A 115,343-nucleotide genomic window follows, 5' to 3' on the forward strand; every position below is an offset into this window, starting at 1 on the left:
GGACAGAAAGCATCCGGCTTCTTTTTTTTCGGGCAAAATAACAAGGGAAAGGAGGGAGGCGCACCGGTCGTTTGGCCGGAAAAGGAACGAACGCCGAACGGAATGGAGAAAAAACGGTTTACCGTAGCGGAAGGGGAAACGCTTGCCGCCTGTTTAGAACGGATGAAACGAGAAGGATACCGCCCCATCCGCCGCGTTGAGCAGCCGATTTTCCGTCTAAACGAAATGAAGGCAAAAACATCAGCATCTCTCCTTTCAGACATGATCGTCTCGTTGTTGGCGAGTGTGCATACAGTTCCACTATAGCACGGCTGTCCGCTGCCGCCAACGGCGAGGCGGCCGGCTGGGCGCGGAACGTTGCAAGGAAAGGGGGCGGCAGTTACAATAGTAGAGGAAGCAGCATAAATGAAAAAAGGAGATGACGCCATGATCCATTACACATGGGCGACCCGGCCGACGATCAAAAAAGTGAAATGCGTCCATACGAATGCGGAAAAATACATGGTGAGCAACGTATTGACGCCGGGCAACGTGTACGAAGTGAAAAATGAAACGGACGAGTTTTATTTTGTCGTGGACAACAGCGGAAAAGTCGGCGGGTTTTACAAAGATTATTTCGAAGAAGTTCAATGATCGCGCCGATGCCGAACAACCAAACGGGGCTGACCGAAAAGGTCGGCTGCCTTCAAGATAGGCGAACATATCGGGCGGCAAAAGCAGTCAGCACGTATATAGCAACGAACGAGGGTGTCCGGATTCGGTTGCGACACCCTCGTTTTGTCGCTCAGCCGGCTGCGCTTCGTTCCGCTGTCGGCGGCTGCACCCGGCTGGCCGGCAAGGTGATCGTCAGCGTCGTGCCTTTTTGGACGGCGCTTTCAATGTTCCATGTCCCGCCCATTTGTTCGATAATTTTAACCGCAACCATGGCGCCAAGACCCGTTCCTTTTTCTTTCGTGCTGAAGTATGGTTCGCCGAAACGGCGCACTTGCTCTTTTGTCATGCCAACGCCGTTGTCCGAAACGGTGATGACGACGGCGGTTCCCCGATGTTCCGCTGTCACGCGGAGCGTTCCACCGTTTGGCATCGCTTCAATGCTGTTTTTGAACAGATTCAAAAAACATTGTTGGAAATATTGCACGTTCCCGATAACGATGCCATGGTCAAGCGAGGAAGAAAGGTCGACCGAGTGCATATGGGCCATGGGCGCGATCATCTGCAATACTTTTTGAAGCTGGATGGCGACATCGATCGGTTCCGTTTCTTTTGGCGCCGGCTTAGCAAACGTCAAATAATCGCGAATGATCGCTTCCGCCCGTTCCAGTTCCTCTAAGGCGATCCGGATGTATCGCTCCTCGGTTTCCCGCGGCAGCGGCCCGGTTTGCAGCAGCTGGATAAACCCTTTGACGACAGTGAGCGGGTTGCGAATTTCATGGGAAATGCTGGCGGCCAGCTGACTGACAATCTCCATTTTTTCCATTTTCATTAGCTCGGCTCGGGCGAGCTGTGCTTCGTGGAGCGTTTCCATCAAATAAACCGCAAACATCATCACAAACGGCGGCATCAGAATGAAGTAGATGATATACGGTTTCGTCACTTGGAAATCGGCGATCACGACAGCAACAAAGGTGGTGAGCACCGCCAACAAAAACGTCAGCCCAAGCGCAGTAAACAACTTGCTGGGGCGGGGCAGGCGGCGAAACAGCGGCGAGACGACGGCCGCAGCCGCCAGCATGATGGCGTAAACGATCAATGTCAATGGCTGGAAGCCGTACAAAATCGTGCGCGCCAACATGAGCATAGTCAACAGCACCGCCCCGACCGCGCCTCCGCCATAAAGCGTTCCGAGCAAAAACGGAACTTGCCGAAAATCGTGGACGCATGCCGGGTCGATGTAAATCGGGAACTTCATGCATAACACCGCCGCCAACGTCAGGCAAGCGCCAAGCAGCACCCGGCTGTAAAGGGGACGGCGCCGGATGGCTGCGCTATGGTCATAAATAAACGAAAAAGCAAAGACGCTGACTAAAATATAAAATAAATTGTTCAAAACGTGTTGATTAATATAAAGCCCCGCCATAAAACGATCCCCTAATCTACTTGAACCTCATTCCGTCTTCATTATAAGCCGGAAATCGGTTGAAAGGAAAATAGTTTTGTCATTTCTCGTCGTTCGGCAGCCAAATCGCCAAGGCGCCAAACAGCGGCAGCGCGCTGCAAAGCATCATCAACGTGTTGAGCGACGACATGTCGGCGATGTTGCCGAGCACAACGGCGCCAAGCGCCCCCATGCCAAAGGCCAAGCCGACGATCAGGCCGGACGCCATGCCGACATGGTTGGGCAACAGTTCTTGGGCGTAGACGACAAACGTCGCAAAGCTTAACGACAATACAAAGCCGGCGATCAGCAACAGCGGCAGCGCCAGCGGAAGCGGCGCGTGCGGCAAGGCGAGCGCAAACGGCGCGGTGCCAAGCGTCGACCAAAGAATCAAGTTGCGCTTGCCGAACCGGTCGGCGATGGGCCCGCCGGCGAGTGTTCCGACCGCGCCGGCGATCATAAAGGCGAACAAGTACACTTGCGCCTCGCGCACCGAGATGTGGGCCGTTTCCATTAAGTAAAACTGGTAATAGTTCGAGATGCCGGCCGAATACCACGAGCGGGCGAACACTAAAAAGACGAGCAAGGCAAGCGCAAACGCCACCGGGTGTCCGGGATCGGTGCGCTGCGCCTTTTTCATTTTGCTTGGTGCCGGACGGCGGCCAAGTTCATGACCGTACCAGCGCGAAACGCGCCAAAGCACGGTGATGCCGACAGCCGCGGCCAGCATAAACCAAGCGGCTCCCTTTTGGCCGAACGGCACAAAAATCAAGGCGGTAAACAGCGGGGCTAAGGCGTTGCCGGTATTGCCGCCGACTTGATAAATCGATTGGGCGAACGCCCGCCGCGCCCCGGCCGCCAAGTAAACAACGCGCGCTCCTTCCGGATGGAAGACGGCTGAACCGATTCCGACCAACAGCACAGACAACAAAACAAACCAAAAATTCGGCGCCAAGGCGAGTCCGGCCATGCCGAGCAAGCTCGCCGCCATACCGAGCGGCAAAAAACGCGGCGATGGCAGCCGGTCCGTCCAAAAACCGACGATCGGCTGCATGACCGACGACGTCATGTTCAGCGCAAACGCAATCCAGCCGATTTCGGTGTACGACAGCTCCATCGTCGAGCGCAAAATCGGAAAGAGCGCCGGGATGACCGCCTGCATGGCATCGTTCAAAAAGTGTCCGAGGCTGATGGCGAACAAAATCGGATAGACCGTCATGTTGGCGGCGCTCGTTCGTTCCGTATGAGCGTTCATCGTTCTCCCCCGTTCCGCAAAATCGATCTTAATATGGCTAATTATACTTGATCTTCGCCAGCGGAGAAAGCCCCATTTCCCGGCGCGGGTGCAGGCAAGAGGGGCTCCGTTTTTGTCTTTTCAATCGCCGGCGCGAACATTCAGTTTTTCTTTTCCAGATGCGCTGATGACGAGCTTGACGTTTACGGACAGCGCGTTGTCGGTAAGGGGGATGAGGCCGTCGGTCTCATGTTTTCTCCAGATGTTTGGATGAGAGCGATACAATTGCTCCGACAAGTTGAACATGTCAATCTGCCGTTCGACGCTAAGGCGATACAGCCGTTCAATTTCCCGCTTGACCGTTTGTTCGCCTAACCGAGTCAATTGCTTTCTCGACAGCGGTTTCCGCAGCTCGATGATGCTTCCTTGCGCCTCGACTTGGATGGAAAAGAACGGCTTCCCGTCCTTCAATTTGATCGCTCGCTTCGTTTTCGGCCGCTGAACGACTAAAGACGCGGCCGTTTCTCCGTGCTGTTTGACGTAAATCGGCGTGCGGCGAATGTCCTGCTCTAGCCAGCGCAGCCCTTCTAGGTCGGGACGGCGTTCGCATCCTTGCAAGCGGTAGTCATGGACAAAACAAGCACCGGACATCGCGAGCATTGGTTTCGGCTTCTTGTTTTCCGTCCACCGCTTATGTTCGATCGTTAAATAAGGAATGGAGGCGGTCGCCGCTTTTTCGTCCATCGCAGCGATCAGGCGGCTGAGCCGGATCGGGCGGATGAACGAACTTTGTTGAAAAATTTCTTCCGGGTTGGACAACAGCGAATAGTACGAGGAAGCGTTCAACAGCGGCGTCGCCTCAAACAGCTCGGAAAGCGGTTCATCGGTCGCGTACACCCATGCCGTATGGCGGATTTCATTGTAACGGTTCAGCACGTCGATGACATCTGCCACAATGTCTTTTTGCAAGGCGCGTTTCGTAAACACGATGCTTTTGACGTGCCCCCACGACACCCGTTGCTGAATGGAAGGGTAAATCTTGTCAGTGGCGATGTTAAACGTTTCGCCGGCCGCTTTACCGATCGAAACGGACGCTCGGTCTCTGCCGCCTCCCGCCTCAACTTTGGCGAGAGCGGTGAAATCGACGAGCTGGACATAGGCGATCACTTGTCCATCTTTGTAACTGTAGATGAGCATTTTTCATTACAATAATTTCCATGCCCTAAGAGACAAACAGGGGACCCCTTAGGCGACATGGAGCTGTTTTTTGATCACATCAATGGGAATATCTTGCTTCGCGGCATCGTAGATGAACTCGACGACGCTGTGCCCTTTCCGAGACCGAAGAAGCTCCAGGCCGGAAGAGAGGTCTTGCTGAGATTCGGCGATGCTGTATACGCAGGCGAACAGCACCACGGCCCAATACCGTTTCACCGCCCGAATGTGACGAACACGGTACCCATCGAGCTTCAGCTGGTCTTTGGCCTGCCGGAAAAAGCATTCGATCGTCCAGCGCTGGGCATAATAACGCAAGATCTCTTCATCGCCTAGCTCCCGGTCGGTGCTCAAGACGACATGGAGATGATCTGGCGTCATCGGTTCATCCGCCTTCCAAGCCAGCAGCACCACCGCGTCATCGAGGCCATGGATCGCTCCCTCGTAGCGATACACGCGGTAACGCTCCTTCCCCACCGTGACGAGGTGGGTGTCGTTGGGCTCGATATAGCGGGCGAACTTCTTCGCTTGGATGGCGATACCTTTCGGATAGAGAATCCGGTTCGTCTTGAGCATGGCGATGACATGGAATCCTTGTTTCAGGCAGGCTTCGATGAGCGCTTGGGACGGATACCACGAATCCATGAGCACATACACCGGCTGAGCCCGTTTCCCCTTGAGCGAGGAAAGCATCTCGATCGCTAGGTCGATCTTGCTTCTTCCCGCCGTCTTGTCATACAGACGAAAGGCGAACGGGAACGCTTGCGAGAAAGTATGCACCATCAGCCAAACGAGCGAATGCCCCCAAACGGATTGATGATCTTTGTGCGAGTAGTGCCAATCACACCCTTGAATGGCGCGGGCAGCCCGTGACGAAGGCTTCGTTTTTTGGCAAATCGTATCATCAATCGAAACAAAAAGGGGTTGATTCTCCTGTTTGGCGATTCGCTGGATGCGATGAAGGATCCATTGCTGGAGTTTGCGAAGCAACGTCTCTTCATCCCAAGGGCTTTTCGTGAAAAAATGGCTGAGCGTGGTTCGATGATTGGGATGAAAACTCCAGTGATGGACATCGGTCAATGTTCCCGAAAATCCCTTGGTAGTCAAGGCATCCACAATATGAACGAGATGCTTGATGACCGGTTTCGAGAAATAAAGCGCCAATCCCAGCGTCATGAAAAACTTGTGGATTCCTTGATGATGTGCTAATCTATTCATGAGACATGAACCTCCTTGTGGGTAGTTTGAGCACATCTATTTTACTCAAGGAGCTGGGTTCATGTCTCCTTTTTTGTTTAGCTGTCAATTTATGTTAGCAAATTTGCTCATCTACAGTTTGTAATCAACTCCAATCGAGTGAATGTACACAATATGGTCGATGTTGCGCGTATCCCAGCAGCCGCCAAGCAACATAGCGGAAGCGATGACAACCATGAGGCGCCACTTCATTTTGGCTTTCGCTCCTTTGCCGTGGCATCCTTTGGATGCACAATCCGGTCGCGCGTCCGGAACTGTTTCCACGTACTAGGAATGAAAACTTTCCCCACATCTTTGGAAGGAGGCGCCAGCGGCGTCAAATATGGAATGCCAAAGGTGCGCAAGTTGACCACGTACGTCAAAATCAAAAACAATGATAAAATGAATCCGAACAGCCCCAGAAAGGAGGAAAACGTAAGGACGATAAAGCGCAACAAGGTGACGGTGCCGGCGATGTTTTGATTGACAAGCGTAAATGTCGAGATGACGGAAATCGCAGCGGTGACGAGCGTGGCCGGAGCGGCGAGCCCGGCGTTGATCGCCGCTTGGCCGATAATCAAGCCGCCGACGACCGACAGCGTCTGCCCGATGGCGATCGGCAGCCGCATCCCCGCTTCCTTAAACACTTCAAACAAAATCATCATCACAAACATCTCGAGCGGCACGGGAAGCGGCACTCCTTGCCGCGACAAAATGAGCGTCGCCAGCAAAGTGAACGGCAGCTGATCCGGATGGAAGGAAGTCAAGGCGACCCAGGCGCCCGGCAAAAAAATGGCGACCGATGTGCCGACGAGACGAAGCACGCGTTGAAATACGACAAACAGAAAAAACGTGTTGCTGTCTTCTGACGTGTTGAGCAAAAAAGTGAGGTTGCCGGGACCGACCAAGGCGGTCGGCGCTCCATCGACCAAGATGACAAAGCGGCCGTTGAGCAGCGAATCGACGGCGAAATCAGGCCGCCCGGTATAGCCGAACAACGGAAACAAGGAAAACGCGCTGTCCGACAGCCATTCCTCAATTTGATTGGTGCTGGTCACCGAGTCGATGTACAAACTGAGCAGCCGGCTTCTCACTTCATCGATCATGGCTGGGTTGGCGATGTCATCGACATAGAGTAAGCCGACTTTCGTCTGGCTGCGTGTGCCGATGATGAATCGCTCATAGACGAGCCGGTGCGAGCGCAGCCGCTTGCGGATGAGCGCGACGTTTTGGCTGATTTCCTCGATAAAACCGTCTTTTGGTCCGCGAATCGACACTTCTGTGTTCGGCTCTTCCGGATCACGGCTGGGCGGGCTGGCCAGCGGCAGCGCGTACAGCGCCCCCGCTTCACGGAAATAGACGAGCAAATCGCCGCTGAACAGCCGCAAATTGAGATCGTCGATCCGCACTTCTTGCCCCATCGCTTCCAGTGCCGGCGGTTTGCAGCTCTCAATGTCGGCGGCGGAGAAACACGGATGCTGTTCACACAGCTCGCGAAACAGCGGATAGATCGTCTTTTGTAGCATGTGCGTATCGCACAGCTCTTCGCAATACATAAACAGCAGATGCACCGGGCTCATCGATCCGTCAGGCAGCGGCGACGGCGCCGTCGCTTCCGTGATGATCACGTCGCTACATTTGGCGTACATCGTCCGCAACGCTTCTTCCGAGATGATGACGGTCTCTAGGCCGGTGTAATCATCGTTGAGCCGCTTGCCTCCCGCGGCTCTTATCAGCGGTTTCATCGTGCCATCCCTCTTTTCGTTTGACGGTATGCCAGCAATGCGAAAACCCCCAACACAATCGACAGCGCCAGCCAGAGCAAGAGCGATGTCGGCAGCACCCACACTTTTACGAAATGCAAAAATTGTTCATCACTGCCTGGCGCCAAGGCGGCCAGCGCGATGGTGACATAAAGAACAATGAGCAGCCGGCGGCGGGTTTGTGGATGGCGCACGGAAAACAACTCGACAATCAGCGCCACCGCCAAAGAAAGGCGGATGAAGGCGCCAGACAGCCACTGATAGATCGACAGAAAATCGACATGCTCAATATATGTACCTAAACTGACCATTCGCCATTGTTCAAACGCCGGATAGCGAAGGCGCGCCGCCTGCTCCGGTCCGAATTCGGTAAGGGCGCCGATGGTGGGGCCGATGCTCAGCCCGGCGGTCAAGAAGGCGATGACAGCCAGCGCCTTCCATGAAAACGGATGCGGAAGACGATGGGAGAGAAACAGAAGAATGATCGCCTCCGCATACCCCGCCCCGGCGTACATCATGCCGTGAAACACCGGGGCGGCCCCGTGCTCAAGCACCGGCTTGAGCAATGAATAATCTTTATGCGGCATAGTTGAGAGCATGACAAAAAGGCCCAGCGCCATGACAAACGGCCAAATGATCATGGCGGTATTGGCGATGGAATCAAGGCCGCGTTCCGCGTTATAACAGCAGAGAGCCACGATGACCGCTATCAGCGCCCATCTCGGTGTCGCGGTCAAATAAGAAGTCGTCGTAAAGGTGATCGTCTCATTTAAGGTGACAAAACTGTGAAGAAGCAACAAGGCGCCGCTGACCGCGGCCACCGCATAGGCGATGGCGCTTGAAAACCGGTTTTTGAGCCAGTCAAACAGCCGCTCGCCGTTTAGTTGCCGAATGGTGAAATAAAGAAGCGGCAGCCAGACGAGCAAGCCCCCGAAAGCGCCCAAGGCGGACAACCATGCATCGCGGCCGGCGGCTTCGAGCATAAACGGGATAATGAGTACATGATTCATCAACCCGACAGCCAGCATGATCATGCTCACTAGTTGCAAAATGCTAAGCGGCTGTTCATTCATGAGCGATCCCTTTCTTTCCGTGCACGTAGTAGAAGAACGGCGGAAGCGTTGCGTTTTTAGCCCATCGAGCAGGAAGGGCGAAAGACAGCAAATCACCGAGCTTCTAAAATCATAGTGTTTCCAGTTGCGGAGAATTTATCGGTGCGAACGTAAAACAAACAGCGAAACTTTTCAGACAGCAGCGGGCACAATACAGAGAAGAAAGGGCGAACAGCAACGGCATGCAAGGGGGGCGCGGCATGAAGTGGTTTCATCTGACCATCGAATTGGTGACCGGCTTTATTCTATTGTTCGCCGTCGTTAAAATCGCCGGCAAAAAGCTGATCAGTCAAATGAGCCCGTTTACGTTTATCTCGGCCATTGTCCTTGGCGAGCTGCTCGGCAATGCGCTGTATGACGACCATATTCACCTTTGGTACATCATCTATTCGATCACCCTTTGGGGAGCGATGCTGCTTTTGGTCGAGTATGCGAGCCAAAAATGGTTATCGTTCCGCTTCTGGAGCGAGGGAAAGCCGACGGCGCTCATTCGAAACGGCGTCATCGATTATGAGGCTTTGAAGAAAAGCCGCTTGACGCTCAATCAGTTGCAAAGCTTGCTCCGCAAACATGAGACCTTTTCGATCCGCGAAGTGGCGTTTTGTTTTTTAGAAGCCGATGGGGAGATCAGCGTGCTCAAAAAAGCCCATTATCAAAAAACGACGCGGGAAGATTTCCGTCTGCCGCCCCACCCGGTGTATGTGCCGGTGACGTTGATCCGGGATGGCCAGCTGTTGGCAGATGAATTAGCAGAGCTTGGAAAAACGGAGCAATGGCTGACCACTGAACTACAAAGACAAGGAATTACCTCGCCAAAAGACGTATTGATCGCCGAGTGGCTCGAAGGGGATGGATTGTTTGTGCAGACGTATCATCCCAACAAGCTGCGACGATCAACATAGCGGCGGACGGCGCCGGAATGAGAGGAAGAAAGAATCGGGGGATGGACTCTTTCTTTATTTTGGGAAAAGTGCTTGCTCTTTTTCTACTTTATGTGTACTATTAGTAATAGTACGGTAATGACAACGGGAGGAGGAGGGGAGATGTTTGAGCTTGACTTACGAAGCCGACAGCCGATTTATGAGCAGCTGATGGAAAAAATGAAAGAAATGATCGTTCGCGAACTATGGCAACCGCACGACCAGCTGCCGTCGGTCAGGGCGATGGCGAAACAGCTGATGGTCAATCCAAACACGATTCAAAAGGCTTACCGTGAACTCGAGCGCGACGGCTGGATTTATTCGCTGCCGGGAAAAGGCAGTTTCGTCGCGCCGCGCCCGAAAGAACCGAATGCGGAAGCGGTCGCTGCCGTTTACGAACAGTTTGTCCGCCTTGTCAAAGAGGCGCGCTTTTTAGGAGTGACGAACGAGCAGTTATGGCAATGGATCATAGAAGGGGAGAAAGAGAGGGAGAGCGATGATTCAACTCGCAGACGTGACGAAAACGTTTGACCGGTTTCCCGCCGTCAACGGGGCGACGATGACCGTGCCGAAAGGGGCGATTTACGGGCTTCTTGGACCGAACGGCGCGGGAAAAACGACGCTGTTAAAATTGATGGCCGGCATTCTCCGCCAAGACCGCGGGACGATTACCGTCGACGGTGATGAGGTGTGGGAAAATATAGAAGTCAAGCGGCGCATTTTGTTTTTGCCGGATTTCGTCTATTTTTTTCCTCAGGCAACGATTCAGCAGATGGCCGATTTTTATGAGCAAGTGTATCCGTCGTTCAGCCGTCAGCGGTTTACGGAGCTGCGCGAGGCGTTTTCATTGGATGTCAACAAAAAAATCCATCAGTTTTCGAAAGGGATGCAGCGCCAAGCCGCTTTTTGGCTCGCTTTTTCCGTGCGGCCGGATGTGCTCATTATGGATGAGCCGCTCGATGGGCTCGACGTGTTCGTTCGCCGCCACGTCAAACAATTGTTGATTGATGAGGTGGTCGAACGGGAGATGACCGTCGTCATCTCATCGCACAATTTGCGCGAGCTCGAAGATTTGTGCAGCATGGTCGGGTTGATGGCGGGCGGTGTCGTGCAGCTGGAGCGCGATTTGGATGAGCTGCGCGCCGGCGTGCATAAGCTGCAGCTGGCGTTTCGCGATGGATTTCCGGATGAACTGGCCGAACGTCTCGAAATCGTTCACCGCGAAGTGCGCGGCAGCATCGTGATTTTGGTCGTGCGCGGCGAAAAGCGGCGCGTAGAGGAGACAGTTCGGGCGTTTCATCCCCTGATTCTTGATGTGCTGCCGCTGTCGCTCGAAGAAATTTTCATGTATGAAATGGGGGGTGCCGCTCATGTCTGCGAAACGGTGGTCGGCTAACCGCGCTGTATGGACGCAAAATCTCCGTCAGATCAGCTGGATTGCCATCATTCATTGGTTGCTATGGCTGGCGGCGATCGTGCTGCCGATCGCGCTTGCTTATTCGCAATATGATCCGAAAGTCGGCAACGTGCCGCAGTGGGAAAACGTGTACCACATATCGAATGGATTTGAGGCGTTGATCGCTTGGCTCGTCCCGATACTGGCGGCAGCCGGCGTCCTTCGCTATATGCATGATAAACGGTCGGCCGACTTTATTCACAGTTTGCCCATCCGCCGCACCGAACTGCTCACTAGCCAGATCGTGTTCGGCTGGCTCATGGTAGCGGTGCCGCTTTTGCTCACTGCGCTTGTTGCCATCGGCTGCTTGGCTTGGTTGGACTTGCCGTGGCCGATCAACGCAGCGGACGTATGGCGCTGGTTCGGTGAGACGGTAACGGTGGAAACGGCGATTTTTGCTTTTTCCATCGCCGTGGGAGTGCTCGTCGGCCAATCGGTGATTCATGTCGTGTTGACGAATATTCTTCTTGTCTTTCCGGCTGGCATTCTTGTTTTGATTTATACCAATTTATCGCTATTATTGCCGGGATTTCCGAATGATTATTATTTATCGATTGATGTGGAACGGCTTGTGATTCCGCTGCGCTATGCGGTGTTAGGGTATCGATCGATGGAAGCAGGCGAAGCGGGGGGACTGTTGTTGTTAGCGCTTCTCCTCTTTGGCTTCGCGATTTGGTTGTATGAGCGGCGGCCGACAGAGACAGCCGGGCAGGCGATGGCGTTTCCGGCGCTCCGCCCGCTGTTTGTGTACGGGGTGGCGGTGTGTTCATGGCTGCTTGGCGGCTTTTATTTCGGAGGAGTGGAGAACGAAGCGAGTTGGCTCCTGTTTGGCTACGTGGCGTTTTCGTTGTTGGGCTACGCGATCGCCTGCATGGTGATCGCCAAAACATGGCGGATTTTCCGGCGGTGGAAAGGGTATGTTGGGTTTGTGGCGATCATGGCGGCGGCGTTATGGTTGATTCACTTGGATGTGTTCGGATACGGCCAGCGCGTTCCTGAATTGTCTGAGATCCAGCAAGTTTACTTCGGCCAGTCGACGACCAAATTCCGCCATTCTGAGCTAATCGGCCGCTCGTTCGAGGAGTACGATCAGTTTTTGCGCACGAAAGACAATATGAAAGCGGTGCGGGCGTTTCATCAGCAGCTGGTGCACGACAAGCCGCGCCCATCGCGGTTTGAGCAAACTCAGCCGGTGGTGATCGGCTACGTGCTCAAAGACGGGACGCGTCTCCTTCGCCGTTATGACGTCCCCGTCGAGCCGTACATGGATCATTTTCGCCGCATCATGGAGTCAAAAGAGTATAAACAGCAATATTATATATTGCTTCGTCCGAGCGGCTACTCGCCGATCCGGCAAGTGACGCTGCGCAACATAAGTACAGGAAACACCGTGCTTGTTTTGGCCGACCCAAAAGAAATTGAATCATTCATTGCAGCGCTGAAGCAAGATTTATGGAACGAACCGGTCAAAGCGATGCTTGGTGGAGGAGTGACGCAGGGAGAAATCGAACTGTTGCAAAGTGACGGCGACATGTTCTCGACTGCGTTCACCACCGATCACACGCACGTTCGTCAATGGCTCGAACAGCGAAACGTATGGCACAAAATCAAACAGTAGCGATGAAAGCGGGCAAGCGCATGCGCTTGTCCGCTATTTTGTCAAGAGGAAGGTTTTTTCCGCCGCCAAAGCCATACGGTGAGCAAGTCAAGCAGCCAAAAGGCGATGAATAAAAACAAAAGAAACAGCTCCGGCGCTTCCATCACGCGAAACGGATTGAGCACATTATGCAGCGATTGTCGCAGCGTTAATCCTAGGAGCCAGTCCATTCCTACCGCCGTTCCACCTAACAGCAGCCAAAAGGCGAGGGAGAGGAAGACGACTTTCAATGCAAGCCACCTGCCGCTTTTTCGTTTAGTGTTCTCCGGCTAGGGAGAAATGATGCATCCCTGTATACACGTTTGGCGGATTGCCTATAATGGAGGATAAACGCGATATGGAGCGAGGAGGAAAGGACTATGCTGTTTCAGTGGGGGATGCGCCGGCAAAAGGATCGGATGAACGACGGCGTGCAGCAAGAAGGGGCCGACCATAGCGGCGAAGCGGCGGACGTCCCAGAAGAGCCGCTGTCACCTGAACTGGCGGTGAACATTGACATCATTCGGCAGGCGACCGGCGAAAGCAGCGATATCGTCATTCGCCGTTTTTCCCTCGGCCAAGAAACGCAAATGAAAGCGGCCATCGTCTTTGTCGACGGGCTCGTCGATGAAAAAAACGTATACGAGTTTTTGCTTCTGCCGCTCCTTACGGCGTCGTTTCCGCTCGCGCTCGAGGAAAAAGAGCGGTTTCAATGGATTGAAAAAAAGCTCGCCGCAGTCGGCGGCATCGAGCAAGTCAGTGACTGGAAGCGGCTGTTTTTCAACCTGTTTTCCGGAGCGACGATTCTCTTGCTCGATGGAGCGGCGTTGGCCATTAGCGCGAGCACAAAAGGCGGGCAATACCGTTCGATTGAAGAACCACAAACCCAAATCGCCATCCGCGGCCCGCGCGAAGGGTTTACCGAGTCGTTACGCACGAATACGGCGCTGATCCGCCGCCGCATCAAAAACCCGAACCTTTGGCTGGAGACGATGCAAATCGGCACGGTGACGCAAACCGATGTCGCCATCATGTATGTGAAAGGAATCGCCAATGACGACATTGTGACCGAAGTGAAGAAGCGTCTTGCCCGCATTGACATTGACAGCGTGCTCGAGTCCGGCTATATCGAACAGCTGATTGAAGACCAGACGTTTACCACATTTCCCACAGTGTATCATACGGAGCGGCCGGATGTAGTGGCGGCCAATTTGCTGGAAGGTCGAGTCGCGATTCTTGTGGAAGGAACGCCGTTTGTGCTCGTGGCACCGGCGCTGTTTATTCAATTTTTTCAAGTCGGTGAAGATTATTACGCCCGGTTTGACATCGCGACGGCCCTTCGTTTTTTGCGCGTGCTCATTTTCTTTATTTCCCTTGTCGCCCCGGCCATTTACATCGCGGCGACGACGTTTCACCAAGAGATGATCCCGACCCAGCTCGTCATCGCCATCGCTGCTCAGCGTGAATCCGTACCGTTTCCGGCGTTTGTTGAGGCGCTGGCCATGGAGGTGACGTTTGAGGTGCTGCGCGAGGCCGGCGTCCGTTTGCCGCGCGCCGTCGGCCAAGCGGTGTCGATCGTCGGAGCGTTAGTCATCGGCCAGGCGGCAGTGGAGGCAGGATTTGTATCGTCAGCGATGGTGATCGTCGTTTCAGTTACGGCAATTGCCAGCTTTGCCACGCCGTCGTTTGCCATCGCCATCTCGGCGCGGCTGATCCGCTTTGGCTTGATGTTTTTGGCGGCGATACTTGGATTTTACGGCATTATGATGGGGCTTTTGATCATGGTCATTCATTTATGCAGTTTGCGGTCGTTCGGCGTTCCGTATATGTCGCCGCTCGCTCCGCTCATTCCTTCGAACACCGGTGACACGTTGTTCCGCGTCCCGACATGGATGTTCCGCGAGCGGCCGCGCTTGATCAACCAAAAGAACATTGTCCGCCAATCGGGCGGCCAAAAGCCGCAGCCGCCGGCACCATCGCGCCAAGGGTAGCGTCAAAAGTTCTATGAAAACTCCACACAGACCATCCCATTGAGCATCGTGGGGCATGCAGAGAGCCGGATTCGCCCTTGACCAACACCCGCCAAAGGTGCGGAAGAGTCGTCAAGGGCGACGGGGACAAAAAAGAAGGCAATAGGAAAGCCGCCCTTGCCTTTACCGAATTTTACCTTTGGCGGTGTTCGGTTGGTCAAGGGTTCGCTTCGCCGAATCCGGCAGGAGTTCTGTTCAACGGGCTCTGGAGGACAAAAAAGTTAGGCTGCCTCGTTTTGAAGGAAGTCCTGAGCCATGGCGATCAGCTTCGTCCACCGGGCCGGCATATGCGGCAGCTCGGCGAGCTCCGGGATGACGACCGGCACCCGGCCTTCGAGCGCGCTATGCGGGCGCAGAAAGTTAAAATACGCCACAAACAGCGTCACAAAGGACACCGAGCCTTCCTCGGCGCCAAACCCATGGGTCGGGCGGTAGTTGCCTTTAAAGGTCCGGTTGAATCGCTCGATGATCTGCTTGAGAGGGCGAAATTCTTCCGAGACCGGATCTTCGTTGGTCAGGCCGATTACCTGGCGGACGTCAAACGAAATCCCGTGCTGGGCAAAGAAGTGTTGCGCCAACAGGTAAATCGGGTTGCCATCCACGACGAACGACAAGTCGTCTGGAAGGGACGGCAGCTTCCTGAGGACATCATTGATCGCCTTGATGGCCGAGAGCGTGTCCCGGTTGGGCGAGACGCGATAGGACAGCACGATCTTTTTCACCGCGTCGAACATAAAGAATAGGTAATGCCAACGGCCCTTCACACGAATATATGTCTCGTCCCCACAGAACGAACCGGACAGCTCATACGGAAATCGGTCGACAAAGGGCTTGATCCAAAGCGCGACGCTGTTGGCGTAGTTGAGCACCGTCTGATGAGAGATCGAGACGCCATGGATGTCCTTCAGGGCGGCGGCGGTTTCCCTCGAGGACATCCCAAAGTTGACGTAGTACGTCAACACGAGCCCCAACACGTGCGGCGACGCAGCCAGCCGGGACAAATCGACCTTCGGCTTGATGAGCGACGAGGAAGCCAACGGGAGAAAGTCAAACAAGAACTCCCGAAACAAATACCGCACCTTGAAGGCTTGAGGATTCTGTTGAAACTGTTGGCGCTCTTTCTTCGTCATCCGGCGAAGGTTGGCCTGGTAAAACGGGCAATCGTTGTTCTTGCACTTATAGATGTTGTATTCCTTGCGCTCCTTGATTTTTTCCAACGTCTTTTTGCAGTGCGGACAACGAAAGACCGCTTGCTTGGTGAACCGATTTCGGTGGTTGAACCGGCATTGGCACACTTTGCATTGGTATTGCCCTTTTCCGCCGTTATTGGCGTACAGGTAAGAAGAGGGAGCCTGGCAGCGAGGGCAGGTCAACGAATCCGGCACACGGTGTTTCGCATTCGCGCGGCGCTGGATGGGCCGTAAAGGACGTCTGTGCTGGGCTTCATAGTCTGCCAACAGCTTCCGGTAATCAAGGGTTTCCGGCACATCGATGATCGGAAGGTCATCGACCTGAAGTTTCCGGTACGGCTTTTGGATGGGTTCGTCCCAGTCCTCGAGATGCAAGGATTTCCCCAATATCACACCCATTAAATACACAATGATTTGATATTGGGTCTTGATAATTTCGAGCAAATAGGCTAATAATTGAGGTAACAAAGCTTGTCACTCCTTTGTTTTGGCTGTTGGGTGTCGTTACCTCAATGATGGCCGAAAACAATGGGGGTGGCAAGCTTTTTTTCGTTCAACCGTTGAAACTCAAGGGAAAACCGTGAGTGTGGAGGATAAACTTTTGACAATACCGCGCCAAGAGAAGGGGGATGAGTCATGAAACGGCCGCTCGCCGTGTTTTTGCCGTTTGCCGTCTGCGTCTGTTTGCTTTCGGGCTGCTGGAGTAAAAAAGAGCTGACCGATTTGGCGTTTGTCATTGCGGTTGGTTTGGATAAGACGGAAGACGGTAAGTATCTCGCCTCCTTTCAAGTCGTCAACCCAGGCAACGTCGCTGGAGCGGTGCAGCGCGGCGGCGGGGCAGCCGGAGTGCCGGTGTCGATTTATACGTCAACTGGGGACAGCTTGGTCGAGGCGAGCCGGAAAGCGTCGGAAAAAGTCTCGCGCCTTTTGTATTACGCCCATACGAACTTGGTCGTCGTCGGAGAAGAAGTGGCGCGCGAAGGGATGGACGGGGTGTTTGATGCCTTGGAGCGCAATCAGCAGTTTCGAACGACGGCACGCTTAGTGATCGCCCGCGGCCATTCGGCGAAAGACACGCTTTCAGTGTTAACGCCGATTGATAAAATTTCCGCCAACCAAATTATTAAAACGCTCGAGTTTTCAGAACTGGCGTGGGGGCAGACAATGAACGCCGATGCATGGTGGGCGATTCGCAGTTTGGCCTCGCCTGGAAGAAATCCGATCGTTACCGGCGTAGTCATTGAAGGGAACCCGAAGGAAGGGAGGAGGCAACAAAACGTGCAGTCATCCGTGCCTGACGCCCGCGTTACATTGAAAGGGTTGGCGCTGTTTAAACATGCTCGCCTGATTGGCTGGGCTGACGGACCGACGGCAAGAGGCATAATGTGGGTGCTTGACCGTATTCACCAAACGAATCTTACTATTCCGTGGGGAGGAAAACGGGAAGCGATCGGCTATCGGATCGTACGAGCGAAAACGAATGTGGAAGCCGACGTAAAAAACGGCCGGCCGTCCATTTCCGTCCATATCGAGGCGGAAGGCGACATCAGCGAGGCGCGCGTTCCGATCAACTTAGCCGATGCCGGCGTCCTATTTCGTTTAGAAAAACAATTCGAACGGGATGTCAAGCAGGAGGTGGCCAAAGCCATCGAAACGGCCCAGCGGGAACGAACGGATGTGTTCGGGTTTGGCGAAGCGGTTCATCGCGCTGACCCGCGTTTATGGAAAAAGATTGAGAAAGAGTGGCACGACCGCTATTTTCCCGAACTGGACGTCACCGTCACGGCTGATCTGTACATTCGCCGCACCGGGCTGCGGAATCGACCATATATAGAAGAATAACGGCTGTACGACACCTTAAAAGGCCGGTGAAAAACCGCTGTCACACACCAATCGGCGGCATTTTCATTCAGAAAAGATCCATGGACAGTGTGATCTGCCCTCCACCCGGGGATGAAAATCTTGCGCCAGTTCAGCATTTTCGTAGAAAAGTTGATTCTGCAAGGCTTCTCTAATTGAGAAATAGGTGGGATCAGCAGCATTTTACCCTAAATCACCCGTCATTGAGACGAGCGGTGAAAAACCGTTGTTTTCCTTGATGGACAATCGGTGGAAAACAGCGCCGATGTCACAACGCTTTTCTATTTTTGAGAAACGAGGCTGGTAAGCATCCCCCTTCAATTACCGGCCTTTTAGAACAAAGGCGGTGAAAGTCGGTTGGAATCCGTCAAAATCAACGCGCGTCAATTGTTTGTGTTGATTGTATTGTTTGAACATGGCAGCGCCATCGTCATTCCCCTTGGGGTGGATGCGAAGCAAGACGTATGGATCGCCATTTTGCTTGGGTTGGTGTTCGGCCTGCTGTTGTTTTTCGTTTATCGCCGGCTGTTCGAGTACTATCCCGATCAGCCGCTGACCGCTTATTTGCCGCAAATCGTCGGGGCGCCGCTCGGCAAGCTGTTGGCGGTTGTGTATATTACGTATTTTCTTTATATTGCCGCCCGCGTGCTGCGCGATTTCGGGGAGCTGCTGTTGACGTTCGCTTACCCGGAAACGCCGTTGTTTGTGCTGAACGCCATTATGGCGCTCACTGTCATGTACGGCGTTTATAAAGGAATTGAAGTGTTGGCGCGCACCGGCGAGCTGTTTTTGACGGTGTTGTACTTGTTGGCGCTCGCTGGCTTTGTTCTTGTGTTTGTTTCAGGGCTGGTCGATGTGACTCAGTTGCAGCCGGTGTTGGAGGAAGGTTGGGGGCGGGTGTGGAAGACGGTCTGGACCGAAACGCTGTACGTTCCGTTTGGTGAAATGATCGTCTTTACGATGTTGTTTCCGTATATGAACAATCCGGTCAAAGTGAAGCGCGTGGGCTTAGGGGGAATGGTGCTAAGCGGCATCAATTTGGCGATCATTATGGCCATCAATATCGCTGTCCTCGGTCCTGATGCGGTGTCGCGTTCATCGTTTCCGCTCTTGGACACGATCCGCCGCGTGCAAGTGGCTCATTTTTTAGAGCGGCTTGACGTGTTGTTTATGATCGCGCTCATCATCGGCGGGTTTTTTAAAATCTCCGTCTTTTTTTATGCCGGAGTGGTTGGGGCGGCTCACTTGTTTGGGGTTTCAAGCCATCAGCGGCTTGTCTATCCGCTCGGGCTGCTCGTCCTATTGTTGTCGGTCGCTATCGCCAACAATTATGCCGAGCACATTCATGAAGGATTGAAAATCGTCACGTTTTATTTGCATGTTCCGCTGCAAGTCATCATTCCGGTGTCGCTGCTTGTCATCGCCGCGATTCGCCAACGATTCAGCCAGCCGACAAAATAAGACAAACGGACTAGATGATTTTTGGAAACGGAAGCAGGAAACGAGCCGCTTATAGCGAATAGGGAACAATAGCGCTATTGTTCCTGACCGGAACAATGAGGCGGCTGCGCCGTGCGATCAAGGGAGGGAGTCCGGCGCCGCGGCGCGTTTTGTTTCGCGAAGCTGGGGTCAGCTGAGGGCGACAGACTGATTATGAAGAAAAAGGGTTGAACGACAGTGAAGGTGAACGTACAGGCGATCGATCAGCAAGATGCGGGGCAGTTGAATCAAGGCATTGTCATCACCAGTTCCCAATGTTTGATTTTGGCGGTCAGTGAGCGGGTAGCTGCACGTCTTGAGTTTTCCAAAGATGAGTTAATCGGCCGGCCGGTTGCCAGTTTATTTTCCGCCGGATGGTCGGCCGCTCGGTTTGACGATATCATCCGCCGCGTGCGGCAAGAGGGCTGTTGGCAAGGAGAAGCGCGTCATATGACAAAAAGCGGGCGGATCTGTACGACCCGAGTTCGACAATCACTAGGCAAACAAAATGCCTCTCATCCCTTGATACCAAAGGGACGAGAGGCATTGGGGCATACGTTGGGCGTGTATCTAGGTGCGAGGATGAATGCCTAGAATCTTCGGAGGAGGCTCCAGCCCTAGAGCCGCAAAGAATTGAGCCTGTTTGGCCGTCAGTTCGGTTCGTTGATAAAGGTCACCGTTTTTTGAAGAAAAATGTCCAAGCATGAGACGTTCGCATTCGTCCCTTACGTTCGGCCACGATTCATGGGTTCGGATCTCGACGATCCGAACTAACAAGAGAGCAAGCCAACTGAGCAGCACATGCGCCCGAATGCGGTCTTCCAAGCGATGATACATAGGCCGCAATTCCAATGTAGACTTCAATGTTCGGAAGGCCTGCTCAATATCCACCAGCTGCTTATACCCGATGGCGACATCTTCGGCAGACAAGGTGTCATCGGATGTCCGGATGAGATATTTGCCGTCGTACTTTTCCGCGTCACGAACCGCTTGCTTGTCGATGCGAAGGGTTCCGTCCTTCAACTGGCGCAAGTATTTTCCGTAGGACGGATGGGAACGCAACCGGCAGGTCGCCTTATGATGGGCTTCGTTTGGGAGTTGGCGAAGCCCTTCTAACTCCTCTTTCAGCGATTCGAGCAGCGTTTCTCGCTCCTTGCGTTGGCGTTCGGCTTCGCTGGGATTGTACACGAGAACATAGCGCTGACGCGCTTCTCCGTCGCCGACGATGATTTCTTTGATGTGCAAATTCTCGTCCACTTCATGATAACGTCCGCGACGGCTTAAGGCCTCTTCGACGGCGGCTTTGCCGGATCGCATTTTTTCGCCGACAATGTAGTGTCCGCCGGCCTGTTGCAAGATTCGCAAATTCTCTTCAGAGGAAAAGCCGCGGTCCATGACGCTGATCACACGTCCAAGCTTCCAGCCAATCAAGTCTTGTTTCACCTGTTTGATGACCGTCATGTCCATCGTATTGCCAGGCCATACCCAAGCGCGAATCGGGATTCCTTCCCGGGTGACAGCCAGCCCAATGACGATTTGAACCAAGTCTGGGCGTTTGTCTTTCGAGAATCCTTGTTTTCGAAGCGATTCTCCTTCCGGTGTTTCAGAGGGATCCACTTCGAAGTACGACGAAGTCGTATCGAAGTAAATCAAGTCGACTTCCAAATTCAATAAATCGGCCACAGCATGGAACACTTGACGTTCCAATTCCGGCTGCACGGCCAGCAGTTCATCCATCGCCCGGTACAACTGGTGGCTGGCGGCTTGAGGAAGGTGAGGGATATACACGTCTTTCTCCACCCACTCCTCCATCGCCAACTTGCTTGACGGATGAAGGGCGCGATTCGCCACCATGGCAAAAATCAGCCGTTCCAGCGAAATCTGGTGATGTCGGGAGGTAAACAAGGAGTGGAGAATCTCTCCCAACCCCAGTTGTCTCCAGAGCTGATCCAAGAGCCAGACGCCGCCGAGGTGTTTGCATGACTGGAATTGAAAGTCATCGGAAGCTTCTCCTGTCAACGTTTCGACTTCCCAAGCCTGCTCAGGAGAAAGGAATCGCGAAATGCTTTTGGCCAGACGTTCCAAGACGGCGCGATCCACTTCATCTTCGCGCCCGAATGAATAAATCACCTTCGCTTTCGCATATTTGGCCTTTGGATCCCATTCATTGTGAGCAAGCTGGAGATAAGCAACGGTTGTTCCATCCTTATTTTTGCGTGTGACTCGTCGTATGTACATGCCTATATTATAACGTATAAACTTTATTTTTAAAAGGAAAAATTAATAAATCGTGTGCCTATTAAATTCGGCGTTTTTTCCTAGGATCCGCATTACGAAACCCTTGATATAACAGCATTTTGGTCATTTCCATTTGCCTAAAATGACCTCAAAACTGTCGAACTCGGGTACGAGTTGGATGCGCGTTTCGCTGCTGTGGAGCCGCGACGGGGAATGGCTTCTTTGGCAGTTTGTGGAGCGTGCTGCTGCGTCGCCGGTTGACGTCCTCCAGCCAGCTGATGTGTTGCACGCCATTTACGCGTCCGCGCCGTTTGCCGTTGTCTTGCTTGCTCGGGACGGAACTGTGCAAGATTGGGGGCAAGGAGCGGAGCGGCTGTTCGGGTGGCGGCGGGAAGAAGCGGTTGGTCGTCCGGTTTGGACGCTGTTTCGTGGCGGTGAAGCGTTGCTTCCGTTTCCGTCCGCTGGACCGCAATGCGGCGAGGGAGTGGCGCAGCGCCGTGATGGTGTGCCGATAGATGTTTCGTATACGATCATTCCCGTTTCCAGCTCTCACGGGTACGTCATGGTGGCGGAAGATGTGACGAGGCGGAAACAAAAAGAGACCGAGCATCGCCGGCAAATCGAATTGGCGAAACGCATTCAACAAAACTTATTGACGCCGCTCATCCAAAACGAGACGGTGACGATGGAGGCCGTTTATATCCCATCCGACGATTTGTCGGGCGATATTTACGCTTGTTATCAAATTGATTTATACCGTTATGGCGTCATTGTCATTGATGTCATGGGTCATGGCATTTCGTCGGCTTTGGTGAGCATGCTGCTTCGCTCGCTGCTGCGCGGGTTGATCGTTCGCGTCGTTGATCCGGTTTTGGTGGCGAGCGAGCTCGAGAAGCACGTGCAATCCTTGTTTCCGGAGGAAGTGTATGACATTCGCTACTTGTTCTCGATGATTTATTTGGTGATTGACACAAAAGAGCGCAAAATTGAATATACAAACGCCGGTCACCCAGCGGGCTTGCTCGTTTTTGAGGACGGAAGCATCCATGAGTTGGACAAAGGCGGTTTGGCGATCGGCAGCCCGTTTTCTTTGCCGTTTGAAAAAGGGGTCGTTCATTATGACAAGCAGGCTCGCCTGCTTTTGTACACCGATGGCATTTTAGAAGAAATTCAGCCGTCCATTTTGCAAAGCATGGAAACGATCCGCACTTGCACGCAAATGTGCCGCCACTTGCCGGATAAACGCTTCCTTGAACGGCTGATGAATGAAGGTCCCCCGCTCGCCGCTCCGGCGGACGACATTTGCTTGTTGTCGATTACGCTCCGCGGGTGAGGCGGGAGCGGACGTGTGGCTGAGTTGGGTTGTGTCTTGCCAAGCGGGCGAAGAGGCGGTTGAGTGGTTCGATTTCATCGCTAAACAAGCTGCGCGCCTCTTGGCCGTCCGCGATGCCGATCTGTTTGTGCTGGCGGTGCATGAAGCGGTAGTCAATGCGGTGAAGGAGGCCAAGCGGGCAGGGGGCGGCTCCCGAACGATTTCGCTTTCCTTTTTTATCACTGCTGACGATGTGACAGTGATGGTGGAAGATGAAGGCGACGGCATCTCATTGGAGACGATTGAGCGGCTTGCTAGCATGACGCTCGCTGATGTGCTGCTCGCTGAATCGGGGCGCGGCCTGCTGTTGATCCGCGAGGCGATGGACGCGATGGCGTGGATGGAGCGGCCGGATGGCCGCCGGGTGCTCGTGATGGCCATGAAGCGAAAGGCGGGCTGGGAGGGCGGCGATGGATGAAAACACGCGGCGGGCAACCGGCCTGTTTTTTCATCGGAAAGGGCGCCCGAACGCGCTAGGTGCCTCCTTGCACCGTTTGATGGGAAAGGCAAAGGGGTTCACTGATGTTTGGCGGACGGATGGCGCGGACGGAAGGAGGGTGGCCAACGATAGGGGGATATGATGGAACAGCATCGATTTTTGTTTGAACTGGAACGGATTGCAAAGCCTGCATACGATTGTGTCGTGCTCACCGGACGGCTCGCCTATCATACGCAGCTCGCTGCGGAACAAAAATTGGCGGCGGTGGCCGCCGCCGTTGAACATCCGCTAGTCATCGTCGATACAAGCGGACTCCAATTTTTGGACAGCACCGGGCTGGCGCTTCTTGTCCGCTTTTTTAAACGGGTGGTTAGCGCCGGTCGCGCCATGGCTATTGTCGTCCGGGAAAACGCCATGATCGAAAAAATTTTGCTCATCGCCAAATTGGATCGGCTGTTCCCGATTGCCGCCGATGAACAGCAAGTGCTCGCTCTCGCGCCGCTGTCTTCCCCCGGACCGATCGAGCAGGCGGTGTTGCTAGAGGCGTGGCAACAGCAGCGGGCGGAAGGCGGAGATGGAAGCGGCTGATCTCAGAGCCGCGCGCTTTCCGGTCGTTTTCAAGGAAACAGGGCGGTAAACAGGGGAGGCCAGCATGTGAGGAACACGGAAGATCCGCGCCGGTGTGCGGGAAGCATGGAAGACCCACTCCGATAGGATGGGGACGGAAGCAGCTTGTGGCGCGTTATCGCGGCGCCGTCCATCGTGCTTGATGTCAAGAGGTTGACCCAAAAGGTCGCCTTCCTTCAAGATGGGCACAACATATAGTGCGGCAGAAGCAGTCATTACGTATATATAGCGATGAAAGAGGGCGTCCCGGTCCATTTGGGACACCCTCTTTTTCCTTGCCGTTGGCCGTCGGGTCACCATGGGGGGAACGAAGGCCATCCGCCTTGATCGGTGGCCGTTCCTTTTTCCGCGCACGTCTTCGTTGTCAAAACAATATTTCGGGTTTAGAATAAAATCAAGGGCGAGAAATCAATGGCGGTTCGGCGCCGCGAAGTGGAGAGGAGAGTGGCACAACATGCGGCAGGTGCTTGTTTATTTGCGCCCGCACAGGAAATGGATGGCGTTGGCTTGGCTGTTGATGTTGACGGAGTTGGTCATCGAGCTGTGGCAGCCGCTCTTGATGGGCAAAATCATTGATGAGGGCGTGATGAACCGGGATTTGACCGCCATCGCTACGTGGGGAAGCGTGATGCTGGGCGCATCGTTTTTAGCGTTTGCCGCGGGCATCGCCAACTCGTTTGCCGCTGCCTATGTCGGCCAGGAATATGGGTTTGCGCTGCGCACGACGTTGTTTGCGAAAATCCAATCGCTGTCACTGGCGCGGATCGAACAGCTGTCGACGGCCTCGTTGATTACCCGCATGACCAATGATGTCACTCAAGTGCAAAACATGCTGTTTATGAGCTTGCGCATTGCCTTGCGTGCGCCGCTGCTTGTCATTTTCGGCGTCGGGATGGCGTTTGTCGTTCAGGCTCGGCTTGCTTTCGTGCTGGCGGTGGCTGTTCCGCTGTCAGCAGCGTTTTTATTGTGGGTGATGAAAAAGGCGGGCGCGTCGTTTTCTGCCGTTCAGCGGGCGCTTGACCGGGTGAACGGCGTGATGCGCGAAAATTTGGCCGGCATGCGCCTCATTAAAGCGTGGGTGAGAAACGAGTATGAACAAGGGCGGTTTCTAGGGGCGAACGATGCGCTGATGGAGCGAACCATCAGCGTGTTTCGCCTAGTGGAAACGATCACCCCGGTCTTGTTGTTTGTCATGAATGCGGCCATCGTCGCGGTGCTGTTTTTTGGCCGTCATGACGTTGAGGCGGGAACGGCGAGCGCCGGGCAAGTCGTCGCGGTGGTCAACTATGCTACGCGGGCGACGGCGGCGCTCTCGATGTTCACGTTTATTACGATGGCGTGGTCGCGGGCGCGCGCGTCCGCCGCTCGTTTGGCGGAACTGCTTGACGCGCCAAGCGAGCCGGACGGCGGCCATACCGTCGAGCCCCCTGCCGCCAAGCGCGGGGAGATTCGCTTTGAACACGTGTCGTTTCGCTATCCGGGCAGCGGGCGCGATGCGCTTTCCGGCGTGTCGTTTGTCGTTCGCCCGCAAGAGACGGTCGCCATTTTAGGGGCGACAGGAGCGGGGAAATCGACGCTTCTTCAGCTGATCCCGCGGCTGTATGAGCCGAGTGCCGGACGGGTGCTGATCGACGGCGTCGACGTGCGCGAGTGGCCGGCGAAGCAGCTGCGCGAGGCGGTTCGCTTCGTTCCGCAAGAGGTGCTACTCTTTTCCGGTACCGTCGCCGATAATCTTCGCTTTGGCAAGACGGAGGCGACTATGGAAGAGCTGGTCGAGGCGGCAAGCGCCGCTCAAATTCACGAAACGATCGCCACGTTTCCCGATGGGTACGAGACGGTTGTGGGCCAAAAAGGCGTCAATTTGTCGGGCGGGCAAAAGCAGCGCTTGGCCATCGCCCGCGCGCTTGTCGGCCGGCCGCAGATTCTGTTGCTTGATGATAGCACGAGCGCGCTCGATGCCGCGACGGAGGCGAAGCTGCTGGCCGCGCTTCGCCGCTATGCTTGTACGATGGTCATCGTGACGCAGAAGGTGAGCACGGCGATGATGGCGGATACGATTTTGTTGTTGGAAGACGGCCGTCTCACCGCACAAGGAAGCCATGAACAGCTGCTGGCGGCGAGCGAGCTGTACCGGCGGATCGTTGCCACGCAGGAAGGAAAGAAGGGACAAAGCCATGTCACTACGGCATAGCCCCCATGGGGCGCGGCAGCCGGGGCGTCAGCGAGCCAAAAGCAGCATGGGCACGCTGCGTCGCCTTTGGACGTTTATCGCTCCGCAAAAGCGAAAGCTGCTTGCTGCGTTGGGGATGGTGGTCGCCAGCACGGCGCTGGCGCTGGCCGGACCGTATGTCATCGGTTCGACCATTGATGTGTATATTGTTGAGAGGAAAACGGACGGCTTCCTCACAACGCTTTTGTTTCTGCTGGCGATTTATGCCGCTTTGGGGGCGGCGACGTTTTTACAAAACTATTGGATGATCGCCGTCGGCCAACGGACGGTGCACGCGATTCGCGCCCGCTTGTTCCGCCACTTCCATGAGCTGCCGATTTCCTTTTTTGACCGCCGCCAGCAAGGCGAGCTGATGAGCCGAATTACGAATGACATCGACAATATGAGCCAGACGTTCAACAGCACGGTCATTCAAGTCGTTTCGAGCACATTGACGCTCGCGGGCGCCATCGCCGTCATGGTGTTCAAAAGCCTCCTTTTGACCGCGGTAACGCTGGTCGTTGTGCCGCTCATGTACGCCGGCATGCGTTGGATTACGCGGCGGACGCAAGTGCGCTTTCGCGAGCAGCAGCGCGCCCTTGGCGAGATGAATGGATTGATTGAAGAAGCTTTGTCGGGGCAAAAAGTGGTGAAGCTGTTTTCCCAAGAAGAGCGGATGACAGCGGAAGTGGTGCGCAAAAATATCGAGCTGAAACAAGCGGGATTTTGGGCGCAGACGTATTCCGGCTTGATCCCGAAGCTGATGAACTTCTTAAACAACCTTAGCTTCGCCTTGATCGCCGGCGTCGGTGGATGGCTGGCGGTCAAAGGGATGATCTCGGTCGGCACCATTGTCGTGTTTGTCGAATACGCCCGACAGTTTACCCGCCCGCTCAACGATTTGGCGAACCAGTGGAATACGCTTCTGTCAGCATTGGCCGGCGCCGAACGGGTGTTGGAAATTTTCGATTTGCCAAAAGAAGAGGAAGATGAGGGGGAAGCGGAAGAGATCGATCGGCTTCACGGGCGTATCGAGTTTCGCGATGTGGTGTTTTCCTACGACAAGCAGCGCCCCGCGCTTCGCGGCGTGAACTTCTCCGTTTCTCCGGGAGAAACCGTTGCGCTCATCGGTCCGACGGGAGCAGGTAAAACGACCGTCCTTCAGCTGTTAGCCCGCTTTTACGATCCGGATGCGGGGGCTGTTGTCATTGACGGGCGCGACAGCCGGACGATCAAACGGGCGAGCTTGCGCCGCCATATGGCGTTTGTGCTTCAAGATACGTTTTTGTTCGCGGGAACGATTCGCGACAATATCCGTTACGGCCGGCTCGAGGCGACGGATGAGGAAGTGGAGGAAGCAGCGCGCAAAGCGAACGCCCATTCCTTCATCACGAAATTACCGAACGGCTACGATACGGTTTTGACGGCGGACGGCGGCGGAATCAGCCAAGGACAGCGGCAGCTGCTGGCCATCGCCCGGGCGATGATCGCCGATCCGGCCGTGTTGATTTTGGATGAGGCAACGAGCAATATTGATACGGTGACGGAAGTGCGCATTCAAGAAGCGCTCGCGCGGCTGATGGCCGGCCGAACATGCTTCGTCATCGCCCACCGGTTGAACACGGTGCAAAACGCCGATCGCATTCTCGTATTAAATGAAGGAAAAGTCGTGGAGCAAGGGACGCACGAGGAGCTGCTTGAGGCCAAAGGATTTTATTTCGAATTGTACCGCCGCTATTGGGAGCGCGGCAGGCAGCGAGCGTAGCGAAACGAATCGGTCGGCAGATAGAACCGAACGGCGCAGGCGGATGAAGGAGGCATTGGGCGCAGGCCGCGCGCAGCGGGCGGTCTGCGCCAGCGGAAAGGGGTTACGGCTCCGTCTGAGCGGCGAGACGGTGAAGAAACGCTTCCCGCCAGCTCGCTGACAGTGCCGGATGATAGGCAAGCTGTTCCATGGCGGTGACATTGTCCCGCTCATGATAGTAAATGCGGTTGATGTAGGCGATCGACAACGCCCCTTGGCCGCGCTCAACAAGGAGCAACGTTGCCCCCGGCTCGACGACGCCTTCGTTCAGCACCCGCAGGTAAAATCCGCTTTTCCCTGTCTGAATGACGGCTTTCGGCAATCCCGGAAGCTGATGGAACAAAGCGAGTTTCGAACACGGTTGGCGTGGCTGTGACACTTGCACGAGCGCCGTGCCGGCCGCATAAATGTCGCCCAGACACGCCTCGTCCTCGGTCAAACCGGCAAGCGTCCAGTTCTCCCCGAATGCCCCGGCCGCAAACGGCCGGCCGTAGTGCCGCTCCCAGTAGGCGAAATGTTCCGATGGGTAGGCGCAAATCGCTTTGTCTTCGCCGCCGTGATGAACAAGATCGGCTTGGCCGTCTCCGGCTAAATGGCGTTTGCCGACGGCCACCAGCCCGGCGACCGGGGTTTTGTCAATGCCGCTCACGAGCGGCTGACCGTTGATGTCGAGCGTTTTCGGTGTTCCGACATTAATAGAAACGATCCACATCGGTTCACCCCCCTATCGCTTCGGCGATCAGCCGAAACGAAGTGAGTTTGTCGTGGAAATCATATGTAATCGTAACAAGCATGATTTCGTCTGTTTCATACGCTTCGCTTAGCCGGTAGAGCTCGTCTTTGACGCGCGCCGGACTGCCGACGATCATCCGCCTCCGGTTGTCCGCCACCCGTTGGCGTTCGTACGGGCTGTATCGATACGCTGCTGCTTGCTCCGGCGCGGGAATGCCGTTGACCGCCATCCCTTGCTCAATCATCAGCAGCGTCAAGTCGAGGCTGCCGGCGATCCATTCCGCCTTTTCCTCGCTTTCTGCACAAACGGCAAAGACAGCGACCATCGACCGGGGCTTGTCCAGATACGAGGACGGCGCAAACCGCTCGCGATACAAGCGCATCGCCGCTTCGCCGCCGTCGCCGTTAATAAATTGGGCAAATACATACGGCAGCCCTTTTTCCGCCGCCAGCTTCGCCGTTTCCGAGCTTGAGCCGAGCAACCATACGTCCGGAGGGGACTGCACGATTGGCGTTGCTTTGACGCCATAAAGCGGATGCACGGGCGGGAGTGCATCATGCAGGTAGCCAAGCAGCTCGTCAATTTGTTCTGGATAGCGGTCGATCGGCCGTTGCTTTCCGTCATGAAGCGCCATCGTCGCCCGCGGCATGCCGCCGGGCGCCCGCCCGACGCCTAAGTCGACGCGCCCGGGCGCCAAGCCGGCCAACACGTGGAAGTTTTCCGCCACTTTATAGGCGCTGTAATGCGGCAGCATCACCCCGCCGGAGCCGATGCGGATGCGCGATGTTTTCGCTCCGATGTAGCCAAGCAGCACTTCTGGCGACGAGCCGGCGAGGCTGTTCGTGTCATGATGTTCGGACACCCAAAAGCGCTTGTAGCCGAGTTCTTCGACGAACTGGGCGAGCCGGACGGTGTTGGCAAGCGCCTCCTCGGCCGTTGTGCCTTCCGCGATCGGCGATTGGTCAAGGACGCTGAGTTCGAGCGGCATCATCATTCCCCCTCTGTTTGTCAGCTGAAAATGGTTAGTTCTTATTATGCTCCCGTTCGCTGTGTTTTGTCCATCGATTTGCCCGGCGCGGCGAGTCAGAAACCGATCCTGCCGGGCCACCAAGCGATGAAAGATGCATGCTGAGCGGTTCTTTGGTATAATGAGGAAGAAAATAGGAGAGAGAGGGTGGTCATCATGCCAGCTGTCGAGTCGAACATGTTCCCGCTCGGCAAACAAGCGCCGCCGTTCGCCTTGACCAACGTCGTTGACGGCCGGCTTGTCCGCCTAGATGACGTCAAGTCGGATGTGGCGACCGTCATTATGTTTATTTGTAACCATTGTCCGTTTGTCAAACATGTCCAGCACGAGCTTGTCCGCCTAGCCAACGATTATATGCCCAAAGGGGTGGCGTTTGTCGCCATCAATTCGAACGATGTTGAACAATATCCGGACGACTCGCCGGAAAACATGAAAAAGGTGGCCGAAGAGCTCGGCTATCCGTTCCCGTATTTATACGATGAGACGCAGGAAGTGGCAAGAGCGTACGATGCGGCTTGCACGCCCGATTTTTACATTTTTGATCGCGAACTGAAATGCGTCTACCGCGGCCAGCTTGATGATTCGCGCCCAAGCAACGGCATTCCGGTGACCGGGGAATCGATTCGTGCCGCGCTGGACGCTTTGTTGGCGGGTCGTCCGGTGCCGGAACACCAAAAGCCGAGCATCGGCTGCAGCATTAAATGGAAACCATCGTCGTAAAAAATGATTGACATTTCATACTCAAACAGGTATGCTAAGAAAAGCGCCATTCGTTCGTTACGAAATTGTCACCGCCGTGTCGTTGCTCAGCGGATGCAGCCGACACGGCTTTTTTGCGCCGCCAATCGCTCAACAAATTCACACTGGCGCCGCTACGGAGCGGCAAGGATGGATGAGAGGTAGGGCTTCCATTGTTTTTGTTTCATCCTTTGAGTTTTCATAATCATTATTATGTAAACAAAAGGGAGGGGCGAGAAGATGGCGGAACGACGATATCGGGTGTTTGTGTACGGAACATTGCTGATGGGTGAGGACAATCACCCTATCGCGGCGCCGTACGTTCGCGACGTACGCCCAGGAAAAGTCAAGGGCCGTTTATACAACGTCGGGTTGTACCCCGCACTTGTGCTCGGAGAAGAGGGGGAAGTGGAGGGGGAATGGCTGACGGTGACGGAAGAGGGGCTCAAGGCGATGGATGAGCTTGAAGACTACGGGGAAGGACGGGACGACAATGAATACGAACGAGTATGGGTTCGCGATGTCTGTCAACCGCTCGAAGGATATGTGTACGTTTATCGGCCGGAAAAAGCGGTCGGTTTGCCGCTCATCCCGTCCGGATCATGGCGACGCCGCAAGGAGAACATGTAACATTGATGGCGGATGACAAAGGACAGCTTGCAGGAAACATCGTTTCGCAAGCTGTTTCGTTTTTGTATAAACATCCGCGTTTTCGCACTTTGTTTTGTAAACGGTTCCAAAAAAACGTTATAAAAATACAGAAAAATTAATGAAAAAAGGGTTGCCAAACGGCGGCTCTTTTTCTATAATAAAATCATGTTAGAAAAATAAACGTACGAATGTGAGGTAATGTAACATGTCGAATTTGTTCGTTTCCTCTACACAAACGGGGCTGTTGGAGCAAATCAAAGAAACGATCCAACAAAAAAATGTAGAGCTGCTTCATTTGCAGTTCGTCGACATTGAAGGGATTTTAAAGCATGTCACCGTCACGGCCGAGCAGCTTGATGACGTCGTCGGCGGAAAAATCATGTTCGACGGTTCGTCGATCAAAGGATTTTCACCGATCAATCGTTCTGACTTGTACTTGTTGCCGGATTTGAATACGTTCGCGGTGTTGCCGTGGACGGTCGAAGAAGGTTATGCAGAAGCGCGCTTCCTTTGCTCGGTGACCAACCCGGACGGCACGCCGTTTGAAGGCGATCCGCGCAACGTGCTGAAAAAAACGGTTGAGCGGGCGGCGGAAAAAGGATACACGATTTCGGTCGGCCCGGAGCTCGAATTTTTCTTGTTCAAAGCGGATGAAAATGGCAACCCGACGCTTGAGCTTCATGACAACGGCGGCTATTTTGAACCGTCCCCGAAAGATTTAGGGGAACGCGTTCGCCTTGAAATTTACCGCGCCTTAAAAGCGATGGGCTTTACGATCGAAGCGTCGCACCATGAGGTGGCGGAAGGCCAGCATGAAATCAACTTCAAATACGCGGACGCGCTCGGGGCGGCGGATAACGCGACGACATACAAATGGGTCGTTAAAACGATTGCCGGCAAATTCGGCCTTCACGCGACGTTTATGCCGAAACCGGTGTTCGGCATCAACGGTTCGGGGATGCATGTCAACATCTCTCTCTTCAAAGACGGGGAAAACGCGTTCTTTGACCCGAACGATGCCAATCAGTTGTCGGCTACAGCGTACCAGTTTATCGCCGGTTTGTTAAAAAACGTCAAACATTTTGCCGCTGTGACCAACCCGCTTGTCAATTCGTACAAACGGCTGGTGCCGGGGTATGAGGCGCCTTGCTATATCGCGTGGTCGGCTTCCAACCGTTCGGCGCTCATTCGCATTCCAGCGAAGCGCGGCATGGCGACGCGCGTTGAGCTGCGCTGCCCGGATCCGTCGGCCAACCCGTACTTGGCTTACGCCATCATCGCAGCGGCTGGCCTTGATGGCGTGGAAAAAGGGTTGACGCCTCCAGCGGCGATTGACGAAGACATTTTCCATATGTCGGAAGAACGCCGCGCGGCGCTTGGCATCGACAACTTGCCGGAAAACTTAGGCGCTGCCATCGCGGCGTTCGAAGACGGCGAAATCGGCCGTGCGACGCTCGGCGAGCATGTATTCCATGAATACGTGGCGATGAAAAAAGACGAATGGAACAGCTACCGTACGGCGGTTCATGCGTGGGAAATCGAACGATACCAAGGAAAGTTTTAAGCGGATGGTTGCGGCAGGCCGCCATCCGGTGAAGCGGTCGCGGTGGCGGCCTCGTTGTCAAAGGTGCTCTGGGCAAAGCGCAGAGCGCCTTTTTTTCGTTCGATGCGGCTTCGGTCTGAGGATTGCTGTTATGTTTTTTTCCTGTTCACAACGGATGGTAGGTTCGTCACCACAATATGGACTTGACAGACCCCGACTCCCTTTTGTGTTTCGTTATGATTCGGTCAAGTTCATCACCATAACATGTACTTGACGGACGGTTTACTTCACCGGACAAGTGTATACAAAACATGATTTGTTTTCTCTTCTTGCTTGGAAGCATAAAATCAAGTTCGACTTTTTTGATGAAGAGCGGGATGATGGGGGATGAAATTTTTTATTTTTGCAAAATTCGCAGTTGACAACTATGAATAGTTGGATTTAAATATAAGTAACATGCTTAACTATAGTAAACGGAGGGAGAATCATGAAAAAATTGATTGTGTTTCTGTTTGTAGGATTGATTGCTCAGCTCATTGACGGATCGCTCGGGATGGCGTACGGCGTCACTTCAACGACGCTTTTGCTGACGTTCGGCATCGCCCCGGCCGTCGCTTCAGCGTCCGTCCATTTGGCGGAAGTGGCGACGACGGCGGCGTCCGGTATTTCCCATTGGAAATTTGGCAACGTCGACCGCGCCATGGTGGTGAAGCTGATTATTCCCGGATCGGTCGGCGCGTTTGTCGGCGCCTGCTTTTTAAGCAACTTGCCGGGAGATTTGATCAAACCGTACGTTTCATTGTTTTTATTGGTGCTTGGCTTTTACATTATTTATCGATTCTTGGTATTGAACGGCCGCGCCCCATCGGCTTCGGGAAAACAATGGTCGAACAAACAGCTCGTCCCGCTCGGTTTGGTAGCCGGGTTTCTTGACGCCACTGGGGGAGGGGGCTGGGGGCCGATTGCGACGCCGGTGCTGCTCGCGAATCGGACCATGGAGGCGCGCAAGGTCGTTGGCACCGTCGATACGTCCGAATTTGCCGTTGCGCTCTCAGCGACGATCGGATTTGCGATTTCTCTCGGCTGGGAGCAGGTCAACTGGTATTGGGTGCTGACGCTGATGGCGGGGGGGATCATCGCCGCGCCGATTGCCGCTTGGCTTGTGCGCAAACTGCCGTCCCATTTGCTTGGAGTGCTAGTTGGCGGTCTCATCATTTTGACGAATGTCCGCACTCTTCTGCACGCCTGGGAGGCGCCGGCGCCCGTGTATCCGACCGTTTATAGCCTTATCGTGATCGGCTGGGCGGCGGCGGTGATCTTGGCTGTACGGAATGGACGGAAAGGAGTGGCGAGCAAGGAGATGGCTTCCTAACCGACTGTGCTGTGAAGCGGTTTTCCTGTTGACACAGGAGCCGCTTTTTTCGTTGTCGCCACGCCGCCTTTATCCGGTGATGCCTAGAAGGCTGGTGAAAAACGGTTGTTTCTTTTGAGCAATGGCGGATCGTTTGAAAGGTGATCCTGATGCGACGAGGCTTTTCGATTTGAGAAACGGGCTTGATCAGCGGCTTGTCCGCTTAAATCACCGGTCTCCTAGACGGGGTGCGGGGATCGTTTGCTTGTCTTTGTGTTGTTTGCAAAGAAATAGCGCAAACGGCGGTTTTATGTTAGAATATTCTGCATCATCGATAGAAAGGAGAAGGGAGTATGGCGGATCCGCTTGCCTTAGGCGATCGCCTATCGCTCATCGATTTATACGACTTAGGTATGCCGCGCCGCACCGGTACATACGTGCTGCACGAAGAGAACTTGGCGATCGTGGAAACAGGCCCAAGCCCGTCGGTGCCGCGCTTGCTCGCTGGGTTGAAAGCGCTCCAAATCGACCCAGCGGATCTTCGCTATATCATCGTGACCCATATTCATTTGGACCACGCGGGCGGCGTCGGACTGCTTCTTCAGCATTGCCCAAACGCCACGGTCGTCGTCCATCCGAAAGGGAAGCGGCATTTAGTCGACCCATCGCGCCTCATCGCTGGAGCGAAGGCGGTGTACGGCGCCCAATTTGATGCGCTCTTTGCTCCGATTGTTCCGGTGCCGGAAGAACGGGTGATCGTGAAGGAGGATGGAGAGACGCTCGCGCTGAGCGCCGCGCGGACGCTTACCTTTTACGATACGCCGGGGCATGCGAACCACCACTTTTCGATTTATGATTCATACAGCGGCGGGGTGTTCACCGGCGATACGATCGGCGTTTTTTATCCGCAGCTGCAAGAGGCGGGGCTTACGTTTTGCTTGCCTTCCACATCCCCAAACCAGTTTGATCCCGAGGCCATGGAGAGGTCGGCGGCAAGGCTGGAGGAGCTGAGGCCGGAACGCATTTATTTTGGCCATTTTGGCATGCTCGATGACCCGCAGGAAGCTTTCCGCCAGCTTCGTTTTTGGTTGCCGAAGTTCGTGGCGGCGGGAAAAGAAGCGGTCGACCGTCATTCGGAAGCGCCGGTTTCCGAGCTGGTGAAAAAGGTAGCGCATCGGTTGTGCAACGAGATCATGGCGTTTCTTGACGATCATGGCGTTCCATCTTCATCGTCAGCGCATGCGGCGATCGAGCTTGATTTGCAAGTGTGCGCGATGGGAATCATCGACTACTGCCAGAAACAGCGGTGATCAGGAAATGAACTCGGCTGGTTCGGCTAGAACGTTGGTAAAAAACAGCCGTTTGCCTTGAACGATGATCGAACGTGTGAACATAGAGGCTGATGTAACAAGTTTTTTCTACTTAGGAAACGATTCCGAGAAGCGATTGCGCGAGTAAATCATGGGGGAATGACCCAAAAGGCGATCTCCTCTCAAGAAAGACACAGCATATAATGTGGAGAGGGTGTTTAGTGTCTGTATATAGCGATGAGAGAGGGTGTTCCGATCCTTTGGGAACACCCTCTTCTTCGATTCTGCCCTATGCTGCGGGCGGACGGCGTTGAAGCGAGCTCTCCTTCTTGCCGGCGCGCATGGGAAGCCAAGCGAACCGTTTTGGAAAACGAGGATAATATGTTAGAGTGGAAATACGTGAGTGTTTGCTTTTGTCATTCAGGCAAAAGGGGGCGAAAGAGTGAAGCGAAAGCCGTCCGCTAGGCAGCGCATCGGTGTCGGATTGATCATCGCCTCGTTCGTTGTTTGGGTCGTTCCGCCGATCGCTCCATTTTTGCCGTTTTCCGCTTCCGTCAAGGCATGGGTGGTGACGAGCGCCGTTGTGCTCGCCGAAATGTTGTTTTGGGCCGGGGCATGGCTGGTGGGAAAGGAAGCGGCGGCAAAGCTGAGAAAGTACTGGAATCCAAAACGTTGGCGAATGAAACGGCGGCCGGAGCAAACTAACGATGCTGAAACCGATGGTGAAAGGCAGCGACAAAGCAAATGAAATGAGGTGAATGGTATGCGACTGGGCGTTGTGGGGCTTGTGATCGCGGCTGCCGCCATGTCAGCAGCGCTTTGGCTTGGCGGGCTCGTGTTGGCCGTGCAAGACCAGCTCGCTCCCCCCTCTAAGCCCCCGGGGCAAACGCAGCCCTCGGTCCACGGGGCAAAGAAGGGCGATGGCGATATCGATATCGTCGCTTTAGGCGACTCGTTGACGCGGGGGACGGGCGATGAAAGCGGCAAAGGGTATGTCGGCTATATGGTCGATGAGCTGCGAAAGCAGACGGAGGCGCCGATTCGCGTTACGAACTTGGCGGTTCGTGGCCTGCGCTCCGATGGCTTGCTTCGCCAGCTCGGCCAGCCTGAGATTCAGCGGCAAATCGCCATGGCCGATCTGATCGTCATGACGATCGGCGGCAACGATCTGTTTCGGGGCGGGGAAGCGCTTCGGCTGAATGAAAAAGAGCTGAACGCGGCAAAACGGCAGTATGCGGCGAACCTAGACCGCATTTTTGCCATGCTTCGGCGCTTCAACACCGATGCCGTCATTTTGGCGATCGGCTTATACAACCCGTTCAGCGATTTAGGCGATGCCAAACGCACGTCCGCCGTCGTCCGCGACTGGAATTTTGTCGCGGCGGAAGTGGCGGCCCGCTATCCGAACGTCGTCGCGGTGCCGACGTTTGATTTGTTTGCTTTGCACGTCAACGACTATTTGTACAGCGATCATTTCCACCCAAACCAAGAAGGATACAAACGAATCGGAGAGCGTGTCGCTTCGCTGATTACGCTGACGGAGGAGAATCGCTGATGATGAAACCGGTGACACTAGCGGTCCATGGACTGCGGAAAACGATCCGCGGCAAAGAAATTATCCGAGGCGTTTCGTTTGCTTTGCACGAAGGGGAAGTGTTCGGTTTTTTAGGGCCGAACGGCGCGGGCAAAACGACGACGATCCGCATGCTCGTTGGGCTCATTCGCCCGACGTCAGGGACGGTGATGATTGGCGGGTATGATCTTCACCGCCAGTTTACCGAGGCGATCCGCCAAATCGGCTGCATCGTCGAAAATCCGGAAATGTACCCGTACTTAACCGGGTGGGAAAACCTTGAACATTTCGCCCGTATGATGCCGGGAATCGGCGCCGATCGAATCATGGAAGTGGCGAAGCTCGTTGGGCTCGAGCAGCGCATTCACGACCGGGTAAGCACGTATTCGCTCGGCATGCGGCAGCGGCTTGGCATCGCCCAAGCGCTGCTCGGGAAGCCGAAGGTGCTCATTTTGGATGAGCCGACCAACGGCCTTGATCCAGCCGGCATTCGTGAAATGCGCGCCTTCATCCGTTTTTTGGCGGAAACGGAAGGGCTTAGTGTTCTCGTCTCTTCGCATTTGTTAAGCGAAATTCAGCTCATGTGCGACCGCGTCGCTATTATGGCGAAAGGGCGCCTGCTGGCTGTTGATACAGTCGAGCGGCTGTTAAACGAACAAGCGCGCGTCGTCTGGAAAGCGGATCCGCTCGATCGGGCGCAGGTGCTGCTCGCTGAGGAGACGGAGGTGCTGCGGGCAGATGAAGAGGGGATTATCACGCCGTATGAACCGGCCAAGCTCGCTGCTTGGAACGCCAAGCTCGTCCGTGCCGGCGTGGCGGTAGCTCACATTGAACCGCGGTTGCCGACGCTCGAAGATTTATTTATCGAGCTGACAGGGGGCGAAACGATTGAGTAAGCTTGTGTACAATGAAATGCTGAAAATCGTCCGCAAAAAGCGGCTATGGGTGATCGCCGCCATTGTGGCGGTGCTCGTCGCCTTGTTTACATACGCTCAATATCGGGAGACGGAAGAGTTGAGAAAACGGCTCGGCACGACCGACTGGCGGACGCAGCTGCAGCAGCAAATCGTCGACTTGCAAAATCGCCTCCAGTCGCCGAGCATGTCCGAGGAGTGGCGCAAATATTTACAAATCCGCCTCAAGCAGCAACAGTATTACTTAGAGCACAACGTGAATCCGTCCGCCCCGGGGGCGCCGACGTTTATGCGCACGTTTATCGAAAACGCCATCGACTTGTTTTTGCCGCTGCTCGTCATGGTGGTGGCGGCCGATCTTGTCTCCTCGGAGGCGAGCGCCGGAACGATCAAGCTGCTTCTCGTCCGGCCGGTGAAACGGTGGAAAGTGCTGCTTAGCAAATATATCGCTTTGCTGCTGTCCGTGTCGTTTATTATGCTGACAACAGCGGTGCTGTCGTATGCCATCTCCGGGCTTGTATTCGGGTATGGCGGCTTTCATTTGCCGTTGTTGACCGGTTTTGTTCCCCAAGGCGAGGACTTGAATACGGACAACGTGCATATGATTCCGCAATGGAAATACATTTTGATGGAGTTGGGGTTAGCCGCGTTTGTCAGCACGGTCGTCGGGACGTTGACATTGATGCTTTCCGTGCTGTTTCGGAGCACAGCGGCGGTGATGGGAGTGATGCTGGCGGCTCTCATTTCGGGCGCCATTTTGTCGAACATGGTGTCGTCATGGCAGTCCGCAAAGTATTTGTTTATGGTCAATTTGCGGCTCACCGATTACTTGAAAGGCGCCGCTCCTCCGATTGAAGGAATGACGCTCGGCTTTTCCATGACGGTGCTGGCCGTGTGGGGACTTATGGCTCTCGCTGTCGCTTTTGTTGTCTTTGCACGGCGCGACGTGTATTAAAAGGTTGCACCTCGATGGGAGCGGTGAATTTTCTAAAACGGGAAAGGTAGGCCGCCGGCATCGGGCGGACCAAAACGGGAAGGCGTGATACGTCGACAAAGCGAGGCGCGCTAGCATCCCATGTTGCGTGCGGCATGGCGACTGTCATTGGCGCGTTCTCTTTTCATCGTCGATGCCGGCGAGGCCGAGCGCATGATGATTCCATAACAGCCGCTCGATCATCGGCCACTGCGTTTCATCACAGCGGATGAGGAGAACGATTTCCGCGCGCCTGTTCGTTTGGCGGCGCGCCGTGTTTCGGTTGAGCCCCCATTTCAACAGCAGGCCGAGCGAGATGCCGACCACCGCCCCGATCACCCCCCAAATGATCGGTCCCCATGTTAATACATAGCCGTAAATCGAACCAAGTAGCATGAAACAAGTCCCGAAAATCGCCGCTAGATCGAGAAAGCTCAAGCCGTCCGCGCGGTGGATCGTATCTAACAGCTGCGGCGGCTCCGGGCGGCCGTCAAGCGGAACGGCGAACAGATGGTGTGGGGGAACTCCTTTTTCGCGCAAAGCGGAAATCACCAGCTCGACGAACAAATGGTTTTCAAAAGTGGCAACGACAATCATAGAAAGCCTCCTGATCAAATAGGCCATCGAAATGGTTTTGGTTGGCAGCGGCGGCGCAAATAGTTGGACAGCTCTTTTTCAAACAGCTTGTTGTATTCGACGGCTGAAACGTACGCATCGTAGAAGACAAACGAATAAATGGAAGGCAAATACAGCGCCCATTGCATATTCACGATGCGCACCGCCTCATCAAAGCGGCCGGTGAGCGTATAAATGATCGCTTCGGGCAAGCGGGCAAAATAGGAAACGATAATGGTAAAGCCGAACAGAAACAAACCAGCAATCACCTTATGAACGTACAAATGGCCGAGGCCGGGGGCGAGCACCGACCAAGCGAGCGCTAGCCACGGCTTACGTTTGTCCAAGTAATTGATGTCCCATCCCCCCATTCGCAGCGGGGGAATGGGTGCGTCTTCCCGGTCAGCGAGCAAATACAGCTTGTTCATGTCAACGGCGCCGCGATAGCTGTCCCAGATTCCGTATATGTAAATGGCGACATAAAACATCAGCCATCGCTCATCAAGAACGGCTTTGGCCTTTTCGAAATCGCCGAGGAGCGAGTACAATATTCCGGCGTTGACGTGCGCTTTTGTATTGATAAACAGCTCCCAAACGATTAAAATAAAAGCCGTGGCGTAACGGTGCAGCATCAAATTGCCGAATCCGGGAAACGAAAAGGAAAAAAAGGCGACGACAAGCGGATGGCGCAAATGGAGGTTGGTGGTGGTAAACTGCGACAAATATGCTCGTTTGCGCCGCGCCGGCGGGATGAATTTCATGGGCTCTCCCCCTTTTCCGCGAACATGTCGTGCAGCAAGCGGTCGTTTTCGTCCCTAGGTGGAGGGGAAACCGTTGACCATGGAACGTTTCCGCGCTGCGTCCGATCGCCGTTTTTTTTAGTATAGGAAAAAAAGGGTGGCCGCTATGCAACAGGCGGTGGAAAACCCGTCAAGCCCGGGCGGTGGGGGAAAATGATAAAAAATCATTGACTTTCTTGCGAGGTTCATATAAAATAAAAATTGTCGCAAGGGTAAGCAATCAACGGGAAGTAGCTCAGCTTGGTAGAGCACACGGTTCGGGTCCGTGAGGTCGCAGGTTCAAATCCTGTCTTCCCGATCCTTGCTTGGGGCCTTAGCTCAGCTGGGAGAGCGCCTGCCCCGCACGCAGGAGGTCATCGGTTCGAATCCGATAGGCTCCATTTTCGTACGGAGGAATACCCAAGTCTGGCTGAAGGGGGCGGTTTCGAAAACCGCTAGGGGTGTCACAGCCCGCGGGGGTTCGAATCCCTCTTCCTCCGCCATTGTACATAGGAACGTCAACCTGCCGATTTCCGGCAGGTTTTTGTTTTGCGCTCTTTGCCACAAGGTGTGCTTGACTGTTTCAAAACATGCCATACTTCCTTTCCGTGAAAATGCCGAACTGTCGCGAGATTTTCATGTCTGGGTGGAGGGCCGATCACCGCCCATGGATCTTTTCCGTGAAAATGCAGGACTGACGTGTTTTCGGCTCTCTCTTTTTTGGTATGATAATCATCGATGGCAAGCTACTCATTGCACAGGAGGGTGTGTACAAGATGAATCCCGTTATCGAAACGATTTTGCAACATCGTTCGATCCGTCGCTTCGAAGATCGGCCGCTCACGGATGAACAAATTCGCACGATCGTTGAATGCGCCCAAGCGGCGTCGACGTCAAGCTACATTCAGGCGTACTCGATCATTGGGGTGAAAGATCCGGAGAAAAAACGGAAGCTCGCCGAGCTTTCGGGAAATCAGTCTTATGTCGAGCACAACGGCCATTTCTTTGTCTTTTGCGCCGATTTTCACCGCCATGAACTCATCGGGGAGCTTGAAGGAAAAGACGTGATCCCGTCGCTTGAGAGCACGGAAAAGTTTATGGTGGCGCTCATCGATACCGCGTTAGCGGCGCAAAACGCCGCCATTGCCGCCGAGTCGATGGGGCTTGGCATCTGCTATATCGGCGGATTGCGCAACAACTTGCCGGACGTGTGTGCGCTCTTAAACGTACCGAAACGAGTCATTCCGCTGTTTGGCCTTGCCGTCGGTTATCCGGCGCAAACGCCGGACCGCAAGCCGCGGCTGCCGTTTGCGCACGTTTATCATGAGGACGAATACAACCAAGATCGCGCTCCGTTCCTCGAACAGTTGCAGCGCTACAATGACACGGTTTCGGCGTATTATGAGCAGCGGACAAACGGACGCCGCCGCGATACATGGACGGGGCAGATGGCCGATATGCTGAGCCGCTCGGTCCGGATGTACATGAAAGAATTTGTCGAGGGGAAAGGGTTTAATTTACGGTAGTGGACTAGCTCAGCTTAATGAGGGAAAGAGGCATCTGTTGCTGAAGAGACGAGGAGCCATGCTCATAGATAGGTGAAGAATCTATTGTTGATGTTTATCGACGTCGGCTTGATCATCCCGGTCATGCCGACGTTTATTCCGCAGTTGGAATGATCGGGAGGGGGACTTTCAGCCTGCTTGTCGCTGTTTTTTCTTTTCCCACGGCTGGCCAAATAGCCGATGCGTAACACTTATGTATGGATGTTTTGGCAAGAGTAACCTGAGTCGGTGCTCCATCGAAGAGAAAGCGGCAAGATCACCTGTCTTTTGTTTGTCGTCGTTTGACGGTTGCCGTTTTGTTAAGGACCAAAATAAGCTACGCTCCATTTGTCTTAACGGCAAATGGAGCGTAAGTGATATTCGATAATTTCTTCGATTTTTGAAGGAGATAGCTTGCCAGATTGCATGATGCCGTGCATCGCTAAGCCGTCAACCAATGCGTATAGGCGCTCTGTTTCCAACTCAATCGACACATCAGACCTTAACAGCCCGAGATCGCGCAACAGTTCAAGCATCCTTTTCATGGCCGTTCGCAACTGATGGTATATTTGTTCGCTCAGTGGTTGGAGCGCGGGATCCCAAAGTGCCCTTTGTGTAAAAACAAGCCACACCTCCATTTCTTTTTTTGTTTCATCGGTTAACGGCAGAAGTTCAAGGAGACAACGCTTGACTCCTTCAAGGGGCGGGATGGAGGGAGGGATGGCCTCAACCCGCTCCCGCACCCGTTCAGAGACAAGTCTCATCGAAAAGGCTAACAACTCGGATTGAGAAGTAAAATAATAGCGCAGCGCCCCGGCAGACATTCCTGCCTCTTTAGCGATATTTCGCACGGTTGCTTTTTCAATCCCGTCCCGCATGATCACGGTCCATGTCGCTTCTGCAATTCGTTTCCTCTGCTTTTCGTGATCGACTATTTTGGGCATATATCCAGTGTAACACAGTTGTTTTTTTAATACAATTGTGTTACTATTTTTTTTTGATACAAATGTGTTAAAAAGGAGGCGGTCCATATCATTGGTTGGCTGATTATCGCATGTGAAGTGCTGTTTTGGGTGTTCGTCATATCGGGATTGTTCACGCGTTATGTGTTAAAATGGAAAATGACCAGTGTATGCCTTTTTTTATGCACCATTTTGGCAGATCTTATTTTACTAGTTGTGTCGGTTGTAGACTTAGCGCACGGGCAGACAGCGAAGTTATCTCATTCATTGGCAGCTGTTTATATCGCTGTATCCGTTGTGTATGGACGTCGCATGATCCAATGGGCAGATCATCAGTTTGTTCACCTTTTTTTGAAAATGCCTAGGCCGAAAAAATCTCTTCTCTTCGGAAAGGAGCATGCCAAGCACGAACGCCTAGGGTGGTATCGTCACCTGAGGGCTTGGGCGATCGGTCAAGCGATTTTGTTGGCTATGGTTTGGTTCGTAGGCGATATGTCGAAAGCGAAAGAACTGTTGATGATGGCAGGCCGTTGGACGTTGGTTTTGGTGGTTGATTTTGTCTGGAGTTTCAGCTATACCGTATGGCCGCGAAAAGAACCGAAGGAGATACTGGCCAAACCAAGAAATTGGTAGAGAAAGGGAGAGGAATGCCGTGAGTTTGATCGAGCGATTGGCGCAATGGATTCGCGAGGCGAAGACGATTGCCGTATAGACGCAACATAGAGAGGCTGAAGCAGCCAGTACGTATATAGCGAAGAAAGAGGGGTCCCGATCTTTTAGGGACCACCTCGGCTGAAAAGCGAAGCCTCTTGATTTACAACCCTTGCGCCAACGGGGAACGTTTTCTCGTTGGACAAAAAGCGCAAAAAGTATTGTACTTTTCAGAACATTTGAATATAATAGAGGTAACATACCAACCGGTTGGTATTTTAAGTGGGTGGAGCAGGGCGGAAAGGCGAACAGAAAACGGAGGGGATTCACGATGCATTTGCGCTTAACCGATGAGCAGCGCATGGTGCAAAAAGCGATTCGCAAATTTGTCGAGAAGGAGCTGATCCCGCTCGAAAACGAAGTGCTGCGCAACGAGCGGGAAGGAAAGCCGGGGCTTGCGCCAGAAAAATTAAAAGAGCTGCAATTCAAGGCGAAGGAAAGAGCTGCAATTCAAGGCGAAGGAAGCGGCGAAATGGCTCGTGTTGAACACGGCGTTTACGCTCGATCAAGGGGAGGACAACCGCCATTTGGCTTCGATGGCGAAGCTGTTTGGCGCCAACATGGGCAATCGCGTCATCGACCGCGTCATACAAATTCACAGCGGCATGGGCTATACGAAAGAGCTGTCGATCGAGCGCTGGTATCGTGAGGCGAGATTATGGCGCATCTATGACGGCACGGATGAAATCCAACGCCTCATTATCGCCCGCAACTTAATCAAAGGACACGTCAAACTCGGGCAGTTTCTCTAAAAAATGAAAGCGTTACCGAAAAGGAGGAGAAAAAAATGAGCCAACGATTTGCGGGAAGAGTGGCATTTGTAACCGGGGGGAGCCGCGGCATCGGCAAGGCGGTTGTCACCCGCTTTGCGGAAGAGGGGGCCAAGGTGGCGTTCATCGACTTAAACGCCGAAGCGCTTGAAGCGACGGCCGCCGAGCTGCGGGAAAAAGGGTATGACGTTTACGCCAAAGTGGCGAGCGTCACCGACCGCGAACATGTGGAAACAACGATGCAAGAGGTCGTCGACCGATTCGGCTCGCTCGATATTCTCGTCAACAACGCCGGCGTCATCCGCGACAACTTGCTGTTTAAAATGACCGACGACGACTGGCAAACCGTCATGGACGTCCATTTGAAAGGGGCGTTTTACTGCGCGCGCGCCGCGCAAAAATATATGGTTGAAAAAGGATACGGGCGCATCATCAACATTTCATCGACCTCAGCGCTCGGCAACCGCGGCCAAGCGAACTATTCGGCGGCGAAAGCCGGCATTCAAGGGTTTACAAAAACGCTGGCGATTGAGCTTGGCAAATTTGGTATCACGACGAACGCCGTCGCTCCAGGGTTTATTGAAACCGATATGACGAAAGCAACCGCTGAGCGGCTCGGCATTTCGTTTGAGCAGCTCATTCAGGCAAGCGTCGCCACCATCCCGGTCGGACGCAGCGGCCGCCCGGAAGATATCGCCAACGCGGTCGCATTTTTCGCCGATGAGCGATCGTCGTTTGTCAACGGCCAAGTGCTGTATGTCGCCGGCGGCCCGAAATGTTGAAGGCGAGGAGGGCGGACGATGTACCAAGGAGAGATCGGCAAACGGTCGAAGAAAATCAAAAACGTCGTCGAACGCGGCGCGGTGAAAAAATTTGCCGAAGCGATCGGCGATCCGAATCCGATATATTGGGATGAAGAAACAGGAAAACGGTCGCGCTACGGGCGCAATATCGCCCCGCCGACGTTTCCGCGCGTGTTTGACTACGGCGTCATTGAAGGACTGAAGCTGCCGGCAAAAGGGCTCATTCACGGCGAGCAGCGCTTCCATTACGAGCGTCCGCTGTTTGTCGGCGAAGAGCTGTACTGCTACGCCGAAGTAAAAGATTACTATGAAAAGCAAAGCAGCATGGGACAGCTCGGCTTTTTAGTGATCGCCAACAACGGCGAAGACGCAGAAGGGAATCTTGTTTTCACATCAACTTCGACCATCATCATCAATGAAGCGGTAAGAAAGGCGATGAGCATATGACGACGATTCGCGAATGGCAAGTGGGGCAATCGCTTCCCGAAGTGATGCTTCCGCCGGTATCCCGGCTTGATTTGATTAAATATGCCGGCGCCTCCGGCGATTACAACCCGATCCATACGATTGATGAAGAGGCGAAAAAAGCCGGGCTACCCGGCATTATCGCCCACGGCATGTGGACGATGGGAAATTTGGCAAAGCTGTTTACGCCGTACTACGAAGAAGGGTTTGTCCAAGATTATTTCGTTCGCTTTCAATCGATGGTATTTTTAAACGATGTCGTCACATTGACAGCGACGGTCAAAGAAAAGGATGAGAAAACGATCCGCTTTGCGGTCGCCGCCGTCAATCAACACGGGAAGGATGTCGTCAAAGGCGAACTAGTTTTTGCGCTGTATGAGTGAGGGTCTTTCCGACGGAGGGTCTTTCCACTGAATGAGGTGGGGGCCCGCTTCCCAAGCCGCGGGACGGAGCGGCTGAAAAAGGAGGGGGAATGGCGATGAAACGAGAGGCCGTCATTGTGTCCGCTGTCAGGACGGCGATCGCCCGTCAAGGAGGCGCCTTGGCGACACTGCCGGCGCACGTGTATGGCGCGGAAGTCATCAAAGAGGCGATGCGGCGGGCCGACATTGGACCGGAGCTGGTCGATGATGTCATCATCGGCCACCGGCTGTGCACCTCGTCCAACGTGGTGGATGCGATTTTGCGCACAAAGCGGCATCGCCGCGAGGAGCAGGCAGGCAAAGAAAAAGCGATGGCGATGCTTGATTTCGTCGGTTTAACCGATATGGCGGACCGTCTCGTCGACAATCTGTCGCAAGAACAGAAGAAGCGGGTGGCGTTTGCGCTCGCTTTGGCGACCGACCCCGAGCTTGTGTTGCTTGATGAGCCGGCCGCTGGCGTCAACCTTGATGAGACGGAAGGATTAGGAGAATTGATCGTCAAAATGGTTCAAGGTGGTTTGATTGTTTGCCTCATTGAACACAAAATGTCAATGATCATGAAAATCGCTGACCGCATTATGGTGCACAATTACGGCGAAAAAATTGCTGAAGGAACGCCAAAAGAAGTGCAAAACAACGAGGCGGTCATTCAAGCCTATTTGGGAGGGAGCGCCGTTGCTTGAAATCGTCAACGTATCGGTCCGCTACGAAATATTGCATTTGCCGAACGAAACAGCGGTGAACGCCAAACGCCTTGTGCAAGAGCATCATACGCCGATCATTTTCACCCCGCACAGCGGCGGCGTCATGGCGCTGCAAGTGTTCAACCCAACGCACAATCTCATCATCGCGGCGTATACGAGCGAGCCGAAAATTACCCAAACGGGCAACAAGCTGACCGTCCGCATTCCGCCGCGCTATGACGGCTACATCCCGACGTTTACCAATTATGCTATGAAGAATTTCGGCAAGAAACTCGCCGCCTTGCCGACAATCCAACAATAATCAGCGATGCAGATTGACAAGCAGAGGAATCCGATCATCGGGATTTCCATGGAACTGCTCTTTGCATGAGCCCTGAAACGCGCATCCCGTAGATGGAGCGGCATACAGATAAGCCATACAGAGGCTGTCTGGAAAGATCATCACGAGACTTTTCCAGACAGCCTTTTCCATTTCCACATTATGACGTTTTTTGACTCATTATAGGTACTGTGGGTACGCCTCTTAGGGTGTCTTTGACCGGGCAGACACGTTCAACGTGTTCCATCAAGGCTTGGACGTTTTTTGGATCGGAAGGAGAGTCAATATCAATATGGTAGCGAATTTCTAAGAATCCAGGCCGAACGTCCGCTTTCTCCATAAAGCCATCGGGATCTAAATCCCCTTCTACGTGTACTTGGACTCCTTTCAGTTCGACCCCGTGATGGCTGGCAAACAGAGAGACCAGTACATTGATGCAACCGCCCAGTGCAGCTAGGACCAGCTCTACGGGATTCGGTCCCTGATCAGTGCCTCCCAAGGCTGGGGGTTCGTCAATGATGACTTGCTTGCCGTTAATGTCAGCCACTGAGCGTACTCCTTCGCCAGACCATTTGACATCAGAGGAAAAGGTGAGTTTAGGCATAAAAAACCTCCTAGACAAATAGGAATAGTGGATAAATTAAGAATAATACATAAATATCTATTTGACAAGTAAGAATTAAAGAAAATGGAGGTGACAGAAAGAAGAATGAATACAGTGTTGATCGGATTGTCGCTCGATGCAACCATGTTCGGTTGGTTTTCCTCTTCATATTGATCTAAAAAAACTATGTTCTAAATAATAAATAAAACAAATAGAAAAATTGCTAATAATACGATAAAATAAAGTCATTCCGCCACCTAACGAATACGATCAAACAAGGAGAGAGACCAGCGATGCGGGAAATAACCATCGGTCTTGTCGCTTCGTTCTTTTTTGCCGTCACGTTCATCTTGAATCGATCTATGGAGCTGGCCGGTGGCAGCTGGCTGTGGAGTTCGTCGCTTCGCTTTTTCTTTATGGCGCCGCTGCTGTTTGTCATCGTTCTGTTCCGCCGCAACATTCGCCCGGTTTGGCAGGACATGAAGCGCCATCCGCGGGTGTGGATCACATGGGGGACGGTCGGATTCGGCTTGTTTTACGCGCCGCTCACCTACGCGGCCGCCTATGGGCCGGGGTGGCTTGTGGCCGGGACATGGCAGTGCACGATTGTGGCTGGTGTTCTGCTTAGCCCGTTGTTTACGAAAACTATCGAAACGCCAAACGGAACGATGTCCGTACGCCGTCCGATTGAAAAACGGGCGCTTTTCATTTCGCTTTTCATTTTGTTCGGCGTCGTTCTCATCCAGTTCCAGCAAGCCGGTCGCCTGACATGGAGCGAAATGGTACTAGGGGTTTTTCCGGTGTTGGTTGCCGCGTTTGCGTATCCGCTTGGCAATCGGAAAATGATCGAACATTGCGCCGGGCGCCTTGATGCGTTTCAACGCGTATGTGGGATGACGATGGCCAGTCTGCCGTTTTGGCTGGTGGTCGCGTTGATGGGCTGGATGACATCAGGGGCGCCGTCGGCGGGGCAAACAATGCAGTCGTTCATCGTGGCTATGAGTTCCGGGGTCATCGCGACGACATTGTTTTTTATCGCTACCGATCGGGCCAAAGGGAACGAGCGAAAACTGGCCGCTGTGGAAGCGACGCAGTCCGCGGAAGTCATGTTTGCCGTCATCGGTGAAGTACTGTTCTTGTCCACTCCGCTTCCAAACGGATGGGCGGTCGTTGGTTTGGCTGTCATCATCATCGGGATTTGCTGGCATAGCTTCGAATCGACAAGGACAGTGAAACGTCCGGCGCTCCCCATTTCAACAGCGCGGCGCCTCGATCGGGAGGGGGGAGAACCGTGAGAATCATCGTATGCGTTCTGCTTGTCTGCCAGACGCTTATCATCTACGCTTGGATCAGCGATTGGCGCCAACTTGTCACCCCGGCCGGCCTTTTTATGTGGGTGGGCGGAATGGCGGTCGGCCTTGCTGTTCTTCGGGTGGGGCGGGGCCTACCGCCAAGATGGCGGAGGGCGCTGAAGATCACGACGGCGGGAATCATCTTGCTTGCTGTGATGTCGCTGATCATTGAATGGGCTGTCCGTTCGATGCCGTAGTCAAAATGGATATGGAAAGCCCGTACGGTTGATCAAGACTTCCCCTGTGGGCCTACAGGAAATGCGCCTTTAGAATGGAGCGAGCCCCCTAAGGCGCAAGGGGGCGGCTAACGGTTTTGATGGGAGGAATTGAACAGCTCCGGCGCCAAGCGGCGGCCAACAGCGTACATGATCGGCGCGCCGAGCGCCATAACGACAAATTCGCCGATGGCCGTCGTCAGCCATGTGAGCCAAAACGGAAGACCGAGCGCGAGCTTTAATTCGAGGGCGATGAGGCCCATCGTGACGGTAAACGACAATGTATTGACCGCCATGCGCGCCCAAACGTTCTTGACATAGCGCATGGAAACGATCGTGATCAGAAGCGCCAGCACCGACTGGCCGACGCCGAATACGAGATCATACGCAACAATTGGCGAGAAAAATAAATTGGCGAAAAAGACACCAAGCACGATGCCAATGGCGTATGTTGGGCGAAATACGACGAGGTGGTTCAATAGTTCCGATACGCGAAACTGAATGTTCGTAAAGCCAAATGGCTGAATGAGCGCCGTCACCGCGATATACACGGCGGCGATCAAACCGTTGGTCGCCATCGTTCGAACGTTCATCATCTTCTCTCCTCTCGTGAATGATGATATGATTGTAGCATGACTATCTCGTAAACGAAAGGAGCAGGATCCATGACTGAAAAGGATCAACGGGCAGGAGACCGACGCGGCTCCGTCTTCGAGGTCGGGATCACGACGCTCCGCCTTGGCTTGACGTCGTTTGGCGGTCCGGTGGCCCATCTTGGCTATTTTTATGAAGAGTACGTGAAACGAAAAAAATGGATCGACGACAAAACGTACGCCGATCTCGTCGCCCTTTGCCAATTTCTCCCCGGCCCGGCCAGCAGCCAGATCGGCATCGGCATCGGGCTGATGCGCGCCGGCCTCTGGAGGGCGCTGGCCGCTTGGCTTGGGTTTACATTGCCGTCGGCGGTTGCGCTTAGTTTGGTTGCCGTCTGGCTGCAACATGCTTCTTTGGGAGAGGCGGGCTGGATGCACGGCTTGCTGTTGGCGGCTGTCGCGGTCGTCGCGCAGGCGGTATGGGAGATGGCGCGCAAATTCGCTGCCGGCCGCTTGGAGGCCACGCTTGCGGTCGCAGCGGCGATCGCTGCGCTTCTCATGCCGGGGCATGGAGCCAAGTGGCGGTGATCGCTATCGCCGGAGCCATCGGCGCGGTCGGACGGCGCCAAACCGTCACGCCGTCTTCCGTAGGCATCACGCCTTTCATTCGCCGTTCCACCGGTTTTCTGTTGCTTTCCTTATTTGCTGTGCTGCTTATCGCGCTGCCGCTTGCCCGCGCTTGGATTCATTCACCGCTTTGGGCGCTGTTTGACAGCTTTTACCGCGCCGGGGCGCTCGTGTTTGGCGGCGGGCATGTCGTGCTGCCGCTTTTGGAAGCGGAAGTGGTGCCGCAAGGGTGGGTCACGGCCAGCCAGTTTTTAGCCGGCTACAGCGCCGCGCAAGCCGTTCCAGGGCCGCTGTTTACCTTGGCTGCGTACATCGGCATGGCTGCGTTCGGCTGGAAAGGCGCGCTTGTCGCCACCATCGGCATTTTCCTCCCTTCATTTTTGCTTGTGCTCGGCGCGTTTCCGTTTTGGCACTGGCTTCGCCATCAGCCGCGCTTCCAAGCGGCGCTCGCCGGCATTAACGCCGCTGTCGTCGGGATTTTGCTTGCGGCGCTGTATGATCCGATTTGGACAAAGGCGGTGAACGAGCCGGCTGATTTTACCTTTGCCCTCAGCGCCTTTCTGTTGCTTGCGGTCTGGAAGTGGCCAGCGTGGGCGGTTGTTCTCGTTTCCTTCGTCGGTGGCTGGCTTCGCGCGCTGTTCGGTTGATGGGGAGCGGCTAACGGACAGAGGGCGGTGGTTGCGCTTCAGAGCCGATTCTCTATCGATCCACGTTCACTCGCTGACTTTCGAAGCCTGACAAAGGCTCGTGCGCTCGTCCCTGCCTCATGGACGATGATGGAAAACGAAAAGCCGATGCCACAACGTTTCCTAACGGGGCGACAAGACGGGGAAGCGGCCGGCTCCTTTTCATCGCTTTTTTCGCTCCCAGTTCGGCAAAGAGGAAGAGCGTATTTGGTTTGATTGGATCTATGTTCAGCAAAGAGCATAGAGAAAAAGGGGGAAAAGACGGATGAAGTGGTTGTGGATGACGATGGCGCTAGCGGCTGGGATGGCCGTCTCCGTACAGGCGGGGGTGAACGGCGGCCTTGGCAGGCGGGTCGGGGTGCTTGAAGGGGCGTTCGTTTCGTTTTTCATCGGAACGATCGTCTTATTTTTCGTGCAGTTGTTTTTCGGAAAAGGCGAGCTCATCGCCATGTTTTCCGTGCCGAAATGGCAGTTGATGGGCGGCATTCTTGGCGCCTTTTACGTGTTTGTCATGGTGCTCATCGTTCCGAAACTTGGCGTTGCCAATTCATTGGTGGCCGTGATCGCCGGACAGCTCGTGATGAGTTCGCTTGTTGACCATTTTGGGTTGTTCGGCGGACAGCGCATCCCGTTTGACCTGACGCGCTTTGCCGCCATGGGGTTTCTGTTTTTGGCGCTGTGGCTTTTTTTTCGTAAATGAACAGCAGGATGGGCTAGGTAGGTTTCATTTTCCCATGATCCGCTCATACTAACAACAGCATGATCGACTGAAAAGAAAAGGAAGCGGATCAAAGTGAAACAAGCATGGCGCATTTATGTGAACGATTTGAAACATCTCACGACCAACTGGGTCGCCGCCATCTTGGCTCTCGGTCTGATCGTTCTCCCATCGCTTTACGCTTGGATCAACGTAGAGGCTTCGATCGACCCTTACGCTCATACTGCGTATTTACCGGTCGGTGTAGTGAACGAAGACCGCGGGGCGGAGCTCGCCGGTCGCCGGTTTCACGCTGGCGATGAGATCATCCGTACCTTAAAAACGAACCATCAGTTAGGGTGGCGATTTGTTACGCGGAAACGAGGAATGGAAGGCGTCCGCAGAGGAGCGTACTTTGCGACGATCATCATTCCAGCTGATTTCTCCGCCAAATTGGCAACCGTAGTCGAAGAGCGTCCGCAGAGGGCGGTGATTTACTATTATGAAAATGACAAACAAAACGCTATCGCCCCCAAAATCACCGAACGCGGAGCAAGCACGTTGTCAGCGCAAGTCAGCGATGAATTTGCAAGAGTGGTGAACACCGCGTTGTTTTCCTTGTTCCGCCAAGCGGGAGTGACGCTGGAACAGCAGCTTCCCGCCATTCGCCGCGTTGAGGCGCTCGTTTTTCGTCTCGAACGTGAATTGCCGGTGATTGAGCGCCAATTGGAAGCTTTGGATCGCGATGTAAGGGAGGCGAGAGCATTGATTCGTACAGGGCGCGAGCTTCTGCCGGACGCCAAAATCGCGGTGCAATACGGTTTCGAATGGATGAACCACATTGAGAAGATGTTCACGCAAGTCCGGTCTTCTTTTTCCTTATGGGAAAAGCCGGTGGAAATGACGGTTCAGACGCTCCGCTCCTTTCCTCTTTCCTTTGCCGAACAGACGACGCAGCTTCCCGATACGCCGGAAACGCGGGCGCGCTGGGCAACTCTTGTCGAACAGGCTGCCACAGACGCCGACTCGTTGGTTCAGCGGTTGCGTCGAATATTGCGAACGTGGGAGGGGGCTGTCGAGCCTTCTTCGCTGCAACTTGTCGAGCGCGCCGTGAGCCGTATCGAGCGGACATTGGCATCGGTTCAAGAAACTGCCCGACTAGTGAGACATCATCCGACAGATGCGGAAGGACAAATCGATGAGCTGCGTCAACAACTCCATTCATTGGACGCGCAGGCGCAGCAACTTGATCAAGCCTATCGCCAACGGTTGTTGCCGCTATTGCGAGCGAAATGGAATCAAGCGGAGAAGCAAGTGCATCAGGCGAAGCAAACTCTCCTCCGCATGAATCAAGAGTTAGATGAAGCGAAGCAATGGTTGGCAACGACCGACCGTGATTTGGCGGCCGCCCAGCAAGCGCTGAAGACTGCCCGCGCTCAATATCCCTTTCTTTCCCGGCAAGTTCGCGAGCTGGCCGCTTTTCTCTCAAAAACAAAAAGTGAAACGAATATCGATGAACTGATTCGCCTGTTGAAACAAGATCCTCGGGCGAAAGGAGCGTTTTTAACCCATCCGGTTGATGTGCAGACGTTCCGCTTGTTCCCGTTGCCGAACTACGGTTCAGGCATGAACCCATTTTACACGGTGCTGGCCATATGGGTAGGGTGTTTGTTGCTTGTTTCCGTCTTGTCGACCGAACCTTCTTCGTTTTCGGAAGCGCATGAGCGGGAAAGATATGTCGGACGGCTGTTGACATTTTGGACGTTGAATGCTTTGCAGGCGATGGTCGTCACAGCGGGATCGGCGTTTGTCTTGCCGAATATTTTCGTCCGTGAACCAGGATGGTTCATGGCGTTTGGTCTTTTGTGCGGCTTTGTCTTTATGGCGGTAGTTTTTTCGCTTGTCTCCTTGTTCGGAAATGTTGGAAAAGCGATAGCGATCGTGCTGCTCGTCTTGCAAATTGCCGGGGCGGGAGGCACGTATCCGGTTGAGCTCGTCCCTCCGTTCTTTCAACGGCTCACCCCTTGGCTGCCGTTTACTTATGCCATCGATTTTATGCGCGAGGCAGTCGGTGGGATCGTATGGGAAAATGTCGAGCATGATGTCAAGCGGCTTCTCCTATTTGCCGTCGCCGCGCTTTTGGCTGGACTTTTACTGAAAGGGCCATTAGGTCCATGGATGCGCGCGCTAAAGGAAAAAGCCGTTCGAAGCGGGCTGTTTCATTGAAAATTTTTGTTCCTTTCTTTTGAAAGCATCTGCTACAATAGAGGGGGAGAGCGTTGCTCCATTCTCAGTTGCCCCGCGGGAGCGACAGCTTGCAGCAATAGTATGGCTGTCGCACGATGGAAGGGCGTTCGACGCGGGGGAAAAGGGGAGAGAATCATGTTGATCCATCGACTGCTCGGTTTCGCGCTCATTTTTTTTGCCATTTCGATGTTGGTTGAGCAAATGTGGTGGGTCGGGGGCATTTGTCTCCTCATTGGCATCGGAATGACCGCGAAGAGTTTCGGTTATGGAAAATGGAGGAAGAAGAAGCATACATGGTAAACAGCGAGAAGAATATGCATCAACGAAAGTGGAGACAGCATGATGGGCCATTGATAAAAAAAGCGGAACAGTTTATTACGGCAAGCTATCGGGAGCTTGGAAAAAGTGAGAAAGAAATGAAGCGGCGGTTGAACGAAATCCGTTGGGAAGTGGAACAAACCGGCACATATAGCCATACGTACGAAGAGTTAAGCTACGGGGCTAAGATGGCTTGGCGGCATAGCAATCGCTGCATCGGTCGCCTGTTTTGGCAATCGCTCCATGTCATTGATGCGAGAGAGGCAGCGACTGTTGACGAGGTGTTTTCTTATCTGTTCCATCATATTGAGTTTGCGACCAATGGGGGGAAAATCCGGCCAGCGATCACGATCTTTCGTCCAAATGGGGAAGTGCGCATCTGGAATCACCAACTGATTCGGTATGCCGGTTATGAAACTGAAGAAGGGATGATCGGCGACCCATCTTCCCTCACTTTCACTCGCGCCTGTGAACAGCTTGGGTGGAAGGGGGAAAAGACGCCTTTTGACGTGCTGCCTTTGGTGATCCAAGTAGGCGGCCAACAGCCTGTTTGGACACCGATTCCGAAAGAATTGGTGCTGGAGGTGCCAATCGAACACCCAGAGTTTCCGTGGTTTCGCGATCTGCAGCTAAAATGGTACGCCGTCCCGATGATTTCAGATATGTGTCTAGAAATTGGCGGCATTAGCTATATGGCCGCACCGTTTAACGGGTGGTACATGGGCACGGAAATTGGCGCCCGCAATTTTGCCGATGACAATCGCTACAACATGCTTCCGAAAGTGGCCTCTTGCATGGGGCTTGACACCAGCTCGAACGCATCATTATGGAAAGATAAGGCGTTGGTCGAATTGAATATCGCTGTTTTATATTCCTACAAAAAGGCGGGCATCAGCATCGTTGATCATCATACCGCCGCGCGCCAATTTCAGTTGTTTGAACAGCAAGAAAACGCAGCCGGGCGCCATGTCACCGGCGACTGGACATGGCTGATTCCGCCATTGTCTCCGGCGACAACGCACATTTTTCATCGGTCGTATGACAACACGACCATGTTGCCCAACTTTTTCGATCAAGATCGTCCATATGAACCACAAAGGGGAGAGGGACAATGACCGTCATCATCCGCATGCGCAACGTGTCATGGATGCGGGGGACGCGCGCGATTTTGCATGAAATCGATTGGGAAATGAAAGAAGGCGAGCAATGGGCGATTCTTGGCCTCAATGGCTCCGGGAAAACATCGCTTCTTAACATCGTCACAGGCTATCAATACCCGACGCGCGGGGAAGTGGAAGTATTAGGGTATCGATTTGGACAGGCGAGTCTGCCGGAGTTGCGACGGCATATTGGGTTTGTCAGCAGCTCGCTCCTTGATCAATTTCACGACACGCTGCAGACCGAGACGGTTGAAGATGTCATCCTCAGCGGCACGTTTGCGACGATTGGTTTGTATGATGCTGTCACCGATCACGAGCGGGCGAAAGTGGAATCGTTCATGGAAGCGTTCCGTTTGCAAGCGGTCAGGGGAAAACCATACGGGACGCTTTCCCAAGGGGAAAAGCGGAAAGCATTGATCGCTCGAGCGTTGATGGCGAACCCGAAGCTGCTTATTTTGGACGAGCCGACCGTTGGCCTTGACTTATTGGCGCGGGAAGACATTTTATCCTTGATGACGCAAATCACCGCCCGGTCGTGCCACGTGTTATACGTCACCCATTATATTGAAGAAATTGTCGAATCGATCACCCATGTGCTGCTTTTGCAGGACGGGCGCATCGCCGCCGCGGGACGAAAAGAGGACGTATTAACCAATGAACGGCTTTCCGAAGCGTTTCGTCTTCCGATTCGTGTTCATTGGGAACACGGCCGGCCGTGGGTATCGCTGGGACGTTGAAGATGGATGGACTACTGGCTCCCTAAGGTGCGAAGACCATATCAGGAGCCCCTCCAACCATAAAAATGCGAAAAGCATGTAACAACCATCTAGTTACCTGCACGATCATCCAGTTTTTCCTTGCCGGAAGAGTTGATGGAAAGATGGACGGAAATGTTTCGAATGGTGTTTTTCTTTAATGGGATGAGGCCGCTTTGTTCCCGCTGCTTCCATTGCTGAACATTGTGTCGGTACAATTGATCCGATACATTCAACGTGTCAATGTTTCGCTTGATCCCCCATTCATATGCTTGTTGGATTTCCTGCTTTGACCGTTTGCGCCTGGCTGCGCTCAGCCAATAGCTGCCTGACATCCATCATCAGCTCGTTGATGTGATCATACGGCGCATCCAGCTGCAACATTTTCCGCAAGATCGCCCGAGCTTTCGGAGACAGATCCAGCTCTTCCTCCCAGCTTTTTTCCTCCTCGCTCGTCGGTTCGTAAGCCGAATATAACAAGAATAAGGTGAAATGCCCCAGTGCATAAAAATCGCTTCGCGGATGCGGTTCGCGCCGCAGCCGCTTTTCAAGCGGATCGTCGTCGCGCCATTCCGCTGATTCGCCGATATAGCACGCCAAGCCAAAGTCAATGACAAAGACGGTTCCTTGCCGCCAAATGATGTTCGGAATGCGCAAATCGCGATGGACGATGCCCAAAGCGTGAATGAACCGTACAACGTCAAGCACATCAAGCAACAATCGAAACGCGGTTCGTTCCGTGTACGTGACCCCGCGGTGAAAAATGTGATCTTCCACCGTCTCCCCGTCGATATACTCCATCACGAGGTAGGGCTGTCCGCGTTCCACAAATCGGTCATGCAGCATCGGAATTTGCGGGTGGCGCAAGCGCGCGAGCATTTCGGCTTCGCGCTGAAGCAGGCGGCGGCCGTCTTCCCCTTTTGTCCGCCGCGCCTGTTTGATGACGACAAGGCGCCCAGTGTCATGATCGCGCCCTTTGTAGGCGATGCCGTAGCTGCCCATCCCGAGCTCTTCGATCACTTCATAGCGGCGGTGAACGATCTCACCGCTTCGATGCGGCCGGTCAAACCAGCGGGCGACGAGCGGGTGGCGTTCCATGAATCGCTTCATCAGCTGCCGAAGAAGCTCGAGAAGAAACTGCCGCTATGATGCTTCTTTTTGTAATGGTGATGACCGTACTGGGACGGGTGCTGGTGCGAATGATATTTCGGGCCGTAATGGTGGTAATCGCTGCTGCTATAATGCTTTTTATAGTGCGACGAGTGATGATGCTGGCCCAACAACGCTTTGAACAACTTCTTTAACATCATGATCGCTCCTTTACAGTAGGTTTTACTTATATATACGGAACCGCAAAAAGAAAGTTTCGGTTGCCGATCGCTCATTCATCCGCCCGCGTTGTGAGAGAGGGAGGCCAATCCGCTTCAGTAGGCAAATCCATCGAACCGCAGCAGCGATGCTCCGCGCCATTCGTTTTCGAATAAGAACCGCCAGCGTTGGTGCGGCTGGCGGTTCGTTCGGCGCTGATGTTTTTTCCACCACGTCTTTCGGCAGGGAGGCAAATGGTTTTTCGCGCTTATTCTTTGTTTTCAAGCGCCTGCTTGAGCAATTCTCCGAGATTGGTGCCAAACGATTCGTTCGTTGCGCTGTATTTTTTGAGCAGCGCCCGTTCCGTTCCTTTCGTGGTGGTGCGTTTCGTTTCTTCCGCTTTTTCCACGACGTTGCACGGGCGGCATTGGAAATAGAGCCCGGCTTTCCCTTCGTGCATTTCCATGCGCCGATGGCATTGTGGGCAGCGGCGGTTCGAGAGCTTCGGGTCGCGCCTCCGCCGGTAGCGGCATGATAAATTCGAGCAGACGAGCATCCGCCCGTCTTTCGTTTTCCGCTCTTTTAAGAGCGCGCCGCATTCCGGGCAAGTGAGCTGGGTAAGGTTCGGCGCTTTGTATACGCGCTCGCTCTGCTTGATTTCGGCGACAAGCTGCTCCGTCTGCCGGCGGATGTGGGCCAAAAACTGTTTCGGATTCCCTTTTCCGCGGGCGATGGCCTCGAGTTCCCGCTCCCAGCGGGCGGTCAACTCCGGCGATTTCAGTTCCTCATGGACGAGCTCGATCAGTTGTTTTCCTTTTTTCGTCGGATAAAAGCGGCCGTCTTTCCGCTCGACGACTTCCGTTTCGACGAGCCGCTCGATGATGTCCGCTCTTGTCGCCGGCGTGCCGAGCCCGTATTTCTCCATTTGCGCGAGCAAGTCGGCCTCCGAGTAACGGGACGGCGGTTCGGTGAACGATCGTTCCATCTCAAGCTGCACCGGTGCGAGCGTTTGGCCTTCCGATAGATGGAATGGTGTCGGTTTCACTTCTGTTTCTTCCTTGCCAAGAACGGTTCGAAACCCTGCGTTGACGACCGCTGTTTCCCGGGCGACAAACGTCTCGCCGGCGATTTCGAAAGTGGCGGTTGTCGTTTCATATTCATACGGCGGGTAAAAGAGCGCCAAAAAGCGGCGGGCGATCATGTCATACAGCTTGCGCTCATCGGCCGACAGCTTCCCGAGGTCGAGCCGTTCATCGGTCGGAATGATGGCGTGGTGGTCCGTCACTTTGTCATCTTGAAACACCCGATGGGCCGCTTTGACCTTGCCCTTGGCAAGCAGCGGAGCAATGATGTCCTCATACCCTGATTTCATCGCCGAAAGCCGCTCTGTCATCGTCGATGCCATGTCGCTTGGCAAATAACGAGAATCGGTGCGCGGATACGTGACGAGCTTGTGCTGTTCATACAGCCGCTGCAACACCGAGAGCGTCTTTTTCGCCGAAAAGCCAAACCGCTTGTTCGCCTCCCGCTGCAGCTCAGTCAAGTCATATGGCAGCGGGGCCGGTTCGCTTTTCCGTTTCCGCTTGACCGATGTGACGCGCGCCGGCTGGCCGTTGAGACGAGCCATCAGCCCGTTGGCCTCGTCTTGATCAAACAGCCGCTTCCCGCCGTGCCGTTCCCATGTCGCCGTAACCGAACCGATGCGGGCATGAATCGTCCAATACGGAACGGGCACAAACGATTGAATCTCCCGCTCGCGTTCGATGATCATCGCCAGCGTCGGCGTTTGCACGCGCCCGGCCGAGAGCGGGTCGTTGTATTTCGTTGTTAGGGCGCGCGTCACGTTCAACCCGATCAGCCAGTCGGCTTCGGCGCGGCAGACGGCTGATTCATACAGGCGGTCAAACTGCGCCCCGGGCTTTAACTGGCGAAACCCGTCGCGGATGGCTTGATCGGTTTGCGACGAAATCCATAAACGCCAAATCGGCTTCGTCCAGCCGATTTTTTGCAAAATCCAGCGCGCGACCAGCTCTCCTTCGCGGCCGGCGTCGGTCGCAATAATGCAATCTTTCACATCGCGGCGTTTGGCCAAATGTTCAATGGCGCGAAACTGGTAGCTCGTTTGCCGGATCACTTTCAAGCCCATTTGTTTCGGAATAATCGGCAAATCCTCGAGCCGCCACGTTTCGTATTTCCGGTCATAGTCTTCTGGCATTTTGAGTTCGACCAAATGCCCAAGCGCCCACGTGACGATGTAGCGCGGTCCTTCCATATACGATTTATGCGTTTCTTTGCAGCCGAGCACGCGGGCAATGTCGCGGGCGACGCTCGGCTTTTCCGCTAACACGAGCGATTTCATAAAAAAACTCCTTTCTGTCGTCTCCCACTGAGTGCGGTCTGTTTATTAGTATAATGGAAGAAAGAAAAAGACGCATCCGCTAGGCTTGGTTCCTAACGAAACGATGTGGCAAGCTTGTCCATACTTTCTGCACATGTTCAAGGTAAAATAGAAAAGGTGAAACGACCATGCCGTTTTGATCGATAAGGAGAGAATCACGTGCGAAAGCTTTCTTGGAAACTTGGCCTGCTGTTTTTTGCCTTTGTTTTGGCCGTGGAACTGGTGCTGTTCATTTCCCTCTATGCGACGCTTGTTCACGCGCGCATCGAGGAAGAATTCGCGCAGCTTCTGGCGCGGGGAAACAGCCATCGCAATGTGCTGGAAAAAAATTACGATCGCACAACGGTTGAGCATGTTGTTATGATGGAGTCCGAAGCTGAAACCGATGTCGTCATTACCGATGCTAGACGCCACATTGTATCTGCGTCTAGCGGCATCGTCCCGTTTGCGAGGCAACTGATTCCGTTGACTTACGGGCGCTCCATTCCCCGCGAAGGCATGATGGTCGAAACCGATTGGAAGCGGGCGTCTCATATCGCCGCTGTCAGCCCGATTCAAATCAAGGGCGAAACAAGAGGATATGTGTATATGTTTCAAGACACTCGCTCGATTCGGACGATGGTATATAAACTGAAGCATCATTTTGTTGTCGTCGGTGTGCTGTCCGTGGCGATTACGATGATGACGATCGCCTTTTTCTCCCGCGCCATCACGATGCCGCTTCTTCGCATGAAGCGGGCGACCGAAGCGCTCAGCCGAGGCGATTTTTCCGTGCGCGTCGAAGTGAAAGGAGACGATGAGCTGGCGCAGTTAGGCAAAGCCATTCAAACGCTGGCGAACGATTTAGCGTATTTGAAACAAGAACGGAGCGAATTTTTAGCGAGCATCTCCCATGAATTGCGCACGCCGCTGACGTATGTGAAAGGGTACGCGGACATCGCTAGACGGCCGCACCTTGCCGAGGACGAGCGAATCAAATACGCGACGATCATTTATGAAGAGGCGGAAAAGATCGAAAAAATGGTGAAAGACTTGTTTGAACTAGCTAAACTCGAGCGGCACTCGTTCCAGATCGAAACGCAACCGACCGATCTTTGTTTATTTTTTGCCAAACTATGCGAAAAGCTGCGCCCGGCGTTTCAGGAAAAATCGCTGTCGCTTGTGTGTCAGTGCCCCGGTTCGGTCACAGCGGAGATCGACCAGGAGCGGTTTGAGCAAGTGATGATCAACGTGCTCGACAACGCGCGGAAATACGCGTTTCCTGGCACAACGGTGGAGATTGCCGTCTATCCGCAAAAACGCGAGGTCGTCGTGGCCGTTTCCGATCAAGGGGTCGGCATCCCGCCGGAAGACGTGCCCCGGATTTTCGAGCGGTTTTATCGGGTTGATAAATCGCGATCGCGGACAAGCGGCGGGACCGGACTCGGTTTGGCCATTGCCAAAGAAATCGTCGAGGCGCACGGGGGAACGATCGCCGCTCGAAGTGAACAAGGAAAAGGAACGACCATCCTCATGACGCTGCCGGAGGGATGACGATGTATACGTTGTTGTTGGTCGATGATGAAGAGCGGATGCTGGATTTATTGGAATTGTATTTAGCGCCGAACGGCTACCGCTGCGTGAAGCGGCGTTCGGGCGCGGAAGCTATTGACTATTTGCGGCATCATCACGCCGATTTGGTGCTGCTCGATGTGATGATGCCAGAACTCGACGGATGGGAAACGTGTCGCCGCATCCGCTCATTTTCCGATGTTCCGATCATGATGGTCACCGCCCGCGACGAGCCGACCGATATTGTCCAAGGATTGAAAATCGGAGCGGACGATTATGTGACGAAACCATTTCATGAAGCGGAGTTGCTTGCACGCATTGAAGCGGTGCTCCGCCGTGCGGCCGGCAGCCGTTCAGTCATCCGTGCAGCCGGGCTTGTCTGGAATGAACAAGAACATACGGTTCGCTACAGAGAAACGCCGATTGCGCTGACACCGAAAGAGTTCGCCGTTTTAGGGCTGTTGTTAACACACCCGAATCAAGTGTTCAGCCGTGGGCAAATCATTGCATCACTATGGGGCTATCTCGCTGACACAGAAGAAAGAACCGTTGACTCCCACGTGAAAAACATCCGCGAAAAACTGCGCCGGGCCGGGTTTCCGGTGGATGAACATTTGCAGACGGTGTGGGGCGTCGGCTACAAATGGAACGGGCACAAGTCATAATCATTTTCGAAAAGAGAGGCGTTTGGGCCAAATGGAAGAACGGATGATTGAGTTCCTTCAAGCATACGGCGGAACGGCGTACTTCTTGAGTCTAGCCTGTAATGTGGCGATCAGTGTGCTCGGGGTCGTCCCAAGCGCCTTTTTGACTGCGGCCAATTTGACCGTTTTTGGGTTTTGGCCCGGTTTTTGGACCGTGCACGGCCGCCGCTTTTTGCCCAATCAAGACCATCTCCATAAAATCTGCACAAATGTCGGGTATGCTAACAAGGCAAGGAGGGTGAAAACGATGAAAAAATTAAAAATGTTGCTAGGCACAACTTCGGTTATGGCAGCGCTCTTGTTATCCGCCTGCACTGGTGCAGACGACAACCAAACACCAAAAGAAAATACGGCTTCTCACACCGGTCATGAGGGAATGAACCACTCGGGTTCAGGAGAGGTGCCGGCTGGATTGAAGGAAGCGAAACAGCCAGCCTATCCGGTTGGAAGCAAAGTCATCATTCACGCCGACCATATGCCAGGGATGAACGGGGCGGAAGCGACCGTTTCCGGGGCGTTTGACACGACTGTCTATACCGTGACGTACACGCCAACAACAGGGGGTCCTCCGGTCAAGAATCATAAATGGGTGATTCACGAAGAAATTGAAAACGCCGGTGACAACCCGTTCCAGCCGGGGGACGAAGTCGTCTTGAATGCCGACCATATGGAGGGGATGAAAGGCGCGAAAGCCGTCATCGACTCCGCCCAACAAACGACGGTGTATATGGTCGATTACATCGATACAAAGACCGGGGAACAAATGACCAACCATAAATGGGTGACCGAAGATGAACTGTCGCCGGCGAAATAAGGAATCGACCTTGGCATCATCCGCACAAGCAAGGGGCTCCGAAGCGGTGAGACGCCCCTTTTCCATGATTCGGTGCACCAACATTGTCCATTGCACGGCAGGGAGGGCCTTAGGGGCATCCCTGTTGTTTTTTTATGGGCATCAAGGTAGAATGACATCAAGCGTCTGTTCGATGACAGAAAGTGTGAGCGAGAAAATCCTCCTCTTTCGGAGGAGGAGAATATGAATAGGGAGAGGAAAACGATGAAATGGTTTTGGCTGGGGGCATGGTTGTTTTGCCTCGGTTCGTTCGTATACGGGGCCGCGGTCAGTTTGTATCGTTTATGGGCCGAGCGGCGAGTGGATGAGCAGGCGCTGATTTTGGCGTTTGGCATGGCGGTCGTTGGTTGGCAGGCGTGGGAGAAATGGCGGGAGGTCAACCGCGGAGGATAAGAGAACAGGCGCCGGCCATAACGGCACAAGCGCCTGTTTTTCCGCACTCGTATTCAGGCCGATTGTTCGTTGCCGTTTTGTTCCGACCGCCGGCTTTGCTTTTCTTTGCTCGCCCCATATATCGCCAGAACCGCCAAGATCACAAGGCAAAGAACCGATCCGATTCGATGATCACGCTGGAATAAAAAGCTCACCCAAATCGCGCCGAGCGACACGACGACAATGATTGTCGTGTACGGAAATGCTTTGACGCAAAAAAACGGATTCGTGTCGTAATGCGGCCGCAGTTTCAGTTGGGCCGCGCCGATCATCATCCAGACGATCAGCACCGTAAACCCAGGAATCGTCATCAACTCGCCGATGATCCGCCCCGGCGCCAAGTACGCGCCAACGACCCCTAGAGCGATGCAGACGGCGACCATTCCCATCCCGTAAAGCGGAACCCCGTGTCGCGTCGTCCGCAACAAGCGGCGGCTCGCCTCTCCTTGCTCAGCCATGGAAAAGAGCAAGCGAGACGTGGCGTACACCCCCGTATTGGCCGCTGATAAGACGGCCACAAGCAAAACAGCGTTCATCACATGGGCGGCGCCCGGAATGCCGGTGGCCTCGAGCACTTGGACGAACGGGCTGTTTTCCGCCGATACGGCGTTCCATGGCATGATGCCGCAAATGATGGCGATCGGCAGCACATAAAAGCCGATGACCCGCCATATCGTCGTTTGGATCACCCGCGGCAGCACCCGGTCGGCGTCTTTCATCTCCGTCACCGCCACGCCGATCAGCTCCGCTCCGCCGTATGAAAACATGACGACAAGCAAGGCGCTGATCATGCCGCCGACCCCATGCGGAAACCAGGCGTCGTACGTCGCATAACGGCTCCATGGGTTTCCATTCGCTCCTTCAATCACGCCGAACCACATGCCGGCCCCAAGCAAGATGAACACAGCTAGCGCCGCCACTTTCAACCCGGCGAGCCAAAATTCTGTTTCTCCATAGTAGCGAACCGGAAACAAGTTCAGCGCGATGATAAACAGCGCGCAGCTAAGAGCGAGCAGCCAAAGCGGCACCGCCGGCATCCAATAGCGCAAAAAACTGCCTGCCGCCAGCAGCTCGACGACCGTGACCAACGTCCAGTTCGCCCAATACAGCCACCCGACGAGAAACGACCAGCGAAAGCCGAACGCCCGGCGGATCAAATGTTGAACGTTTTCGCCCGGATAGGCGATGGCCATCTCCGCTAAGGCGGCCATAATGAGAAACAACAGCGCGCCGCCGAGAAGATACGTAAGAACAACGCTCGGTCCGGCCATGTGAATCGTATCAGAGCTCCCTTTGAAAATGCCGGTGCCGATCATGCCGCCGAGCGCCATCAGCTGCACATGGCGGGGCAGCAGCCCTTTTTGCAATGAGGGGCGGGAATGGTTCATACAGACACAACCTTTCTGACACAAAGCTCATTCTATGATGCACTTTTTTACTTTGACGCTTTTTTGCTTTTGTGCAGTTAAGCAAAAAAGATAGTTTTAGAATATAATAGTTTTGTTTTTCTGTCAATGATGCACGAAAAAACCCATCGTCAATGTGGAAATGTTTTGTTATACTGGAAACAGATTTGATCTTAATCAGAAGGAGATTCATAGTATGTTGGACAACAGCGGTAAACCGATTTCGGAAAAAGCCATCACCGTGTGGCGTTGGACCGGAGCGTTGGGGGCATTGGTTTCCGGCGCCGTCATTGTTGGAATGGCGTGGATACTGGCGCGCTTTCATGCCCCGAAATGGTGTTTGGGAATGTTAGCCGGCATCTGGTTGATCGAAGTGGTCTTAGGGGTGGGATGGGTGCCTGTGCTTCGCCAGCGCCGGTGGCGTTACGCCATTCGCGAAGAAGAAATCGACATCCAGCGCGGGGTCTGGTCGACGAAGCGAACGCTTATTCCGATGACTCGCGTTCAGTATGTCGATGTGCGGCAAGGCCCGCTCCTGAAGCGGTATGGATTGGCTTCCATCGCTGTGTTTACGGCCGCGGCTGCTCATGAGATTCCCGCGCTGCCGGCGGACGAAGCCGAACAGCTTTGCCGTTTGATCGCCGAGTGGGCAAAGGTGGCGGATGACAATGACGCGTAAAACAAAACGCCGCCTCCATCCGATTGCCATTATGGCTGGGGTGGGAAAAGAATTGAAAAATATGATCGCCCCTCTTCTTGTCATCGTGGCCGCCGGCAGTCGCCATGGGTTTTCATGGAACGATATTCTTGTGCCGTTGGCTGCCCTCATCTATACGCTTGTCATGGGCGTTCTTTCTTGGGTTCGTTTTACATATGAGTGGGATGACCGTTGCTTGGTCGTTGAAGAAGGCGTGTTTGTCCGCAAAAAACGTTCCATTCCGTTGGAGCGCATTCACGGAATTTCCATAACGGAAGGAATCTGGCAGCGCATCGCTGGAGTGGTTCAAGTACACGTAGAGACGCCGGGAAATGTTCCCGGAGAAGCGGAGGTCATTCTTCGCGCCATCGCCCGAAAAGAAGCTCGGGCTCTGCAACAATGCGTGGAACGAGCGAAAAACAGGAATGGACGCGTCAATGAGCCGGAAACAGCCGCCCATCGCCCGCCGTCTCCGTTGTTTACGTTAACGATGAAAGAAATTTGGATCGCCTCATTGACAAGCGGCGGGGCGCTCGGCGTGGTCGCCGCTTTATGTGCGTTTTTGTCGCAGTTTAGCGACTTTATTCCGTATGAGGCGCTTGTCCGCGATATTCAGTCGACATGGAACGGACACGGACGGTGGTATATTGCTCTGTTGATCTTGTCGATTCTCTTGGCCGCCTATGGGGTAGCCATCGTGCAAAATATGATTCGGTACGCTTCGTTTGTCGTGCGGAAACAAGAAGATACCATTGTGATTGCTCGCGGATGGTTGGAACGAAAAGCAGTGTCCGTCCCTGTTGACCGCGTCCAAGGTGTCGTCATTCATGAGAGTTGGCTGCGACGTTTTTTCGGATACGCCTCTGTGTCCATCATTCATGCCGGCGGGGCGCTTGATGGCGGACCATCAGGGGAAGTCGTTCTTTGTCCGCTGGTCAAAAAGCATCGCATCGTACCGATTGTTCAAGCTTGTTTGCCCGAGTATCGCCTCGATGTGCCACTTTCGCCGCTCCCTCGGCGGGCAAAAAGCCGGTACATGCTTCGCCCGCTTTATTGGTTGACGATTCCGGTTGGAGTGGTCGCGTATATGGAGCGTCCGTGGGGAGCGGCCCTGTTGCTTGTGCTGCCGCTCGCCGCGTGGATCGGGGCGCGGCGCTACCGAGCCGCCGGCTGGGCGCTTTCCTCGAAGCAGCTGTCTCTCCGCAGCGGCTGGTTTCGGCGAACGACCGTGCATTTGTTCAAGCGCCACGTCCAATCGTTGGAAATCGAAACGACATGGTGGCAACGAAAAAAACAGTTGGCGACGATCTCGGCTTCCGTCATGCCGGTCGGCACCTACTCCCGTGTCGTGGATGTGGATGAAGAAGATGCCGCTTCGATCTATCGCTGGCTGCAAGGGGAAAGGAGCAACGAAACGTGATGAAAGCCTTTCTTCACATCGACTGACTCGTAGCCAAACGGAGGCAGAGCCGCTTCAAACGGCGGAAGATCTCTTTTCTGTAGCGGCGCGATTGCTGAAAAAGCATTGGGACGGCCGTCCGGTGCGGCTTCTTGGCGTCGCTGCGCTTCGTGTGTTTGACCGGGCAGGGGCGGTGAAGCAGCTCAATTTGTTTCATTATGAAGAGGAGGTGAAGAGGAATGTGTAGCTGCATAACGGATCGGTTTCGGCTACATAATAACGTTGTCTGCCAAAAAAGGCGGAAATGGATCGTTGGCTAACTATCGAGGTGAAGATGATGACCGTTGTCCGGCTCGGCTATGCCGCTATGAGCGTGCATGTCCCTCATTGCTCTCCCTCTCAAACGATGACCGTGGCGCAGTTTCGCGCCATTCGCGATCGCGAGGCGGCGATTCGCAAGCTTGAGCGGATCGCCATCTCCAATGTCGAAAACTGCCTTCGCTTGCTCAAACATAACAAGGCGCATGACATCCGTTTTTTCCGTCTCAGCTCGCGGCTTATTCCGCTTGCCAATCATCCAGAGCTAGACGGGTGGGATTATCTCGCTCCGATCCGTGAAGCGTTGCGATCGATCGCGCTGTTTTTGCGTGAGTATCCGATGCGGCTTGATTTCCACCCGGAGCATTTTGTTGTGCTCAATTCCCCTGATGCCGATGTGTTCCGCGCTTCATTGCGCACGCTGCATCTGCATCGAGAACTGTTGCGCGGGATGGGGATTGACGCAGAACACCGCTGCGTGCTCCATCTTGGCGGCGGGTATGGCGACAAAGAAAAGGCGTTGGAGCAGCTGATCCATAATTGGGCGTACATCCCCATCTCGTTACAGCCGATGATCATGTTTGAAAATGATGATACGGTGTTTACACTGCGCGATGCTCTCTATGCATGCGAAAAACTCGGCGTGCCGCTCGTTTTTGATTTGCATCACCATCTCGCCAATCACGACGAAGAAGACTGGCGACCAGACTGGGAACGGATCGTGGCGACATGGCGCCACTCGCCGTTGCCGATGAAAATGCATCTCTCAAGCCCCAAAAGCAACAGACAGTTCCGCGCCCATCACGATTTTGTCGATGCTGAGATGTTCATCCGCTTTTTGCGGGAAATCAAAGGCACCGTCCGGCAGCTTGACTGCATGATCGAAGCGAAACAAAAAGATGAGGCGTTGTTTCAGCTTGTACGCGACCTCAAGCGCTATGACGAAATAGAGTGGATGGACGGAGCGAGCTTTTATGTGAAGTGACAAGGATCGTGACGATCATCATCCAGACCGCGAGCCATACGCACTTTTTTATATGTTGCAATAAAATATCGACTGGGCCGTGAAAGGAATAAGGAGGGAAGATGGCGAATATAACACACAATGGGGGAATAGGCGATCAAAAGAGTTTTTTAGAGAAAGAGGCATGGGCCAAACGATGGCATGAGACATTGATGGTCTCGTGTGGAGATCATGAAACGGTCATAATGGTTTGAATAAACCGGTTCCGCAAAAGCGAAACCATGGATGGACTAGTTGCTTCCATGGCAGTTTATACTCCTTCCTGTGAAACGCTCTCATCTTATGCGGCTTCATCTTGAGCTTCTTTCATTCATCCAGCATCAACATAAACTAGAATACCGAATATATGTTCCTGTTCTTGTATTATCTTTGATTTAGCAGAAATTTGTCAAGACTTAAATTTCCTTTATTGAGAATGGCCCATCTTCATGGAATGGGATGGTGTGGTCAAATATATATAAATTGAAATTTTGTTTTACATCCCGCTGATTACTCGACTCGTTCTATCATAATCAACTTGTACTTAGATGAAACGCGCAACGAAAAATCGGAAAATCCTGATTGCAACTTATATAGAAAGATTTTATACTAAAAAATACTTTTTATACTTTACTATTAACTATTAATTTATTATAATTTTAATGTACTAGTAATTATCAATATCGGTTGCCAAAACAACCGTGAGGAAGACAATTTGAACAGGAAGGGGAAGAGAAAATGGAACATCAATACCCACAACAAGCTTCGAAATGCCCATACCACGGGAGCATCACCAATCAATCTTCCAATCGGACAACGAACAAAGATTGGTGGCCGAATCAGCTGAATGTAAGCATTCTTCACCAGCATGACCGGAAGACGAACCCTCATGATGAAGATTTTGATTACGCGCAAGAATTTGCAAAACTGGACTACTGGGCGTTAAAAGAAGATTTGCGGAAACTGATGACCGAAAGCCAAGACTGGTGGCCGGCCGACTATGGCCATTACGGGCCGTTAATGATCCGCATGGCTTGGCATTCGGCAGGGACGTATCGCATCGGCGACGGCCGCGGCGGCGCGTCGACAGGCACGCAGCGCTTTGCGCCGTTAAACAGCTGGCCGGACAACGCCAACTTGGATAAAGCGCGCCGGCTGTTATGGCCGATCAAAAAGAAATACGGGAACAAAATCTCTTGGGCGGATTTGTTCATTTTGGCGGGCAATGTCGCCATTGAATCGATGGGCGGAAAAACGATCGGGTTTGGCGGCGGCCGCGTTGACGTCTGGCATCCGGAAGAAGACGTGTATTGGGGATCGGAAAAAGAGTGGCTCGCCTCTGAACGCTATTCCGGCGATCGCGAGCTCGAAAACCCGCTCGCCGCGGTGCAAATGGGGTTAATCTACGTCAACCCAGAAGGGCCGGACGGCAAGCCGGATCCGAAAGCAGCGGCGCGCGATATCCGCGAGACGTTCCGCCGCATGGGGATGAACGATGAAGAAACGGTCGCCTTGATCGCCGGCGGTCATACGTTCGGAAAAGCGCACGGCGCCGGCCCGGCCACGCACGTCGGTCCTGAGCCGGAAGCCGCCCCGATTGAAGCGCAAGGGCTGGGATGGATCAGCTCCTACGGAAAAGGGAAAGGGAGCGATGCAATCACAAGCGGCATTGAAGGCGCTTGGACGCCGACGCCAACCCAGTGGGATATGTCGTACTTTGACATGCTGTTTGGCTATGACTGGTGGCTGACGAAAAGCCCAGCCGGAGCTTGGCAATGGATGGCGGTCGACCCGAATGAAAACGACTTGGCCCCGGATGCCGAGAACCCGTCGAAAAAAGTGCCGACGATGATGATGACGACCGATTTGGCACTGCGGTTTGACCCGGAATACGAAAAAATCGCCCGCCGGTTCCACCAAAACCCGGAAGAATTCGCCGAGGCGTTCGCCCGGGCATGGTTCAAGCTCACCCATAGAGATATGGGGCCGAAAACGAGATATCTCGGTCCGGAAGTTCCGGAAGAAGATTTCATTTGGCAAGACCCGATTCCAGAAGTCGATTACGAACTGACGGAAGCGGAAATCGAAGAAATCAAAGCGAAAATTTTGAACTCCGGGCTGACCGTCAGCGAGTTGGTCAAAACGGCTTGGGCCTCAGCCAGCACGTTCCGCCATTCCGACAAGCGCGGCGGAGCCAACGGCGCCCGCATCCGTCTCGCCCCGCAAAAAGACTGGGAAGTGAACGAACCGGAGCGGCTCGCCAAAGTGCTGTCCGTCTACGAGGACATCCAACGTGAACTGCCGAAAAAAGTAAGCATCGCCGACTTGATCGTCCTTGGCGGCAGCGCTGCGGTTGAAAAAGCGGCCCGCGACGCTGGTTTTGACGTCAAAGTGCCATTTTTCCCTGGCCGCGGCGATGCGACGCAAGAACAAACGGACGTCGAAAGCTTTGCCGTATTAGAACCGTTTGCGGACGGCTTCCGCAACTATCAAAAGCAAGAATACAGCGTCCCGCCGGAAGAACTGCTCATCGACAAAGCCCAGCTCCTTGGGCTGACGGGTCCAGAAATGACGGTCTTAATTGGCGGCTTGCGCGTGTTGGGCGCGAACTATCGCGATTTGCCCCACGGCGTGTTTACCGACCGCATCGGGGTGCTGACCAACGACTTCTTCGTCAACCTGTTGGATATGGACTATGAATGGGTGCCGACCGACGGCGGCATTTACGAAATCCGCGACCGGAAAACCGGCCAAGTGCGGTGGACAGCGACCCGGGTCGATCTCATTTTCGGATCGAACTCCATCCTCCGCTCTTACGCCGAATTTTACGCTCAAGACGACAACCAAGAAAAATTCGTCCGCGATTTCATCAACGCGTGGGTGAAAATCATGAACGCCGACCGCTTTGATCTGGTGAAAAAAGCAAGAGAATCGGTCACCGCTCGATAATGAAAACAAGGCAGGGGGAGAGGATTCCCTCTGCCTTGTTTTTGCGGCATACAAAACTGCTCGATCGGCAGCGCCGCTCTCCCCACCGGAAAAACCGATAGGGGGGAAGGGCTGAAGGAAATATTGTGAAATATGATAAAATGATACGAATGAGTCGATCAAAACGATCATCGATATAGGGGGGGCAGCCTTTTATGAAGATACGCCAATGTTCTAGAGCCGTGATCATCAATGAACGGAATGAAATTCTTCTTCAGCGATTTGAATTTCGCGATGTGGTAGGAAACAAGGTGTTATGGGTGACTCCAGGGGGAGGGATTGAAGAAAATGAGACCCCGGCGGAAGCGTTAAAAAGAGAGTTATACGAAGAACTAGGCATTGTTGTCGACCTTGTCGGCGAACCCCTATTCCAACTCGATGTATGGATTGATGGGAAACAAGGTCCTTTTGTTAGTCGAGAGATTTATTACAAAATCACGATTCCATCGGATACAAGATTATCGTTCGAAAATATGACGAAAGACGAAAAGGATGCATGGCAACAGGTAAAATGGTGGAGCAAGGAAGAATTGCAGAGCATCAATGATTTTGCGCCGCGTGAGATATTGAATTACATATAAGAACCGATCAGCTGTGGGGGGCCGCTTCAACCTGTCTTTTCGTTATACGTAGCTTCCTATTTTTCCGTTCTTCCTCGCCCAGTTCCATTGTTGTCTTAAGACGAATGAGCCGATGGCGAGCCACAATAGCGAGACGCCGAACGTGGGAAAGAACGCGCGCCATCCTGCGCTCATTCCTTGTACAGCCCAAGAAAGAGGAGAAAGGGCGTTGAGAATATGAAAGGCGGCTGGTAATCGATTCGAAGATAGAAAAAACCCTGAGAAGATTAATAAATAGTAAAGAAGCACTTCAGTAACGGCCCCGACTTGCTTTAAGCGGAGTGACAGTCCTAAAATGAACACGCCGATCCCCGTCATGCCGATGAGACTCACTCCACCAAATACGACGATTTCCGTTACGATGGACAATGCTCCCGAAACAATTTCAGAAAATCCAATGATCAAGGCGGCACAAAGGAAAAAAAGCGCCACCCACGCGAACGACAACGCGACTTCCGCGACCACCACGCCGATCAAAATTTGCCATGGAGGAGTCTTCGTTGAAAGCACTTGCTCTGCGGTGCCGAGATACGCTTCTTCGATTGCGCTGTTGCCAAGCTTTGCGATCAAATGAGCGCTTAAGTACCAAAGGCTGAAACCGGCTAGCTTGACCGCCGCCTCTTTTCCCGTCTGGATGGGGCTTGCGTACAGCGTACCGAAAAAAAAGACAAATTTAATAATCAGCCCAACAGTAAAATCGAACCAATATCGGCGATACTCTGCTCTTTTTTTCAAAAACGACGCCGATACAACACGAAAAATTTGCCGGAGCAATCAACCCACCTCCCTAGACGACATGGCGGATTTGCCGAATCAAAGAAGACTTGATTTTGTAAGGTTTGTCTATTTTTGTTTGGTTGTCAATGGATGTTCGTGAATTTGCGCATCGACAGTATCTGAAAAACAATACTGCAAAGCGGCCTCCATTATTCAATCACCAACCTCTTGGGAGAATTGATAGGAACGAATCGCCGCTAAAAAATGAGTTTCAAGGTCAGCTGGAGTTGAAAAATGTTCCTTTGTTCCCCGCCAAATGATGGTTCCATCTTTGATAAATACAAATTGATTTCCGACGGCGTGGGCAAACGGAATGTCATGGGTCGTAATGAGGACGGCGTTCCACCAGTTGTGTTTTTCCGTCAACAGCGCTCGAATATGATGCTGCGACTCAACATCAAGGCCAAGAGTCGGCTCATCAAGGAACAAAAACGGCGCTCCTTTCATTAAGGCGATCGCAAACGCCAATTTTTGTTTCATCCCTCGCGAAAGGGCTTGGGCCAGACGATCCGCGTAGGGGGTCAGATTCAACATGGCCATGATTTGTTCGGCCCTTCGCTTCGCTTCGTAACGGCTCCACTTGTTTAACAAACCAAAATACAAGAGATTTTCAAAGACATTTAAATATGAATAGGAGTTGTCGGCTTCTTCAAACACGACCGCAATCGACTCGCGCGCCCCATTCGGATTGCAGACAACATCCACCCCATTTACATAAATACGGCCGCTGTCCGGTGCAGTAAGCCCGATGATACACTTTATTAAGGTCGTCTTCCCAGCCCCATTTGGCCCTAAAAGAATGAGCCGATCTCCGTCATTCAGCTCGAGAGAGAGATCGCGCAACACGTGGCGGTGAGGCGGATAGATTTTGTTGACGTTTTGCACGAAAATCATCTTTACCTAATCCTTTCAACTGAATAAACGAAAAGGTCTTTGGTAGCCTGTCTCTGCGTGGAGCTATAGAAAGCTTGATTTTCCGTTTTTGGTTATAATTATAAAATAAAAAAAAGAAGAGTGTAAATATTGAAAAATGATCACTTCCATCTGCGTGAGCAATGAATCCACTAAAGGGGGCGGTGGTTTCGTCCAAAATCGTGCTGTTCCATCTGTTTCTCAGTTAGAACAGTCCAGCGAACTCAACTTTAGCGAGATGCCGTTGATTTGCTCGTGGCAGCCGTTTTTCACCAGCCTTCTAAAGCCTTTTCCAAAGTGAAAAAATGTATTGATCCTTCCGCAACGTCAGGAAGTATGATAAAGACGATCACTTTGTCGCTACAAGGGAGGAATGAAACGAGCATGAGTGTGATTTATTATTCGATTGGAGAGTTTGCGCAAAAAACAGGGACGACCATTCGAACCCTCCGTTATTATGATGAGATTGGTTTGCTTTCGCCGAAAAAGCATCCTCATTCCGGACGACGCATGTATACTGATGACGATGTGTTGATACTTCAAAAAATTGTTAGTCTAAAATTTTTAGGATACAGTTTAGAGCAAATCCATCAACTTTTGAATCAGACTCGATTGGATTTAAGTTTGAGGGAAACTTTGGAAATGCAAAGGCGGTTGTTCGAGGAAAAAAGAAAATCTATTGAACAAGCAATCAAGGCGATGGATCGCATATTATTTTTGCTTCGGGAAGAAAAAGAAGTGGACAACGAGGTGATCATGAGTCTTATCCATAGTCTGCAAACGGAGAATGAGCAGCGTCGGTGGCTTGAACAATATCTACCGCAATCGCTGATCGACTCCTTATTTCACAAATCCGAAGCAGATATGATGGCGATGGATCGAGAATGGGTTCGTCTGACAAAAAAGGCTAAGCAGTTGGCGGGTACGCCTGTGGATCATCCAGAGGTAGAAGCATTGATGGAACAGTATATGAATGCCACATTGACCTTTGTTGGTCCTGATACGATGCAAATGCTCGGGCGACTAGAACAAGTGGAAGAGATGGTTCGGGAGGCGGAAACATGCAATTGGATACCATCTCCTTTTACAAAAGAAGAAGAACAATGGCTCCATCAAGCTATGGAGCACTACATGGTCAAAAAAGGACTGATTGAATAAAAGGTAACAACATCGGCCCGCCACGATTCAGCTGGGCCGATTCTGTTATTTTCCCTGAAGCACCCGCTTCCAATTTTCTGACACCGTCTCATAAAATCCGTGCGCATCATCGACTGTCACATATAGTTTTCGCACCGTGTTTTTCCGCCCCAACAGCCCGATTACTTCCACCGGCTGCCGCAAGCGGATTTCCAGTTTCGGCTCTTCATCAAAAAAGCCTAATAGCGCAACCGAATAGGCATCGGTTTCTTTCTTTCGCTTTGGTTTTTGGGTCACGTCCCATGTGATCTCTTCTATATTGGCGTACTCCAGCTCTACAAAGCTGCGGATTCCTAATTGGATATGGATTCGGTCAGGCGCCAGAATAATCGGGGACAGCGTAATCGCCCGATAGTCGGCGATCAGAACGAGCAGGAAATACACATCAAAAAACGTCACTGTCCAAGCGGCTACTTCGCTCCACTGCATGACGAGCCAATGAACGCCGACGATTTCGATGAGCATCGCATGCACGAGCATCAAAAAGACACCGAAATATTCCGTTTTCTTATGATAGCTGTAAGTTGGATACGGCAGCGGCAGATGACGCCTTTTTTTGCGATACGTTAAGTAATACAACACAGCGATCTCTGTGATCATGATCCGAAGCAAAAAGACAGGGCGCCTGAACACTGCTTCAATGGTATGGGCATAAGTGCTTAAAAAATAGAAATGTTTCGTTTTCTTAACGCGAAAGGTGCGAATAAAGGCTCTGAGGTTTCGGATGATAGACCAAGCGATCCATAATTCGATTACAATGAACAAACTTTCAATGACGAAAAAAACGTATTTGATGAAACGGTATTGTTCACGAAGCGGTGGGGGAATGATCACATACACGATCACCAGCCCGAATGCGGCTACGCTAACGCACGCTTTCCATGAACGCTTGATCCGACCGATCGTCATTCGATAAACAACGGCTAAATACAGCGGAAAAACGATGGTAAGCGACAATAAAACAGACGTATGTTCTAAAGCATAACCATGTTTTCGCACCGCTAGATAAAGAACAGAGAGAGCGAACAGAGACGCCGCTATAAACTGCATATAACGACTGTTTCGTATTCGATGCATCAGATTCCTCTCCCTTATTAGTTTAATAAAGTTAATTATTAAATAAACTTAAATATTCGACAGACCTTCCCCAATGGAGAAGGGTTACGACCGATGTGCCTCTATGATGATGGTATAGAGTTTATCGTTAATTTCTTTCAGCTTTTCCAAGTCCTCACGCTGAAGTTTTCCATAATATTTTTCCATTAAGCGCAATTCCACTTCGTCCATTTTGTCATGATATGTTTGACCCGCTTGATCTAAGCGGACGATGATTTCACGGCGGTCGGTTGGATTGATGTCTCGGCGAACATACGCTTTTTCCTCCAGCTTTCGAACGAGCTGGCTGGCGGCGCTTGGAGTTATGGAAAAGAACTGGGCGATTTCGTTGATCGTCATGGTTTGATGCCTCAATATCTCCAGCAGCATCACTTGCCTTTGGGTTAGCTCTTGATACTCAGCGCCGAGCATGGCGCGAATCTCTTGCAATAAAAACGCGGTCACCGCATCGTTTTTTTTTTAATAGCCTGATACAATGCTTTCAAATCGTCCATCGGACATCCCTTTCTTGATGATGAGTCTACCTATATTATAAACCAATTTAAATATTTAAGTAAAATTAAATTTTAACATATCTGTTTTTTCTTGATCTGTTCAATTCAACCATATAGAGTATTGTGTAGAGGTCAAAATCTAGAAAAAGGGGACTGCGGATGGAACATCGAAAGAACATCGTTGTCGTTTTGAAAGGGTTGATCTTACATAAAGGGACCGTGCTAATCGTCCAGCGCGCGCCTGATGATGAAGTGGGCGGCGGAACATGGGAGCTGGTCGGAGGGGGGATGCGATTTGGTGAGGAGTTAGAAGCTGCGCTCATTCGCGAAATTGAAGAAGAAGTTGGGTTGACGGTGACGGTGAAGAAAGTTTTATACGCTGCGACGTTCCAAACCCATCCGACGCGGCAAGTCGTCATCTTGACGTATTTATGCACAAGCGAGCAGCACGAGGTCATCCTTTCGAAAGAACATATCCACTATTGCTGGGCGACAAAGGATGAAGCGCGTCAACTGCTGCCCCCGGCGATTGTATACGATTTTGAAAAAAACGGCGTGTTTTCGTTAGCGGAATGGAGGTAAAGAATGCATCGAGCTTGAACCTGTGTTGAAAGCATATATTAACGAAGCCATGGAAATTGAAAAAGCGGGCTTAAAAGTGGAGTTCAAAAAGAGTCCAGAGCCAATTCCTGAAGAGCTTCAAAAAAAATTCGCCGAAATGCCGGCCTTACAAACAGCATTTGAATCGCTGACACCGGGACGACAAAGAGCGTACATCCTTTATTTTTCCGGAGCGAAACAATCGAAAACGCGCGAAGCGAGAATTGAAAAGTATATCCAGCGCATTCTTGACGGCAAAGGATTGCATGATTAACACTCTGCCCGCAGAAACGCCATTGCCACAAACGCGTTATGGGAGAGTAAGAGAAGGTGGGGAGGACATTCTCTTTTCATGAAAACCATTCATCTACCATTAAGCAAAATTGATGATGTCACTTGAAAGGGAATACCTATGATTTTCGGTGTTGCCCCCGAGGAGGACTCCATGCATGGAAATTAGAAAACCGAACGATGCGGAATATAAAAAGATTTTATCACTTTCATCGCGTTACAGTTAGCGAAATTGGCTCATTTACGGTATATAATTATAAAAAACGAAATGGAGTGAAGGAGCGATGACGACTCCGGAGTTTTCAAATCACAACTATACATATGAAGATTATCTCAAATGGGACGGACAATGGGAATTGATTGATGGCGTGCCATATAGCATGGCTCCTTCTCCTTCGTTTGCTCACCAGTATATGGTTGGTGAGTTGTATGCGGCATTGCGGGATTATTTTCAACAACAACGATGTGTAGTGGTCATGGCCCCATTTGATGTTATATTCGCTTCAAGCCTTGATGACAAATCCGCGAAAAATGTAGTGCAGCCCGATATTTCTGTTATTTGTAACCGAGAGAAAATAACAGAAAAGGGATGCGTGGGAGCCCCTGATTTAATCGTAGAAGTGTTGTCTCCGAGTACGGCGTTAAAAGACCGAAATGAAAAATACAAATTGTATCAACGGTTTGAAGTAAAAGAGTACTGGATGGTTGATCCGCTGCATCGAACCGTGGAGGTGTACGGGTGGCATAACGGAGCATATGAAAAAAGGGAAGTATTTGGAGAACAAGATGTGCTCGTTTCTTTTCTGTATCCAGATTTAAAGGTTTGCCTCCATGATGTGTTTCAGCGGTTATCATAAACAACGCGAAGCGTCAGCGTAGATGGGGGAGTATGTCACAAAGTTTCATAAAAATCATGAAAAATCATTTACAACTTCACCGTTTTTGGATACAATTGACTTCGTAACATGATTTCGGAAGGAGGATGAACAACATGAAAGCAATGATGAAACGAGCAACGCGCACAATGGAACAACGAAAAACGATTCGACCTTCCGAGTCTGTTACGATCATTTCATCTTAAACAGCACAGCGAATGCCGCGGGAAGGAGATCGTTTTTTTCCTGCGGCTTTTTTGCGTTTTTGCGCCGCAGGAGTCGCTTTCCTGCGGCTTTTTTCTGCTGTTGCGCCGCGGGAACTCCAGGAAACCCGCGGCTTTTATTTATGAAAGGGGGTGAGGGACGATGACGATCCATTTGTTGTTTGTGACCATTACCATCGAGCGACGGACATGGACGATGGAGGAAATCAAACAGGAGCAGCTCATCCGACAAGTGGAAGAAGAAATGACGGACCGAAAATGCTCCGTTTACCGATGGTTTTAAGCTTGCAATCTACAATTTTAAGGGAGGAATGCAAAATGAAAATAAGATGGACACCGTTCACATTGCCAGCCGGAGAGATGGAGAGCGGCTAGATGATCACTGAACGATAAAGGAGTTGAGTCCATATGTTTTCGGTATTATGGAAGCTTCGTTCGTTTTTCAAGCAACATTGGAAGCGATATGTCATCGCCATTGTCCTTTTAATGTTAGGGGGCCTGTTCGAAACGATTCCGCCCAAGTTGCTGGGAATCGCGATTGACGATATACATTCGGACGGCTTCACCAAGGAGAAGCTGATCGCATATGCCGGAGGGCTCATGGAGCTGACGGTATTCATTTACGGTGTGAACTATATATGGATGTATCAGCTGTTCGGGGGCGCGTTTTTATTAGAACGAAACATGCGTTCCCGCTTGATGAAACATTTACTCAAAATGACGCCGACGTTTTATGAAAACAATCGCACCGGCGATTTAATGGCGCGGGCGACGAACGACTTAAAAGCGATCGCCAATACGGCCGGACTTGGTATTTTAACGCTTGTGGATTCGAGCGCGTTCATGCTCGTCATTTTATTCACGATGGGCCTGTCGATCAGTTGGAAGCTGACATTTGCGGCGTTGCTGCCGCTGCCTGTGATGGCGGCAGCGATGAATCTGTACGGAAAACAAATTCACGAACGCTTTACAAAAGCGCAAGATGCGTTTGGCGACATGAACGATTATGTGCTCGAGTCAATTTCGGGCGTGCGCGTCATTCGCGCTTATGTGCAGGAAAAAGCGGATGAAGCAAGATTTCACGCGCTGACGGAAGACGTGTATCAAAAAAATATGAAAGTCGCGCAAATCGATTCGCTCTTTGATCCAACGATTAAACTGCTAGTAGGCCTGAGCTATTTAATCGGATTAGGGTACGGGGCATACTTAGTGTTCCATCAAGAAATAACGCTCGGCGAACTCGTTTCGTTCAACGTTTATTTAGGCATGATGATTTGGCCGATGTTTGCCATCGGCGAGCTCATGAACGTGATGCAGCGCGGCAACGCTTCTCTCGATCGCGTGAACGAAACGCTCGCCTACGTTCCGGATGTGCAAAACCATCCCGAGCCGCAATCGGTTAAGATCCCCGAATCGATTGTGTTTGATCAAGTCGGGTTTCGCTATCCGTCATCAAGCGTCCCCAATTTAGCGAACATCTCGTTCACGCTTCGGCGCGGGCAAACGCTCGGCATCGTAGGGCGAACAGGGAGCGGGAAAACGACGCTTGTGAAGCAATTGCTTCGGGAGTATCCGCTAGGGACAGGGCGCATTACCGTCTCAGGCGTTCCGCTCGAGCGAATTCCAATGGAACAGGTGCGAGGATGGATTGGCTACGTGCCGCAAGACCATGTGCTATTTTCGAAAACGGTGAAAGAAAATATTGTATTCGGACGCAAAGAGGCGGCCGACGAAGAATTCCAGAAAGCGATTGATTTAGCCGCATTCCGCAACGATATCGAAATGCTTCCTGAAGGGCTCGATACGTTAGTCGGAGAAAAAGGAATTGCGCTATCAGGAGGGCAAAAGCAGCGGCTTTCGATCGCCCGCGCGCTGCTTATGAATCCGGAAATTTTAATTTTAGACGACGCCTTGTCCGCTGTCGATGCGAAAACGGAAGCGGCGATTATGGAAAACATTCGCCGCGAGCGCGCCGGAAAAACGACGATCATCACGACGCATCGTTTATCGGCGATCGAGCATGCCGATTGGATTCTCGTGCTAGATGACGGAAAAGTGATCGAACAAGGCACGCATGAACAACTCCTCGCCCAAAACGGGTGGTATTACGAGCAATGGATCCGCCAACAAGCCGCAGCGACGATAGAAGAAAGCGGGGTGGGTTTATGAACGTCGGAAAATGGTTATTCGCTTACGCCCTTCACTATAAAAACATGATGGTGTTCGCCTTGTGTATGCTGGCGGTTTCGGTGGCTGCCGAACTGACGGGGCCGTTGATCGCCAAACGAGTGATTGACCAGCATATTTTAGGGATCGAGTCTCCGTGGCACGAAGCTTCGAAAGGAAACCATGCCGTGTTTTATCAAGGGAAATGGTATAAGCGGGAGCGCGATTTTGCACAAGGAGAAGAAAAAGGGAAAGAAGTGCGCATTTTGCAAGTCGGGCGGCATTACTATTTTGTCGACCGCGCTGTCGCCTTGGACGGCAACCGCTCCGTCCAAGACGGCGTCCTCACGATTCGCCGCGGGGACGAGTCGGTCTCATATCCAGCCAAAAAGTTGTCCGTTCGAGAGCTCATGCGTTTTTACGGGCCGGACATTGACCGTATCATGTCCTTACTAGGTCTGTACATGGCCCTGCTCGTCGCGGCGACCGCGTTTCAATACGGACAGCGCTACTACTTGCAGATGGCGGCGAATCGCATTATTCAAAAAATGCGCAAAGACGTCTTCGCGCACATCCAACGCCTGCCGATTCGCTATTTTGATCGTTTACCGGCCGGGAAAATCGTCGCGCGGGTGACGAACGATACGGAAGCGGTTCGCGAGCTCTACGTTACGGTATTGGCGACGTTTTTTACAAGTTGCATCTATATCACCGGTATTTTTATCGCGCTGTTTCTTTTGGATGTTCGTTTGGCGGCCGTCTGCCTCATCCTCTTGCCGATTTTAGCCGTATGGATGAAGGTGTACCGGAAATACGCGTCGAAATACAATCAAATCATTCGATCGCGCTTAAGCGACATTCATGCGATGATTAACGAGTCGATTCAAGGAATGACCATCATCCAAGCATTTCGCAGACAAAAGGAAACGGAGCGCGAGTTTGACGAGCTGAACCAAGACTATTTCACCTACCAAAATAAGCTTTTGAGCCTAAATGCGCTCACATCGCATAACTTAGTCGGCGTGCTCCGCAACGTGGCATTTGTGGCGCTTATTTGGCATTTCGGGGGCGGTTCTTTAAGCGGCCAGGCCATTTCTATGGGCGTGCTGTACGCGTTTGTAGATTATCTCAACCGCTTGTTCCAGCCGGTGACCGGGATGGTGAACCAGTTGGCGAACTTAGAACAGTCGCTTGTTGCCGCCCAGCGCGTCTTTGCGCTTCTCGATGAGCCCGGCGATGAGGTGTACGAAGGAGACATGCCGTGCTACAAAGGAAACGTCGTGTTTGAGAACGTGTATTTCGGGTATAAGGACGGCGAATATGTGTTAAAAAACATCTCCTTTACGGCCAAGCAAGGAGAGACGGTGGCGCTCGTCGGGCATACCGGCTCCGGGAAAAGTTCGATCATGAATCTATTGTTCCGTTTTTATGACATTCAAAAAGGGCGCATCCTCATCGATGGAGTCGATATTCAAACGATGCCTAAACAAATGTTGCGCAAGCAGATGGGGATCGTTTTGCAAGATCCGTTTTTGTTCACCGGCACGATCGCGTCCAATGTGAGTTTGCAAGATCCCCGCATTACCCGCAGCACGATCGAAAAAGCGCTTCGCGACATCGGGGCGGAGCAATGGCTCAAAAGCTTGCCGAACGGTTTTGATGAACCGGTCATTGAAAAAGGAAGCACGCTATCGTCCGGGCAGCGCCAGCTCATTTCGTTCGCCCGCGCCTTGGCATTCGATCCGGCCATTTTAGTGCTCGATGAAGCAACCGCCAACATCGATACGGAAACGGAAGCGGTCATTCAGCAAGCGCTCGATGTGCTCAAACAAGGTCGCACCACGTTTATCATCGCTCACCGTTTATCGACGATTCGAAATGCCGATCAAATTCTTGTGCTAGACCGCGGCACGATCGTCGAACGCGGCACTCATGACGAACTGATGAACAAGAAAGGCAAATATTATCAAATGTATCAACTGCAACAAGGCGAAAAAAACGCGATCAAAGTGGGTTAATCGAGAGGAAGGAAGCCGTCCTGCGCTTCCTTCCGCAACAGATCGTATGAAAAAGAGCATATGCCAAAACGAGTCGAAAAAGAACAAACAAAGTAACGAGACCACCATCGTTGCAGCCAAATGAGCGCACAAACGAAATGGGGAGGGTCAATCAGTCGATCGTTCGGCTATTGGCCCGCCCCTTTCCGCATATGCCAGAGTTGGTCCAACGTTGAAGGTTGAAAGAGAGCAGACTTTAGTAAACCAATCGAAAGTTTAATGAGTCCGTTAGAAGACGTGAAGGTTTACTATTTCAGCAGGACTAGGTAACCTATGGACAATGAGGTTACTACCAAAAAACAAAAAAGATAGCTCAGCCCTGCCTAAACGGTAGCGGGGAAAAGCTATCTTACCGAACTTTTGTGCTATCAGCCCTGCCAAATGGTAGCGGGGAAAATAACACCTTGATTTAAATTAAATATAAGGCATAAAATTGTTTTAGTCAATAGAGTTTAGATAAAAAATATATTAATTGGGGTAAGAAAAATGAGGTGTGTCAATTTTCTATTAAACGACTATTACACAATAAAATTTGCTATAATTAAGACAGACAAGTGTTCGAAGGAGGTGTCAAATTTGCTATATCGTTTTATTGATCTTTTTGCAGGGATTGGAGGTATGAGACTTGCCTTCGAACCATACGGTATTTGTGTGTTCTCATCTGAATGGGATGTAAAAGCACAAGAAACCTATATGGCTAATTTTGGTGAGAAACCACACGGTGATATCAGACAGATTGATGCCAAGGATATTCCTGATCATGATATTTTGCTCGCTGGCTTCCCGTGTCAGCCATTTTCTATTGCAGGTGTAAGCAAAAAGAAATCTTTGGGAAGACCACATGGTTTTCTTGACGAAACTCAAGGAACTTTATTTTTTGATATCGCTCGTATTTTAAAGGAAAAGCAGCCACAGGCTCTTCTATTGGAGAATGTAAAAAATCTTAAAAGTCATGATAAAGGTAGAACATACAAAGTAATAAAAAATGTCTTGGAGAACGACTTAGGTTATACGGTTTACGATGCAATATTAAATGCAAAGGGGCTTGTTCCTCAAAATCGGGAGCGTATATATATTGTAGGCTTTAAAAAGCCCCTTAAGTTTGAGTTTCCAAAAATACCCGAACAAGGTCCGCCGTTAAGAAGCATCTTGGAAGATAATGTAGATGATAAATACACATTAAGCGACAAACTGTGGGAATACTTACAAGCGTACAAAGAAAAACATGCTAAAAAAGGAAATGGTTTCGGTTATGGGTTAGCCAATTTGGATTCATATTCCCGTACTCTCTCTGCCAGATACTACAAGGACGGTTCAGAGATTCTTATCCCGCAAGAAGGTAAAAATCCAAGAAAATTAACTCCACGCGAATGTGCACGCTTGCAAGGATTTCCAGATTCTTTTAAGATTGTAGTTAGTAACACTGCTGCATATAAGCAATTTGGCAACAGTGTTGCTGTTCCTGTTGTTCGCCTTATCGCAGAAAAGATGATTCAAGCAATTGAGCGGGATGAACTAATAGAAGAAAATCTGGAAGAGGGACGGGGTGAATATGCAACAAAATGAAGCAGATCGATTAACTAGAGCAATAGAGGCGGCTAAAAAATATGGCCGCTTTTATTGCAAATTTATTTCTCCGAATGATGTAAATTTAACTGGGGCGCATCAAGATGGCATTTATATAGCCAAACAAGCATGGAGTCTTTTTTTCGAGGAAGAAGGAGCTAAGGGGGAAAATAAAGACAGATATATTAAAGTACATATTGATGAGTATTATCCTTTCGAAAGTCGTGTGGTTTACTACGGAAGAGGTAGTCGAAATGAGTACAGAATTACACGATTTTGGTCTAATTCACCTTTTGAAAAAGAACAGCAAGTTGGGAACCTTATTATTTTCATCCCAATGGATCCGGAAAATTATAAAGTATACATATTAGATACAGAAGAAGAAATTGAAAGTTTTATAAATACATTTTCTCTATCCCTTGCAAATAACAATGCCGTATATCTTGAAGGGGATAGAAAAGATATAGATTTATCTCAACAATTAGAAAGAAGGATTAAAGAAGAGGTTTCTTTCTTTAATGACTTCCCTGAAACTACTGAACTTGCAGAATTAGCGAGGAATTTGCATCACGAAATATATAGGAAGAAAAAGTTTACACCAGATGTGATTTTACTTGAGTGGATTAAAACAGAATACAGCATATTCCGAGCAATTGAAAGAAGTTTATATAAGGAATATTTAACAAAACCATTCCTTGATTTAGATCCACTTCTTGCATTTGCTAGCGGTGCATTAAACAGAAGAAAAAGTCGAGCAGGTAAATCGCTAGAACATCATACTGATTTTTTGCTTTCTTATCATAAAATTCCATTTAGCCATCCCGGTAAATCAGAGGGAAACAAAAAGCCAGATTTTATATTACCATCAAACGAGGCTTATGCTGATGAAAAATTTCCTAGCGAAAACCTAATATTTTTAGGTGCTAAAACAACCTGTAAAGATAGATGGAGACAGATATTAAATGAAGCAGACCGAATAGACGTAAAGCATTTATTAACACTCCAGCAAGGAATTACAGCAAACCAACTCGCTGAAATGGAAGAAGAAAATGTTATACTAGTTGTTCCTAAACCTTATCATTCGTACTATCCGGCAGAATATAGAGAAAAGATATGGACAGTTGATAAATTTATACATTATGCAAAAGAAAAATACACAACTTGAAACAATGTTTGTGAGAGCGGTTCTTCCGCTCTTTTTTATTATATATACAAGTACAAGTGCCGGATAATTTTATGGGCACTGGAGGGAAGAGGTCATGAGATTTCGGAAAAACAATAAGTTAACATAATATAAATTATAGGAAGTTAAATAAGTGATTGTCTCATATAAAAGTAATCTCATGATAGTGAGACAAAGCAAAAAAATCCCCATGTATTCTATCATGAACGAACTTGTCTTATACGTATGATAGCAAGGCTATTTCCGCTGGTTACAGGCGTGTGCGATGACGACGGGAGCTCGTCCGTATTGGTTGACATATAAAAACGTGCAGTGTTCTTGAATCACTTTCAAGAAACACTGCACGTTACCCGCTGCGTGTCGATGATAGTCGCAGGGAGAGCATGTTCCCATCCTTTCTTTGTCATGCGATATCGGTATGACGGTAGCAAACGCCTTTATATTTGACGCGGACCGGCACGCCCTTTTCTCGTTTATGTTTGATGAGCAACTGTTGCGCTTTTGAAAAGGCTTCCATCATTCCGGACGCCGGAATGGCTTCTTCCCATACGATCGTCTTCCCTTGAACTGTGTAGAAAGAAAAAACATACTGTTTCATTTTCCTCACCTCCCTATGTACTTATTATAATCAAACCCTGTTTTTCCTAAACACAAAAACTGTTACAATTATGTTAACATTTTCTGCTGTATCGCTCTCGCGAAATGGTGAAGGATTGACCGAACAGGAAAACCGGCATCAAAGTTCGATGCCGGTTTGTTGTTTGTATTGCTTGACAGCCGCCAGATAGTCCGCTTGAATGTCGGCTTTGTCGCGGGCGAGTCGTGTGCTTAAAAACTGAAGCACCGCCTCATCATGAGCAAGGCCGGCCGCAAACTGCCGCTTTAGCCAGCGCTCGCCGCTAGCTTCATCTGGAAACGCATGCGCCTCCCCTTCCTCATCAGCATATACGATCCAGCCTTGCTCGGTATGACGGCTCAACCACCATTGACCATGATGGTTCGTCCAAAAGGTTCCTTCCGCTCCGTCTCGTTTGTTCAGCTGGTTTTGTTCCGCATCGCCGTAAATTGGCAACAGCGGGAACGTCTCGATGACAAAGAGCGGGAATGTCGTCTCATCAACCAAACAACCGGACGCTTTTGGGTGGCCGCCGCCACCGAACTGCCGAGCGAACTCAGCGACGTTGACATCATCGTGAGTGGTACGAAAACCGATATGTTTCGTCCCCATATTGACCATCGCGATTAAATCAAGATGAGGAAATCGCTTCGATAACATATTGCCGAGTTCCGACATATGGCGCTCGGCAAAGACGACGCCGATGCAATAGTCGCCAAGCCAGCGCTGAACGAGTTGCTTTTGTTTTTGCCGGATGTAGCGCTGAATTTTCTTTTCTTCCATATCCAAAAGCAGCTCTTCCGTTTCGGTTAAGGCGAACGGTTGGCCGGAAGAAAGCCGTTCGCTCATCGTCTCCCAGAAACTGTCGAGCCCTAAAATCGTCAGTAAATCATTAAGCCGTTTGGCTTGTATATTTCCGTTCTCTTCCCATTCCCATGTATCGTATTGACGGACGAGTTCGACAAACGCGTCAAGCGCTTCCGTTCGCGCCAGTTTCCCTTCACGGACAAGGTGGTCGTAAAAAAGCGAGGTGGCGCATGTTTTTTTGCCATCTTCTCCGGTCGGCACGACCCATCCCCACGGGTAATGGTTAAAATGAAGCGCCGTGACATGGTGGTCGATCACTTGCACATGGCCGCCGCGCTCGGCTCGTTCGGCCAGCTTTTGTTCGACTTCCTTGCCGACGGCCAAGTCGGTGATCCATAGCATGGCATCGGCCGCTTCTTCACTTTGCAAAAATTGGGCAACCCGTTCATCAAGATTTCGATAGGAACAAAATGAAATATTGACTTCCGTAAACGCCAGTTTGGCCAGCAATCCGCAGCCGATGCCGTCTAAGTCGCTGTCGGTGAATAATTTGATCATCATTTCCCATCCTTCTGTCACAAACTTTTTTGCAGCCAAGCTTTCAAAAGCGGCAACAAGCGGTCAGCGAGTTCACTGACATGCGGCACGAAGACGCGAAAACGGCCGTAAATGTTTTCCACCGTCCGCCGCGTCGATTCGTCATCGGCGCCGCGCCCTAAAAAGAGGTTGACGACCTCGATGCCGCGACGGCGCGCGTCGGCGACCGCTTCATGTGTATCGATGATGCCGTTTTGTTCGTAGCCGTATGCGGCCGGCTCGCCATCCGAGAAGACGAGCAGCACTTTTTGCCTTTCCGGACGGCCAAGAAGCTGTTCCGTCATCCAGCGGATCGCCAATCCGTCACGGTTGTCTTCATGCGGCTCAAGCTGCATGATCGCCGGGCCGCTCGATGGCTCCAATGATCGGCGAAACGATACAGCCGTTTGCATGTAATTCGGCTGCCAAGCGGCGGTCGCTTCGTTCGCATCTTCCCAAAATCCCACAATGGCATGCGGCACCCGCAACGTTTTCAACGCTTCATGACAAAGGACAAGACCGGTTTTCGTCTCTTCCATTTTGTCGTGCATCGAGGCGGAACAGTCGACGAGCAGTCCGAATACCGCATCAAACCGCCGCGCTGGCTCGCCTTTTTTGTAAAACAAGCGCGGCCGCTCATCGGTGAAAAACGGCACCAGCTGTTTGCGCAGCCGTCCGGCGGGCAAGTTTGTGCGCCAAGCGCTGCGCTGATGCTCAAGCCATTGCTCCATCACGCGCACGAGCCGTTTCCGGTACGGCGCCACCGCCGCCTGCTTGGCGCGGTACTGCTCGAGATGGACCGGACTTGGCGGCGAGAAAGGAACAAGCACAAGTTCAGCCCGGCGGTTCGCCTCGCCGTATGGTGCGCCGCTTCCGGTGCGGGGATGATCGTTAAAGGAGGCGTGCGCCTCGAGGCCATAGTCATTCCGATTCGTTGGTTGGGACGTTCCTTGAACGATGGCGAGCGCCTGGTCGCCGTCATCCCCCGGTCTTGCCCCGTCGCCCATCATTCCTGTTCGGCTTCCCCGCTCGAGTTCAAAGCGGAGAAAGCTTCCGCCCGTCCGACTCGTTTCTCGATGCCATGTCGGCAGCGTCTGCCGCTTGACCTCCCCGTTCGCCTCGGCGAGCGCATCATCGTTTTCAAGTGGATCCGTTCGTTTGATGTCGTCAATCGTCAGCGTTTGTTCGTCCTGTCCAGCGTCGCTGACAAAGGGAAGCGATGTGTAGTCGTGGACGAGATCGCTATGGAGTGACTGTTTCATCAGTTCCGTCAGCGCCAATGCCCATTGTGCTACCTCAGTGGTGGAAGAAGCGTCAAACCATTGTGTCCATAGCGTTTGCAGGCGGGTTTGCACCGCTTCCTCGGCCATCGGAGCGAGCGGCACATCGTCAAGGGGAGAGTCGGCAGTCAAACGCAAATACATAGCCGCCAAAAATTGATCAGCCAAGGCGCTCCGCGTTTGGTTCGCCTGCCATTGCTGGGCGAAATAGCGGCGGTATAGGCGACGGCGCACCCGAAACCATCGCTTCGTCCCCGGTCGTTCCCGCTCGCACACCATTTCCAAACGAAGATCTTCAGCGAAGGAAAACAGCTGTTTCGCCAGTTTGGGCAAGGGCTGCGCGTCGGCCGCTTGCCGGAACGCCTGAACGGCGGAGACGTCGGTATGACGCCTTGTGCCAATAAGGCGCAGCACGACGTCACTTTTGATGGCCGCTTCTTTCTCGTGAGCAGGATAGACGTCCCAAAAGCGGCTGACGTAAACAATCGGCCGGGTTAGATGCACGCCGGAGTGAGCGGCGAACTCCACCGTCCAATGACGGTTCTGGGCGAGCGTTCGGGCAAGATCGGAAAGCTGCATCACCAAAAACGAATCGATCGGCCGATCGTCGAACATCATGAATCGTTCCATGCGCCGCCACCTACTCCTCAAACCATGTTTCAGCTATATTCCGCACCGCGGCTCGCTCCCGCTCATCGTCAAGCTTATCGACAATGCTTCGTTCAATCGCGCGCAGCGGCGGCATATATGCGGCCAGATCGCAAGCATCAAGCAAGGCGCGCACGGAGGCGGCTTCTTCAGCGATTTGTCCGTTTCGCACTTGTGTAAGCAAATCGGCCGATAGAGCGACGAAACGGTCGATCAACGCCTCATCCGTTACTGTAGTTTGCGCCAATAACACCGATTTTAATGTCGCTCCTTGCACATACGGCACGTCAATGACGACAAACCGATTTTTCAGCGCTTCATTCAGCGGAACGGTGCCAATATAGCCTTCATTGACGGCAGCGATGACGCCAAACGTCGGTTTCGCCTGCACGACCTCGCCGGTGAGCGGGTTGGTAAGCCGCCGCCGGTAATCGAGGACACCGTTTAAAATCGGCAGCGTCTCAGGTTTTGCCATATTAATTTCGTCAATGTATAACAAATGCCCTTTGGTCATCGCTTGAATCACAGGTCCGGGCACATACTCAATGACAGCTTGGCCGTTCTGATGCACGATCGTCTTGAACCCGAGCAACGCCTCGGCATCCAAGTCAACGGAACAGTTAATGCTGTGCATAGGCTGGCCGAACAGCGCGGATAATGTTTCCGCGAGCCGCGTTTTGCCTGACCCGGTCGGTCCTTTTAATAGCACGTTTTTCCCAAGCGCCAGGGCGACGGCCGCATCGTGTACAATCGCCTCGTCGTCGGCCGTATACCCGCCCGATCCGATCAACGCCCGATCCGGATCGTGGCGGAACTGCTCGGTTCGTGTCTCGATCGCTTTTGCGACTACTGGTGGCCATGTGATCATTTGTGGTCTTCCTCTCTGTTGCCATCTTCCCCTCTCATTCTACTAGATCGACGGTTCGGACGCAAAACAAATAAAATCAACCATAATTATATTATGTAAATTTATATTAAAGAAAAAACTCGGCGCCCCCTAACTGTAGTTGTCCTCAATCGCTTTGCGAATGAGCGCCGCGCATCGGTCAAGCTCTGCTTTTAGCTGGCGTTTGTATAGCTTCGCTTTTTCCTGCCCACCCTCGGCGAATCGGTAATACACGACTTCTTGGTATTTCATCCCTTCTTTTTTCTTCTTTACTTGTTTTAAAATGCCGTCTTCGATCAAATCGTGAAGCGCCTTGTACACTTCTGAATGGTTCGGCCGGTAGCCGAACGGTTTAAACTCTTGGCGTAGCACATCGAGCAGTTTCAATCCGTACAGCCGTTCTTGTTCTGTTAACGTGATCAAATACAATTTTAAAAACGCACGTTGTTTTAACAGAAAACCGCTTGGCGTTCGTTTTTCTCCCATGCCGCTCCTCCTTCCCCGCTTTTCTCATCGATTGGAAGATTCGCCATTCTCCGGTTTCTATGTTCATTATACCATATACGAGGAGGGAAAGGAAAAATCCTTCCCTCCCTGCTTTCAATAAAACACGATCGTTTTATTGCCGTGAATGATGACCCGGTCTTCCAAATGCCATTTGAGCGCCCGCGCGAGCACCGTTTTTTCGATTAGGCGGCCGATCCGTTTCAAATCGTCGGGATGATGGCGGTGATCCACCCGGGTGACGTCTTGTTCAATGATCGGCCCTTCATCTAAATCATCGGTGACGTAATGGGACGTGGCCCCGATCAGCTTGACGCCCCGTTCATAAGCCCGCTCGTACGGCCGCGCGCCGACAAACGCCGGCAAAAACGAGTGGTGAATATTAATGATTCTCCCTGGAAATTCAGCGACAAACGCCGGCGATAAAATTTGCATGTAGCGAGCGAGCACAATCGTATCGATCCGATAGTCGCGAAGCAGGCGGATTTGTTCGGCTTCTGCGTCAGCTTTCGTCTCTTTCGTGACGGGGATATGTACGTACGGGATGCCGAGCGGCTCAACGGTTTCGCGCAAATCCGGGTGGTTGCTGATGACAAGGGCAATATCGGCGATCAGTTCGCCCGCCTGCCATTGCCAAAGCAGCTCAAGCAAGCAATGTTCCGCCTTCGAGACAAAAATGGCGATCCGCCGAATGTCACGGTGAAGCCGGAGCCGCCACGTCATGCCAAATTCTGCGGCAATCGAGCGAAACGCCGCTTCAAGCTCGTTTTTTCGAGCGGCGACGTTCGGGCAGTCAAACTCCAAACGGAGGAAAAACGTGCCGCCTTCCGGATCGGTTGAGTATTGGCTTGATTCGACGATATTCGCCCCTTGTTCATAAAGAAATGAGGTGACCGCGGCAACGATGCCGGGACGGTCCGGGCAGGAAATGAGCAGCCGGGCGCGATGTTCGTAGCTTTGCAAAAACGATTGCCAGCGATGTTGGCGAAATGTGCTCATCCGTTGTCTCTCCCTTTTCTTGCCGTTATTTAGTTTCCATCATACAAAAAATTGGCGGACTTGCCAACGGGGAAATGTGAATGTCCGCCATAACAAAAGGCACCTCCCTCACAAGGAGATGCCTTTTCCACGGATGGTCTTTGATCAGTCTTTCGTCAAATCGCCGGCCGGGCCGAAAAATTCGTAATGGATGCGCTCCTCCGGCACACCCCATTGTGTCAGCGCACGATAGACGGTTTTCATAAACGGCACCGGGCCACAGAAGTAAAAGTCAGCATCTTTGGATGGAATGACCGTTTGCATCCATTCCAAATCGATCCGCCCTTCTTTGCGGAAATGGGGGTGTTTCCGGTCTTCATCGGACGGAAACTCGTAACAAACGTAATATGAAAATGCCGGATTTTCCGCTAAAGTTCGCAATTCTTGATCGAACGCTTGCACGCGGCCGTTGAGAGCCGCTTGAAGGAACGTCGTTTGGCGGTGAGGCTGCCGGATGGCCAACGTGCTCGCCATGCTCAAAAGCGGAGTGATGCCAACGCCGCCGCTGATTAAGACGACCGGCGTTTCTTTGGTGAGATTAAGCGTAAAGTCGCCGGCTGGGGCGCTTACTTCAAGCACGTCCCCTTCTTGGATATGGTCATGCAAGTAGTTTGACACAATGCCGGCCGGTTTTTCAGCTGTCGCTCCTTCCCGTTTGACGCTGATGCGGTAATACCCTTTTCCCGGGGCGTCCGATAAGCTGTACTGACGGATGTGTGTGTACGTTTCGCCTGGAATCGACAGTTTGACACTCACATATTGGCCCGGCAAGAAATCACTGATGGTACCCCCGTCTTCCGGCCGCAAATAAAACGATGTGATGACGTCGCTTTCTTTCCCTTTTTTGGCGACGACAAAACGGCGAAATCCGCGCCAGCCACCGGGTTTGGCCGCTGCTTCCTCGTAGAGCTCCTTCTCGACTTGGATGAAAACGGCGGCAATGGCTTCGTACGCTTCCGCCCACGCGGCAATGACTTCATCCGTGGCGGCGTCGCCCAGCACGTCTTTGATCGCGAGCAACAAATGTTTTCCGACGATCGGATATTGTTCCGGCTGGATGCCTAAGCTCCGGTGTTTATGGCCGATTTGCCGCACGACCGGCAAAATGGCGTCAAGCCGATCGATATAGCGCGCCGCTGCATATACCGCCGCCGCCAAAGCGCGTTGCTGCCGCCCTTGTTTTTGGTTGGCATGGTTAAACACATTCAGCAGCTCCGGATGATTGGAAAACATGAGTTCATAAAACCGTTTCGTAATCTGTTCGCCGTGCTTCTCTAATACCGGCACAGTCGATTGGACGATTTCAATCGTTTTCGGATGCAAAGTCGTAATCGCAGCCATGCTTTCCTCTCCTTAAAAACATGTATTTTTAATACATCTTTATTCAAACACGGGCGATGCCAAAAAAGCAATATTTCAAATACATCTTTAACAAATTGTTCAAAATTCCCCGTGCGCAGGCAGTATGATACAATAAAATTCGATCACGTTGTGTAAAAGGTTGTGAACGAAGATGCAGTTAACCAACTACACGGAATACGCGTTGCGCGTTCTCTTGTTTTTAGGGACGCTTGAGAAAGGAGAAAAAACGAACATTAAAGAGATTTCCACTGCGTTTTCGCTGTCTGAGCATCATTTAAGCAAAATTGTCCATGAGCTCGGCAAGCTTGGCTACATCGAAACAATCCGCGGCCGCAACGGCGGAATCCGTCTAGCCAAACGGCCTGAGGAGATCGTCATCGGGGCGGTCGTCCGCGAGACGGAAGACAATTTGTCGCTCGTCGAGTGCTTTGCCGCCCACGGCAATGAGTGCGTCTTGACGCCTGCCTGCCGCCTTCGATTCGTTCTTCACGAGGCGCTCGAGGCCTTTTTGCGCGTGCTCGATGCGTATACGCTTGCCGATTTGTTGGAAAACCGGATGTCGCTCCGCACTTTGCTTGGGGAGCGGCGCAAACGATAAACACTCTCCATCCGAATGGCGGAGAGTGTTATTTTGTCTGTTGACAGGCACACTATAAGCAAGCATCGCCGCAGAGAAGGGAGACAGAACGATGAGACGGTACGAAGTGATTGTTATCGGCTCTGGGTTGGCCGGTCTTGCCTGCGCCTGGGAGCCTGTCCGCTGCCGCCACGCGCGCTTGTATTTGAACGCGAACGAGTCATCGGCGGACGCACCTCGTCCCCTTTGTTTGCCACATTTCGCATAATATATTAAGATTAGAAAGGTGTGAGAAAATCCGCAAGACTAAAGGAGGTAACAATGAAACACCAAGGAAACGCCTTACCACCTTATTTACATTGGGACAACGGGGAGCTCTGGCTCACCGAAGATGACCGCGACAATTTAAAAATCAGCTACCGCATCAAAGAGGTGATCTTTGCCGAGCCGTCCGAGTACCAGCATGTCATGATTTTGGATTCGTATGATTTCGGCCGCATGCTTGTTCTTGACGGCGTCGTGCAAACGACCTCGATCGATGGTCATATTTATAACGAAATGATCACACACGTGCCGCTGCAGTTCCATCCAAACGCCAAACGAGCGCTCATCATCGGCGGCGGCGACTGTGGAGCGGCCCGTGAAGCGGCCAAGTACGCCCGCTTGGAGACCATCGACATGGTGGAAATCGACGAAAAGGTCGTCCGGGCGTGCAAAGAACATTTACCGGCCGTCTCCGGCAACTTATCCGATCCGCGGGTGCAGTTTATTTACGGCGATGGCGTGGCGTTTGTACAAGGAAAAGAAGGAGTATACGACGTTGTGATGATCGACTCCTCCGATCCGGTCGGCCCGGCTGAAGCGCTGTTTTCGCCGGAGTTTTACGCCAATGTGCACCGTGCATTAAAAGAGGACGGGCTCATGGTGTGCCAAAGCCAATCTCCGATTTTCCATTTGGATATTTTAACACGCACCTACCGCAACATTCGTGAACTGTTCCCGCACGTGCTCGTGTACACGGCGGTCGTGCCGACGTACCCGGGCGGGCTGTGGAGCTTTACGATCGGCTCGAAACGGCCGCTTGATCTCCCGGCGCAAACGGCGATTCCAAACGACACGAAATACGTTAATGACGCCGTCTTTCGCCAATGTTTTGCCTTGCCGGAATTTTTGCGTTCGGCGCTTGCGGCGAAGTAATTCGATCAGAAAGCTGTCCTCATGTGTGAAGGACAGCTTTTTTGTTTCTTGCCGCGTCTTCGACGATGCGTTCCTTTCTTTGTCTTGATGAAGAGCCCCTTTATTGTTTGTTATCAGACAGCGCCCGTTTGGCTAGCCATGCGAGCGTCAAGTCATCGGCAGGCGGATTGTGCAGCCCGGCGCGGACATCGCGATAATAACGCCCGAGCGGACTGTCAGCGAACAAGCTTTGCCCGCCAACGATGCGCATGGCTCCATCGACGACCTCAAGCGCGGTATTCGTGGCGACTAGCTTAACGGCGGCGAGCTCCTCTTTCATCTCGGTTCGTTTTTCCGGATAGCGATCCCATAGGTCCGCGACCGCATAGAGAAAATGACGCGCATGGACGAGCCGCCATTCCATGTCGGCGATTTTCCGCTGCACTTCAGGCGTGGTAGCAATTGGACGGGATAATGTATTCGGCTGGTACGTTTGCGCAAAGTGGAGCGCTTCATTGCGTGCGGCAATGGCGATGCCTAAGTAACAAGCCGGAACGTGCAGCAGCCATCCTTGCGCCGGTGCGGTTTCGTTTGGCTTCCCGAGCGTTTCCACGAGCGCATCCATTCCCACTTCCACGTCTTCAAGGACGAGGTCATCGCTGCGCGTCGCCCGCATGCCGAGTGTGTTCCACGTCGGTTCAATGCGGATGCCTTTGGCGCCCATCGGCACAAGAAATTCGCCGACATCGCCGCTGTCTTCGATGGTGGCCGAAATCAACACGTAATCTAGCGCTGGAGCTAACGAGGCAAACGCTTTGCGCCCGCGGAGTACAAAGCGGCCATCGCGGAGAACGGCCGTTGTTTCCGGTTTTCCGCCGCGCGCGGGGCTGCCGGTCGCCCGTTCGGAATGGGCGCTGTTAATGAGCGCGTGGTGTTGGACGACTTCTTCGGCCAAGCGGGCGAGCGTTGATTCCGGCCAGCGGCGGAGCAAAAACAGACGCATCAAAATGCTCGCGTGCCATCCGAATGACAAGGCAGTGGCGCCGCTGCCTTGGGCGAGCACTTCTTGCACAAGCACCCATTCATAAAGCGACGCCCCTTGGCCTCCGTATTCAACGGGGATCGTAAGGGACAGAAATCCAGCTTCCTGTAAATCAGCAAAATCGGCAAACGGAAATTCGGCCCGTTCATCGTAATCTGCTGCCCGCGATGCAAACCGCTCCGCAAGATGCCGCGCTCGTTCGTACAGTTTCCGTTCCCGCTCGTTTCGCAACAACAAATGGTACAATTCGTTCATCGTTCTCCCCTTCTTTTTGTTGTTGAGATGATTTCATTGTACCGGTTTTGGTGAGAAAGGTAGAAACAAAAACGCTTCAACGCCGGCCATCGATGCCCAAGATATCTGAACAAGCCCTCCGTTCATAAAATCCATTTATGCTTCGTGATATTCTTAACCACGGCATAAAAAAATAACCGCCTTCGCTTTCAGACGGCCAAGGTAAGGAACAAAAACAACGTTCAAACGAGGAAAAAATGTCGGATATACCGATCATCGCCGCGATGGACAAACTCATTTTTCGCCGCGTCATATTCGTATTCCTCCTGCCAACGCTGGCCATGACGAGCGATTTGCCGCACGGCGTGAATGATCGTATACACTTCCTCATTGGTCATCGTCGGATGGAGCGATAGGCGCACCCAGCCAGGTTTGGCCAAGATGTTTCCACCTTTGACCTCCTGAAGCAAGGCGGCTGACTGTTCTTGGTCAATGCCAAGCAAATAATGGCCGTACGGTCCGGCGCATGAGCAGCCGCCGCGCGCCTGAATGCCAAAGCGGTCGTTGAGAAGCTTGACGGCGAGATTGTAGTGAAGCCCTTCGATCACAAACGAAACAATGCCAAGCCTGTCGCTTCGGTGTCCTTCGAGCACATGAACGCCAGGGATGTCCTGCAGCGCCGGTAGAAGAAGGGAAACGAGCTCTTTTTCCCGAGCGCGCATCTTCGCCACATTCATTTGTTCTTTCAGCTGAATGGCGAGCGCCGCTTTGATCGTTTGCCAAAACGGCGGCGTTCCGCCGTCCTCTCGCTCTTCAATCGCTTCCACATACTCGTAATGCCCCCATGGATCAGTCCAATATACCGTTCCACCGCCTGGATGGTCCGGCGCACGCTGGCTGTACAACCGGCTATCAAAGACGAGCACGCCGGCGCTTCCCGGCCCGCCCAAAAACTTATGCGGTGAAAAATAAATAGCATCAAGCGTTTCGAGCGGGTCGTCTGGATGCATCTGGATCGGGACGTATGGAGCAGAAGCGGCAAAATCGACGAAACAAAGCCCGCCATATTCATGCATAAGTCTCGCTAATTGATGGTATGGCGTTTCTAGGCCCGTTACGTTCGAGCAAGCGGTGAAGGCGCCGATTTTTTGCGGTCGATGGCGGTACCGTTCAAGCAGTTCACGCAAATGGTCGAGATCGACGTCTCCCCGATCCGTCGGCCGAACGGTTATCACTTCGGCCACCGTTTCCACCCACGGCAACAAATTGGAATGATGCTCCATGTGAGTGACAAAAACGACGGGCCGTTCGTCATCGGCAAGCGTCAAGCGCGGTTTCCATCGTTCCGGTACACGCCAGCCTAGCAGGCGCTGCAGTTTGTTGACAGCGCTCGTCATACCGGCTCCTTGCATGAGCAGTACGTCCCCTTTTCCCGCACCGACATGCTGTTTAATGATTTCTTTCGCATATTGATAGGCAAGCGTCATTTTTGTTCCTGTGACATTCGATTCCGTATGCGTGTTGCCGACAAACGGACCGAATTCGCGGATCAGTTTCTCTTCAATCGGCTGGTACAGTCGTCCACTTGCCGTCCAATCGGCATAAATGAGCCGCTGTTCGCCAAACGGAGTGGAAAATGGCTGAAAGCGGCCGATCGTTCCGTCACGAAACGGCCGAAAATAGGCTTCGAGCTGGCCGCCGCACGTATAGGTTGCGCTGCCGATCGTCGCACGAATCACCATGATCATCCCCCCTTTTTCCAATCTACTCATCAGTATATGGCTCTTTGCACGTTTGGTCCGGAAGATGAGGGATGGGCAAAAAAATCCGCCTTGCTGGCGGATATTCGATTATGATCGTCCGCAGCGAACCGGCGGATCCGTTTCCTCGGCGGACGCAAGATACTCACCGAGCCGCGCCCTCAGATCGCTCGGAAGCGGTTCGCTCGTCTGCTTCTGAAAGTTGAAGTAGACAACGGCAGCTTCTCCAACAGCGATGAGCCTTCCTGTTTCTTCTTCTACGATGCGATGAATGCATTGAAAACTTTTGTGGCCGATGCGGGAAATATTCGTTTCGATGCGAAGCCGCCGACCAAAAAATCCTTGGTTGACAAAATCGCATTTGGCGGACGCCAAAATGAAATGCCAATCGTCTGTTCTTCCTCCGTAGCTAAGCTCATCGAACAAGCGGGTCCGCGCTTCCTCCAAATAAATAAAATAGCTGATGTTGCTTAAATGTCCGAGCGCATCCGTTTCGCAAAAACGCGGGTTGACAGTGATCGTATGAGTTTTCATGGTTTTCCTCTCCCTTTCTCTACCAACTAGTCAGTATGTTGTTTTTATCATAGCTTGATTTCCGTTTGGATGCAACTTGTTTATTTTTTGAATTGATTATTTAGCACACTGTTTTAGAAATATGGTTATCGTGGGTACGGCTTTGCTATGTCGTTTCTCAACGAGAAAAACCTTGTTGCATCGATCCTGCTTTTCACTCATTGTTCCATGGATCCAAGGAATCAACGGTGTTTCACCCGCCTTTTAGGAGGCGGTGATTTCGCACAAAATCGTGCTATTCCATCTGTTTGTTAGTTAGAAAAGTTGCACGAAATCAACCTTCTTTTTTGCTGGGGTGTACCTGATTTGCTCGCGACAGCCGTGTTTCACCACCCTTTTGGATGATAAATCGAAGCGATGCCGCATGGCCGGGCGGTTTGCCCGCCCGGCTAACCGATCCAAAGCGGCAAAAGGGCGTACCCGAGCAAGGACAGGCCGGCGCAGATGAGGGAAATGCGCAGTTTGTACTTGGCGTAGCTCAGCAAATCCATATCCATCATCGCCGCTGTCGTGATCGTCGTATCGCCAAGCGGCGACGCAAACGCGCCGAACGTTCCGCTGGCAAACACCGCGCCAATGGTGACATCGAGCGGCGCCCCTGTCGCATGGGCCAGCGCCACGCCGAGCGGCATCAACATCCCCCACGCCCCCCATGAGGAACCGATAAAGTACGACAAAAAAGAGCCTGCTAAGAAGACAGAGGCCGGCACAAACGGACCGGGCAGCCAAGTCGCGAAGATAGACGATACGTAAGCGGCAAACCCCAGCTCGCCGGCCACCCCCGAGACCGCCCATACAAGCACGAGCATGCCAATCGGCGCCATCAGCTCGTTGCCACCGGCGAAAAAGTGATAGATCAGTTCAGGGAGTGACTGTCTTCGCCATACATAAAACAGAATGGAAACAAAAAGGGTCACAAACAGCGCCAAAAGCATCGCCCATGTCGCGTCGGCTTGGGAAAAAGCCGCCAGCCAGCTGTCCGCTCCTCGGCGCCAACCGTCATAAGCAAAAAAGGCAAACGTAAGCACGATCAAGAGCGCCAGTGGAACAAACAGATGCAACGGTTCACCGGCAATGAGCGACAGCTCTTTGCGCAGCCCAAGGCCGTGCAGCGCATTGACGGTTCCTTCTCCTTTTTTGCCGGGCGGCCGACCGATCCGGATGTTGAGCACCGTCGTCAACAGGCCGATGGCCAGGGCAATGATGGCAAACAAGTTGTAAGGAAGGCTGCGTAAAAACAGATCGTACGCAGATTCGCGAATTCCGTTTTGCACGAGCGCTCCGTCGACAACGGAAGTCATAAAACCGACAAATGCGGTAGCGGCCGGCAGCAGCACGATGATCGGTTCGGTCGAGACATCGATCATATACGCCATGCGGCGGCGGTCAACGCGAAACTGGCGGAGCACCGCCTTCATCACCGGCCCTAGCAACATAATGCGAAACATCGGCATAAAAAACGTTACCGGCACGGTCAGCCATACGAAAAAAAGCAGCCCTCGCTTTGTGCGAATGCGCCCGGAAAGCCGTTCGACAAAGCCTTTGATCCCGCCGGTAATTTGCATCATGCCGATCAGAGAGCCAAACAAATACAAAAAGAGCGCAACTTTTACATGTTCATCATCGACGAGGGCGTGCACAATAGCGGAAACCGCGCGCTCTATGGCCCCGATGACCGACCATTCGAGGCAAAACGCCCCGACGAGCAAACCAACCACCAAACCGGGCAGCAGTTCTTTCAGCCAGACAGCGAGCGGAATAATAAGAAGAAACGGCAACAGCGACCACCATGTCCCTTCCATGTCGGTGTCCCCCCTTTCCGATGCCGTTGTTAACAAGGATAGCCATAATGTGATTTGTTTATGATTATCAATGATTATTTAGAACATAGTTTTATTTTAGTATTAAGCGGTTGAGGAAATGAAAAAGAAAAAAAGCCGCGTCATAAGACGCAGCGTGGCAGCATGCGGCCGCCATCCTAGGTTAGGGAACGCACGACCCGGCGCTGTCATTTCCGGCGCGCGAAATCGACAAACCGGAACTTGTCGAGCCGATGCCGCGATTCCGTATATTGAAACAAGGTGGCGTCGCTTAAATAGACATAGTTTTTGACGACGACGACGCGATCGTCGCCGTTGAGATCCAAATAGCGGCGGTCTTCCTCCGTCGCCGCATCGACCGACATTTCTTTTTTCGCGAAGCTGATCGGTAAATGCAGCGTTGTTTCCAAGTATTCATAAATCGAGTCTTCACAAATCTCCTCCGTCAACAGCGGCACGTGCTTTTTTAAGAAAAAGTCCTTATCCAATATGATCCGCTCCCCGCCGATTTCGCGGACGCGCACGACTTTCCACACTTCGTCTTTGCTTGAGGCGCGCAGCTGCTGTTTGAGTTCGCCATCCGGCTTGATGACAGCCAGTTCATGGACGATCGTTCGCACCGGCTGCTTCATCGTCTGCGCCAGTTCTTTAAAGCTGACCAATCCGGATACGGGAAAGTCATATTTGCCGACATCGAGCACGATCGAGCCTTTCCCTTTCATCTTTTGGATATAGCCGTGCTCAGACAATAAATTGAGCGCTTTACGAATCGTCTCGCGCGACGTCTCGAAGCGCGCAGCGAGCTCGTGTTCTGACGGCAGCTTGTCGTACGCCTTCCATTCTCCGCGACGGATGCGGGAAACGAGATCGTGATAAATGGCTAAATATTTGTTTTCATGCATAAGAATCACCGCTTGTATTGTATCACGGCCGGCGCAAAAGATAAACAACCGATTCGTATGGGCGCAGCCGCATGCAGCGGAAATCGGTCGGTGCGTCCGAATAGTTCGCGAGCAACAATTCCCCCGTACAGTCATTCGCGCCTGCCTCCTCCGGCAGCACAAACGTCGTTTCAACAGGATAAAAATTGTTGACAACAAGCAGTTTTTCCCGATCGCCATGACGCATATAGGCGAAAAGATGCGGATCATCCGCAAGCAGCAGCTCATAGCGTCCGGTTGTAATGATGTCATACTGTTTGCGCAGCTCAATCAGCCGTTTGTAGTGGTAAAAAATTGAGTCACGATCGGCAAGCGCTTGTTTCACGTTAATGCGCTGGTAGTTGTCGGCGACGCGAATCCACGGCGTGCCGGATGTAAACCCGGCGTGCGGGCTGTCGTCCCATTGCATCGGCGTGCGGGAATTGTCGCGCGATTTTCGCTGCAAAATGTCAATCACTTCTTGCTCGCTTTTGCCTTGCGCTCGCAAAATTCGGTACATGTTAAGCGACTCCACGTCGCGGTAGTCGCGAATATCCGTGAATTTTGGATCGGTCATGCCGATTTCTTCGCCTTGGTAAATGTATGGCGTTCCTTGCATGAGATGAATCGTCGTCGCCAGCATTTTCGCTGACTCTTTCCAATACGTCCCGTCATCGCCATAGCGCGACACGATGCGCGGTTGGTCGTGGTTGCACCAAAAGAGCGCATTCCACCCCCCGCCTTCATACATCCGGACTTGCCATTCGGACAAAATGCGTTTTAACGCGAGAAAATCGAACGGAGCGACCGCCCATTTTTCCCCGTTCGGGTAATCGACTTTCAAGTGATGGAAATTAAACGTCATATTGAGCTCATGGTTTTCCGGGTTCGTGTAACGAATGCAATGGTCGATCGTCGTCGACGACATTTCCCCGACGGTCATGATGTCGTATTTGGAAAACACCTCGCGATTCATTTCCTGCAAAAACTCATGAATGCGCGGCCCGTCCGTATAAAAGCGGCGCCCGTCCCCCGGCGGAATCGAGCCGTCATCGTCTAGAAAACGCTGGTCTTTGGACAGCAAGTTGATGACATCCAACCGAAAGCCATCGACCCCTTTTTTCAGCCAAAAATGCATCATATCATAAATGCGGCGGCGCAGCTCTTCGTTTTCCCAGTTCAAATCGGCTTGCGTCACATCGAACAAATGCAAGTAATATTGGTCGGTTTGTTCGTCGTATTCCCACGCCGAGCCGCCAAATTTCGACTGCCAGTTGGTTGGCGGTCCGCCGTCCGGTTTCGGGTCGCGCCAAATGTAAAACGAACGGTATGGGTTCGTTTTTGAAGCGCGCGCCTGCTGAAACCATTCATGGTCGGTCGACGTATGGTTGACGACCATGTCCATCACCAACTTCATGCCGCGCGCGTGCACTTCGCGGAGCAGACGATCAAAATCGTCCATCGTTCCGTATTCGGGATGAATGCGGAAATAATCGCTAATGTCATAACCGTTGTCGCGCTGCGGCGACGCGTAGATCGGCGTCAGCCAAATGACATCGACGCCCAGTTCTTTCAAGTAATCGAGCTTTTCGATCACGCCTAGCAAATCGCCGATGCCGTCTCCATTCGTGTCGCGGAAGCTCTTCGGATAAATTTGATAAACGACCGCCTTTTTCCACCACGGTGTTGTTGACACGTCTCTTCACCTCGTTCGTTGACTTCAACAATGAATGAAAAGCATACCATTGGCGTTAACGGCCAATGGTATGCCAGCGAATGCATCCTTTGCCTCGATGAAGGCGAGCGGTTAGCGTGCGATTTTGCGCACTTTGCCGAAAACAAACGTCAGCACAAACGGCACCGCAATCGCGATCGCCATGCCGATAAAGAACGGCGTCCACTTTTGCGGCACGATCGACAAGAAACCCGGCAGGCCGCCAACGCCGATCGACGGAGCGATGACTTGATTGAGCGTGATGAACATGCCGGCGATCGCCGCTCCGGTCATCGCGGCAATAAACGGAAAGCGAAAACGCAAGTTGACCCCGAACATCGCTGGTTCCGTGATGCCAAGATAGGCCGAGACCGCTGACGTGAACGACAAGCCGCGCAGCTTTTCGTCTTTGGCGACGAACATCATCGCTAATGCCGCAGAGCCTTGGGCGATGTTTGACATGACCAAAATCGGCCAAAGGAACGTGCCGCCTGTATTGGCGATCAGCTGCAAGTCAACCGGCAAGAACGTATGGTGCATCCCAGTGACGACGAGCGGCGCATACAGCGCTCCATACAACAATCCTCCAAGCGCCGGAACCGTGTCAAAAATCGTGACAAACAAGTGGGTAATGGCGTTGCCGATCGCAAACGTGATGGGCCCGATGGCGATGAACGCCAAAAAGCCGGTAATGAGCAACGCAAGCGGCGCGACAAGCAACAGCTGAAACGCATCCGGGATGCGCTTGCGCAAAAACAGCTCCAGCTTTGCCAGCACGTAGGAAGCGACCAACACCGGCAGCACTTGCCCTTGGTAGCCGACCTTTTGCACTTCAAAGCCGAACAAGTTCCAAACCGGAATCTCTCCTTTTTCTTTCGCCGCTCCCCAGCCCCAAGCATTGAGCAAATCGGGGTGGACGAGCATCAAACCAAGGACAATCCCCAAGAGCGGGCTGCCGCCAAATTTCGTCACCGCTGACCAGCCGATCAACCCAGGCAGAAAGACGAACGCCGTATTGGCGATCAAGTTGATCATGTTTGCCAAATCGGCCCACTCTTTGTGCACCTCGACAAACGATTTCCCTTCGTAAAAAATGCCTGGGCCTGTCAACACGTTGTTGATCCCCATCAACAAACCGGCGGTGACGATCGCTGGCAAAATCGGGATGAAAATGTCCGCGAGCGTCTTAATGGCTCGCTGCAGCGGATTGAGCTTCGCTTCCGCCGCGTCTTTGATTTCCTGCTTCGTTGCCCGGCCGATGCCAGTCAGTTCAACCAAATCGTCATACACTTTATCGACAAGCCCTTGGCCGATGACGACTTGAAACTGGCCGTTGGCCGAAAACGACCCTTTGACGACATCGATGCGCTCGAGCGCTTCTTTATCGACGTTTCCTTCCTCTTTGAGCGCAAACCGAAGCCTTGTTACACAATGCGTAGCGGCGACGATGTTGTCCTTGCCGCCGACGGCCTCGACAATTTGCGCGGCTGCTTGTTGGTATGCCCCCATGATGAATGCCTCCTTTTTCTTTCTCGTCTTCCGATTGCGCGAAAACATGAGCGGCAAAGCGGCCGCCAGACGCCCATCGATGGTTGTCGACAACTTGATGTTCCGGCGTTTCTCTAGAAGGCTGGTGAAAAATCGCTGTCACCACCAATCAGCGGCATTTTCATTTAGAAAAGTTTCATAGACAGTGTGATCTACCCTCCACCCGGGGATGAAAATCCGTGTCAGTTCGGCATTTTCATTCCGAAAAGAAAGCGGATTCTACGATTGAGAAATGGGTGGAACGCAGCGGTATTTTGCACGAAATCACCGGCCTCCTAGCGGAAAACAAGCGAGTTTACCGCTTCCCTGCCTTCTAAATCGCTTTCAGCAATCGGTTTCAAAAAAAAACTTGTATATACATCCTGAACATAGTTTATCTTGTATATACAAGTTTGTCAACACATTTCGATATGAATGTTTCTTTTTCGACAACTGATGGGAGTTCTTTTCCCATTTCCACTTCTTTTGTTATCTTTTGTCAAACAGCAGGAAAATCTACAGCCAAACGGGAAAAAACATAGTGAATCACTACCGAAGCGAGAAAGGATGAAGACAACGCCATGAAAACGTATACCTTGCGCGAAGCAGCCAAAAAAATTGGAGTCACCGCCCGCGATTTAAAACAGTGGGAAAAACAGTTCGCCGGATCGATCACCGTCCCGCGCGCCCCGGGAGGAGCGCGTCTGTATAATGACGAACTGATCGAACGGTTTCGCCATATTCGCGCGTGGCTGGAAGACGGCCGCCGACCGGCCGAAGTAGCGGACATGATTAACCAGCTGGACGCCCAACAAGCCGAACCGGCTGGCGAACGAACCGCTCCGACGGACACAACGGTGATGGAAGGGGAAATCATTGATCCCCCGCGCCTGTTGCATCAAGGGATGCCATACATAGCTGAACAGCTGGCGGCCCGGCTCAAAGACGATCTTGTCCGCGCTTTGAAACAGGAAACGAATCGCACCATTGAACGAGCGATGGGCGAGGTAAAAAATCGGCTGGACTCACTCGCCGATCAAACGGCCGCGGCCGCCGAAACCGTGCGCTGCTCGCTCCGTGATTATGAAGACGCGTGGCAGCAAAAAACCGAACAGCTCCATGAACATTTGGAAACTGTTGTCGCGATCTGCCGTGAAGAGAAAGCGAGACAAGAGGAGGAGCGCAAACGGTTGGAGCAGCGCATTTTGGAGCGGGAGAAAGCGTTCCGCGAACTCGTTTTGTCCTTCCGTCAAACAGCGGCCAGCAGTGCCGCCACCCGTGCCAACAAATGGTGGAAATTTTGGTGAAAGAACGGTTTCGCTCCGGTGGCGCACAAAAGTTTCCGCCAACAAAAACGGCAAACGGAGCGGCGGGCCATAAAGGATGGCCAAAGCAGCACGATGCACAAGAAACGTTCATTGACGATGGGAGAGATGAAAAAGAGGGGCTGACCGAAAAGGTTGTCTGCCTTCAAGAGCGGCACAACCGATCATGCGGCAAAAGCAGTCAGCATGTATATAAAGCAACGAAAGAGGGGACCCGATCCTTTTGGGACCCCTCTTTATAAGTTGCAATAAACAATTTCCGATTGTTCATTTCGGTTCATCTAAATACAAGCTGATATGATATAACGTGGCTAGTGATGAGCTGGATGTAAAACACATCATCGCCGCCGGCTCTCCGCCACATGCCGTTTGATGGCTTCGATCAAGCCTTCTTCTTCCTGTTTGGTGACGTCGAGGCGGACGCCGTAATAGTGAATGCGGGCAAACGGCTTTTCCCAAACGAGCTGACCGCGGACGCGCAACGCAGCCCCGCCCAAAACAAGCGACACGTCCACCCAAGAGCCTCCGCCGGAAAACGGAAGGGGGCGATCTGCTTCCACCTTCAAGCCGTGCGGACTGATGTCATGCACCAAGACTTCATATCGGCCATCAGCCGCCGTCAATTCTGCCGGCAGCGGCTGGCCAAACTGGTAGCGGAACGGTTCTTGCCGTCTAAACCTCATTTTTATCCCCCTTCGCTGATCCGTGCCGGCGGTTCTTTCCACACATCGACGACCGCCCCGGCTTCATCGATGTCAATGACAAATGAGCCGGTGCCATAGCGGTCGGACAAGCGAAGCGAAGCGGCCTCCACCATCTCGACGACCCCTTTTTCCGTCCGCAACCCGATTCGCTCCTCGTCGCGAGCGACAACGGCGCCAACGACACGATGCGGATTGGATTTCACTTCACGAATCACGCTGATCCCGCGCTTGGCGCGCGATGACGGCTCAAACTCGGCAAGCGCCATCTTTTTGACCGCCCCGCGCTGCGTGACGACAACAAGGCATCCGCTTCCATCAGGAGGAAACGGGCAGGCGGCGACGACAACATCCCCGTCTTTCAACTGAATGCCTTTCACTCCCGCAGCCCGCACACCGACTAGGCTGATCTCCTCTTCCGGAAACAAAAGCGCATACCCCCCGTGCGTCGCCAGCCAAAGACGGCCGCGCCCATCCGTCCGATAGACGGCGACGACCTCGTCCTCCTCTTTTACGTTGACCGCGACAAGCGGGCGATGGTAGCGCTGCACTTGATATTGAGCAAGCTCAGTCCGTTTCACCAATCCTTGCTTGGTCACGAACACGAGCTGATCAGCCGTTTCAAATGAAGATACCGGCACCGCCGCCACCAGCTCGTCATCGCGCTCAAGCGGAATGAGATGAGAAATATGCTGGCCGACGTCTTTCCAACGAATGTCCGGAAGCGTGTGCACCGGGCAATATAAGTAGTAACCGCGGCGGGTGAAAAGCAAGAGCACATCGGTCGTATTCATCTCCAGTTGGCCAAGCAGCCGATCCGTTTCCTTCATGCCGATATCCTGGCCGTTGGAGGCGCTGTAGGAACGATAACTCGTCCGCTTCACATATCCTTCTTTTGTCACTGTGACGATCACGTCTTCGGCCGGAATGAGCGCTTCGACGTTCACCTTCAGCTCCTCGATTTCCTCTTCAATGACCGTTCGCCGCTCATCGGCGTATCGCTTTTTCATCGCCTTCAGCTCTTTTTTGATGACGCTAAGCAGCTTCTTTTCATCGGCGAGAATCGCCGTAAGTTCCGCAATCGCTCGCTCCAGTTCTTCCGCTTCTTGACGCAGCGCCGTAATGTCGGTGTTCGTCAACCGGTACAGCTGGAGCGTCACGATCGCTTCGGCTTGCGCTTCAGTGAATCCGTAATGAGCCATCAGCCGGTCTTTGGCATCGCGCTTGTCGCTTGCAGCGCGAATCGTCGCGATCACCTCATCCAAAATGGAAAGCGCCCGAATCAAACCGTCAACGATGTGCTTGCGCTCGTTCGCCTTTTTCAGCTCAAAATGGGAGCGGTTTGTGACGACCTCTTTCCGGTGCGCGATGTAGGCATCCAATAGTTCGGGCAAGCTCATCAGCTTCGGCCGCCGCTTGTGGATCGCCACCATGTTAAAATTGTATGGCACCTGCAAGTCGGTGTTTTTGTACAAATAGTTGAGAATCGCTTCCGCATCGGCGTCTTTTTTCAATTCGATGACGATCGACAGCCCGTTCCGATCCGTCTCATCGCGGACATCGGCGATGCCGTCCAGCTTTTTGTCGAGGCGGAGCTCATCGATTTTTTTCACCAAATAGGCTTTGTTGACCTCATACGGGAGCTCGGTGATGACGATCTGTTGTTTTCCCCCTCTCGCCTGTTCGATGGCCGCTTTCGCGCGGATGATGATTTTTCCGCGCCCGGTCTCATATGCTTTGCGAATCCCGTCTTTCCCTTGGATGATGCCGCCGGTCGGAAAATCGGGGCCGGGAAGCACGGTCATCAGCTCATCCACCGTGCAATCGGGACGGTCGATCCGCATTAGAACAGCGTCAATCACCTCGCCAAGCGCATGCGGCGGAATGTCGGTCGCGTAGCCCGCCGAAATTCCGGTCGAGCCGTTGACGAGCAAATTGGGAAACATCGCCGGCAGGACGGTCGGCTCCTTTACGGTATCATCAAAGTTCGGAACGAACGGCACCGTCTCCTTGTCGATATCGCAAAGCAGCTCGGCGGCCATCGCCGACAGGCGCGCTTCCGTGTAGCGCATCGCCGCCGGCGGGTCGCCGTCGATGCTGCCGTTGTTGCCGTGCATTTCAATAAGCACGTTGCGCAGCTTCCACTCTTGGCTCATCCGCACCATCGCTTCATACACCGATGAATCGCCGTGCGGATGAAAGTTGCCGATCACGTTTCCGACCGTTTTCGCCGCCTTGCGAAACGGCTTGTCCGCCGTGTTGCCATCGATGTACATCGCATACAAAATGCGGCGCTGCACCGGCTTCAGCCCATCGCGCACATCGGGCAGCGCCCGGTCTTGGATAATGTATTTGCTGTAGCGTCCGAAACGGTCGCCCAACACATCTTCTAAAGGCAATTCCAACAATCGCTCTGCCATCATCATTCTCCTTTCCGAACGAACCTCAGCGTCAAAAAGGCGGCTTTACGCCGCCATCAGCCGATCCAGCCCGCCTCTTCCTCAAGCCCGAAGGCGACGTGCGTTTCGATCCATTTGCGGCGCGGCTCCACTTTGTCGCCCATGAGCGTCGTCACCCGCCGTTCGGCGCGGGCGGCGTCTTCAATGCGCACGCGGATCAACGTGCGCGTCTCGGGATTCATCGTCGTTTCCCACAATTGATCGGCGTTCATTTCGCCAAGCCCTTTGTAGCGCTGAATCGTGTAGCCGCGGCCCATTTTTTTCGTGATCTCGCGCAGCTGCTCATCGGTCCAAGCGTACTCGACCGTTTCTTTTTTGCCGCTTTTTTTGCTGATTTTGTAAAGCGGCGGCAAGGCGATGTACACTTTCCCCGCTTCAATGAGCGGACGCATGTAGCGGTAAAAAAACGTGAGCAGCAGCACTTGGATATGAGCGCCGTCCGTGTCGGCATCGGTCATAATGATCACTTTGTCGTAGTTGACGTCTTCCAGCGAAAAATCGGCCCCAACGCCGCCGCCAATGGCGTGGATGATCGTATTGATTTCCTCGTTTTTCAAAATGTCGCCCAATTTCGCTTTTTCTGTGTTGATGACTTTCCCGCGCAGCGGAAGCACCGCCTGAAAGCGGCGGTCGCGCCCTTGCTTCGCCGAGCCGCCCGCCGAATCCCCTTCGACTAAGTACAGCTCATTTTTCTGCGGATTGCGCCCTTGCGCCGGTGTCAACTTGCCGCTTAACACCGCCTCTTTCCCTTTCCGCTTTTTGCCGCTTCTCGCTTCCTCGCGCGCTTTGCGGGCCGCCTCGCGCGCCTGATACGCCCGGATCGCTTTTTTCACGAGCATCGCGCTGATGTCCGGGTTTTCTTGCAGGAAGTATGTCAGCTGCTCGGAGACGACCGCATCGACGGCGGAACGCGCTTCGCTCGTCCCGAGCTTGCCTTTCGTTTGCCCCTCAAACTGCAGCATTCGCTCGGGAATGCGCACGGAAACAATCGCCGACAATCCTTCACGAATATCGGTTCCTTCCAAATTTTTGTCTTTTTCCTTAAGCAAACCGACGCGGCGGGCGTATTCGTTAAAGACGCGGGTCATCGCTGTTTTCGCCCCCGCCTCGTGCGTGCCGCCGTCTTTCGTGCGCACGTTGTTGACAAACGACAGCACTTGTTCCGAATAGCCATCATGAAACTGGAACGCAAACTCCACCTCGATGCCGTTTTGTTCGCCGGCAAAATAAACGACCGGGTGCAACACATCTTTCTCCTCATTCAAATAGGCGACAAACGCTTCAATCCCGTTTTCGTAATGAAACACTTCGCGCATGCCGGTTCGTTCGTCAACGAGCTCGATTTTCAGCCCTTTTAACAAAAACGCCGATTCGCGCAGCCGTTCGCTCAACGTTTCATAGTCAAACACCGTCGTGCTGAAAATCGTTGGATCCGGCTTGAATTGAATGATCGTCCCGGTTTTGTTTGTTGTCCCGATTTTTTCAAGCGTCGTCACCGGCTTGCCGCCGTTTTCAAACCGCTGCTGATAGATGAAGCCATCGCGGTGGATCGTAACGACCAGCCATTCGGACAAGGCGTTGACGACCGACGCCCCGACTCCGTGCAAGCCGCCGCTCGTCTTATACCCCCCTTGGCCAAACTTGCCGCCGGCGTGAAGCACCGTCAAAATCACTTCTGGCGTCGGCTTGCCAAGCTTGTGCATTCCGACGGGCATGCCGCGCCCTTCGTCCAAAACCGTGATGCTGTTGTCTTTATGTATTTGCACGAAAATGTAGTTTCCGTATCCGGCCAGCGCTTCATCAACCGAATTGTCAACAATTTCATACACTAGATGATGCAAGCCGCGGCTGTCGGTGCTGCCGATGTACATCCCCGGCCGCTTCCTGACCGCCTCAAGTCCTTCCAACACTTGAATGGCCTCTTCGTTATATTCATACACCGATTGTTTTGCCACAACGCCACCCCTTCCTACCCAAAACAAGAACATCTGTTTCTATTTTATTGTACCATAAAATGCCCGGCTGTCCATCGTCTTTTGACGCGGTCCGACAAAATCAGACAAACGCACGAAAAAAACGAAAGGACCATCTTGAACAAGATGGCCGTTTCATCGATCAAGCACGTCTGGTGAGCGCGTGTTCCACTTTAATGCAGCGGTCCATAATGACCGTGTAGCCTTTTTCTTTCAAAAACCGATACGCCTCTTCGTTGACGACGCCAAGCTGCGCCCAAAACACGTCCGCGTCGATTTGCACAAACTCGCGAGCCAGCTCGGGCAAATGCTCAGAGCGGCGGAACACATCGACAATGTCGACATGGCCGTCAATATCGGTCAATCGATCAACCGCCGGAATGCCTTCCCACTCGTCGATCATCGGGTTGACCGGAATGATTTCGTAGCCAGCGTCTTTCATCGCTTTCGCCACCATATACGACTCACGCTCCGGATTGTTGGACAAACCGACCACAGCAATCCGTTTCGCCTTGTGCAAAATCGCGCCGATTTCCTCCCGGCTCGGGTTGACAATGGACATCCGGGTTCTCTCCTTCCTTGATTCTCCTTCTTGTTGTACTAGTTTCGCGATGGGCAACGAAAAATCCTTCTAAAATGAAGCGAAAAATCGCCGTTGGGCGCTCCCTCCCAGTGGCATGCAGAGCCATGAACACTGCCAGTGCCGCCGCCCAAACATCGACAGAAAAGCCGGCTCCACGATGTCTTCCGCTTTCGTTTTCCAAAGCCGCTTGACATTCCACACGCCTAAAAGCGGAGAATTGTTGGTGCGTTCGCGCCCTCAGCCATTTCCGGTTCGGGCAACGCGCCGTCCATCGGGTTCGATCGTTGCGCTCGCTTTCATCCTACATCGAAAGAAGCAGGGGTTCCCGCTCTCTTATGAACGTCCTTTTCACGTGTAGGAGCGCCGGCCTTTTCGGCGCAAAAGGAAGAACGCAGCCGGCAACAAACGCTAAAATCTCCCCGACCGAAAAATGGAATAAAGCAGCCAACCGAATAGAAAAGCGGCCGCCCCCAATCCGATTTCAACAGCAGGAATGTTCCATAGCAGCGTCGATGGCCGCCCGAGCGAGGAGGCGATCATCAGCCCGGCAAGGACGATGCTCAGCGAAAGAAGAACGATGCTGAACGACAGCCGGTTCGCCATCTGATCGAGCTTTCGCAGCAGCGTTTCCAAATCAGGCGCCGTGATCTCCAGCCGCAGCTTGCCGTGCCGCATCATTTTCGTCCATCCCTTTACGCTGTCCGGCAAGCGAAGCAGCCATTCACCGTAGTCGAAAATCCGTTTCCATGCCGTTTCCACCACGCGATCAGGTCGAAGCCGCTCTTTCAGCAACTTTCTCCCAAACGGTTCGGCCACATCGATGATGCGAAACTGCGGATCGAGCATCTCCACGACCCCTTCGACCGTCAACAGCGCTTTCCCTAACAGCGTCAAGTCGCTTGGAATGCGAATGCCGTGGCGAAACGCCACGGAAAGCAAATCCTCAACGGCTTCCCCGAGACTGATGTCACTAAGCGGCACGCGATAATACTTTTCCCGCAGCTCATCGATATCATCGCGCAATGTTCCTTCATCCACCTCATCCGGAACAAGCCCCAGCCCATAAATCGCGTTCAACACCCCATCTGTGTTTTGCCGCATCAAGGCGATGACAAGCGTGGAAAGGTGATGCTTGACATTGGGGCGGAGGCGCCCCATTAAGCCGAAATCAATAAAAGCTAGCACCCCGCCGGGAAGCACAAACACATTCCCAGGATGGGGATCGCCATGAAAAAACCCATGTTCGAACATTTGCTTCAGCATGGAAGCAGCCAAGCGCTCGGCCAGCGTTTGTAACGAATAGCCGCTCTCTTTCAGTCGCTCGATTTCCCCGAGCTTCACGCCGTCGATGTATTCCATCGTCAATACCCTTTTCGTTGTATATTCCCAAAAAACGCCCGGGACATACAGCGACGGATCATCGGCAAATAGATGGGCAAACGTTTCGGCATGGCGCGCCTCGACTGTATAATCGAGCTCCAACCGCAGCGATTTCGTTAACTCATCGACGATTTCAGACAGCCGGTAAGATGCCGCCCACTCGAGCCGCCGTTCCGCCAACAAGGCCAAATCTTGTAAAATGTCCAAGTCCGTCTCCATCTGCGCGGCAATCCGTGGGCGCTGCACTTTCACCACAACGGCCTGTCCGGAAGGGAGAACGGCCTGATGCACTTGCCCGAGCGAAGCGGCAGCGAGCGGCATTTCCGCAAATGACCGAAAAAGCTTCTCCAGCGAATCGCCTAACTCGGTTTCCACAATTCGGCGCACCTCCGAAAACGGAAACGGCGGAACTTGGTCTTGCAGCTTTTCGAGCTCGCTGATGATCGGAGCGGGAATCAAATCCGGCCGTGTGCTGGCAATTTGACCGAGTTTCACGAACGTCGGTCCGAGCTCCTCAAGCACAAGACGGAGCCGCTCCGCGACCGTTTTTCCTTCCTTTTTTCCTTGCTCCGCTCTCCATCGCGGCGGCAGCGAAAGAAACGAAGAAAAGCCGAGTTCATCGACGATCATCCCGAATCCGTGCCGAAGCAAGGCGACGGCGATCTCGTGATACCTTCCGATATGGCGCATTCGTTTTCCGATCATCCGGACATCTCTCCCAAGGCGGCAAAAAACGAGCGGGCAGGCCGCATCGGTTTACTGCCCGCTTTGTTCCTTTTCTTCGAGGCGGCGGATCCGCTCCTCCAGCTGCCGCACGTCTTCTTTTGTCACCAAGTCCAGTTTATCGATGACCTGCTTGATTTGCTCGCGCACAAGCCGCTGCACTTCCGTTTTCCGCGCCTCCGTCTGCTGTTTCCATTGATCGATCACTTCCTTCGATTCGTCAAGCGATAACTCCCCTTTTTTGACCAGCTCATCAATGATCTTTTCCGCTTGTTCTTTGCTAGCGATCGCAAGCCCAAGCCCGAACGCCAAACCTTTTTTCAAAATGCTCATTCCGTTTTCCTCCTTTCCTCTTTCTTTTATAGTACCATTATTTGGCGGGTCATGTCGAGCGAGCGGCCAAAGCGGGGAGGTTTTCCCTATTTCTCCCGCCAACAGACGGTCAAATCGCTTACAGAAAACAGCCGCGGAGAGGTATTCCTCTCCCCCGAGCCATGAACCCCTCGCTGCCGCGCATGGCTCACCGCAACCGTTCATGAGCAAGCCTGGCTCTCCTGGCATGAACATGACGGTGCAAGGCGGCGCATTTTCACAGAAAGATTCATGGGCAACGCTTTCCCGTCCAACTAGGCATGAAAATCTCTACCCACGGACGCGGGATTTTCACGAAAAAGATCCATGGGCAGCGCGATCTGCCCTCCACCAAGGGATGAAAATCCGCGCCAGTTCGGCATTTTCACGAAAAAAGACGGCAAAGATCACCTTTGCCGTCTTTCAATCGGATGGGCCTAAGTGGACTTGAACCACCGACCTCACGCTTATCAGGCGTGCGCTCTGACCAGCTGAGCTATAGGCCCGTTTATGGAGAATAAAAATGGAGGGGGACGGATTCGAACCGCCGAACCCAAAGGGAGCGAATTTACAGTCCGCCGCGTTTAGCCACTTCGCTACCCCTCCATAATGACGATGCCGACTGCAGGACTTGAACCCGCAACCTACTGATTACGATTCAGTTGCTCTACCAATTGAGCTAAGTCGGCACAATATAGATCAAGAAGCTGACTCATTGTTAAGCTTTGTGCCTCTTCCTCTACTCGCTTATTCAAGGAAGGCGAGTGCGTCGAGGCAACTCGCAGTTGATTCGAGGAAGCCGATGCTCGTCTCTACCAATTGAGCGAAGTCGGCACAATATGGATCAAGAAGCTGACTCGTTGTTAAGCTTTGTGCCTCTTCCTCTACTCGCTTATTCAAGGAAGGCGAGTGCGTCGAGGCAACTCGCAGTTGATTCGATGAAGCCGATGCTCGTCTCTACCAATTGAGCGAAGTCGGCACAATATGGATCAAGAAGCTGACTCATTGTTAAGCTTGTGCCTCTTCCTCTACTCGCTTATTCATGGAAGATGAGTGCGTCGAGGCAACTCGCAGTTGATTCGATGAAGCCGATGCTCGTCTCTACCAATTGAGCGAAGTCGCACAATATGCAACTTTATATGGCGGAGGAGGAGGGATTCGAACCCCCGCGGGCTGTGACACCCCTATCGGTTTTCGAAACCGACCCCTTCAGCCAGACTTGGGTACTCCTCCGTAACTGTTTGGAGCGATGCGGTCGAGAGGACTTGAACCTCCACGGGGTCGCCCCCACTAGGCCCTCAACCTAGCGCGTCTGCCATTCCGCCACGACCGCATGATCAATGGAGCGTAGGGGATTTGAACCCCTGACCTCTTCGCTGCCAGCGAAGCGTTCTCCCCCTGAACTAACGCCCCATGATGGTGGAGTATACTGGGATCGAACCAGTGACCCCCACGCTGTCAACGTGGTGCTCTCCCGCTGAGCTAATACTCCACAGCATTGCCTAGCAGCGACCTACTCTTGCAGGGGCGCTGGCCCCAACTACCATCGGCGCTGGAGGGCTTAACTTCCGTGTTCG

At 52.7% G+C, this 115,343-nt stretch carries 100 protein-coding genes, 10 tRNA genes, 1 rRNA gene and 5 pseudogenes (1 of these 116 running past the window's edge); 64 read left to right on the forward strand and 52 right to left on the reverse strand.

All coding sequences use genetic code 11. The features are described from left to right. Positions 1-102 precede the first annotated feature (102 nt). Both ACTVIM_RS08005 and ACTVIM_RS08010 read left to right on the forward strand, forming a co-directional pair. Positions 103-306, forward strand: a complete 204-nt coding sequence (locus ACTVIM_RS08005; protein ID WP_445614192.1) for an NETI motif-containing protein — start codon at positions 103-105, stop codon at positions 304-306. Positions 307-426: 120 nt separating this feature from the next. Then, positions 427-633, forward strand: coding sequence for a DUF6501 family protein (locus ACTVIM_RS08010; RefSeq protein ID WP_033843920.1), 207 nt, complete (start codon positions 427-429; stop codon positions 631-633). Between the two features lie 151 nt (positions 634-784). Here ACTVIM_RS08010 and ACTVIM_RS08015 read toward each other — a convergent pair whose 3' ends face one another. From ACTVIM_RS08015 to ACTVIM_RS08040, 6 genes are all read right to left on the reverse strand, one after another. Then, entirely contained in the window at positions 785-2,077 is a 1,293-nt protein-coding gene (locus ACTVIM_RS08015; protein WP_445614193.1) for an ATP-binding protein, read from the reverse strand. A gap of 79 nt (positions 2,078-2,156) precedes the next feature. Continuing rightward, positions 2,157-3,350 carry an MFS transporter gene (locus tag ACTVIM_RS08020; protein ID WP_445614194.1) on the reverse strand — a complete coding sequence of 398 codons (1,194 nt, stop codon included), beginning with the start codon at positions 3,348-3,350 and terminating at the stop codon, positions 2,157-2,159. Between the two features lie 120 nt (positions 3,351-3,470). Further along, positions 3,471-4,526 (reverse strand): Ger(x)C family spore germination protein, encoded by a 1,056-nt coding sequence (locus tag ACTVIM_RS08025; RefSeq protein ID WP_445614195.1) that lies wholly within the window; start codon positions 4,524-4,526, stop codon positions 3,471-3,473. 48 nt (positions 4,527-4,574) lie between these two features. Further along, positions 4,575-5,762, reverse strand: coding sequence for an IS701 family transposase (locus ACTVIM_RS08030; RefSeq protein ID WP_445612376.1), 1,188 nt, complete (start codon positions 5,760-5,762; stop codon positions 4,575-4,577). Positions 5,763-5,989: 227 nt separating this feature from the next. Further along, the gene (locus ACTVIM_RS08035) at positions 5,990-7,525 is read right to left on the reverse strand and encodes a spore germination protein (RefSeq protein WP_445614196.1); all 1,536 of its coding nucleotides are present in this window, start codon (positions 7,523-7,525) and stop codon (positions 5,990-5,992) included. Next, on the reverse strand, positions 7,522-8,616 hold the full coding sequence (locus ACTVIM_RS08040) for a GerAB/ArcD/ProY family transporter (protein ID WP_445614198.1): 1,095 nt from the start codon (positions 8,614-8,616) through the stop codon (positions 7,522-7,524). The genes ACTVIM_RS08035 and ACTVIM_RS08040 overlap by 4 nt, the downstream gene beginning before the upstream one ends. A 239-nt stretch (positions 8,617-8,855) precedes the next feature. On the opposite strand from ACTVIM_RS08040, the gene ACTVIM_RS08045 reads away from it, so the two are divergent. The 4 genes from ACTVIM_RS08045 to ACTVIM_RS08060 all read left to right on the forward strand — a co-directional run bounded on the left by ACTVIM_RS08045 (position 8,856) and on the right by ACTVIM_RS08060 (position 12,649). After that, on the forward strand, positions 8,856-9,557 hold the full coding sequence (locus ACTVIM_RS08045; protein WP_445614199.1) for a YetF domain-containing protein: 702 nt from the start codon (positions 8,856-8,858) through the stop codon (positions 9,555-9,557). Positions 9,558-9,698: 141 nt separating this feature from the next. Then, entirely contained in the window at positions 9,699-10,106 is a 408-nt protein-coding gene (locus tag ACTVIM_RS08050) for a GntR family transcriptional regulator (protein WP_033020652.1), read from the forward strand. Then, on the forward strand, positions 10,072-10,971 hold the full coding sequence (locus ACTVIM_RS08055) for an ABC transporter ATP-binding protein (protein WP_445614200.1): 900 nt from the start codon (positions 10,072-10,074) through the stop codon (positions 10,969-10,971). Before ACTVIM_RS08050 ends, ACTVIM_RS08055 begins: the two co-directional genes overlap by 35 nt. Then, positions 10,946-12,649: an ABC transporter permease gene (locus tag ACTVIM_RS08060; RefSeq protein ID WP_445614201.1), complete on the forward strand. Its 1,704-nt coding sequence runs from the start codon at positions 10,946-10,948 to the stop codon at positions 12,647-12,649. Before ACTVIM_RS08055 ends, ACTVIM_RS08060 begins: the two co-directional genes overlap by 26 nt. A 41-nt stretch (positions 12,650-12,690) precedes the next feature. Here ACTVIM_RS08060 and ACTVIM_RS08065 read toward each other — a convergent pair whose 3' ends face one another. Then, complete coding sequence (locus tag ACTVIM_RS08065; RefSeq protein WP_445614202.1) at positions 12,691-12,918, reverse strand: hypothetical protein; 228 nt, start codon at positions 12,916-12,918, stop codon at positions 12,691-12,693. Positions 12,919-13,047: 129 nt separating this feature from the next. On the opposite strand from ACTVIM_RS08065, the gene ACTVIM_RS08070 reads away from it, so the two are divergent. Beyond that, positions 13,048-14,658, forward strand: a complete 1,611-nt coding sequence (locus ACTVIM_RS08070; RefSeq protein WP_445614203.1) for a spore germination protein — start codon at positions 13,048-13,050, stop codon at positions 14,656-14,658. A gap of 260 nt (positions 14,659-14,918) precedes the next feature. On the opposite strand, the gene ACTVIM_RS08075 is transcribed toward ACTVIM_RS08070, so the two are convergent. Continuing rightward, positions 14,919-16,355: a DDE-type integrase/transposase/recombinase gene (locus ACTVIM_RS08075; RefSeq protein WP_445612449.1), complete on the reverse strand. Its 1,437-nt coding sequence runs from the start codon at positions 16,353-16,355 to the stop codon at positions 14,919-14,921. A gap of 168 nt (positions 16,356-16,523) precedes the next feature. On the opposite strand from ACTVIM_RS08075, the gene ACTVIM_RS08080 reads away from it, so the two are divergent. The 3 genes from ACTVIM_RS08080 (at position 16,524) to ACTVIM_RS08090 (ending at position 19,820) form a co-directional block, all read left to right on the forward strand. Then, the gene (locus ACTVIM_RS08080) at positions 16,524-17,729 is read left to right on the forward strand and encodes a Ger(x)C family spore germination protein (RefSeq protein ID WP_445614204.1); all 1,206 of its coding nucleotides are present in this window, start codon (positions 16,524-16,526) and stop codon (positions 17,727-17,729) included. 375 nt (positions 17,730-18,104) lie between these two features. Continuing rightward, entirely contained in the window at positions 18,105-19,208 is a 1,104-nt protein-coding gene (locus tag ACTVIM_RS08085; protein ID WP_445614205.1) for a GerAB/ArcD/ProY family transporter, read from the forward strand. A gap of 216 nt (positions 19,209-19,424) precedes the next feature. Then, positions 19,425-19,820: a PAS domain-containing protein gene (locus tag ACTVIM_RS08090; protein ID WP_445614206.1), complete on the forward strand. Its 396-nt coding sequence runs from the start codon at positions 19,425-19,427 to the stop codon at positions 19,818-19,820. Here ACTVIM_RS08090 and ACTVIM_RS08095 read toward each other — a convergent pair. Continuing rightward, positions 19,797-21,464 (reverse strand): IS1634 family transposase, encoded by a 1,668-nt coding sequence (locus tag ACTVIM_RS08095; protein WP_172418601.1) that lies wholly within the window; start codon positions 21,462-21,464, stop codon positions 19,797-19,799. The genes ACTVIM_RS08090 and ACTVIM_RS08095 overlap by 24 nt on opposite strands. A 169-nt stretch (positions 21,465-21,633) precedes the next feature. Between ACTVIM_RS08095 and ACTVIM_RS08100 the strand changes: the two are divergent. From ACTVIM_RS08100 to ACTVIM_RS08120, 5 genes and pseudogenes are all read left to right on the forward strand, one after another. After that, positions 21,634-22,797, forward strand: a pseudogene (locus tag ACTVIM_RS08100) (PP2C family protein-serine/threonine phosphatase); the annotation flags it as partial. 13 nt (positions 22,798-22,810) lie between these two features. Continuing rightward, a complete protein-coding gene (locus tag ACTVIM_RS08105) occupies positions 22,811-23,254 on the forward strand; it encodes an ATP-binding protein (RefSeq protein WP_445614207.1) in 444 nt (147 codons plus the stop codon). 162 nt (positions 23,255-23,416) lie between these two features. Continuing rightward, the gene (locus ACTVIM_RS08110) at positions 23,417-23,863 is read left to right on the forward strand and encodes an STAS domain-containing protein (RefSeq protein WP_445614208.1); all 447 of its coding nucleotides are present in this window, start codon (positions 23,417-23,419) and stop codon (positions 23,861-23,863) included. A gap of 493 nt (positions 23,864-24,356) precedes the next feature. Beyond that, positions 24,357-26,093 carry an ABC transporter ATP-binding protein gene (locus ACTVIM_RS08115; RefSeq protein ID WP_033020668.1) on the forward strand — a complete coding sequence of 579 codons (1,737 nt, stop codon included), beginning with the start codon at positions 24,357-24,359 and terminating at the stop codon, positions 26,091-26,093. Beyond that, positions 26,077-27,876 carry an ABC transporter ATP-binding protein gene (locus tag ACTVIM_RS08120; protein ID WP_445614209.1) on the forward strand — a complete coding sequence of 600 codons (1,800 nt, stop codon included), beginning with the start codon at positions 26,077-26,079 and terminating at the stop codon, positions 27,874-27,876. The genes ACTVIM_RS08115 and ACTVIM_RS08120 overlap by 17 nt, the downstream gene beginning before the upstream one ends. A gap of 103 nt (positions 27,877-27,979) precedes the next feature. On the opposite strand, the gene ACTVIM_RS08125 is transcribed toward ACTVIM_RS08120, so the two are convergent. After that, positions 27,980-28,627 (reverse strand): MOSC domain-containing protein, encoded by a 648-nt coding sequence (locus ACTVIM_RS08125; protein ID WP_445614211.1) that lies wholly within the window; start codon positions 28,625-28,627, stop codon positions 27,980-27,982. Between the two features lie 4 nt (positions 28,628-28,631). After that, on the reverse strand, positions 28,632-29,636 hold the full coding sequence (locus tag ACTVIM_RS08130) for an LLM class flavin-dependent oxidoreductase (RefSeq protein WP_445614212.1): 1,005 nt from the start codon (positions 29,634-29,636) through the stop codon (positions 28,632-28,634). A 195-nt stretch (positions 29,637-29,831) separates the two neighbouring features. Between ACTVIM_RS08130 and ACTVIM_RS08135 the strand changes: the two genes are divergently transcribed. From ACTVIM_RS08135 to ACTVIM_RS08175, 9 genes are all read left to right on the forward strand, one after another. After that, on the forward strand, positions 29,832-30,395 hold the full coding sequence (locus ACTVIM_RS08135; RefSeq protein ID WP_033020688.1) for a thioredoxin family protein: 564 nt from the start codon (positions 29,832-29,834) through the stop codon (positions 30,393-30,395). Positions 30,396-30,653: 258 nt separating this feature from the next. After that, positions 30,654-31,043, forward strand: a complete 390-nt coding sequence (locus tag ACTVIM_RS08140) for a gamma-glutamylcyclotransferase family protein (protein ID WP_445614213.1) — start codon at positions 30,654-30,656, stop codon at positions 31,041-31,043. Between the two features lie 226 nt (positions 31,044-31,269). Continuing rightward, the gene (gene glnA / locus ACTVIM_RS08145; RefSeq protein WP_445614214.1) at positions 31,270-32,628 is read left to right on the forward strand and encodes a type I glutamate--ammonia ligase; all 1,359 of its coding nucleotides are present in this window, start codon (positions 31,270-31,272) and stop codon (positions 32,626-32,628) included. Between the two features lie 466 nt (positions 32,629-33,094). Then, positions 33,095-33,979 (forward strand): sulfite exporter TauE/SafE family protein, encoded by an 885-nt coding sequence (locus ACTVIM_RS08150; RefSeq protein ID WP_445614215.1) that lies wholly within the window; start codon positions 33,095-33,097, stop codon positions 33,977-33,979. A gap of 332 nt (positions 33,980-34,311) precedes the next feature. Further along, a complete protein-coding gene (locus tag ACTVIM_RS08155) occupies positions 34,312-35,268 on the forward strand; it encodes an MBL fold metallo-hydrolase (RefSeq protein ID WP_445614216.1) in 957 nt (318 codons plus the stop codon). 442 nt (positions 35,269-35,710) lie between these two features. Continuing rightward, positions 35,711-36,016, forward strand: a complete 306-nt coding sequence (locus ACTVIM_RS08160) for a transporter suffix domain-containing protein (protein ID WP_445614217.1) — start codon at positions 35,711-35,713, stop codon at positions 36,014-36,016. Between the two features lie 15 nt (positions 36,017-36,031). Then, positions 36,032-36,823 (forward strand): SGNH/GDSL hydrolase family protein, encoded by a 792-nt coding sequence (locus ACTVIM_RS08165; protein ID WP_033022622.1) that lies wholly within the window; start codon positions 36,032-36,034, stop codon positions 36,821-36,823. Continuing rightward, complete coding sequence (locus ACTVIM_RS08170; RefSeq protein ID WP_445614218.1) at positions 36,823-37,737, forward strand: ABC transporter ATP-binding protein; 915 nt, start codon at positions 36,823-36,825, stop codon at positions 37,735-37,737. The genes ACTVIM_RS08165 and ACTVIM_RS08170 overlap by 1 nt, the downstream gene beginning before the upstream one ends. After that, positions 37,730-38,710, forward strand: coding sequence for an ABC transporter permease (locus tag ACTVIM_RS08175; protein WP_445614220.1), 981 nt, complete (start codon positions 37,730-37,732; stop codon positions 38,708-38,710). The genes ACTVIM_RS08170 and ACTVIM_RS08175 overlap by 8 nt, the downstream gene beginning before the upstream one ends. Positions 38,711-38,854: 144 nt before the next feature. On the opposite strand, the gene ACTVIM_RS08180 is transcribed toward ACTVIM_RS08175, so the two are convergent. Both ACTVIM_RS08180 and ACTVIM_RS08185 read right to left on the reverse strand, forming a co-directional pair. After that, positions 38,855-39,325 carry a hypothetical protein gene (locus ACTVIM_RS08180; RefSeq protein ID WP_033843886.1) on the reverse strand — a complete coding sequence of 157 codons (471 nt, stop codon included), beginning with the start codon at positions 39,323-39,325 and terminating at the stop codon, positions 38,855-38,857. A gap of 14 nt (positions 39,326-39,339) precedes the next feature. Continuing rightward, positions 39,340-40,104 carry a hypothetical protein gene (locus tag ACTVIM_RS08185; protein ID WP_033843884.1) on the reverse strand — a complete coding sequence of 255 codons (765 nt, stop codon included), beginning with the start codon at positions 40,102-40,104 and terminating at the stop codon, positions 39,340-39,342. Between the two features lie 263 nt (positions 40,105-40,367). On the opposite strand from ACTVIM_RS08185, the gene ACTVIM_RS08190 reads away from it, so the two are divergent. The 4 genes from ACTVIM_RS08190 (at position 40,368) to nfsA (ending at position 41,648) form a co-directional block, all read left to right on the forward strand. Further along, positions 40,368-40,441 (forward strand) — tRNA-Pro (locus ACTVIM_RS08190). A gap of 9 nt (positions 40,442-40,450) precedes the next feature. Next, positions 40,451-40,523: transfer RNA gene (locus ACTVIM_RS08195), tRNA-Ala, on the forward strand. 9 nt (positions 40,524-40,532) lie between these two features. Continuing rightward, a tRNA-Ser gene (locus ACTVIM_RS08200) sits at positions 40,533-40,625 on the forward strand. Positions 40,626-40,898: 273 nt separating this feature from the next. After that, positions 40,899-41,648, forward strand: coding sequence for an oxygen-insensitive NADPH nitroreductase (gene nfsA, locus ACTVIM_RS08205; protein WP_031409645.1), 750 nt, complete (start codon positions 40,899-40,901; stop codon positions 41,646-41,648). A 371-nt stretch (positions 41,649-42,019) separates the two neighbouring features. On the opposite strand, the gene ACTVIM_RS08210 is transcribed toward nfsA, so the two are convergent. Beyond that, entirely contained in the window at positions 42,020-42,544 is a 525-nt protein-coding gene (locus tag ACTVIM_RS08210) for a TetR/AcrR family transcriptional regulator (RefSeq protein WP_244319383.1), read from the reverse strand. Between the two features lie 153 nt (positions 42,545-42,697). Between ACTVIM_RS08210 and ACTVIM_RS08215 the strand changes: the two genes are divergently transcribed. The 7 genes and pseudogenes from ACTVIM_RS08215 to ACTVIM_RS08245 form a co-directional block, all read left to right on the forward strand. After that, complete coding sequence (locus ACTVIM_RS08215) at positions 42,698-43,261, forward strand: hypothetical protein (protein ID WP_061912096.1); 564 nt, start codon at positions 42,698-42,700, stop codon at positions 43,259-43,261. Positions 43,262-43,800: 539 nt separating this feature from the next. Next, positions 43,801-44,091, forward strand: a pseudogene (locus ACTVIM_RS08220) (acyl-CoA dehydrogenase family protein); the annotation flags it as partial. A 35-nt stretch (positions 44,092-44,126) separates the two neighbouring features. Then, the gene (gene fabG, locus ACTVIM_RS08225; protein WP_061912094.1) at positions 44,127-44,891 is read left to right on the forward strand and encodes a 3-oxoacyl-ACP reductase FabG; all 765 of its coding nucleotides are present in this window, start codon (positions 44,127-44,129) and stop codon (positions 44,889-44,891) included. A gap of 18 nt (positions 44,892-44,909) precedes the next feature. Then, complete coding sequence (locus ACTVIM_RS08230) at positions 44,910-45,359, forward strand: MaoC family dehydratase N-terminal domain-containing protein (protein ID WP_061912093.1); 450 nt, start codon at positions 44,910-44,912, stop codon at positions 45,357-45,359. Continuing rightward, positions 45,356-45,760 carry a MaoC family dehydratase gene (locus ACTVIM_RS08235; protein ID WP_061912092.1) on the forward strand — a complete coding sequence of 135 codons (405 nt, stop codon included), beginning with the start codon at positions 45,356-45,358 and terminating at the stop codon, positions 45,758-45,760. Before ACTVIM_RS08230 ends, ACTVIM_RS08235 begins: the two co-directional genes overlap by 4 nt. Before the next feature lie 95 nt (positions 45,761-45,855). Then, positions 45,856-46,482 (forward strand): ATP-binding cassette domain-containing protein, encoded by a 627-nt coding sequence (locus ACTVIM_RS08240; RefSeq protein WP_235597935.1) that lies wholly within the window; start codon positions 45,856-45,858, stop codon positions 46,480-46,482. 34 nt (positions 46,483-46,516) lie between these two features. After that, positions 46,517-46,801 (forward strand): annotated as a pseudogene (locus ACTVIM_RS08245) (ABC transporter substrate-binding protein); the annotation flags it as partial. 181 nt (positions 46,802-46,982) lie between these two features. Here the strand turns inward: ACTVIM_RS08245 and ACTVIM_RS08250 are convergent. After that, entirely contained in the window at positions 46,983-47,426 is a 444-nt protein-coding gene (locus ACTVIM_RS08250; RefSeq protein ID WP_061912090.1) for an OsmC family protein, read from the reverse strand. A gap of 293 nt (positions 47,427-47,719) precedes the next feature. Between ACTVIM_RS08250 and ACTVIM_RS08255 the strand changes: the two genes are divergently transcribed. Continuing rightward, positions 47,720-48,721, forward strand: coding sequence for a DMT family transporter (locus ACTVIM_RS08255; RefSeq protein WP_061912089.1), 1,002 nt, complete (start codon positions 47,720-47,722; stop codon positions 48,719-48,721). After that, on the forward strand, positions 48,718-48,975 hold the full coding sequence (locus tag ACTVIM_RS08260; protein WP_061912088.1) for a hypothetical protein: 258 nt from the start codon (positions 48,718-48,720) through the stop codon (positions 48,973-48,975). Before ACTVIM_RS08255 ends, ACTVIM_RS08260 begins: the two co-directional genes overlap by 4 nt. A gap of 107 nt (positions 48,976-49,082) precedes the next feature. Here the strand turns inward: ACTVIM_RS08260 and ACTVIM_RS08265 are convergent, their stop codons facing one another. Next, entirely contained in the window at positions 49,083-49,586 is a 504-nt protein-coding gene (locus tag ACTVIM_RS08265) for a QueT transporter family protein (RefSeq protein WP_061912087.1), read from the reverse strand. 72 nt (positions 49,587-49,658) lie between these two features. Between ACTVIM_RS08265 and chrA the strand changes: the two are divergent. The 5 genes and pseudogenes from chrA to ACTVIM_RS08290 all read left to right on the forward strand — a co-directional run bounded on the left by chrA (position 49,659) and on the right by ACTVIM_RS08290 (position 56,058). Further along, positions 49,659-50,860: pseudogene (chrA, locus tag ACTVIM_RS08270) on the forward strand (chromate efflux transporter). A gap of 304 nt (positions 50,861-51,164) precedes the next feature. Next, positions 51,165-51,599: a DMT family transporter gene (locus ACTVIM_RS08275; RefSeq protein ID WP_061912086.1), complete on the forward strand. Its 435-nt coding sequence runs from the start codon at positions 51,165-51,167 to the stop codon at positions 51,597-51,599. A 93-nt stretch (positions 51,600-51,692) separates the two neighbouring features. Beyond that, entirely contained in the window at positions 51,693-53,822 is a 2,130-nt protein-coding gene (locus ACTVIM_RS08280) for a YhgE/Pip domain-containing protein (protein WP_061912085.1), read from the forward strand. Between the two features lie 335 nt (positions 53,823-54,157). Further along, positions 54,158-55,276: a nitric oxide synthase oxygenase gene (locus tag ACTVIM_RS08285; RefSeq protein ID WP_061912104.1), complete on the forward strand. Its 1,119-nt coding sequence runs from the start codon at positions 54,158-54,160 to the stop codon at positions 55,274-55,276. Beyond that, complete coding sequence (locus tag ACTVIM_RS08290) at positions 55,273-56,058, forward strand: ABC transporter ATP-binding protein (RefSeq protein WP_061912084.1); 786 nt, start codon at positions 55,273-55,275, stop codon at positions 56,056-56,058. Before ACTVIM_RS08285 ends, ACTVIM_RS08290 begins: the two co-directional genes overlap by 4 nt. A gap of 282 nt (positions 56,059-56,340) precedes the next feature. On the opposite strand, the gene ACTVIM_RS08295 is transcribed toward ACTVIM_RS08290, so the two are convergent. The 3 genes from ACTVIM_RS08295 to ACTVIM_RS08305 all read right to left on the reverse strand — a co-directional run bounded on the left by ACTVIM_RS08295 (position 56,341) and on the right by ACTVIM_RS08305 (position 59,743). Beyond that, positions 56,341-57,186, reverse strand: coding sequence for a serine/threonine protein kinase (locus tag ACTVIM_RS08295; RefSeq protein ID WP_061912083.1), 846 nt, complete (start codon positions 57,184-57,186; stop codon positions 56,341-56,343). Then, positions 57,186-57,383: a hypothetical protein gene (locus tag ACTVIM_RS08300; RefSeq protein WP_033022588.1), complete on the reverse strand. Its 198-nt coding sequence runs from the start codon at positions 57,381-57,383 to the stop codon at positions 57,186-57,188. The genes ACTVIM_RS08295 and ACTVIM_RS08300 overlap by 1 nt, the downstream gene beginning before the upstream one ends. A gap of 269 nt (positions 57,384-57,652) precedes the next feature. After that, positions 57,653-59,743, reverse strand: coding sequence for a DNA topoisomerase III (locus ACTVIM_RS08305; RefSeq protein WP_061912082.1), 2,091 nt, complete (start codon positions 59,741-59,743; stop codon positions 57,653-57,655). A gap of 198 nt (positions 59,744-59,941) precedes the next feature. Between ACTVIM_RS08305 and ACTVIM_RS08310 the strand changes: the two genes are divergently transcribed. From ACTVIM_RS08310 to ACTVIM_RS08325, 4 genes are all read left to right on the forward strand, one after another. After that, entirely contained in the window at positions 59,942-61,315 is a 1,374-nt protein-coding gene (locus ACTVIM_RS08310) for a sensor histidine kinase (RefSeq protein ID WP_033843879.1), read from the forward strand. 2 nt (positions 61,316-61,317) lie between these two features. Continuing rightward, positions 61,318-61,998, forward strand: coding sequence for a response regulator transcription factor (locus tag ACTVIM_RS08315; protein WP_445614222.1), 681 nt, complete (start codon positions 61,318-61,320; stop codon positions 61,996-61,998). A gap of 286 nt (positions 61,999-62,284) precedes the next feature. Continuing rightward, positions 62,285-62,851 (forward strand): YdhK family protein, encoded by a 567-nt coding sequence (locus ACTVIM_RS08320; RefSeq protein WP_445614331.1) that lies wholly within the window; start codon positions 62,285-62,287, stop codon positions 62,849-62,851. Positions 62,852-63,094: 243 nt separating this feature from the next. Continuing rightward, positions 63,095-63,283, forward strand: coding sequence for a hypothetical protein (locus ACTVIM_RS08325; protein WP_445614224.1), 189 nt, complete (start codon positions 63,095-63,097; stop codon positions 63,281-63,283). 53 nt (positions 63,284-63,336) lie between these two features. Here the strand turns inward: ACTVIM_RS08325 and ACTVIM_RS08330 are convergent, their stop codons facing one another. Further along, positions 63,337-64,710, reverse strand: coding sequence for an amino acid permease (locus tag ACTVIM_RS08330; protein WP_445614225.1), 1,374 nt, complete (start codon positions 64,708-64,710; stop codon positions 63,337-63,339). 214 nt (positions 64,711-64,924) lie between these two features. Between ACTVIM_RS08330 and ACTVIM_RS08335 the strand changes: the two genes are divergently transcribed. The 6 genes from ACTVIM_RS08335 to ACTVIM_RS08360 all read left to right on the forward strand — a co-directional run bounded on the left by ACTVIM_RS08335 (position 64,925) and on the right by ACTVIM_RS08360 (position 71,714). After that, positions 64,925-65,407, forward strand: a complete 483-nt coding sequence (locus ACTVIM_RS08335) for a PH domain-containing protein (protein ID WP_445614226.1) — start codon at positions 64,925-64,927, stop codon at positions 65,405-65,407. Next, positions 65,397-66,845, forward strand: a complete 1,449-nt coding sequence (locus tag ACTVIM_RS08340) for a PH domain-containing protein (protein ID WP_445614228.1) — start codon at positions 65,397-65,399, stop codon at positions 66,843-66,845. The genes ACTVIM_RS08335 and ACTVIM_RS08340 overlap by 11 nt, the downstream gene beginning before the upstream one ends. Then, positions 66,793-67,071 carry a DinB/UmuC family translesion DNA polymerase gene (locus tag ACTVIM_RS08345; RefSeq protein WP_445614229.1) on the forward strand — a complete coding sequence of 93 codons (279 nt, stop codon included), beginning with the start codon at positions 66,793-66,795 and terminating at the stop codon, positions 67,069-67,071. Before ACTVIM_RS08340 ends, ACTVIM_RS08345 begins: the two co-directional genes overlap by 53 nt. 90 nt (positions 67,072-67,161) lie before the next feature. Continuing rightward, on the forward strand, positions 67,162-68,127 hold the full coding sequence (uvsE, locus tag ACTVIM_RS08350) for a UV DNA damage repair endonuclease UvsE (protein ID WP_445614332.1): 966 nt from the start codon (positions 67,162-67,164) through the stop codon (positions 68,125-68,127). 756 nt (positions 68,128-68,883) lie between these two features. Continuing rightward, entirely contained in the window at positions 68,884-71,094 is a 2,211-nt protein-coding gene (katG, locus tag ACTVIM_RS08355; RefSeq protein ID WP_445614230.1) for a catalase/peroxidase HPI, read from the forward strand. A 194-nt stretch (positions 71,095-71,288) separates the two neighbouring features. Then, positions 71,289-71,714 carry an NUDIX hydrolase gene (locus ACTVIM_RS08360; RefSeq protein ID WP_171661075.1) on the forward strand — a complete coding sequence of 142 codons (426 nt, stop codon included), beginning with the start codon at positions 71,289-71,291 and terminating at the stop codon, positions 71,712-71,714. A gap of 42 nt (positions 71,715-71,756) precedes the next feature. On the opposite strand, the gene ACTVIM_RS08365 is transcribed toward ACTVIM_RS08360, so the two are convergent. Both ACTVIM_RS08365 and ACTVIM_RS08370 read right to left on the reverse strand, forming a co-directional pair. Continuing rightward, positions 71,757-72,527 (reverse strand): ABC transporter permease, encoded by a 771-nt coding sequence (locus ACTVIM_RS08365; RefSeq protein WP_445614232.1) that lies wholly within the window; start codon positions 72,525-72,527, stop codon positions 71,757-71,759. Positions 72,528-72,683: 156 nt separating this feature from the next. Further along, a complete protein-coding gene (locus ACTVIM_RS08370) occupies positions 72,684-73,424 on the reverse strand; it encodes an ABC transporter ATP-binding protein (protein WP_445614233.1) in 741 nt (246 codons plus the stop codon). A gap of 402 nt (positions 73,425-73,826) precedes the next feature. Here ACTVIM_RS08370 and ACTVIM_RS08375 point away from each other — a divergent pair, with 402 nt between their 5' ends. Further along, the gene (locus ACTVIM_RS08375) at positions 73,827-74,600 is read left to right on the forward strand and encodes a MerR family transcriptional regulator (protein ID WP_445614234.1); all 774 of its coding nucleotides are present in this window, start codon (positions 73,827-73,829) and stop codon (positions 74,598-74,600) included. Between the two features lie 45 nt (positions 74,601-74,645). Here ACTVIM_RS08375 and ACTVIM_RS08380 read toward each other — a convergent pair whose 3' ends face one another. Beyond that, positions 74,646-75,716 (reverse strand): hypothetical protein, encoded by a 1,071-nt coding sequence (locus tag ACTVIM_RS08380; protein ID WP_445614235.1) that lies wholly within the window; start codon positions 75,714-75,716, stop codon positions 74,646-74,648. A gap of 84 nt (positions 75,717-75,800) precedes the next feature. Beyond that, the gene (locus tag ACTVIM_RS08385) at positions 75,801-76,199 is read right to left on the reverse strand and encodes a MarR family winged helix-turn-helix transcriptional regulator (RefSeq protein ID WP_445614236.1); all 399 of its coding nucleotides are present in this window, start codon (positions 76,197-76,199) and stop codon (positions 75,801-75,803) included. Between the two features lie 209 nt (positions 76,200-76,408). Between ACTVIM_RS08385 and ACTVIM_RS08390 the strand changes: the two genes are divergently transcribed. From ACTVIM_RS08390 to ACTVIM_RS08425, 8 genes and pseudogenes are all read left to right on the forward strand, one after another. Next, on the forward strand, positions 76,409-76,831 hold the full coding sequence (locus ACTVIM_RS08390; protein ID WP_445614237.1) for an NUDIX hydrolase: 423 nt from the start codon (positions 76,409-76,411) through the stop codon (positions 76,829-76,831). Continuing rightward, positions 76,830-77,123: pseudogene (locus tag ACTVIM_RS08395) on the forward strand (YdeI/OmpD-associated family protein); the annotation flags it as partial. The gene ACTVIM_RS08390 and the pseudogene ACTVIM_RS08395, both read left to right, overlap by 2 nt. 301 nt (positions 77,124-77,424) lie before the next feature. Beyond that, positions 77,425-77,997, forward strand: a complete 573-nt coding sequence (locus tag ACTVIM_RS08400; protein WP_445614238.1) for a Uma2 family endonuclease — start codon at positions 77,425-77,427, stop codon at positions 77,995-77,997. 384 nt (positions 77,998-78,381) lie between these two features. Then, the gene (locus tag ACTVIM_RS08405; RefSeq protein ID WP_082799275.1) at positions 78,382-78,522 is read left to right on the forward strand and encodes a YrzI family small protein; all 141 of its coding nucleotides are present in this window, start codon (positions 78,382-78,384) and stop codon (positions 78,520-78,522) included. A gap of 125 nt (positions 78,523-78,647) precedes the next feature. Then, entirely contained in the window at positions 78,648-80,408 is a 1,761-nt protein-coding gene (locus ACTVIM_RS08410) for an ABC transporter ATP-binding protein (protein ID WP_445614239.1), read from the forward strand. Further along, positions 80,405-82,423 (forward strand): ABC transporter ATP-binding protein, encoded by a 2,019-nt coding sequence (locus ACTVIM_RS08415; protein WP_445614240.1) that lies wholly within the window; start codon positions 80,405-80,407, stop codon positions 82,421-82,423. Before ACTVIM_RS08410 ends, ACTVIM_RS08415 begins: the two co-directional genes overlap by 4 nt. 606 nt (positions 82,424-83,029) lie before the next feature. Then, positions 83,030-84,028 carry a DNA (cytosine-5-)-methyltransferase gene (dcm, locus tag ACTVIM_RS08420; protein WP_407652278.1) on the forward strand — a complete coding sequence of 333 codons (999 nt, stop codon included), beginning with the start codon at positions 83,030-83,032 and terminating at the stop codon, positions 84,026-84,028. After that, positions 84,015-85,193, forward strand: a complete 1,179-nt coding sequence (locus ACTVIM_RS08425; RefSeq protein WP_445614333.1) for a type II restriction endonuclease — start codon at positions 84,015-84,017, stop codon at positions 85,191-85,193. The genes dcm and ACTVIM_RS08425 overlap by 14 nt, the downstream gene beginning before the upstream one ends. A gap of 421 nt (positions 85,194-85,614) precedes the next feature. Here ACTVIM_RS08425 and ACTVIM_RS08430 read toward each other — a convergent pair whose 3' ends face one another. The 7 genes from ACTVIM_RS08430 to hmpA all read right to left on the reverse strand — a co-directional run bounded on the left by ACTVIM_RS08430 (position 85,615) and on the right by hmpA (position 92,907). Next, complete coding sequence (locus ACTVIM_RS08430; RefSeq protein ID WP_033019761.1) at positions 85,615-85,809, reverse strand: hypothetical protein; 195 nt, start codon at positions 85,807-85,809, stop codon at positions 85,615-85,617. Between the two features lie 138 nt (positions 85,810-85,947). After that, complete coding sequence (locus ACTVIM_RS08435; protein ID WP_445614335.1) at positions 85,948-87,192, reverse strand: DHH family phosphoesterase; 1,245 nt, start codon at positions 87,190-87,192, stop codon at positions 85,948-85,950. 17 nt (positions 87,193-87,209) lie between these two features. Beyond that, on the reverse strand, positions 87,210-89,120 hold the full coding sequence (locus ACTVIM_RS08440; protein ID WP_445614241.1) for a cobaltochelatase CobT-related protein: 1,911 nt from the start codon (positions 89,118-89,120) through the stop codon (positions 87,210-87,212). A 10-nt stretch (positions 89,121-89,130) separates the two neighbouring features. Then, entirely contained in the window at positions 89,131-90,006 is an 876-nt protein-coding gene (locus ACTVIM_RS08445) for an ATP-binding protein (protein WP_144974466.1), read from the reverse strand. Positions 90,007-90,135: 129 nt separating this feature from the next. Continuing rightward, positions 90,136-90,510: a helix-turn-helix transcriptional regulator gene (locus tag ACTVIM_RS08450; protein ID WP_033019768.1), complete on the reverse strand. Its 375-nt coding sequence runs from the start codon at positions 90,508-90,510 to the stop codon at positions 90,136-90,138. Positions 90,511-90,624: 114 nt separating this feature from the next. After that, positions 90,625-91,527: a formyltetrahydrofolate deformylase gene (purU, locus tag ACTVIM_RS08455; protein ID WP_144974469.1), complete on the reverse strand. Its 903-nt coding sequence runs from the start codon at positions 91,525-91,527 to the stop codon at positions 90,625-90,627. 144 nt (positions 91,528-91,671) lie between these two features. Beyond that, positions 91,672-92,907, reverse strand: a complete 1,236-nt coding sequence (hmpA, locus tag ACTVIM_RS08460) for an NO-inducible flavohemoprotein (protein ID WP_445614243.1) — start codon at positions 92,905-92,907, stop codon at positions 91,672-91,674. Between the two features lie 172 nt (positions 92,908-93,079). Between hmpA and nsrR the strand changes: the two genes are divergently transcribed. Beyond that, positions 93,080-93,526 carry a nitric oxide-sensing transcriptional repressor NsrR gene (gene nsrR, locus ACTVIM_RS08465; protein ID WP_033019782.1) on the forward strand — a complete coding sequence of 149 codons (447 nt, stop codon included), beginning with the start codon at positions 93,080-93,082 and terminating at the stop codon, positions 93,524-93,526. Positions 93,527-93,826: 300 nt separating this feature from the next. Beyond that, a complete protein-coding gene (gene speE / locus ACTVIM_RS08470; protein ID WP_445614244.1) occupies positions 93,827-94,702 on the forward strand; it encodes a polyamine aminopropyltransferase in 876 nt (291 codons plus the stop codon). A 100-nt stretch (positions 94,703-94,802) separates the two neighbouring features. Here the strand turns inward: speE and ACTVIM_RS08475 are convergent, their stop codons facing one another. From ACTVIM_RS08475 to treP, 7 genes are all read right to left on the reverse strand, one after another. Beyond that, positions 94,803-95,978 (reverse strand): acyl-CoA dehydrogenase family protein, encoded by a 1,176-nt coding sequence (locus tag ACTVIM_RS08475; RefSeq protein ID WP_445614245.1) that lies wholly within the window; start codon positions 95,976-95,978, stop codon positions 94,803-94,805. Between the two features lie 221 nt (positions 95,979-96,199). After that, on the reverse strand, positions 96,200-97,699 hold the full coding sequence (locus ACTVIM_RS08480) for an aminotransferase class V-fold PLP-dependent enzyme (protein ID WP_445614246.1): 1,500 nt from the start codon (positions 97,697-97,699) through the stop codon (positions 96,200-96,202). A 108-nt stretch (positions 97,700-97,807) separates the two neighbouring features. Beyond that, complete coding sequence (locus ACTVIM_RS08485; protein WP_033019786.1) at positions 97,808-98,251, reverse strand: acyl-CoA thioesterase; 444 nt, start codon at positions 98,249-98,251, stop codon at positions 97,808-97,810. Between the two features lie 428 nt (positions 98,252-98,679). Further along, positions 98,680-100,092: a Na+/H+ antiporter NhaC family protein gene (locus ACTVIM_RS08490; protein ID WP_445614248.1), complete on the reverse strand. Its 1,413-nt coding sequence runs from the start codon at positions 100,090-100,092 to the stop codon at positions 98,680-98,682. Between the two features lie 206 nt (positions 100,093-100,298). Continuing rightward, positions 100,299-101,012 carry a trehalose operon repressor gene (treR, locus tag ACTVIM_RS08495; protein WP_033843872.1) on the reverse strand — a complete coding sequence of 238 codons (714 nt, stop codon included), beginning with the start codon at positions 101,010-101,012 and terminating at the stop codon, positions 100,299-100,301. 22 nt (positions 101,013-101,034) lie between these two features. Further along, a complete protein-coding gene (gene treC / locus ACTVIM_RS08500; RefSeq protein ID WP_445614249.1) occupies positions 101,035-102,726 on the reverse strand; it encodes an alpha,alpha-phosphotrehalase in 1,692 nt (563 codons plus the stop codon). A 111-nt stretch (positions 102,727-102,837) separates the two neighbouring features. Beyond that, entirely contained in the window at positions 102,838-104,253 is a 1,416-nt protein-coding gene (gene treP / locus ACTVIM_RS08505) for a PTS system trehalose-specific EIIBC component (RefSeq protein WP_445614250.1), read from the reverse strand. 599 nt (positions 104,254-104,852) lie between these two features. Here treP and ACTVIM_RS08510 point away from each other — a divergent pair. Further along, positions 104,853-105,578: a MerR family transcriptional regulator gene (locus ACTVIM_RS08510; protein WP_033019871.1), complete on the forward strand. Its 726-nt coding sequence runs from the start codon at positions 104,853-104,855 to the stop codon at positions 105,576-105,578. Between the two features lie 356 nt (positions 105,579-105,934). On the opposite strand, the gene ACTVIM_RS08515 is transcribed toward ACTVIM_RS08510, so the two are convergent. The 14 genes from ACTVIM_RS08515 to rrf all read right to left on the reverse strand — a co-directional run. Then, complete coding sequence (locus ACTVIM_RS08515) at positions 105,935-106,279, reverse strand: PilZ domain-containing protein (protein ID WP_033019875.1); 345 nt, start codon at positions 106,277-106,279, stop codon at positions 105,935-105,937. Between the two features lie 2 nt (positions 106,280-106,281). Beyond that, positions 106,282-108,717, reverse strand: coding sequence for a DNA topoisomerase IV subunit A (parC, locus tag ACTVIM_RS08520; protein ID WP_445614251.1), 2,436 nt, complete (start codon positions 108,715-108,717; stop codon positions 106,282-106,284). 56 nt (positions 108,718-108,773) lie between these two features. Beyond that, the gene (gene parE / locus ACTVIM_RS08525; RefSeq protein ID WP_445614252.1) at positions 108,774-110,711 is read right to left on the reverse strand and encodes a DNA topoisomerase IV subunit B; all 1,938 of its coding nucleotides are present in this window, start codon (positions 110,709-110,711) and stop codon (positions 108,774-108,776) included. Positions 110,712-110,871: 160 nt separating this feature from the next. Continuing rightward, positions 110,872-111,291, reverse strand: coding sequence for a CoA-binding protein (locus tag ACTVIM_RS08530; RefSeq protein WP_445614253.1), 420 nt, complete (start codon positions 111,289-111,291; stop codon positions 110,872-110,874). A 429-nt stretch (positions 111,292-111,720) separates the two neighbouring features. Beyond that, the gene (locus tag ACTVIM_RS08535; RefSeq protein ID WP_445614254.1) at positions 111,721-113,397 is read right to left on the reverse strand and encodes an ABC1 kinase family protein; all 1,677 of its coding nucleotides are present in this window, start codon (positions 113,395-113,397) and stop codon (positions 111,721-111,723) included. Positions 113,398-113,448: 51 nt separating this feature from the next. Continuing rightward, positions 113,449-113,748: a phasin family protein gene (locus ACTVIM_RS08540; protein ID WP_445614255.1), complete on the reverse strand. Its 300-nt coding sequence runs from the start codon at positions 113,746-113,748 to the stop codon at positions 113,449-113,451. A gap of 450 nt (positions 113,749-114,198) precedes the next feature. Further along, positions 114,199-114,272, reverse strand: a tRNA-Ile gene (locus ACTVIM_RS08545). 18 nt (positions 114,273-114,290) lie between these two features. Continuing rightward, a tRNA-Tyr gene (locus tag ACTVIM_RS08550) sits at positions 114,291-114,372 on the reverse strand. Positions 114,373-114,382: 10 nt separating this feature from the next. Then, positions 114,383-114,455, reverse strand: a tRNA-Thr gene (locus tag ACTVIM_RS08555). Between the two features lie 451 nt (positions 114,456-114,906). Then, a tRNA-Ser gene (locus ACTVIM_RS08560) sits at positions 114,907-114,999 on the reverse strand. A 17-nt stretch (positions 115,000-115,016) separates the two neighbouring features. Next, positions 115,017-115,099, reverse strand: a tRNA-Leu gene (locus ACTVIM_RS08565). Positions 115,100-115,107: 8 nt separating this feature from the next. After that, positions 115,108-115,179, reverse strand: a tRNA-Ala gene (locus ACTVIM_RS08570). 4 nt (positions 115,180-115,183) lie between these two features. After that, a tRNA-Val gene (locus ACTVIM_RS08575) sits at positions 115,184-115,258 on the reverse strand. 8 nt (positions 115,259-115,266) lie between these two features. Continuing rightward, a 5S ribosomal RNA gene (rrf, locus tag ACTVIM_RS08580) occupies positions 115,267-115,343 on the reverse strand (it continues 40 nt past the right edge of the window).

It is taken from the genome of Geobacillus sp. YF-1, assembly GCF_052692335.1.

What these genes read in the sequence shown, in the direction of transcription:
- ACTVIM_RS08125 (WP_445614211.1), bottom strand. Translation starts at nt 28,627, where the DNA reads ATGTGGATCGTTTCTATTAATGTCGGAACACCGAAAACGCTCGACATC.
- ACTVIM_RS08235 (WP_061912092.1), top strand. Translation starts at nt 45,356, where the DNA reads ATGACGACGATTCGCGAATGGCAAGTGGGGCAATCGCTTCCCGAAGTG.
- ACTVIM_RS08275 (WP_061912086.1), top strand. Translation starts at nt 51,165, where the DNA reads ATGAAGTGGTTGTGGATGACGATGGCGCTAGCGGCTGGGATGGCCGTC.
- ACTVIM_RS08060 (WP_445614201.1), top strand. Translation starts at nt 10,946, where the DNA reads ATGTCTGCGAAACGGTGGTCGGCTAACCGCGCTGTATGGACGCAAAAT.
- ACTVIM_RS08020 (WP_445614194.1), bottom strand. Translation starts at nt 3,350, where the DNA reads ATGAACGCTCATACGGAACGAACGAGCGCCGCCAACATGACGGTCTAT.
- ACTVIM_RS08185 (WP_033843884.1), bottom strand. Translation starts at nt 40,104, where the DNA reads ATGAAATTCATCCCGCCGGCGCGGCGCAAACGAGCATATTTGTCGCAG.
- ACTVIM_RS08410 (WP_445614239.1), top strand. Translation starts at nt 78,648, where the DNA reads ATGTTTTCGGTATTATGGAAGCTTCGTTCGTTTTTCAAGCAACATTGG.
- ACTVIM_RS08230 (WP_061912093.1), top strand. Translation starts at nt 44,910, where the DNA reads ATGTACCAAGGAGAGATCGGCAAACGGTCGAAGAAAATCAAAAACGTC.
- ACTVIM_RS08110 (WP_445614208.1), top strand. Translation starts at nt 23,417, where the DNA reads ATGGAACAGCATCGATTTTTGTTTGAACTGGAACGGATTGCAAAGCCT.
- parC (WP_445614251.1), bottom strand. Translation starts at nt 108,717, where the DNA reads ATGGCAGAGCGATTGTTGGAATTGCCTTTAGAAGATGTGTTGGGCGAC.
- ACTVIM_RS08515 (WP_033019875.1), bottom strand. Translation starts at nt 106,279, where the DNA reads ATGAGGTTTAGACGGCAAGAACCGTTCCGCTACCAGTTTGGCCAGCCG.
- ACTVIM_RS08440 (WP_445614241.1), bottom strand. Translation starts at nt 89,120, where the DNA reads ATGGAACGATTCATGATGTTCGACGATCGGCCGATCGATTCGTTTTTG.
- ACTVIM_RS08510 (WP_033019871.1), top strand. Translation starts at nt 104,853, where the DNA reads ATGAAAACGTATACCTTGCGCGAAGCAGCCAAAAAAATTGGAGTCACC.
- nsrR (WP_033019782.1), top strand. Translation starts at nt 93,080, where the DNA reads ATGCAGTTAACCAACTACACGGAATACGCGTTGCGCGTTCTCTTGTTT.
- ACTVIM_RS08045 (WP_445614199.1), top strand. Translation starts at nt 8,856, where the DNA reads ATGAAGTGGTTTCATCTGACCATCGAATTGGTGACCGGCTTTATTCTA.
- ACTVIM_RS08340 (WP_445614228.1), top strand. Translation starts at nt 65,397, where the DNA reads ATGACGCGTAAAACAAAACGCCGCCTCCATCCGATTGCCATTATGGCT.
- ACTVIM_RS08335 (WP_445614226.1), top strand. Translation starts at nt 64,925, where the DNA reads ATGTTGGACAACAGCGGTAAACCGATTTCGGAAAAAGCCATCACCGTG.
- ACTVIM_RS08120 (WP_445614209.1), top strand. Translation starts at nt 26,077, where the DNA reads ATGTCACTACGGCATAGCCCCCATGGGGCGCGGCAGCCGGGGCGTCAG.
- ACTVIM_RS08070 (WP_445614203.1), top strand. Translation starts at nt 13,048, where the DNA reads ATGCTGTTTCAGTGGGGGATGCGCCGGCAAAAGGATCGGATGAACGAC.
- ACTVIM_RS08290 (WP_061912084.1), top strand. Translation starts at nt 55,273, where the DNA reads ATGACCGTCATCATCCGCATGCGCAACGTGTCATGGATGCGGGGGACG.
- ACTVIM_RS08325 (WP_445614224.1), top strand. Translation starts at nt 63,095, where the DNA reads ATGAAATGGTTTTGGCTGGGGGCATGGTTGTTTTGCCTCGGTTCGTTC.
- ACTVIM_RS08010 (WP_033843920.1), top strand. Translation starts at nt 427, where the DNA reads ATGATCCATTACACATGGGCGACCCGGCCGACGATCAAAAAAGTGAAA.
- ACTVIM_RS08250 (WP_061912090.1), bottom strand. Translation starts at nt 47,426, where the DNA reads ATGCCTAAACTCACCTTTTCCTCTGATGTCAAATGGTCTGGCGAAGGA.
- ACTVIM_RS08400 (WP_445614238.1), top strand. Translation starts at nt 77,425, where the DNA reads ATGACGACTCCGGAGTTTTCAAATCACAACTATACATATGAAGATTAT.
- nfsA (WP_031409645.1), top strand. Translation starts at nt 40,899, where the DNA reads ATGAATCCCGTTATCGAAACGATTTTGCAACATCGTTCGATCCGTCGC.
- ACTVIM_RS08165 (WP_033022622.1), top strand. Translation starts at nt 36,032, where the DNA reads ATGCGACTGGGCGTTGTGGGGCTTGTGATCGCGGCTGCCGCCATGTCA.
- ACTVIM_RS08180 (WP_033843886.1), bottom strand. Translation starts at nt 39,325, where the DNA reads ATGATTGTCGTTGCCACTTTTGAAAACCATTTGTTCGTCGAGCTGGTG.
- ACTVIM_RS08055 (WP_445614200.1), top strand. Translation starts at nt 10,072, where the DNA reads ATGATTCAACTCGCAGACGTGACGAAAACGTTTGACCGGTTTCCCGCC.
- ACTVIM_RS08375 (WP_445614234.1), top strand. Translation starts at nt 73,827, where the DNA reads ATGAGTGTGATTTATTATTCGATTGGAGAGTTTGCGCAAAAAACAGGG.
- ACTVIM_RS08435 (WP_445614335.1), bottom strand. Translation starts at nt 87,192, where the DNA reads ATGATCAAATTATTCACCGACAGCGACTTAGACGGCATCGGCTGCGGA.
- uvsE (WP_445614332.1), top strand. Translation starts at nt 67,162, where the DNA reads ATGACCGTTGTCCGGCTCGGCTATGCCGCTATGAGCGTGCATGTCCCT.
- treP (WP_445614250.1), bottom strand. Translation starts at nt 104,253, where the DNA reads ATGGGGGCATACCAACAAGCAGCCGCGCAAATTGTCGAGGCCGTCGGC.
- speE (WP_445614244.1), top strand. Translation starts at nt 93,827, where the DNA reads ATGAAACACCAAGGAAACGCCTTACCACCTTATTTACATTGGGACAAC.
- ACTVIM_RS08345 (WP_445614229.1), top strand. Translation starts at nt 66,793, where the DNA reads ATGCCGCTTCGATCTATCGCTGGCTGCAAGGGGAAAGGAGCAACGAAA.
- ACTVIM_RS08210 (WP_244319383.1), bottom strand. Translation starts at nt 42,544, where the DNA reads ATGCGGGACGGGATTGAAAAAGCAACCGTGCGAAATATCGCTAAAGAG.
- ACTVIM_RS08240 (WP_235597935.1), top strand. Translation starts at nt 45,856, where the DNA reads ATGAAACGAGAGGCCGTCATTGTGTCCGCTGTCAGGACGGCGATCGCC.
- ACTVIM_RS08130 (WP_445614212.1), bottom strand. Translation starts at nt 29,636, where the DNA reads ATGCCGCTCGAACTCAGCGTCCTTGACCAATCGCCGATCGCGGAAGGC.
- ACTVIM_RS08040 (WP_445614198.1), bottom strand. Translation starts at nt 8,616, where the DNA reads ATGAATGAACAGCCGCTTAGCATTTTGCAACTAGTGAGCATGATCATG.
- ACTVIM_RS08320 (WP_445614331.1), top strand. Translation starts at nt 62,285, where the DNA reads ATGAAAAAATTAAAAATGTTGCTAGGCACAACTTCGGTTATGGCAGCG.
- ACTVIM_RS08485 (WP_033019786.1), bottom strand. Translation starts at nt 98,251, where the DNA reads ATGAAAACTCATACGATCACTGTCAACCCGCGTTTTTGCGAAACGGAT.
- ACTVIM_RS08150 (WP_445614215.1), top strand. Translation starts at nt 33,095, where the DNA reads ATGAAAAAATTGATTGTGTTTCTGTTTGTAGGATTGATTGCTCAGCTC.
- ACTVIM_RS08295 (WP_061912083.1), bottom strand. Translation starts at nt 57,186, where the DNA reads ATGAAGCGATTCATGGAACGCCACCCGCTCGTCGCCCGCTGGTTTGAC.
- ACTVIM_RS08005 (WP_445614192.1), top strand. Translation starts at nt 103, where the DNA reads ATGGAGAAAAAACGGTTTACCGTAGCGGAAGGGGAAACGCTTGCCGCC.
- ACTVIM_RS08170 (WP_445614218.1), top strand. Translation starts at nt 36,823, where the DNA reads ATGATGAAACCGGTGACACTAGCGGTCCATGGACTGCGGAAAACGATC.
- ACTVIM_RS08315 (WP_445614222.1), top strand. Translation starts at nt 61,318, where the DNA reads ATGTATACGTTGTTGTTGGTCGATGATGAAGAGCGGATGCTGGATTTA.
- ACTVIM_RS08255 (WP_061912089.1), top strand. Translation starts at nt 47,720, where the DNA reads ATGCGGGAAATAACCATCGGTCTTGTCGCTTCGTTCTTTTTTGCCGTC.
- ACTVIM_RS08025 (WP_445614195.1), bottom strand. Translation starts at nt 4,526, where the DNA reads ATGCTCATCTACAGTTACAAAGATGGACAAGTGATCGCCTATGTCCAG.
- hmpA (WP_445614243.1), bottom strand. Translation starts at nt 92,907, where the DNA reads ATGGCTGCGATTACGACTTTGCATCCGAAAACGATTGAAATCGTCCAA.
- ACTVIM_RS08370 (WP_445614233.1), bottom strand. Translation starts at nt 73,424, where the DNA reads ATGATTTTCGTGCAAAACGTCAACAAAATCTATCCGCCTCACCGCCAC.
- glnA (WP_445614214.1), top strand. Translation starts at nt 31,270, where the DNA reads ATGTCGAATTTGTTCGTTTCCTCTACACAAACGGGGCTGTTGGAGCAA.
- purU (WP_144974469.1), bottom strand. Translation starts at nt 91,527, where the DNA reads ATGAGCACATTTCGCCAACATCGCTGGCAATCGTTTTTGCAAAGCTAC.
- katG (WP_445614230.1), top strand. Translation starts at nt 68,884, where the DNA reads ATGGAACATCAATACCCACAACAAGCTTCGAAATGCCCATACCACGGG.
- ACTVIM_RS08140 (WP_445614213.1), top strand. Translation starts at nt 30,654, where the DNA reads ATGGCGGAACGACGATATCGGGTGTTTGTGTACGGAACATTGCTGATG.
- ACTVIM_RS08535 (WP_445614254.1), bottom strand. Translation starts at nt 113,397, where the DNA reads ATGATCGGAAAACGAATGCGCCATATCGGAAGGTATCACGAGATCGCC.
- ACTVIM_RS08425 (WP_445614333.1), top strand. Translation starts at nt 84,015, where the DNA reads ATGCAACAAAATGAAGCAGATCGATTAACTAGAGCAATAGAGGCGGCT.
- ACTVIM_RS08445 (WP_144974466.1), bottom strand. Translation starts at nt 90,006, where the DNA reads ATGATCACATGGCCACCAGTAGTCGCAAAAGCGATCGAGACACGAACC.
- ACTVIM_RS08540 (WP_445614255.1), bottom strand. Translation starts at nt 113,748, where the DNA reads ATGAGCATTTTGAAAAAAGGTTTGGCGTTCGGGCTTGGGCTTGCGATC.
- ACTVIM_RS08030 (WP_445612376.1), bottom strand. Translation starts at nt 5,762, where the DNA reads ATGAATAGATTAGCACATCATCAAGGAATCCACAAGTTTTTCATGACG.
- ACTVIM_RS08475 (WP_445614245.1), bottom strand. Translation starts at nt 95,978, where the DNA reads ATGAACGAATTGTACCATTTGTTGTTGCGAAACGAGCGGGAACGGAAA.
- ACTVIM_RS08530 (WP_445614253.1), bottom strand. Translation starts at nt 111,291, where the DNA reads ATGTCCATTGTCAACCCGAGCCGGGAGGAAATCGGCGCGATTTTGCAC.
- ACTVIM_RS08080 (WP_445614204.1), top strand. Translation starts at nt 16,524, where the DNA reads ATGAAACGGCCGCTCGCCGTGTTTTTGCCGTTTGCCGTCTGCGTCTGT.
- fabG (WP_061912094.1), top strand. Translation starts at nt 44,127, where the DNA reads ATGAGCCAACGATTTGCGGGAAGAGTGGCATTTGTAACCGGGGGGAGC.
- ACTVIM_RS08095 (WP_172418601.1), bottom strand. Translation starts at nt 21,464, where the DNA reads ATGTACATACGACGAGTCACACGCAAAAATAAGGATGGAACAACCGTT.
- ACTVIM_RS08490 (WP_445614248.1), bottom strand. Translation starts at nt 100,092, where the DNA reads ATGGAAGGGACATGGTGGTCGCTGTTGCCGTTTCTTCTTATTATTCCG.
- ACTVIM_RS08330 (WP_445614225.1), bottom strand. Translation starts at nt 64,710, where the DNA reads ATGAACCATTCCCGCCCCTCATTGCAAAAAGGGCTGCTGCCCCGCCAT.
- ACTVIM_RS08405 (WP_082799275.1), top strand. Translation starts at nt 78,382, where the DNA reads ATGACGATCCATTTGTTGTTTGTGACCATTACCATCGAGCGACGGACA.
- ACTVIM_RS08265 (WP_061912087.1), bottom strand. Translation starts at nt 49,586, where the DNA reads ATGAACGTTCGAACGATGGCGACCAACGGTTTGATCGCCGCCGTGTAT.
- ACTVIM_RS08285 (WP_061912104.1), top strand. Translation starts at nt 54,158, where the DNA reads ATGCATCAACGAAAGTGGAGACAGCATGATGGGCCATTGATAAAAAAA.
- treR (WP_033843872.1), bottom strand. Translation starts at nt 101,012, where the DNA reads ATGCATGAAAACAAATATTTAGCCATTTATCACGATCTCGTTTCCCGC.
- ACTVIM_RS08305 (WP_061912082.1), bottom strand. Translation starts at nt 59,743, where the DNA reads ATGAAATCGCTCGTGTTAGCGGAAAAGCCGAGCGTCGCCCGCGACATT.
- ACTVIM_RS08415 (WP_445614240.1), top strand. Translation starts at nt 80,405, where the DNA reads ATGAACGTCGGAAAATGGTTATTCGCTTACGCCCTTCACTATAAAAAC.
- ACTVIM_RS08380 (WP_445614235.1), bottom strand. Translation starts at nt 75,716, where the DNA reads ATGCATCGAATACGAAACAGTCGTTATATGCAGTTTATAGCGGCGTCT.
- ACTVIM_RS08015 (WP_445614193.1), bottom strand. Translation starts at nt 2,077, where the DNA reads ATGGCGGGGCTTTATATTAATCAACACGTTTTGAACAATTTATTTTAT.
- ACTVIM_RS08480 (WP_445614246.1), bottom strand. Translation starts at nt 97,699, where the DNA reads ATGGTGATTCGTGCGACGATCGGCAGCGCAACCTATACGTGCGGCGGC.
- ACTVIM_RS08135 (WP_033020688.1), top strand. Translation starts at nt 29,832, where the DNA reads ATGCCAGCTGTCGAGTCGAACATGTTCCCGCTCGGCAAACAAGCGCCG.
- ACTVIM_RS08430 (WP_033019761.1), bottom strand. Translation starts at nt 85,809, where the DNA reads ATGAAACAGTATGTTTTTTCTTTCTACACAGTTCAAGGGAAGACGATC.
- ACTVIM_RS08300 (WP_033022588.1), bottom strand. Translation starts at nt 57,383, where the DNA reads ATGTTAAAGAAGTTGTTCAAAGCGTTGTTGGGCCAGCATCATCACTCG.
- ACTVIM_RS08115 (WP_033020668.1), top strand. Translation starts at nt 24,357, where the DNA reads ATGCGGCAGGTGCTTGTTTATTTGCGCCCGCACAGGAAATGGATGGCG.
- ACTVIM_RS08035 (WP_445614196.1), bottom strand. Translation starts at nt 7,525, where the DNA reads ATGAAACCGCTGATAAGAGCCGCGGGAGGCAAGCGGCTCAACGATGAT.
- ACTVIM_RS08155 (WP_445614216.1), top strand. Translation starts at nt 34,312, where the DNA reads ATGGCGGATCCGCTTGCCTTAGGCGATCGCCTATCGCTCATCGATTTA.
- ACTVIM_RS08050 (WP_033020652.1), top strand. Translation starts at nt 9,699, where the DNA reads ATGTTTGAGCTTGACTTACGAAGCCGACAGCCGATTTATGAGCAGCTG.
- ACTVIM_RS08450 (WP_033019768.1), bottom strand. Translation starts at nt 90,510, where the DNA reads ATGGGAGAAAAACGAACGCCAAGCGGTTTTCTGTTAAAACAACGTGCG.
- ACTVIM_RS08390 (WP_445614237.1), top strand. Translation starts at nt 76,409, where the DNA reads ATGGAACATCGAAAGAACATCGTTGTCGTTTTGAAAGGGTTGATCTTA.
- ACTVIM_RS08360 (WP_171661075.1), top strand. Translation starts at nt 71,289, where the DNA reads ATGAAGATACGCCAATGTTCTAGAGCCGTGATCATCAATGAACGGAAT.